At 38.0% G+C, this 115,343-nt stretch carries 105 protein-coding genes (1 of these 105 running past the window's edge); 72 read left to right on the top strand and 33 right to left on the bottom strand.

Going from position 1 to position 115,343, the window contains the following annotated elements; genetic code table 11:
• Together LB467_RS07940 and LB467_RS07935 are read right to left on the bottom strand one after the other, a co-directional pair.
• A protein-coding gene (locus LB467_RS07940) for a M16 family metallopeptidase (protein ID WP_224473500.1) crosses the window boundary here: on the bottom strand, positions 1 to 264 show its 5' portion. It extends 1,797 nt beyond the left edge of the window; 264 of the gene's 2,061 nt are visible here — the first part of the coding sequence; the start codon lies at positions 262 to 264; the stop codon falls past the left edge of the window.
• A 17-nt stretch (positions 265 to 281) separates the two neighbouring features.
• The gene (locus LB467_RS07935; protein ID WP_394371775.1) at positions 282 to 1,607 is read right to left on the bottom strand and encodes a M16 family metallopeptidase; all 1,326 of its coding nucleotides are present in this window, start codon (positions 1,605 to 1,607) and stop codon (positions 282 to 284) included.
• Positions 1,608 to 1,888: 281 nt separating this feature from the next.
• Between LB467_RS07935 and LB467_RS07930 the strand changes: the two genes are divergently transcribed.
• From LB467_RS07930 to LB467_RS07915, 4 genes are all read left to right on the top strand, one after another.
• Complete coding sequence (locus LB467_RS07930) at positions 1,889 to 2,353, top strand: DUF4199 family protein (RefSeq protein ID WP_224473499.1); 465 nt, start codon at positions 1,889 to 1,891, stop codon at positions 2,351 to 2,353.
• A gap of 101 nt (positions 2,354 to 2,454) precedes the next feature.
• The gene (gene rplU / locus LB467_RS07925; protein WP_224473498.1) at positions 2,455 to 2,949 is read left to right on the top strand and encodes a 50S ribosomal protein L21; all 495 of its coding nucleotides are present in this window, start codon (positions 2,455 to 2,457) and stop codon (positions 2,947 to 2,949) included.
• 28 nt (positions 2,950 to 2,977) lie between these two features.
• Positions 2,978 to 3,238 (top strand): 50S ribosomal protein L27, encoded by a 261-nt coding sequence (rpmA, locus tag LB467_RS07920; RefSeq protein WP_224473497.1) that lies wholly within the window; start codon positions 2,978 to 2,980, stop codon positions 3,236 to 3,238.
• A gap of 112 nt (positions 3,239 to 3,350) precedes the next feature.
• Positions 3,351 to 3,707 carry a putative signal transducing protein gene (locus LB467_RS07915; RefSeq protein ID WP_224473496.1) on the top strand — a complete coding sequence of 119 codons (357 nt, stop codon included), beginning with the start codon at positions 3,351 to 3,353 and terminating at the stop codon, positions 3,705 to 3,707.
• Positions 3,708 to 3,945: 238 nt separating this feature from the next.
• Here the strand turns inward: LB467_RS07915 and ahcY are convergent, their stop codons facing one another.
• The gene (gene ahcY / locus LB467_RS07910) at positions 3,946 to 5,262 is read right to left on the bottom strand and encodes an adenosylhomocysteinase (protein WP_224473495.1); all 1,317 of its coding nucleotides are present in this window, start codon (positions 5,260 to 5,262) and stop codon (positions 3,946 to 3,948) included.
• Between the two features lie 65 nt (positions 5,263 to 5,327).
• Between ahcY and LB467_RS07905 the strand changes: the two genes are divergently transcribed.
• On the top strand, positions 5,328 to 5,975 hold the full coding sequence (locus tag LB467_RS07905) for a 4'-phosphopantetheinyl transferase family protein (protein WP_224473494.1): 648 nt from the start codon (positions 5,328 to 5,330) through the stop codon (positions 5,973 to 5,975).
• Entirely contained in the window at positions 5,975 to 6,667 is a 693-nt protein-coding gene (locus tag LB467_RS07900; protein ID WP_224473493.1) for a geranylgeranylglyceryl/heptaprenylglyceryl phosphate synthase, read from the top strand. Before LB467_RS07905 ends, LB467_RS07900 begins: the two co-directional genes overlap by 1 nt.
• 42 nt (positions 6,668 to 6,709) lie before the next feature.
• On the opposite strand, the gene LB467_RS07895 is transcribed toward LB467_RS07900, so the two are convergent.
• Both LB467_RS07895 and LB467_RS07890 read right to left on the bottom strand, forming a co-directional pair.
• Entirely contained in the window at positions 6,710 to 7,552 is an 843-nt protein-coding gene (locus LB467_RS07895; protein WP_224473492.1) for an ATP-grasp domain-containing protein, read from the bottom strand.
• A 152-nt stretch (positions 7,553 to 7,704) separates the two neighbouring features.
• On the bottom strand, positions 7,705 to 7,860 hold the full coding sequence (locus tag LB467_RS07890) for a hypothetical protein (RefSeq protein ID WP_224473491.1): 156 nt from the start codon (positions 7,858 to 7,860) through the stop codon (positions 7,705 to 7,707).
• A 621-nt stretch (positions 7,861 to 8,481) separates the two neighbouring features.
• Here LB467_RS07890 and LB467_RS07885 point away from each other — a divergent pair.
• The 7 genes from LB467_RS07885 (at position 8,482) to LB467_RS07855 (ending at position 14,422) form a co-directional block, all read left to right on the top strand.
• The gene (locus LB467_RS07885; RefSeq protein ID WP_224473490.1) at positions 8,482 to 8,742 is read left to right on the top strand and encodes a thiamine-binding protein; all 261 of its coding nucleotides are present in this window, start codon (positions 8,482 to 8,484) and stop codon (positions 8,740 to 8,742) included.
• Positions 8,726 to 9,358, top strand: coding sequence for a nicotinamide riboside transporter PnuC (pnuC, locus tag LB467_RS07880; protein ID WP_224473489.1), 633 nt, complete (start codon positions 8,726 to 8,728; stop codon positions 9,356 to 9,358). Before LB467_RS07885 ends, pnuC begins: the two co-directional genes overlap by 17 nt.
• Positions 9,319 to 9,897, top strand: coding sequence for an AAA family ATPase (locus tag LB467_RS07875; protein WP_224473488.1), 579 nt, complete (start codon positions 9,319 to 9,321; stop codon positions 9,895 to 9,897). Before pnuC ends, LB467_RS07875 begins: the two co-directional genes overlap by 40 nt.
• Positions 9,887 to 11,437, top strand: a complete 1,551-nt coding sequence (locus tag LB467_RS07870; RefSeq protein WP_224473487.1) for a DUF4301 family protein — start codon at positions 9,887 to 9,889, stop codon at positions 11,435 to 11,437. The genes LB467_RS07875 and LB467_RS07870 overlap by 11 nt, the downstream gene beginning before the upstream one ends.
• Before the next feature lie 6 nt (positions 11,438 to 11,443).
• Positions 11,444 to 11,845, top strand: a complete 402-nt coding sequence (gene arfB, locus LB467_RS07865; RefSeq protein ID WP_224473486.1) for an alternative ribosome rescue aminoacyl-tRNA hydrolase ArfB — start codon at positions 11,444 to 11,446, stop codon at positions 11,843 to 11,845.
• A 443-nt stretch (positions 11,846 to 12,288) separates the two neighbouring features.
• Positions 12,289 to 12,630, top strand: coding sequence for a hypothetical protein (locus LB467_RS07860; RefSeq protein ID WP_224473485.1), 342 nt, complete (start codon positions 12,289 to 12,291; stop codon positions 12,628 to 12,630).
• Between the two features lie 439 nt (positions 12,631 to 13,069).
• Positions 13,070 to 14,422, top strand: coding sequence for a sigma-54-dependent transcriptional regulator (locus tag LB467_RS07855; protein WP_224473484.1), 1,353 nt, complete (start codon positions 13,070 to 13,072; stop codon positions 14,420 to 14,422).
• Here LB467_RS07855 and LB467_RS07850 read toward each other — a convergent pair.
• Positions 14,412 to 16,829, bottom strand: a complete 2,418-nt coding sequence (locus tag LB467_RS07850; protein ID WP_224473483.1) for a hybrid sensor histidine kinase/response regulator — start codon at positions 16,827 to 16,829, stop codon at positions 14,412 to 14,414. The two genes, LB467_RS07855 and LB467_RS07850, sit on opposite strands and share 11 nt — an antisense overlap.
• A gap of 292 nt (positions 16,830 to 17,121) precedes the next feature.
• Between LB467_RS07850 and LB467_RS07845 the strand changes: the two genes are divergently transcribed.
• Positions 17,122 to 19,503: a TonB-dependent receptor gene (locus LB467_RS07845; protein ID WP_224473482.1), complete on the top strand. Its 2,382-nt coding sequence runs from the start codon at positions 17,122 to 17,124 to the stop codon at positions 19,501 to 19,503.
• Positions 19,504 to 19,548: 45 nt separating this feature from the next.
• Here the strand turns inward: LB467_RS07845 and LB467_RS07840 are convergent, their stop codons facing one another.
• Positions 19,549 to 19,980 (bottom strand): Rieske (2Fe-2S) protein, encoded by a 432-nt coding sequence (locus LB467_RS07840; RefSeq protein WP_224473481.1) that lies wholly within the window; start codon positions 19,978 to 19,980, stop codon positions 19,549 to 19,551.
• A 120-nt stretch (positions 19,981 to 20,100) separates the two neighbouring features.
• On the opposite strand from LB467_RS07840, the gene greA reads away from it, so the two are divergent.
• The 3 genes from greA (at position 20,101) to LB467_RS07825 (ending at position 21,480) form a co-directional block, all read left to right on the top strand.
• On the top strand, positions 20,101 to 20,577 hold the full coding sequence (greA, locus tag LB467_RS07835; RefSeq protein WP_224473480.1) for a transcription elongation factor GreA: 477 nt from the start codon (positions 20,101 to 20,103) through the stop codon (positions 20,575 to 20,577).
• Positions 20,578 to 20,680: 103 nt separating this feature from the next.
• Entirely contained in the window at positions 20,681 to 21,070 is a 390-nt protein-coding gene (locus LB467_RS07830; protein ID WP_224473479.1) for an HIT family protein, read from the top strand.
• Positions 21,070 to 21,480 (top strand): acyl-CoA thioesterase, encoded by a 411-nt coding sequence (locus LB467_RS07825; RefSeq protein WP_224473478.1) that lies wholly within the window; start codon positions 21,070 to 21,072, stop codon positions 21,478 to 21,480. Before LB467_RS07830 ends, LB467_RS07825 begins: the two co-directional genes overlap by 1 nt.
• On the opposite strand, the gene LB467_RS07820 is transcribed toward LB467_RS07825, so the two are convergent.
• On the bottom strand, positions 21,477 to 22,631 hold the full coding sequence (locus LB467_RS07820; protein WP_224473477.1) for a sensor histidine kinase: 1,155 nt from the start codon (positions 22,629 to 22,631) through the stop codon (positions 21,477 to 21,479). The genes LB467_RS07825 and LB467_RS07820 overlap by 4 nt on opposite strands.
• A gap of 112 nt (positions 22,632 to 22,743) precedes the next feature.
• Here LB467_RS07820 and LB467_RS07815 point away from each other — a divergent pair, with 112 nt between their 5' ends.
• The 3 genes from LB467_RS07815 to aat all read left to right on the top strand — a co-directional run bounded on the left by LB467_RS07815 (position 22,744) and on the right by aat (position 24,755).
• A complete protein-coding gene (locus tag LB467_RS07815; RefSeq protein ID WP_224473476.1) occupies positions 22,744 to 23,622 on the top strand; it encodes a flavin reductase family protein in 879 nt (292 codons plus the stop codon).
• A gap of 1 nt (position 23,623) precedes the next feature.
• On the top strand, positions 23,624 to 23,998 hold the full coding sequence (locus LB467_RS07810) for a DUF3127 domain-containing protein (RefSeq protein WP_224473475.1): 375 nt from the start codon (positions 23,624 to 23,626) through the stop codon (positions 23,996 to 23,998).
• A gap of 109 nt (positions 23,999 to 24,107) precedes the next feature.
• The gene (gene aat, locus LB467_RS07805; protein ID WP_224473474.1) at positions 24,108 to 24,755 is read left to right on the top strand and encodes a leucyl/phenylalanyl-tRNA--protein transferase; all 648 of its coding nucleotides are present in this window, start codon (positions 24,108 to 24,110) and stop codon (positions 24,753 to 24,755) included.
• On the opposite strand, the gene LB467_RS07800 is transcribed toward aat, so the two are convergent.
• The 10 genes from LB467_RS07800 to LB467_RS07755 all read right to left on the bottom strand — a co-directional run bounded on the left by LB467_RS07800 (position 24,747) and on the right by LB467_RS07755 (position 30,966).
• A complete protein-coding gene (locus LB467_RS07800; RefSeq protein ID WP_224473473.1) occupies positions 24,747 to 25,445 on the bottom strand; it encodes a DUF2490 domain-containing protein in 699 nt (232 codons plus the stop codon). The genes aat and LB467_RS07800 overlap by 9 nt on opposite strands.
• Entirely contained in the window at positions 25,426 to 26,013 is a 588-nt protein-coding gene (locus LB467_RS07795; RefSeq protein ID WP_224473472.1) for a hypothetical protein, read from the bottom strand. Before LB467_RS07795 ends, LB467_RS07800 begins: the two co-directional genes overlap by 20 nt.
• 45 nt (positions 26,014 to 26,058) lie before the next feature.
• Positions 26,059 to 26,670, bottom strand: a complete 612-nt coding sequence (locus LB467_RS07790) for a DNA-3-methyladenine glycosylase I (RefSeq protein ID WP_224473471.1) — start codon at positions 26,668 to 26,670, stop codon at positions 26,059 to 26,061.
• 97 nt (positions 26,671 to 26,767) lie between these two features.
• Positions 26,768 to 27,367 (bottom strand): energy transducer TonB family protein, encoded by a 600-nt coding sequence (locus LB467_RS07785; RefSeq protein WP_224473470.1) that lies wholly within the window; start codon positions 27,365 to 27,367, stop codon positions 26,768 to 26,770.
• Between the two features lie 144 nt (positions 27,368 to 27,511).
• Complete coding sequence (gene truB / locus LB467_RS07780) at positions 27,512 to 28,225, bottom strand: tRNA pseudouridine(55) synthase TruB (protein WP_224473469.1); 714 nt, start codon at positions 28,223 to 28,225, stop codon at positions 27,512 to 27,514.
• A gap of 53 nt (positions 28,226 to 28,278) precedes the next feature.
• Positions 28,279 to 29,073, bottom strand: a complete 795-nt coding sequence (locus LB467_RS07775; protein WP_224473468.1) for an undecaprenyl-diphosphate phosphatase — start codon at positions 29,071 to 29,073, stop codon at positions 28,279 to 28,281.
• A 6-nt stretch (positions 29,074 to 29,079) separates the two neighbouring features.
• The gene (locus tag LB467_RS07770; protein WP_079711187.1) at positions 29,080 to 29,331 is read right to left on the bottom strand and encodes a DUF3098 domain-containing protein; all 252 of its coding nucleotides are present in this window, start codon (positions 29,329 to 29,331) and stop codon (positions 29,080 to 29,082) included.
• A 168-nt stretch (positions 29,332 to 29,499) separates the two neighbouring features.
• Positions 29,500 to 29,835 (bottom strand): hypothetical protein, encoded by a 336-nt coding sequence (locus LB467_RS07765; protein ID WP_224473467.1) that lies wholly within the window; start codon positions 29,833 to 29,835, stop codon positions 29,500 to 29,502.
• A gap of 217 nt (positions 29,836 to 30,052) precedes the next feature.
• Positions 30,053 to 30,682, bottom strand: a complete 630-nt coding sequence (locus tag LB467_RS07760; RefSeq protein ID WP_224473466.1) for a metallophosphatase domain-containing protein — start codon at positions 30,680 to 30,682, stop codon at positions 30,053 to 30,055.
• Positions 30,683 to 30,753: 71 nt separating this feature from the next.
• Complete coding sequence (locus LB467_RS07755) at positions 30,754 to 30,966, bottom strand: hypothetical protein (RefSeq protein WP_224473465.1); 213 nt, start codon at positions 30,964 to 30,966, stop codon at positions 30,754 to 30,756.
• 181 nt (positions 30,967 to 31,147) lie between these two features.
• Here LB467_RS07755 and LB467_RS07750 point away from each other — a divergent pair, with 181 nt between their 5' ends.
• On the top strand, positions 31,148 to 32,665 hold the full coding sequence (locus LB467_RS07750; RefSeq protein WP_224473464.1) for an AsmA family protein: 1,518 nt from the start codon (positions 31,148 to 31,150) through the stop codon (positions 32,663 to 32,665).
• Here the strand turns inward: LB467_RS07750 and LB467_RS07745 are convergent.
• Positions 32,662 to 33,492: a universal stress protein gene (locus tag LB467_RS07745; RefSeq protein WP_224473463.1), complete on the bottom strand. Its 831-nt coding sequence runs from the start codon at positions 33,490 to 33,492 to the stop codon at positions 32,662 to 32,664. The two genes, LB467_RS07750 and LB467_RS07745, sit on opposite strands and share 4 nt — an antisense overlap.
• Before the next feature lie 159 nt (positions 33,493 to 33,651).
• Between LB467_RS07745 and rimP the strand changes: the two genes are divergently transcribed.
• The 3 genes from rimP to infB are packed head-to-tail and all read left to right on the top strand — an operon-like array spanning position 33,652 to position 38,167.
• Entirely contained in the window at positions 33,652 to 34,113 is a 462-nt protein-coding gene (gene rimP / locus LB467_RS07740; protein ID WP_224473462.1) for a ribosome assembly cofactor RimP, read from the top strand.
• A gap of 12 nt (positions 34,114 to 34,125) precedes the next feature.
• The gene (gene nusA, locus LB467_RS07735) at positions 34,126 to 35,358 is read left to right on the top strand and encodes a transcription termination factor NusA (RefSeq protein WP_224469658.1); all 1,233 of its coding nucleotides are present in this window, start codon (positions 34,126 to 34,128) and stop codon (positions 35,356 to 35,358) included.
• A gap of 55 nt (positions 35,359 to 35,413) precedes the next feature.
• A complete protein-coding gene (infB, locus tag LB467_RS07730) occupies positions 35,414 to 38,167 on the top strand; it encodes a translation initiation factor IF-2 (RefSeq protein ID WP_224473461.1) in 2,754 nt (917 codons plus the stop codon).
• Positions 38,168 to 38,286: 119 nt separating this feature from the next.
• On the opposite strand, the gene LB467_RS07725 is transcribed toward infB, so the two are convergent.
• Positions 38,287 to 38,676, bottom strand: a complete 390-nt coding sequence (locus LB467_RS07725; RefSeq protein ID WP_224473460.1) for an SPOR domain-containing protein — start codon at positions 38,674 to 38,676, stop codon at positions 38,287 to 38,289.
• 224 nt (positions 38,677 to 38,900) lie between these two features.
• On the opposite strand from LB467_RS07725, the gene LB467_RS07720 reads away from it, so the two are divergent.
• From LB467_RS07720 to LB467_RS07685, 8 genes are read left to right on the top strand one after another with little or no spacing between them, the layout of a single operon-like run.
• Positions 38,901 to 40,271, top strand: coding sequence for a cytochrome c3 family protein (locus LB467_RS07720; protein ID WP_224473459.1), 1,371 nt, complete (start codon positions 38,901 to 38,903; stop codon positions 40,269 to 40,271).
• A 53-nt stretch (positions 40,272 to 40,324) separates the two neighbouring features.
• Entirely contained in the window at positions 40,325 to 43,393 is a 3,069-nt protein-coding gene (locus LB467_RS07715; RefSeq protein ID WP_224473458.1) for a TAT-variant-translocated molybdopterin oxidoreductase, read from the top strand.
• A 33-nt stretch (positions 43,394 to 43,426) separates the two neighbouring features.
• Positions 43,427 to 45,232, top strand: coding sequence for an NrfD/PsrC family molybdoenzyme membrane anchor subunit (gene nrfD / locus LB467_RS07710; protein WP_224473457.1), 1,806 nt, complete (start codon positions 43,427 to 43,429; stop codon positions 45,230 to 45,232).
• A gap of 5 nt (positions 45,233 to 45,237) precedes the next feature.
• Entirely contained in the window at positions 45,238 to 45,765 is a 528-nt protein-coding gene (locus tag LB467_RS07705; RefSeq protein WP_224473456.1) for a DUF3341 domain-containing protein, read from the top strand.
• Positions 45,766 to 45,770: 5 nt separating this feature from the next.
• Positions 45,771 to 46,460, top strand: a complete 690-nt coding sequence (locus LB467_RS07700; protein WP_224473455.1) for a c-type cytochrome — start codon at positions 45,771 to 45,773, stop codon at positions 46,458 to 46,460.
• A 25-nt stretch (positions 46,461 to 46,485) separates the two neighbouring features.
• Positions 46,486 to 47,859, top strand: a complete 1,374-nt coding sequence (locus LB467_RS07695; protein WP_224473504.1) for a quinol:cytochrome C oxidoreductase — start codon at positions 46,486 to 46,488, stop codon at positions 47,857 to 47,859.
• 35 nt (positions 47,860 to 47,894) lie between these two features.
• Complete coding sequence (locus LB467_RS07690) at positions 47,895 to 48,962, top strand: cytochrome c oxidase subunit II (protein WP_224473454.1); 1,068 nt, start codon at positions 47,895 to 47,897, stop codon at positions 48,960 to 48,962.
• Positions 48,963 to 48,989: 27 nt separating this feature from the next.
• Positions 48,990 to 50,816, top strand: coding sequence for a cytochrome c oxidase subunit I (locus LB467_RS07685; RefSeq protein ID WP_224473453.1), 1,827 nt, complete (start codon positions 48,990 to 48,992; stop codon positions 50,814 to 50,816).
• Positions 50,817 to 51,524: 708 nt separating this feature from the next.
• Here the strand turns inward: LB467_RS07685 and LB467_RS07680 are convergent.
• Positions 51,525 to 53,717, bottom strand: a complete 2,193-nt coding sequence (locus LB467_RS07680; protein ID WP_224473452.1) for a DUF5916 domain-containing protein — start codon at positions 53,715 to 53,717, stop codon at positions 51,525 to 51,527.
• A 97-nt stretch (positions 53,718 to 53,814) separates the two neighbouring features.
• On the opposite strand from LB467_RS07680, the gene ruvB reads away from it, so the two are divergent.
• The 30 genes from ruvB (at position 53,815) to tsaB (ending at position 90,817) form a co-directional block, all read left to right on the top strand.
• Positions 53,815 to 54,837, top strand: a complete 1,023-nt coding sequence (ruvB, locus tag LB467_RS07675) for a Holliday junction branch migration DNA helicase RuvB (RefSeq protein ID WP_224473451.1) — start codon at positions 53,815 to 53,817, stop codon at positions 54,835 to 54,837.
• Between the two features lie 52 nt (positions 54,838 to 54,889).
• Positions 54,890 to 56,218 (top strand): cytochrome P450, encoded by a 1,329-nt coding sequence (locus LB467_RS07670; RefSeq protein WP_224473450.1) that lies wholly within the window; start codon positions 54,890 to 54,892, stop codon positions 56,216 to 56,218.
• A gap of 251 nt (positions 56,219 to 56,469) precedes the next feature.
• Positions 56,470 to 57,561 (top strand): nickel-binding protein, encoded by a 1,092-nt coding sequence (locus tag LB467_RS07665; protein WP_224473449.1) that lies wholly within the window; start codon positions 56,470 to 56,472, stop codon positions 57,559 to 57,561.
• Between the two features lie 134 nt (positions 57,562 to 57,695).
• The gene (locus LB467_RS07660) at positions 57,696 to 59,066 is read left to right on the top strand and encodes an FAD-binding oxidoreductase (RefSeq protein ID WP_224473448.1); all 1,371 of its coding nucleotides are present in this window, start codon (positions 57,696 to 57,698) and stop codon (positions 59,064 to 59,066) included.
• Between the two features lie 78 nt (positions 59,067 to 59,144).
• Positions 59,145 to 60,014 carry a nuclear transport factor 2 family protein gene (locus LB467_RS07655; protein WP_224473447.1) on the top strand — a complete coding sequence of 290 codons (870 nt, stop codon included), beginning with the start codon at positions 59,145 to 59,147 and terminating at the stop codon, positions 60,012 to 60,014.
• Positions 60,015 to 60,105: 91 nt separating this feature from the next.
• Complete coding sequence (locus LB467_RS07650; RefSeq protein WP_224473446.1) at positions 60,106 to 61,041, top strand: alpha/beta fold hydrolase; 936 nt, start codon at positions 60,106 to 60,108, stop codon at positions 61,039 to 61,041.
• Between the two features lie 228 nt (positions 61,042 to 61,269).
• Entirely contained in the window at positions 61,270 to 62,259 is a 990-nt protein-coding gene (locus tag LB467_RS07645; RefSeq protein ID WP_224473445.1) for a ScyD/ScyE family protein, read from the top strand.
• Positions 62,260 to 62,371: 112 nt separating this feature from the next.
• Positions 62,372 to 63,298, top strand: coding sequence for a tRNA epoxyqueuosine(34) reductase QueG (gene queG, locus LB467_RS07640; RefSeq protein WP_224473503.1), 927 nt, complete (start codon positions 62,372 to 62,374; stop codon positions 63,296 to 63,298).
• Between the two features lie 212 nt (positions 63,299 to 63,510).
• Entirely contained in the window at positions 63,511 to 65,796 is a 2,286-nt protein-coding gene (locus tag LB467_RS07635) for an NADP-dependent malic enzyme (protein ID WP_224473444.1), read from the top strand.
• A gap of 178 nt (positions 65,797 to 65,974) precedes the next feature.
• Positions 65,975 to 66,556, top strand: coding sequence for a Holliday junction branch migration protein RuvA (ruvA, locus tag LB467_RS07630; RefSeq protein ID WP_224473443.1), 582 nt, complete (start codon positions 65,975 to 65,977; stop codon positions 66,554 to 66,556).
• Positions 66,557 to 66,620: 64 nt separating this feature from the next.
• The gene (sov, locus tag LB467_RS07625) at positions 66,621 to 73,739 is read left to right on the top strand and encodes a T9SS outer membrane translocon Sov/SprA (protein WP_224473502.1); all 7,119 of its coding nucleotides are present in this window, start codon (positions 66,621 to 66,623) and stop codon (positions 73,737 to 73,739) included.
• A gap of 62 nt (positions 73,740 to 73,801) precedes the next feature.
• Positions 73,802 to 74,182, top strand: coding sequence for a glycine cleavage system protein GcvH (gcvH, locus tag LB467_RS07620; protein WP_224473442.1), 381 nt, complete (start codon positions 73,802 to 73,804; stop codon positions 74,180 to 74,182).
• On the top strand, positions 74,172 to 74,576 hold the full coding sequence (locus LB467_RS07615; RefSeq protein WP_224473441.1) for a VanZ family protein: 405 nt from the start codon (positions 74,172 to 74,174) through the stop codon (positions 74,574 to 74,576). Before gcvH ends, LB467_RS07615 begins: the two co-directional genes overlap by 11 nt.
• A gap of 44 nt (positions 74,577 to 74,620) precedes the next feature.
• Positions 74,621 to 75,343: an energy transducer TonB gene (locus LB467_RS07610; RefSeq protein ID WP_224473440.1), complete on the top strand. Its 723-nt coding sequence runs from the start codon at positions 74,621 to 74,623 to the stop codon at positions 75,341 to 75,343.
• Positions 75,344 to 75,467: 124 nt separating this feature from the next.
• On the top strand, positions 75,468 to 77,582 hold the full coding sequence (locus LB467_RS07605) for a gliding motility protein RemB (protein ID WP_224473439.1): 2,115 nt from the start codon (positions 75,468 to 75,470) through the stop codon (positions 77,580 to 77,582).
• Positions 77,583 to 77,724: 142 nt separating this feature from the next.
• Positions 77,725 to 78,627, top strand: a complete 903-nt coding sequence (cyoE, locus tag LB467_RS07600; RefSeq protein ID WP_224473438.1) for a heme o synthase — start codon at positions 77,725 to 77,727, stop codon at positions 78,625 to 78,627.
• The gene (locus LB467_RS07595; RefSeq protein ID WP_224473437.1) at positions 78,618 to 79,199 is read left to right on the top strand and encodes a cytochrome c oxidase subunit 3; all 582 of its coding nucleotides are present in this window, start codon (positions 78,618 to 78,620) and stop codon (positions 79,197 to 79,199) included. The genes cyoE and LB467_RS07595 overlap by 10 nt, the downstream gene beginning before the upstream one ends.
• Positions 79,200 to 79,247: 48 nt before the next feature.
• Entirely contained in the window at positions 79,248 to 80,228 is a 981-nt protein-coding gene (locus tag LB467_RS07590) for a cytochrome c oxidase subunit 3 (protein ID WP_224473436.1), read from the top strand.
• A gap of 18 nt (positions 80,229 to 80,246) precedes the next feature.
• The gene (locus LB467_RS07585) at positions 80,247 to 80,609 is read left to right on the top strand and encodes a cytochrome C oxidase subunit IV family protein (protein WP_224473435.1); all 363 of its coding nucleotides are present in this window, start codon (positions 80,247 to 80,249) and stop codon (positions 80,607 to 80,609) included.
• An 84-nt stretch (positions 80,610 to 80,693) separates the two neighbouring features.
• Positions 80,694 to 81,338 (top strand): hypothetical protein, encoded by a 645-nt coding sequence (locus LB467_RS07580; protein WP_224473434.1) that lies wholly within the window; start codon positions 80,694 to 80,696, stop codon positions 81,336 to 81,338.
• A gap of 1 nt (position 81,339) precedes the next feature.
• Positions 81,340 to 82,077, top strand: a complete 738-nt coding sequence (locus LB467_RS07575; protein WP_224473433.1) for an SCO family protein — start codon at positions 81,340 to 81,342, stop codon at positions 82,075 to 82,077.
• Positions 82,074 to 82,613, top strand: coding sequence for a DUF420 domain-containing protein (locus LB467_RS07570; protein WP_224473432.1), 540 nt, complete (start codon positions 82,074 to 82,076; stop codon positions 82,611 to 82,613). The genes LB467_RS07575 and LB467_RS07570 overlap by 4 nt, the downstream gene beginning before the upstream one ends.
• Positions 82,614 to 82,704: 91 nt before the next feature.
• A complete protein-coding gene (locus tag LB467_RS07565) occupies positions 82,705 to 82,938 on the top strand; it encodes a hypothetical protein (protein WP_224473501.1) in 234 nt (77 codons plus the stop codon).
• Between the two features lie 104 nt (positions 82,939 to 83,042).
• Entirely contained in the window at positions 83,043 to 83,744 is a 702-nt protein-coding gene (locus tag LB467_RS07560; protein ID WP_224473431.1) for an ABC transporter ATP-binding protein, read from the top strand.
• Positions 83,737 to 84,984 carry an ABC transporter permease gene (locus tag LB467_RS07555; protein ID WP_224473430.1) on the top strand — a complete coding sequence of 416 codons (1,248 nt, stop codon included), beginning with the start codon at positions 83,737 to 83,739 and terminating at the stop codon, positions 84,982 to 84,984. Before LB467_RS07560 ends, LB467_RS07555 begins: the two co-directional genes overlap by 8 nt.
• A gap of 1 nt (position 84,985) precedes the next feature.
• Positions 84,986 to 86,251 (top strand): ABC transporter permease, encoded by a 1,266-nt coding sequence (locus LB467_RS07550; RefSeq protein ID WP_224473429.1) that lies wholly within the window; start codon positions 84,986 to 84,988, stop codon positions 86,249 to 86,251.
• A 35-nt stretch (positions 86,252 to 86,286) separates the two neighbouring features.
• Entirely contained in the window at positions 86,287 to 87,405 is a 1,119-nt protein-coding gene (locus tag LB467_RS07545) for an efflux RND transporter periplasmic adaptor subunit (protein ID WP_224473428.1), read from the top strand.
• A 61-nt stretch (positions 87,406 to 87,466) separates the two neighbouring features.
• Positions 87,467 to 88,906, top strand: coding sequence for a TolC family protein (locus LB467_RS07540; RefSeq protein ID WP_224473427.1), 1,440 nt, complete (start codon positions 87,467 to 87,469; stop codon positions 88,904 to 88,906).
• Between the two features lie 3 nt (positions 88,907 to 88,909).
• A complete protein-coding gene (locus LB467_RS07535; protein ID WP_224473426.1) occupies positions 88,910 to 90,142 on the top strand; it encodes an efflux RND transporter periplasmic adaptor subunit in 1,233 nt (410 codons plus the stop codon).
• A 15-nt stretch (positions 90,143 to 90,157) separates the two neighbouring features.
• Positions 90,158 to 90,817 carry a tRNA (adenosine(37)-N6)-threonylcarbamoyltransferase complex dimerization subunit type 1 TsaB gene (gene tsaB, locus LB467_RS07530; RefSeq protein WP_224473425.1) on the top strand — a complete coding sequence of 220 codons (660 nt, stop codon included), beginning with the start codon at positions 90,158 to 90,160 and terminating at the stop codon, positions 90,815 to 90,817.
• Here the strand turns inward: tsaB and LB467_RS07525 are convergent.
• From LB467_RS07525 to LB467_RS07515, 3 genes are all read right to left on the bottom strand, one after another.
• Complete coding sequence (locus tag LB467_RS07525) at positions 90,814 to 91,701, bottom strand: mechanosensitive ion channel family protein (RefSeq protein WP_224473424.1); 888 nt, start codon at positions 91,699 to 91,701, stop codon at positions 90,814 to 90,816. The genes tsaB and LB467_RS07525 overlap by 4 nt on opposite strands.
• 73 nt (positions 91,702 to 91,774) lie before the next feature.
• Positions 91,775 to 93,817, bottom strand: a complete 2,043-nt coding sequence (locus LB467_RS07520) for a thioredoxin domain-containing protein (RefSeq protein WP_224473423.1) — start codon at positions 93,815 to 93,817, stop codon at positions 91,775 to 91,777.
• A 67-nt stretch (positions 93,818 to 93,884) separates the two neighbouring features.
• The gene (locus LB467_RS07515; RefSeq protein WP_224473422.1) at positions 93,885 to 94,085 is read right to left on the bottom strand and encodes a dodecin family protein; all 201 of its coding nucleotides are present in this window, start codon (positions 94,083 to 94,085) and stop codon (positions 93,885 to 93,887) included.
• 296 nt (positions 94,086 to 94,381) lie between these two features.
• Here LB467_RS07515 and LB467_RS07510 point away from each other — a divergent pair, with 296 nt between their 5' ends.
• Positions 94,382 to 96,634: an inorganic phosphate transporter gene (locus LB467_RS07510; RefSeq protein WP_224473421.1), complete on the top strand. Its 2,253-nt coding sequence runs from the start codon at positions 94,382 to 94,384 to the stop codon at positions 96,632 to 96,634.
• Positions 96,635 to 96,645: 11 nt separating this feature from the next.
• Here LB467_RS07510 and LB467_RS07505 read toward each other — a convergent pair whose 3' ends face one another.
• The gene (locus tag LB467_RS07505; protein WP_224473420.1) at positions 96,646 to 97,569 is read right to left on the bottom strand and encodes a NifU family protein; all 924 of its coding nucleotides are present in this window, start codon (positions 97,567 to 97,569) and stop codon (positions 96,646 to 96,648) included.
• Between the two features lie 60 nt (positions 97,570 to 97,629).
• On the opposite strand from LB467_RS07505, the gene LB467_RS07500 reads away from it, so the two are divergent.
• A complete protein-coding gene (locus LB467_RS07500) occupies positions 97,630 to 98,688 on the top strand; it encodes a PorP/SprF family type IX secretion system membrane protein (RefSeq protein WP_224473419.1) in 1,059 nt (352 codons plus the stop codon).
• Here the strand turns inward: LB467_RS07500 and murI are convergent.
• The 8 genes from murI to LB467_RS07460 form a co-directional block, all read right to left on the bottom strand.
• Positions 98,685 to 99,482 (bottom strand): glutamate racemase, encoded by a 798-nt coding sequence (gene murI, locus LB467_RS07495; RefSeq protein ID WP_224473418.1) that lies wholly within the window; start codon positions 99,480 to 99,482, stop codon positions 98,685 to 98,687. The two genes, LB467_RS07500 and murI, sit on opposite strands and share 4 nt — an antisense overlap.
• A gap of 70 nt (positions 99,483 to 99,552) precedes the next feature.
• Complete coding sequence (locus tag LB467_RS07490; RefSeq protein ID WP_224473417.1) at positions 99,553 to 100,062, bottom strand: OmpH family outer membrane protein; 510 nt, start codon at positions 100,060 to 100,062, stop codon at positions 99,553 to 99,555.
• A gap of 43 nt (positions 100,063 to 100,105) precedes the next feature.
• Positions 100,106 to 100,909, bottom strand: coding sequence for an OmpH family outer membrane protein (locus LB467_RS07485; protein ID WP_224473416.1), 804 nt, complete (start codon positions 100,907 to 100,909; stop codon positions 100,106 to 100,108).
• Between the two features lie 33 nt (positions 100,910 to 100,942).
• Complete coding sequence (locus LB467_RS07480) at positions 100,943 to 103,561, bottom strand: BamA/OMP85 family outer membrane protein (RefSeq protein ID WP_224473415.1); 2,619 nt, start codon at positions 103,559 to 103,561, stop codon at positions 100,943 to 100,945.
• A gap of 7 nt (positions 103,562 to 103,568) precedes the next feature.
• Positions 103,569 to 104,309, bottom strand: coding sequence for an isoprenyl transferase (locus LB467_RS07475; RefSeq protein ID WP_224473414.1), 741 nt, complete (start codon positions 104,307 to 104,309; stop codon positions 103,569 to 103,571).
• Between the two features lies 1 nt (position 104,310).
• Positions 104,311 to 105,015 (bottom strand): type IX secretion system protein PorG, encoded by a 705-nt coding sequence (gene porG, locus LB467_RS07470; RefSeq protein ID WP_224473413.1) that lies wholly within the window; start codon positions 105,013 to 105,015, stop codon positions 104,311 to 104,313.
• 100 nt (positions 105,016 to 105,115) lie between these two features.
• Positions 105,116 to 106,000 carry an NAD kinase gene (locus tag LB467_RS07465; RefSeq protein ID WP_224473412.1) on the bottom strand — a complete coding sequence of 295 codons (885 nt, stop codon included), beginning with the start codon at positions 105,998 to 106,000 and terminating at the stop codon, positions 105,116 to 105,118.
• Positions 105,997 to 106,653 carry a CBS domain-containing protein gene (locus LB467_RS07460; RefSeq protein WP_224473411.1) on the bottom strand — a complete coding sequence of 219 codons (657 nt, stop codon included), beginning with the start codon at positions 106,651 to 106,653 and terminating at the stop codon, positions 105,997 to 105,999. The genes LB467_RS07465 and LB467_RS07460 overlap by 4 nt, the downstream gene beginning before the upstream one ends.
• 90 nt (positions 106,654 to 106,743) lie before the next feature.
• On the opposite strand from LB467_RS07460, the gene LB467_RS07455 reads away from it, so the two are divergent.
• The 8 genes from LB467_RS07455 (at position 106,744) to clpX (ending at position 115,101) form a co-directional block, all read left to right on the top strand.
• Positions 106,744 to 107,457: a pyridoxine 5'-phosphate synthase gene (locus tag LB467_RS07455; protein WP_224473410.1), complete on the top strand. Its 714-nt coding sequence runs from the start codon at positions 106,744 to 106,746 to the stop codon at positions 107,455 to 107,457.
• Between the two features lie 25 nt (positions 107,458 to 107,482).
• A complete protein-coding gene (locus tag LB467_RS07450; RefSeq protein ID WP_224473409.1) occupies positions 107,483 to 108,247 on the top strand; it encodes an alpha/beta fold hydrolase in 765 nt (254 codons plus the stop codon).
• A gap of 119 nt (positions 108,248 to 108,366) precedes the next feature.
• On the top strand, positions 108,367 to 109,617 hold the full coding sequence (locus LB467_RS07445; RefSeq protein WP_224473408.1) for an OmpP1/FadL family transporter: 1,251 nt from the start codon (positions 108,367 to 108,369) through the stop codon (positions 109,615 to 109,617).
• 10 nt (positions 109,618 to 109,627) lie between these two features.
• Entirely contained in the window at positions 109,628 to 111,193 is a 1,566-nt protein-coding gene (locus LB467_RS07440) for an SGNH/GDSL hydrolase family protein (RefSeq protein ID WP_224473407.1), read from the top strand.
• An 85-nt stretch (positions 111,194 to 111,278) separates the two neighbouring features.
• The gene (locus LB467_RS07435; protein ID WP_224473406.1) at positions 111,279 to 111,620 is read left to right on the top strand and encodes a phage holin family protein; all 342 of its coding nucleotides are present in this window, start codon (positions 111,279 to 111,281) and stop codon (positions 111,618 to 111,620) included.
• A gap of 89 nt (positions 111,621 to 111,709) precedes the next feature.
• Positions 111,710 to 113,032, top strand: coding sequence for a trigger factor (gene tig, locus LB467_RS07430; protein ID WP_224473405.1), 1,323 nt, complete (start codon positions 111,710 to 111,712; stop codon positions 113,030 to 113,032).
• 106 nt (positions 113,033 to 113,138) lie between these two features.
• The gene (gene clpP / locus LB467_RS07425) at positions 113,139 to 113,816 is read left to right on the top strand and encodes an ATP-dependent Clp endopeptidase proteolytic subunit ClpP (RefSeq protein ID WP_224473404.1); all 678 of its coding nucleotides are present in this window, start codon (positions 113,139 to 113,141) and stop codon (positions 113,814 to 113,816) included.
• Positions 113,817 to 113,868: 52 nt separating this feature from the next.
• The gene (gene clpX / locus LB467_RS07420; protein ID WP_224473403.1) at positions 113,869 to 115,101 is read left to right on the top strand and encodes an ATP-dependent Clp protease ATP-binding subunit ClpX; all 1,233 of its coding nucleotides are present in this window, start codon (positions 113,869 to 113,871) and stop codon (positions 115,099 to 115,101) included.
• Positions 115,102 to 115,343: the final 242 nt, after the last annotated feature.

The raw sequence follows: 115,343 nt of genomic DNA, 5'->3' as shown, positions 1-115,343 counted from the left end.
TAAAGAAGCAACAAGAGAAGAGGTAGCCGGTTTTTCTTCGGCGTGAGGTTTATTGTCTATAATTAGAGAAGCAGAAACTCTTGGTAATTTGTGGTTCTCTACTACTAAAACTTTTAAACCGTTGTTTAGTGTAAATTCATCTGGCTGTCCAAGATTGATCTTTGGTGCCGGTCCCGGTTCCGGTTGTTTGGAACGGTCTACCTGCGCAATTGCCGCTGTGGTCAAAAAGCAGGCTATAAATAATGTGAGTATATTAAATTTCATTCTGTATGTTTTTTATGTTATTCCTGTTCGCTTTCTGGAAGATAGTCTAATTCCAAACGTTGGTTTTCGTTAAGATATTCGTTTGCTACTCTTTTAATATCTTCTCTTGTAATGTCTCGGTAGATTTCTATCTCTTCATTAATAAGATCGGTATTTCCGTAAAGAACATTGTAAGTTGCAAGCGAAGAAGCGATTCCCTGTATGCTGCTGTTAGAATTCACAAAGCGGTTTTCAAATTTATTCTGAAGTTTTTGGTATTCTTTTTCAGAAATTAATTCGTTTTGAAGTTTAGCAATTTCTTCATCCATAGAAGCGGCTAGCGTGTCTAATGGAGTTTCTCCTAATGCAAGTGCTCCCATTACATAAGTTCCGTAATCTTCCTGAGATCTTGGGAAAGCCAATACCTGAAGTGCAGTTTTGTCCTCATCGACCATCTTTTTGTACATTCTGGAGCTTCTTCCGTCTGTAAGAATAGAGGAGATCATATCCAGGATATAAGCATCTTTCTCTTTCATGGAAGGGGTGCGGTAAACAAATAACTTTGCAGGAATTTGAATGTTGCTATCGTACTCTGTAGCAGTGATAGTTTCGGTAATAGGTTCTTCTTCGATTGAAACTCGTTCTACTTCGTTTCCTTCTGGAACTTCAGCAAAATACTTTTCAATCATTTTTTTGGTTTCTTTGATTTCAATATCACCGGCAACAACTAAAGTAGCGTTGTTTGGCCCGTAATACTTATCGAAGAAAGCCTTAAATTCATCAAGCTCGGCAGCGTCAAGATCTTCCATTGTGCCAATTACCGAATTTTTATAAGGATGCTTGTCGAAAACGTATTTGTTAATTCCTGTAGCGTAGATGATTTTTCCGTAAGGCGCATTGTCTATACGTGAACGTTTTTCTTCTTTAACTACTTCGTTTTGGGTTTCTACTCCAACTTCGTTAATTACGGGATGAAGCATTCTTTCAGATTCCATCCATAAGCCAAGTTCAAGGTTGTTAGAAGGGAAAGTTTCGTAATAATAAGTACGATCTTGGGTAGTGTTGGCGTTATTGCTGCCGCCATTAGCAGCTACAATATCAAACCATTTTCCGCGCTCAATATTCTCGGTGCCTTCAAATAAAAGGTGTTCAAAAAAGTGAGCAAAGCCAGAGCGACCATCTTCTTCGTCTTTAGCACCTACATGGTACATCACTCCAACAGTGGCTACGGGAGCTGTGTTATCCTGATGCAAAATTACGTGTAATCCGTTGTCCAGGTCATATTCGGTAAATTCTACCTCCTGGGCAATTCCCGCTGCGCTGCAAACTAATGCAAGGGCAGCCATCTTAAAGTTTTTAATCATTTTAAATAGATTTTTCATTAATGCATGGGATTAGTGTTTGAAAGTTGTATTTTGTTACAGCATAATTTTAGAATAATGAAGAAATTACTGTCATCGTGCGAATAGTGTCAAAATTAACAAGCTATTAAGCTAAAAACCGGCACTTTTTTTAGAAATTTACTCTTGAAGTAAGATGTGCTAAGACCTTGAGACTGCCATTTCGGTTTTTTTATTCCTAATTGTATTGATATGTCTCTGGCGTACATCAGGTTAATTAAAAATAAAAAATACCAACCAAAACTATGAAGAATTTTAGTGTTCCAATTAAATACGGACTTTTAATCTCAGTGGGACTTATCGTTTATTTTTTAATTCTATCACTTTTTAATGCACATATTTATCCTTTGTTCAGTTTATTTAACGGAGTAATTATGGCTGCCGGGATGTGGCTGGCTTTAAAAGCCTACCGTAGTTCTAAAGGTGCTAAGTTTAAGTATCAAAAAGGTTTTATGGCGAGTTTGCTTACCGGTTTTAATGCGACTATAGTTTTTACCATTTTCTTTGCTTTTTACGCCACCGAGCTAAGCTCTGGTTTTTTAGATAACCTCATAAATGTATGGCCAGAAGATTATGGTACCGGGATAGGTATTGTGGTTTTTGTGGTGGCAATTATGGGCTTTGCAACCAGCCTGGTACTTACTTTAGCCTATATGCAATTATTTAAGGATTCCTGGAATACCAAACAAGGGAAAGAACATACGTATTAAAGTTTTTTAGGCTTTGTGAATTAATTAATTAGAAGTATATTTGCACCCGCTTGCGAAAAAGTAAGTGTAATTTTTAGCATAAATTAATTAATCACAACACTATGTATGCAATTGTAGAGATAGCAGGGCAGCAATTTAAAGTTGCAAAAGACCAAAAGGTGTTTGTTAACCGTCTAAGCGGAGAAGAAGGAGACAGCGTTTCTTTTGACAAAGTTCTTCTTACCGGAGACGGAGACAACATAAGCCTTGGCGCCCCGGCTATAGATGGTGCTCTTGTAGGAGCAAAAATCACCCGTCACCTTAAAGGAGACAAAGTAATTGTTTTCAAAAAGAAAAGACGTAAAGGTTACAAAAAGAAAAACGGTCACCGTCAATCTTTAACCGAAATCGTAATTGAAAGCATCGATGTAAAAGGTGGAAAGAAAGCTGCTTCAACTAAAAAAGAAGAAGCACCTAAGAAAGAAGCCAAAACTGATAAAAAATCGGAAGATTTAAATCAATACACCGTAGCTGAATTAAAAGAGATGGCTAAGGAGAAAGGTCTTGAAGGCTACTCTTCTATGAAGAAAGCTGAATTAATTGAAGCTTTAAGTTAATTATTAATCTACTTAAAACTAAAGTAAAATGGCACACAAAAAAGGAGTCGGTAGTTCCAAGAACGGTAGAGAGTCAGAATCAAAACGCTTAGGCGTAAAGATTTTTGGCGGTCAGGCAGCCGTAGCCGGAAACATCATTGTTAGACAAAGAGGTACTGCGCACAATCCAGGTGATAATGTGTATGCAGGAAAAGATCATACTTTACACGCTAAAGTTGACGGTCTTGTTAAATTTTCTAAGACAAAGAATAATAAATCTTACGTTTCTATAGAACCGTATGAGGCATAATCTTAACTCTTAATTGAGATAAGAAATATATTCTTAGAATTATACTAAAACCCCTTCCGAAATTCGGAAGGGGTTTTTTTGTATCTTTAGTTAAGACTTTAAGATATGTATTATGAAGTATATAGACGTTTTTAGAACCTCAGACCGCAATGAACATTCAATCATTAAAAACCTTTTTGATGAAGAAAATCTAGATTATAGATCTTACGGTGAGGCTACGGATAATGCCACTAATATTGGGGCGTTGGGTAATGATGGTCTTAGAATTGAAGTTGCCGAAAGCGACCGGGAAAAAGCTACGGAAATTATTGAAAGAAGCGGCTTCCTCGGGCGAAGCCATAATATTAAACGCCCTGAAAGAACTGTAAGAAGAAAGCCGCAAATAGGAAAATGGGTGATTGTAGTACTTGCCGCGCTGGTTGTTTTGGTCGCAATTATCTTATTTGTGTGGTTTATGAGCGGGAATTAGAGGGGGTTTTAAGCAAATGCACTAAAATCTAATTTTTTAGCTTTAAATTACCTGGATCTCCGAATAAATTTCGGAGCAAGCTCTGAAACAAGTTTAGGATGACCACTTATAGATTTTTCAGTATCACAAAATAAAAAGACCTCACTGGGTTTTAAAGCCTGTGAGGTCTAAATTTTTAAAAAGAGATTTCCGTCTTTTAGTTTATGCTGAGCATAGTCGAAGTGCGGAAATGACCTTATTAATATCTGTAATACTCCGGCTTATATGGGCCCTTTACTTCTACACCAATATATTCGGCCTGGTACTGTTTTAGTTCGGTCAATTCCACTCCAATTTTTTCCAGGTGAAGTTTAGCAACCTTTTCATCTAAATGCTTCGGAAGCATATAAACTTCATTCTCATATTTATCAGAATTTTTCCAAAGTTCAATTTGTGCTAAAGTCTGGTTGGTAAATGAGTTACTCATTACAAAACTTGGGTGGCCTGTTGCACATCCAAGATTAACCAAACGGCCTTCAGCTAGTAGAATAATGTCTTTTCCGTTTATGGTATACTTGTCAACCTGAGGCTTGATTTCGTTTTTGGTATCACCGTGATTGTTATTCAACCAGGCAACATCAATTTCGTTATCAAAATGGCCAATGTTGCAAACTATAGTTTTGTCTTTCATCGCTTCAAAATGCTCTCCACGCACAATATCTTTATTTCCGGTAGTGGTAATTACAATATCAGCTTTTGGAAGTACGGTTTCAAGTTTTTTCACTTCAAACCCGTCCATCGCAGCTTGTAGCGCGCAAATTGGGTCAATTTCGGTTACGGTTACAATAGATCCGGCGCCTTTAAAGGAAGCGGCGGTACCTTTACCAACATCTCCATAACCACAAACTACAACGCGTTTTCCGGCAAGCATTACATCGGTAGCACGACGAATAGCATCAACAGCACTCTCGCGACATCCGTATTTATTGTCGAATTTAGACTTAGTAACCGAATCGTTCACGTTAATGGCAGGCATTACCAATGTTCCGTTTTTCATTCTTTCATATAGACGGTGAACTCCGGTAGTGGTCTCTTCTGAAAGCCCTCGGATACCTTTAGCAAGCTCCGGGTATTTATCAAAAACCATATTGGTAAGATCGCCACCATCATCAAGTATCATATTCAAAGGCTCACGTTCTTCACCAAAAAACAGGGTTTGTTCTATACACCAGTTAAATTCTTCCTCTGTCATTCCTTTCCAGGCATAAACGGGAATTCCGGCAGCGGCTATTGCAGCTGCAGCGTGATCTTGTGTAGAGAAAATATTACAGGAACTCCAGGTTACATCGGCACCTAAAGAAATAAGCGTTTCAATAAGCACTGCAGTTTGCACGGTCATGTGAAGACATCCGGCGATTCTGGCTCCTTTTAGAGGTTGTTCGTTTTTATATTCCTCACGCAGGGACATAAGTCCAGGCATTTCAGCTTCGGCAAGTTCTATTTCTTTTCTTCCCCAATCTGCAAGGGAAATATCTTTAACTTTATAAGCGGTATACGGCACTGTTTTAGTCGACATATTATTATATTTGAATATTAGCAATTTTTTGTCTCGCAAAAATAAGGAATCTATAATAAACTTACATGCCACTTTACAAAACAATAACAGTAAACCCGCATACTAAAGTCTTCATTTGGAAGGTAGAAGAGTCTTTTGAAGATTTAAGCGATGGAATAAAACTTACCACACATTGTCAAAATCGCGTAGACGGAATGAAATCTGAAATTCACCGCCGCGGTTTTATGAGTATACGGCATTTAATGGCCCAGGCAGGATATGTAGATTATGACCTGTTCTATGACGATTTGGGAAAACCTCACCTTCAGGATGGGAAAAATATTTCTATTACCCATTCCTTTAATTTTACTGCTATTATTGTGAGCGATGAAAAGGTGGGAATAGATATTGAAAAACGCCGTGATAAAATTTTAAAAATAGCAAGTAAGTTCACGCCGCTTAGCGAATATCACACCCTTGCAAACGAAGATGCTCTAATAAGGAAACTCACCATTGTTTGGGGTGCCAAGGAATCTATTTATAAAATGTATGCCGAGCCCGGACTTGGGTTTTTACAGCATATTAATGTCACAGATTTTGATTTTGATGATGCTCAAACTACGGCTAAAGTTAATTTTAAAGGAAAGGAATCTTTTTACGAAATGAAATTCCTGGAGTTTGAAGGTTTTACCTGTGTTTACGGCTGGGGCGATCCTAAAAAAACGAATGATTAATGCGGAATTTTTATGCTGAAATTTCTCTCGCAATTACCGAAGAAAAGAAACTGCTCACCATTTTAATAGATCCGGATAAATTTATTGAAGCTGAAGCTGCATCTTACCTCAAAAAATTACCAAAAGAAACTACTCATATTTTTGTAGGGGGCAGCACGGTTGAAAATTTCAAAACCAGAAAAACTGTAAAAGCGATTAAGGCTGAAACTAATTTGCCGGTGATTTTGTTTCCGGGAGATTATTCACACATAACTGAAACTGCCGATGCCTTGCTTTTTTTAAGCTTAATTTCCGGTAGAAATCCTGAGTATTTGATAGAGCAGCAGGTAAAATCTGTAGAAAAGCTAAAGAATAGTAAACTGGAAATTATTCCTACTGCCTATATTTTGATAGATGGTGGGAAGGAATGCGAGGTACAGCGGGTAAGTGGTACTAAGCCAATGTCACAATTTCAGGTAAAAACGATTGTAAATACCGCTTTAGCCGGGGAATTTTCGGGAAAAAAACTTATTTACCTGGAAGCAGGAAGTGGTGCGGATATTCCGGTTTCCGAAGAAATAATTACTGAAGTTAAAAATGCGATTTCTATCCCTTTAATTGTTGGTGGTGGAATTCGCAGTTTGGAACAACAGAAAAAAGCCTACAATGCCGGTGCTGACATGATCGTGATGGGAACGCATTTTGAAAATTAGGGGATAAAAATAGTTTTTAAAATTACAGTTGTTCCTGGATCGTTATGCAAGGTAATCAGAAGGAACATTTGTATTCGGAGCGATTTCCTTTAAGGCTGTGATTAAATTATCGATAAACCTGTTCTTTTTTTCTTCCGGGAGCAGTTCTAACGAAAGGAAAGGATTGAGGTCTTCCAGCTCTACCAGCAATAAAGATTTATCTCTCAGCCTACAGGCATCTACGCGGGTGACCCCCCGTTCCATTTGATTCCAGTTAATGAACTTTTCAGCAAATTCAAGGTCCTCCGGGCTTGCATGATATTCGGCAAGTTCCCATCTTTTTTCCTTGTTTGGGGCATACATGGCGTACTGAAACCGGTCATTCAGATAATAAAACGATACTTCATATTCAAAATCTATGAACGGCTGAATAAGTTTACCCACAGGTCTTGAATTCAACAATTTTTCTTTAGTGAGCAGTTCCATGCCAATGGAATCTGCCCCGTTCTTGATCTTAACTATGTATTTTTCGGGGAAGCCAAATTGATGTATTTCCGCAACATCTTCCACAGTTGGTATCACCGGATAATCCAGTCCCTGCAGGTCTAGCAGGTATTGCTTGCCACGAATATCGGCCTTCCCGTCAAAAGAATTAAAAGTGGGGATGTTTTTTTGCTTTACCGCTTCCAGGAAATCCTGGAAATATTTCTCATATCCTATAACAGAACCCGTGTTCCTGAAAACCAAAAAATCGGCATTGTCTAGAAAAGCAATCGCCTGCTGCGGGTGGGCTATCAGAATATTGAAATGTGGTTTTAACCTGGAGGTAATGAAAAGGTCTTCCCCGTAGTAATTCCGCCCTTTGGCCACATAGTAAAGATCTGTAATATAAAGTAAGGTTTTCATTGAGATGAGCTGATTAAATAGTGTGCGAATTTAAGATTATAATCATAAAGTTAAAGGGAAAGAGGCGCTAAAATCAGACCGGACTTTATGCCTACTGATAATGTAAAATCGGCGATTTGATGAAAAATCCAGACGTCTAATAAAGCGAGAGACTAAAGAAATAATGAAAATAATACATTTTTCACCGGCTTCCCAACAGCAGGTATAATAAGGTTTGCATCAAAAGCATTTTCTGCTTTAAGCTGTTTTATTAAACGTGCAGGTTCCAATAAAGGTTCATCGAAAAGATCAAAAGTGCCAAAATGCATGAGCAGGAAATTCTTTCCTGTAGATCATTACTGGATTGGGCGGCTTCTAGAGACAAGTCCTTTGGGGATGTAGGTTTTAAATAAAAGCCCGTTCAGGGTTTTGCCATTTTTCATTTCTACATACCGCTCTTCAAATTTTCTGTCAAATTGAAATCTATGTTTTGTGCCAGTTTTTGTGGAAAAAACTTTAAGTTTTCTTGGAAAAAGTACAGAAGAAAACTAATAACAAGGTATAAACCTAACAGTATAGAAAAGGTGATGAGTAGACTTGTTTTCATTGGGCTATTGAGCGATCGATGTTGAATAAATTTTCCACCATACATTCGTCCGCTTAAAAAACAATATTTTAAAGATACAAAAACTTAGCAACTAATTGCATACCAGTTGATGGAGGTAGGTTTAATGTTGGGCCAAAAATAACTGTTAACCGCGCAGAAAATTTTTAAAAATCAATATATTAATCCGAATTATTAATGAGGAGTTTAGCCTTAGAAATTTTCCTTTATATCCATCTAATTTTCCGGGTTAGGTGATAACAATACTAAATTCAAATCTTTAAATTTGGCTTCCACGGAAAATTTATTCAAATTCTAATGTTTCCGCAGGATAAAAAAATCAACTATGAAAATTTCAGTAGAACTTACATTAAGTCCGTTGCAGGACGATTTTGAACCAAAAATTATCGATTTCATCAAAAAATTAAGAGCTTCAGGTTTGAGGGTAAAAGAGACCCCGTTAAGCACACAGGTTTATGGAGAATATGATGAGGTAATGGCTTTGCTAAATTCAGAAATAAAAGGAGCTTTTGAGGCCCTGGACCGCGGACTTATCTATATGAAGATTGTGAAATCAGATCTTAGCGACTATGCAGCCGATTTTTGATTTTTTCTTCGATCAATATTACGGATATCCTACCTTATTCATCATCCTTGAAATAATCGCGGTAATTTTCGGTTTTCTTTCGGTACTATATTCAAAGCAAAACAACATTCTGGTTTATCCCACCGGGATTATAAGTACCATGATCTTTGTTTACCTCCTTTGGCAATGGGAGCTGCTTGGGGATATGATGATAAATGCTTACTATTTTTCTATGAGTATTTACGGTTGGTATATTTGGACCCGTAAAATAGATGAAGAACATTTTACGCCCATAACCAATACCACCCGGAAGGAGAACTGGCAAAGCCTGTTTATTTTTATTGCAACCTTGATTTTTGTTTTCGCTGTTTACGAATATTTCGATAAATGGACCAGCTGGACCGCTTATGTAGACACTTTTACGACAGCAATATTTTTTGTGGGAATGTGGCAAATGGCTAATAGAAAGCTTGAAAACTGGATTTTCTGGATTATTGGCGATGTAATTTCGGTACCGCTCTATTTTTATAAAGGCCTTACCTTAACGGCCCTTCAATATTTTGTATTTACTATAATCGCTATTTACGGCTATAAAGCATGGCAGAAAAACTTGCGCAACGACCTTCGTCCGTCATAAAGGTGGTCCTTTTTGGGCCTGAATCTACCGGAAAAACAACGCTGGCAGAGATGCTTGCAAAGCATTATAATACGCTTTGGGTAGAAGAATTTATGCGGGATTATCTTCAGGAAAAATGGGATAAAGAACAAAAAGTTTGCGAGCCAAAAGATATGGTTCCCATCGCTGAAGGTCAAATAAAACGTGAAAATGAGCTCACTCAAAAAGCCAATAAACTCTTGATTAGTGATACCGATCTTTTAGAGTTAAAAGTTTATTCAGAAGCCTATTACGAAAGTTTTTGTGATCCTCAACTTCTTAAACATGCGTTAAACAACTTTTATGATCTCTACTTTTTAACGTATATTGACGTACCGTGGACTCCCGATGACCTTCGGGATAAACCAGAAGACCGTATTGGGATGTTTAAAAGGTTTAAAGCTACACTTAAAAGCAGCAAAAAACCTTATGTTATTTTAAAGGGTGATCTCGATGAACGCTTTAAAACCGCGGTAAGGAAAATAGACGAACTTTTAAAAACAGATAGACGTGGAGTTTAGCGAAATAGATATTTTGCAGATTGAAGAAAAAGGATTGTCAACTCAGGAAGTTGAGAGGCAAATCCAAATTTTCGAAAGAGGAAATATAAAGGTAGATATTCAACAGGCAGCAACGCTGGGTAACGGAATTTCCGCCTATTCATTTGAAGAACAGAAGAAGTTTATTCAAAAATTTGAGGATAAAAAAGAGCATCTGAATCTTTTAAAATTCGTTCCGGCTTCCGGTGCGGCTACTCGAATGTTTAAAGCATTTCACAACTTTGCCGCTGAGTATAATCCGGAGAACAGCTTAAGGGATTATCTGGATAGAAAAGGAGATAAAAGCCTGCAGTTGTTTTTTGAGAAAATAGAGAAACTTCCATTTTATGAGGAGGCTTCTAAAAAGGCTAAAGAAAACCACACAGATTTTTCAGAAAAGTCTAATCGCGAAAAGCATTTAATTTTGGTGAAAACCATGTTATATGAAAAGGGACTTGGATTAAGCGATCTGCCCAAAGGCTTAGTTCCTTTTCACCAATATAACGATTACACTGCCACAGCTTTTGAAGAGCACTTGCATAGTGGAGCGAAATATCTTTCTGTAAATGGTGTGACAAAATTGCACTTTACCGTTGCAAAAGGTGACAAAGAAAAGTTCGAAAAGGAATTTGAAAATATAAAGCAACGAGTAGAAGAAGCTACAGATTCTAGATTTGAAATTTCTTATTCTTACCAGGATCCAAAAACCGATACTATCGCGGTAGATAAGGAAAATAAACCATTTAGGGACGAAGACAATAAAATATTTTTCAGGCCTGGCGGGCACGGTGCTTTAATAGAAAATCTCAATCAACAGGAAGCCGATCTTATCTTTATTAAGAACATAGATAATGTGGTTGTAGCTACTAATCTTCCAAAGGTAGTAGAGATGAAAAAAATGCTGGGAGGAAAACTAATAGCCTTGCAGGAACAGGTTTTTGAATATATGCAAAATCTTGATGGTGGGAATAATTCTGAAGCAAAACTGGATGAGATCGCCGAATTTGTAGAGAATGAGCTTTTCGTAAAAATAACATCTACTTTCGCAAAATTTACCGGGGAAGAAAAAACCCAGTATTTGTGCAAAAAACTCGACCGACCATTAAGGGTATGTGGTATGGTGAAAAACGAAGGTGAACCTGGTGGCGGACCTTTTCTGGTTAAAAATGAAGACGGAGAGATCTCGCTTCAAATTATTGAGGGGGCGCAAATAGATAAGGATAATTCAGAACAAATGGAAATCCTTAATGACTCTACACATTTTAATCCGGTAGACATTGCCTGTAGCCTTAAAAATCATAAAGGAGAAAGTTTTGATCTTCATAATTACGTAGATGAAAATATGAGTTTTATCGCCGATAAAACCAAAAACGGAAAACCTCTAAAAGCTCTAGAGCGTCCCGGTTTATGGAATGGAGGTATGGCTTATTGGAATACGGTTTTCGTAGAAGTTCCTGTAGAGACTTTTAACCCGGTGAAAACGGTGGCCGATCTTTTAAAACCATCGCACCAGGCAAAATAGCTAGTTTTGGATGAAGAACAAATAACACGGGAATTAAATTTTAAAGCCGTGCGTAGTTCGGGTGCCGGTGGGCAACACGTTAATAAAACTTCTTCTAAAGTTGAGCTTTACTTTGATTTAGAAGCTTCAGAAGGACTTTCTGCAGAAGAAAAGCAGCGTTTATTTAAAAAACTGGTTTCCAGGTTAACTAAAGGAAACCTTTTGATTCTGCATAGTGAAGAGAGTCGAAGTCAGCATAAGAATAAAGAACTTGCTATAAATAAGTTTTTTGATTTGCTGAAAGAGAATATTAAAAAGCCAAAACCTAGAAAGAAAACAAAACCCAGCAAAGCCGCAAAATTAAAACGTTTGAAGGCAAAGAAAATCAATGCAGAAAAGAAAGCCAGAAGGAACGATCCTCTAAAATAGTTGAGGCAGTTTTCTACATAAGTGTAGAAAAATTCCACTTTAATTGCCCGAATTTCTGGATGAGTTTAAATATATTTAGTTTTAAATCACTAATTTACAATAGTTTGAAAAACGGGAGCTTTTACTGGTATAATTTTGTATATACTAGTAACGCTAAATTAATATTGAAATATAGCAGCTTAAGATACTGTTGTATAATTTAGATTTTCGGAGAAAAAGAGACCTTAGGGTCTCTTTTTTTGTTCCAGCTTTTTTGAAAGTCTACATTTCTACATAATTTTCTCTTAAATACCCTACTTTTCTACATAACGAATTCCCAATTTGTATTCATGTATTTATTAAAAACCTAATAATCAACATATTAAATGTAAAAAAGAACTTTTGGTATAATTCTTCCTTATTAAATATCATATTTAAACCACAAAACTTAAAACCTTATTATTATGAAAAAGTTAGGAATAACCTTAGTGGCTGCGGCCGGAATGTTTATGTTCACTCAAAATGTGCAGGCACAGGTAGAGGAGCCAGAAGAAATAGAGCAAATTGAAACCGTAGAAGAAGCTCAGGAGAAGAAAGATGATTACAAAGCAGTAGATGTACTGGCGCTTCCACAAGCAGTTAAAGATGCGGTAATGACCGATATGAATGGAGCCGTGGCTGAGGAAGCCTGGGTGAAAGAAAAGGATGGAAAGTCTGTTTATAAGCTTGCTCTTAATACAGACGGAGTGAAAACTAAAGCTTACATCGATCAGGAAGGAAACTGGATCGAGAAAAAAGATAAATAATTTTAATTATTTCAGTAACCACTGCTAACTAACCATAGAGATTTCCGTTGGATTTATTTGCCCTACCAAATCATTCAGCGGATTTTTCTAATAATTCAAGCCGGAATTTAAGAGAAGCCAACTCCTTCGGCACCAGATAAACAGCATAAAGTAATTAAAAATTCTGTATATTTAGATTAGAGTAGAATGAATAACTTAAGCGGTTTAAGACTCATGGGTCTGTTGACTAACACTGTATACCGGTTAAGCTAAACGGAGAGATTTTATGATGATTGTGCTCTATGCAATCTGGAAAATGGATACCACCTAATGACATTTTTAATAAAAATTTAGATTGTCATTGATAGAGACCTTTAACGAGGTCTCTTTTTTTATGCTTATTTTAAACCCAATGAATTTTAGATTGTTAAATTTGCAAGAAGGGTTAAATTAAAAATCAATGACAAAAATTCTTATAGTTGAAGATGATGTTCCTTTTGGGACTATGCTGAAAACTTTCCTAATCAAGCGCGACTATAAGGTTGAATTGGTTTTTTCTGGATTGGAAGCTTTTAAAAAACTGAAAGAGAATACTTTTAACCTTATCCTTTCTGATGTTAGGTTGCCCGATACCAGTGGACTTGATATTTTAAAACAGGTAAAGGCTGAAAATGCCGAAACGCAGGTTATCATCATGACCAGTTATGCTGAGATTAGTATGGCGGTAGAGGCAATGAAAAATGGCGCTTTTGATTATGTTTCCAAACCTTTTAGGCCAGAATCTATTTTACAAACTATAGAAAATGCCTTAACCCATACCCAGGTTCAACCTAGCACACCGATAAGAGTTGAAAAGCCGAGAAAAGCTGCATCAATACAAGACTCTAGTTTTGTTAAAGGAGTTAGTGAGGCTGCATTAAAACTGAGTGATTATATAGAACTTGTGGCGCCTACAAATATGTCAGTTTTAATAATGGGCGAAAGTGGAACTGGTAAAGAGCAGGTGGCAAAAAGCATTCATCAGCAAAGCAAGCGTGTCGGGGCTCCTTTTATCGCTGTAGATTGTGGTGCTATTCCACGGGAGTTGGCTTCCAGTGAATTTTTCGGCCACTTGAAAGGTTCTTTTACCGGGGCTATAAACGATAAAACCGGCCATTTTGAAGCCGCAAACGGCGGTACGCTATTCCTGGATGAAATAGGAAATCTAAGTTATGAACTCCAGGTACAACTGTTACGAGCACTTCAGGAAAGAAAAATTAAACCGGTAGGCAGTAATAATGAAATACATGTAGATATTCGGGTGATTACCGCTACCAATGAAGATCTTGCGCAAGCTGTAAAAGATGGGGAATTTAGAGAAGATCTTTATCACAGATTAAATGAATTTTCAATTCAAGTCCCTGCTTTAAAAGATCGAAAAGAAGATTTAATGCTTTTTGCAGAGTATTTTCTGGATGAAGCCAATACCGAACTTGAAAAAAATGTAATTGGTTTTACTGACAGTGCTATTGAAGCATTTAAAAATTATAACTGGCCGGGTAATCTTCGGGAACTAAAGAATATGGTGAAACGTGCGGTGTTGCTTACACAGGATGAAATGATACCTCTAAAAGTGCTTCCGCACGAGATAGCAACTGCTACCCAGTCTAATACTAAAACCGAATACAGCTTGTTTAAAAATAAAAACGAGGAACAACTAATTTTAGATGCTTTGGAGAAAGCCGGTGGAAATAAGAGTAAAGCGGCGAGGTTACTTTCTGTAGATCGTAAAACTCTTTACAATAAGCTTAAACAATACGACATTAAACTTTAATTTCCTGTTCTAATTCTTCCATTAAATTCAAAATATCGGCTTTGAGTTGCTGAAATTCTTCTTCTGAAAGAACTCCATTTTGTTCCAGTCTTTCAAATTGTTTGGCCTGATGCATTGCATTTATCTGCTTTAGCATAGGCACCATTTTATGAGCCAGCCTCGCTACTTCTCGTGTATCATTATTTTTTCTGGCCATAGCTATAAGCTCAATTTGTGACCTGGAGCTTTCTATAAAAGCTTCTAAAATAGTTTGCACCGCTTTTTGATCTCCTGCTGAAAAATCATAAATATCCTGAAGATCGTAATTGTTATTTCTTGAATGCTGAAGATTGTTGTTTACCTGTCTTTTGAGCTCAAGTTTAAATATTTCGGCTATATTTTGCTGAAGTTTCCCAGGTTTGTAGGGTTTTAAAAGGCTCTTGTTAAATCCGGCGAGTTTGTATGTTTCTGCATCAACATCTGTTCTGCCCGATAAAGCAATAACCGGTAGTTCCTCAATCTTATACTTTTTCCTGATGTTTTTGATAAGGTCGAAGCCATCCATTTCAGGCATTTGGATATCGGTTAATACCAGGGAATATTTTCTGGTCTCCAACTTTTTTAACGCATCATTACCATTTAAAGCGGTATTGCATTGCATACCCATAGATTTTAGCAATTCCTGCGTTAAAGAAAGCTGAGAAGGTTCATCGTCTACAATAAGTACTGTTTTTCCTGTAAGGTCCGGTAACTCTGGTGTAGCAGGTGGTTCAGGTTTTTTCGGTTCTTCAGTGGCCAGTTTTCTAACAGGAAGAAAAACCGTGAATTCACTGCCCTCGCCCTGTTTGCTTTTCAGCTTTAAAGTGCCTTTTAGTAATTCAGTAAGACTTTTTGTAATGGTAAGTCCCAGTCCGGTGCCGCCGTAGGCTTTTTCAATCCTGGTGTTTTCCTGTGAAAATTCTTCAAATATCTCCTCCTGTTTTTCTACTGAAATTCCAATTCCTGTATCTTTTACCGAAATGATGAGACAATAACTATCTTCTATTTCTTTTTTAAGATGAATACCAACTCTTATTTCTCCTTCGTGGGTAAATTTACACGCGTTAGTAATTAGATTGGTGATAATCTGTTTTATTCTAAAAGGATCGCTTAGTACGCGGGTGTCTGTTTCTTCTGAAGCTTCAAAAATTACTTCCACATCTTCATTTTTTGTTGCTGGTAAAGAATTGTAGACGGTATCTTTTATAAGTTTTGCTGGGTTAAACGGCAGCTTTTCAATAGTCATTTTTCCGGCTTCAAGCTTAGAAAGGTCTAGCAAATCATTAACCAAATGTAGGATGAAATTAGATGATTTTTTCACCTGCTCCATATAATGGGATTGCTTGGTATTGAGGGAAGATTTTTCAATAAGGTGGGTATAACCAATAAGCGTATTTAGGGGAGATCTTAAATCGTGTGTAATGGCTGCCATAAATTGCTCCCGCCTTTTTAAAAGCATTTCAGCAAAATCTTTCGCATCTTCCAATTCCCTCCGGTATTGCTGACTTTTTGTAATATCCTTAATTATAAGAATAAGCGATAATAATATAATAAGGAAGCTTACAATTCCTGCAATAAGAAAAATTTGCGAACTCTCTTTTATCATAGTTTGAGAGACTTTAGCCCTTTGTATAGAGGCTTCCCGTTCTTCCAGCTCAATTTTACCAAGCAAACGTCTTAGTTGCTGGTTAATAATCATATCGTTTTCCAGAAATTCCCGCTCTTTTTCGTCTACGGTATTTTGAAAACGCCGGTTGGCAACTTCAAGCTCACTCAAGACATTTCTAACCGAACCAATTATTGAATCTGCGGTGCGATTGGTAAGTTTTTCGGCATTGTCTTCACGGGAATATTCCAACCACCTAATTAACAACCTGCGCTGGTGTGGTTCCAGGTTGGAGAAACGTTGACTGTAATTATAATCGTCAAAAGAAGGGTCTACCTTCTTAAGTTCATTTAGAACCTGGGAATAATAATTCTGGTTGCGTTGTTGTTCCCTGAGTTCGTAGAGTTCCTTTAGGTTAGTAGTCTTATCTGAGAGCAATTCAGCAATACTATCCAGCTCATTTTTTATAGAACTTTCTGCATAACTGGATTTTAAACTTTGTATATCCAGTTGAATGTTATCTATCTGATTTTGGTATTTCTCCAAATCGGCTTCATTTCCGGTTTGAATAAGTTGCCTGCTTAGGTTTTCGGTCTCATATAGGCTTGTGGTAATATCACTCAGCATAAAAAGCTGCTCGTTATTGTTATTGTTATTTTCGGAAACCTGACTAAAAGCAACTACCTGGTTCCATACAAACCATACGGCAATAGCAGCCAGGGCGGCTATCAGGAGATATCCGCCAATCACTTTATAGGTTATAGAGCGCTTTGTATTTCGCATAAAATTGTTGCAGCCAAAATTACACCATTTAAACGAAATGAAATAAAATTATGGAATTTCCATAAAAGCTTTATACATTTGCCGCAAATCTCAAAGGGGTGCCGCTTAAGTGTGGCTGAGATCATACCCAAAGAACCTGGGCAGGTAATGCTGCCAAGGGACACGCGCCAGAAGCGCAAAACGTATGTTACTCCTGAAAATGCCAAAACACCGGTGGGCAGTTTCAGGATTTTTTTATCTAATTTTTAACCAAAGAATAATAGCCCCTTTTATTCGTAAATAATTCTTACGAATGAAAACTTTATTATTTCTTACCGGCCTCTGCTTTATTTCACTGCAAGCCGTAGCTCAAACACACACTTTACAGGGAAAAGTAACTCGTGGTGACAAACCGGTAGAAGGAGTGGCCGTTTATGCCGTAGAATCTGGCGATGGCACTTCTACCGATGAAAACGGGAGATACAGCCTTCAGCTTGAGGAAGGGGAGTACAAGCTTGTTTTTACCTTCGGAAATCAAAAAAGCTTAAATGTAAACCTCGATCAGGATAAAACCCTGAATGTAGACCTTAGTGATGCCGAGGAAGTGCTGGATGAGGTTTTTCTTTCTTCGGTAAGGGTAACTGCTAAATCGCCTATTACTTACAGTAACCTTACTAATGAAGAAATTGAAGATCGTAACCTGGGGCAGGATATTCCTGTGCTTATGAGTTATATGCCAAACGTGGTTACTACCAGTGATGCCGGTGCCGGCGTGGGCTATACCGGGATTAGGGTGAGAGGTAGTGGCCCAACCAGTACCAATGTTACCATAAACGGAATTCCCTATAACGATGCCGAAAGTCTGGGAACTTTTTGGGTGAATCTTGGAGATTTCGCTTCTTCTGTAGAAAACCTGCAATTGCAGCGTGGTGTAGGAACTTCAACTAATGGGGCAGGAGCTTTTGGTGCCAGTATAAATATTTTGACCGATGGTTACAGCGAAGAGGCAAACGCCGAAATAGCCAATAGTGTAGGCTCTTTTAATACGCATAAGCACACAGTGAAATTCAGTACCGGCCTTATCGACGATCATTGGGAATTTGCCGGGCGTGCTTCCCAGATAAAAAGTGACGGGTATATAGATCGTGCCAGTAGTGATCTTAAATCGTATTTCCTACAGGGAACTTATGTAGATAAAAATACGCTTATTAAAGCCATTACTTTTGGAGGAAGTGAAAGAACTTACCAAGCTTGGTATGGTATTGATGCCGAAACTCTGGAAAATGACAGGACCTATAACCCTGCCGGAGTTTATACCGATGAGGAAGGGAATACCAAAATTTACGACAACCAAACCGACAATTACAAGCAAGATCATTATCAATTAATGTGGAACCAGAAGTTTAACGAAAACTGGTCTTCTAACCTTGCTTTTCATTATACCTATGGGCGTGGATATTACGAAGAATACGAAGAGGATGCAGTTTTAAATGAATTTGGACTTGAAAATTTTCAGGCAGGTGGAGAAGAAGTGACTACCTCAGACCTGGTCGGGACCAAGTGGCTGGATAATCATTTTTACGGAAGCGTTTTTAGCCTGAATTACCAGGACGAGGACTGGGATGTGATCTTGGGTGGTGGTTGGAACCGTTATATAGGCGACCACTTTGGAGAAGTAATCTACTCGCGGTTTGCGAGAAATAATGATCCTTATGAACCCTATTATGAAAATGTGGGAATTAAAACCGATTTTAATCTCTACGGAAAAGCAACCTATGCAGTTTCAGAGAAACTTGCCGCTTATTTAGATCTGCAGGTAAGGACTATAGATTATGAAACCGAAGGAATGTTATCTGAAGGAAATGAATTCCAGATAGATGATCATTTTACTTTTTTTAATCCTAAGGCCGGATTAACTTATGCTTTGAACGAGGAAAATCAATTCTATTTTTCATATGCCCGTGCTAATAGGGAGCCAAGGCGTAGCGATTACGAAAACGGGGAGCCGGAACACGAAGAATTAAATGATTTTGAATTGGGATGGAGACATAATACGCCTTCAGTTCAACTAAACACCAACCTTTATTTTATGGATTATCAAAACCAGTTGGTGCTAACCGGAGGAATAGACGATGTTGGTGCATTTATAAGAGAGAACAGCGGGAAGAGTTACCGTTTAGGTTTGGAAATAGATGCGGTAATTAGACTTTCAGAAAAATTATTTGTGAGACCAAACCTTGCCTTAAGCCGAAACAGAAACGTAGATTTTGTCTCTACCTGGAATGGGGAGCTGGTTGATTTTGGAGAAACCGAAATTTCCTTTTCTCCTTCTATAGTAGGTGGAAACCGAATTACTTATTTGCCAACAGAAGGCCTGGAGTTAAGCTTTCTTTCAAAGTATGTAGGCGAACAATATATGAGTAATATTGAAGCTGAAAATTCTAAACTGGATGCCTACTTTGTGAACGATTTTAATATTCAATACACCTGGAGAAATGCACCTCTCTTTAAAGAAGTTGTATTTACAGGACTTGTAAATAATATTTTTGGAGAAGAGTATGTTTCTAATGGTTATTACTACACTTTTAATGTAGAAAACCCAGATACTACAACAGGTTTACAAACCTTAGATGGCGCAGGATACTATCCGCAAGCCACTACAAACTTTTTAGCCGGAATTACTTTGAAGTTTTAATTTGTTTGTCACCTCTCTCTTCCATTTTAATGGACGGGGGAGGTTTTAATTATAAACCTCAATCATATTACCGCGACGTTCAATTCGGTAAGGTTTCATCGCGTATTGGCCTTCGCCTTCCAGTAGTTCGCCGGTGATTATGTTATATGAATTGGCGTCTTCACAGTTACAGGTTGCGGTAACACCTTCTACGGTCATTGCAGAGCAGTTACTTGGCGGATGGTTGGGGTCGCTTAATTCAAATGCGGTGTATTGTGAATTATTTATATTATAAACTACAACACCCCTTATGCCTTGGTTATAGGTAACAAAGCTGTTTCCGGGAAATTGAAGATCGTTATATTCGGGGAAATCCAGATTTAGTTGCATCCTGAAATTCAAATCTATAAGATTTGGGTTGTGACGCATATTATCGTCATTACCCGAACAAGCGCTAAAAAATGCTGAAAATAAAAGTAAAAAGAGAGTTTTTTTCATGAAATCGGCAATTTTTTCGCTAAATAATATTATTGTTTTCAAGGTGTAAATTTATTATATTTGTTAAACAAATCCCGTCGTTGCTATGGGATTTTTTGTATTTATATAAACGATGAAGTTATGAGCAAAGTATCTTATTATACTGAAGAGGGGCTAAAAAAGTTGAAGGATGAACTAAATCAGCTTAGGGATGTGGAACGGCCAAAAGCTTCTGAAGCTATTGCCGAAGCCCGTGATAAAGGAGATTTAAGTGAGAATGCCGAATATGATGCTGCTAAGGAAGCACAGGGACTTTTGGAAATGAAAATTTCTAAATTAGAAGAAGTGGTTGCAAACGCAAGGGTGATAGACGAATCTCAGCTAGACACCTCCAAAGTACTGGTACATTCCCACGTGAAAATAAAGAACACTACAAATGGTGCCGAAGTGGATTATAAACTTGTAGCCCAAAGTGAAGCCGACCTGAAAACTGGGAAAATCTCGGTAGATTCTCCCATTGGTAAAGGTTTGCTGGGTAAGAAAGTTGGTGATACGGCAGAGATCGATGTGCCTAGCGGAAAAATGAAATTTGAGATATTAGAGATCTGGAGAGAGTAAGTTTCCGGTTTTTAACAGTTTACAAAATCCTTTTCCAATACCTTTAACTAAGGTTCTGTGAAAAGGATTTTACTTTTAATTACTAATCAATTCAGAAAATATTATGGCCAGTTTATTTACCAAAATCGTAAAGGGTGAAGTACCTGCATATAAAATTGCAGAGGACAGTCAGTTTTTGGCTTTCCTGGATATAAATCCTAATTCTAAAGGGCATACACTTTGTATTCCAAAAAAAGAAGTGAACAAAATATTTGATTTGGACGAAGAAGTGTACCAGGAGTTGATGCGTTTTTCCCGTAAAGTAGCGATCGCTTTAGAAAAAACCGTGGATTGTAAGCGGGTGGGAATGGCCGTGGTAGGTCTTGAAGTTCCGCATGTACATGTACATCTTATTCCGCTAAATGACATGAGTGATATGGATTTTTCTAAAAGCGTGAAAATGAAAGATGAAGAATTCAAAAATTTAGCAGAATCTATTCACGTGAATCTTTAATGGAAGCCGAAACCTATAAGTTAGAGCTTGAGCTTAGAATAGACTGGAGTGATTTAGACATGTATAAACATGTCAATAATATCTCGTTTATGCGCTATATGCAGTCGGGCCGTGTTAATTTCTGGGAAGCTTCAGGAATTTACGAGATGTATGAAAACACCAATATGGGGACAATGCTGGTTTCAACGCACTGTGATTTTAAAAAGTCGCTATACTATCCCGGGAAAGCCATAGTGAAAACCAGGCTTGATTTTATGAAAAATTCCAGTTTCGGTTTAAAGCATATTATTTTAAATGAAGACAATGAAATTTGCGCTGAAGGTAAAGATGTGGTGGTTTGTTATGATTTTGAAAAAGATTCAACCTTTAAGATTCCTGAAGGTTTAAGAGAGAATCTTTCTAAATTCTAAACCTTCCGAAGGGAAATTTGAAAAGTGGTCCCTTTTTTTAATTCGCTTTCAGCTACTTTAATTCTTCCGTGGTGATAGCCTTCAATAATCCGTTTTGCTAACGACAACCCAAGGCCCCAGCCCCTTTTTTTAGTGGTATGCCCGGGTTCAAAAATAACTCTGAATTTATTTTTTTCAAGTCCTTTTCCCGTGTCTTTAATAAATATATGTGCCCACTTTTGATCTTCCTGAATTTCAATATGTAATTTTCCTTTTCCGCGCATAGCATCTATCGCATTTTTCACCAGGTTTTCTATGGTCCAGCTATAAAGTTGACGGTTAAGCATTACCGGAATATAAGCTTCAGGAGCATCTATAGAGAATCCGATAAGTCTGGAACTCCGTGATTTTAAATAATCGAAACTATTTTGAGTAGCTTCAATAATATTGGTCTTCTCAAGAATTGGAGAAGAGCCTATTTTGGAGAACCGCTCGGTAATGGTTTCAAGACGATTAATGTCCTTTTCCATTTCAACTATGTAAGACTCGTTAACGTTTTCCTGTTTCAGGATTTCAGTCCAACCTATAAGGGAAGATAAAGGTGTTCCAATTTGATGTGCTGTCTCCTTGGCCATTCCCGCCCAAAGTTTATTCTGTTCGCTATTTTTTGTGGTAGTGTAGAAAAAATAAACTACCCCAATAAAGAGAAAGCCTATAAGTACCAATCCAACGGGATAATATTTTAGACTATTAAGAACAGGGGAATTTCCGTAGTAAATATATTGTTTTTCACCATTTCCAAGATTAATGATTATAGGAGCATTTTCAGCTTTTAGAGTGGCCAGAAGTTGCTCGGCCTGTTGCTCATTTTCTAATTTATCGGGATCAATATTGGTGGTATAAGCAATTTCTCCATCGGTATCTGTATGAATTATGGGTATAGTGGTATTGTTATTAAGAATTTCGAGAATAAGATCAAGATCGGCATCTGCCGGGGCTGGGTCCCGGTCTAAAGCTTCCTGGGCTTTTGCCCAAATATTCATTTTAGCTCGTTCATCTTGTTTTAAACGCTGAAAAAAGATGCTGGTATTCCATAAAACGAGCCCTACTACTATAAGACATGAAATAATAATAAACCAGCGATTAAAATTGCGTTCGTCTGTGAAGTTCATACAGGCCTTTGAGCTTTAAAGGATTTAAAGATAAGCGTTTTTAAACGAATTTTATTGCGTGCTGTAGCTTTTCATTCCTTGTTGGTTTCGTTACCTTTGCCAAAAAATATATATGCTTACAATAGATCCTAAAGAGGTGGGCACGGGCAAGCTTCATCGTTATTTGCTAGGTGCCATTGGTCCAAGACCTATCGCATTTGCCAGTACCATTGATGCGGAAGGCCGGCCAAATTTATCGCCTTTCAGCTTTTTTAATGTTTTTGGATCTAACCCGCCAACATTGATTTTTTCCCCTGCACGAAGGGGCCGGGATAATACGGTAAAGCATACCTACACTAATGTTAAAAATATAGATGAGGTAGTGATCAATATTGTAAATTACGATATTGTGCAGCAAATGTCCCTTTCCAGTACCGAATATGCCGAAGGTGTAAATGAGTTCGAAAAAGCAGGATTTTCAATGCTAAAGTCTGAACTTGTAAAACCCTTTCGGGTGGCTGAATCACCGGTGCAATTTGAATGTAAGGTGAAACAGGTTATTGAAACCGGCCAGGAAGGCGGCGCGGGAAACCTGGTGATCTGCGAAGTCCTTAAAATGCATATCAACGAAAGTGTTTTAGACAAAGATGGATTTATAGATCAGCATAAAATAGATCTAGTAGCCAGAATGGGTGGAAACTGGTATAGTCGCGCAAACCTTGGAATGTTCGAGGTGCCAAAACCACTTTCTAGTTTGGGGATTGGAGTAGACGCTATTCCTGCGGAAATTAGGGAAAGTAAAACCTTAACTGGAAATGATTTAGGTAAATTGGGGAATGTGGAGACACTTCCAAAAGACGAGGAAATTGTAAGCTTTATAGCTGAAGATAAAGATTTGGCCGAATTAGTGAAAACAAATAACAAGAAAGATATTCATACCCGGGCACAATTGTTTTTAGAGGAAAACAATACCGATGCTGCCTGGAAATTATTATTAGCAAAAACAGAGTAAGATGGAAGTACAAGGCAAAATTAAATTAGTTGGAGAAACCAAGACCTTTGGGAATAACGGTTTTAGAAAGAGGGAAGTTGTTGTAACTACAGAGGAGCAGTATCCGCAACATATTATGATAGAATTTGTTCAGGATAAAACAGATTTGCTTAACAACTTTCAGGTAGGGCAACCGGTAAAAATCGGGATTAACCTAAGAGGCAGGGAATGGGTGAGCCCGCAAGGCGAAACCAAATATTTTAACTCTATCCAGGGATGGCGAATAGAAAACCTACAGGCAGATCAATCAGCAGGTGGGGAAAATGTACCGCCGCCAGATAATTTTGAGCCCGCAAATAACCTAAATGAAGAAGATTACGACGATCTTCCGTTCTAGGGAAATTAAGAAGAAAATTCAATTCAAATTATAAAAAGCTTAGCATCCTATTAAGAGGGCTAAGCTTTTTCTTTTTGTACTTTTCTGTTTCACCTATAATCCCTGAAAATTGCATTTTTTACAACATAACGAGAAATTCCCACCTATTTCTGAAGCCGATGAGCAGGGGCTTTTGGCTATTGGGGGCGAGTTGAGTATCCCGAGATTAATCTACGCTTACAACCACGGAATTTTCCCCTGGTACGATGCTTCCCAACCTTTGCTTTGGTGGAGTCCAGATCCCAGAATGGTTCTTTTTCCAGAGAAATTAAAAGTTTCAAAAAGTATGAAGCAGTTGCTGAAAAAGAATGCTTTTGAAGTGACTTTTAATAAAGATTTTAAAGCAGTGATAGAAGCCTGCGCCGAAATTAGGAGGGATGGGCAGCACGGCACCTGGATTACCCGGGAAATGATAGATTGTTATATTGAGTTACATGAATTTAATATAACCCATTCTGTAGAGGTATGGCAGGATGGGAATTTAGTGGGTGGCCTTTATGGAATCTACCTAAGCGATAAAAAAGTTTTTTGTGGCGAGAGTATGTTTACAAAAGTTAGCAATGCTTCAAAATACGGATTTATCACCCTTGTTAAAAAGCTAAGGGAAGATGGCGTAAAACTTATAGATTGCCAGGTTTATACCCAACATTTGGAAAGTTTGGGCGCTGAAGAAATTTCACGGGATGAATTTCTGGAATACTTAGGTGATTTAAAGTGATAAAATAACCTCACTTGTTATAAACAATTCGCTGGCTGGATTTCCGGTATAATCTTCATAGCGATATTGAAGGCCTAAAGTAGCTTTGGTTTTTGCCCAAATCTCATTTCCCAGGGCCAGGGAAAATCGTTGTTCTAATTTTGGCCGCTCTTCACTTCCCACGCTGAATAAAGCTTCAGTATTTCCAATTATAAAGAATTCATTTGGGTCTACGCGTTGTCCGCTTAAAGGCAATTCTACTGAAAATCGATAACGGGTTCTATATGTAGTGATCTCCCTTAAACGTTGTTCAAAACGCGCACGATGAGCCACCTTCAAAGAATTATATTTTCTGGAATGTCCAAACTGTTCTACAATTCTTACTTCGTCCTGAATATCCTTATCAAAAATTTCTTTAAAACGGTATCTTATACCTAAACTCAACTTACTATAAAAACCAACTTCATAACTGGTGAAATGTGAAAGCTGAAGGTGCTTAGCATCAAAGTTGTACTCCCCGTCTTCATAAATTATATCCCTGTTAGATAAATTGAAGTTATAAGACCAGCGGGAATCAGGGTCTATATTTATCGTAAAATCGGGATCTATTAGCATGCTAAAGTTTTCCTGGGCTTTAGTGTTTTGAATTCCGAGGAATACAAAAATCAGGAAAAATAAAAATGAAGATTTTTTAGAATATAAGGTAGTCATAGGAGTTTCTTATTATTTCCCGTTCATTTTTAAATTGACCTTTTTTATTAAAAAGCATTTCATATTTTTTCAGTTTACCCTTGTTTTTTACCGCCACTATTATTTCATAATTATCGGGCTGTTGCGTATCAAATGAAAGGGATTTTAGTAATAATTTTTCAGCAGAACTTTCACTTGCAGAATTTGGTAAATATTGCGCCTGAATTTTCTCCAACTTATGCCGCTCATGATTTTTCTCCAGATGAGTTTTAATATTTTGGAGCGTTTTTTCTGGAAGTTGCTTTTCTTTTAAGGTGACTTCAACATCCTGTAGTTTCCCGTCTTTGCCAAATTCTACACTAAAAATAGAACGTTTAAATTTAAACTTGGTTTCGAAACTCTCCTCTTCGCCATCGGTCTGGTAATAATAGCGTAACCTTCTAGCCTTCTCGGGAATTTTATCAATCAAAAAGAATGCGTCCTCAGGCATTTCCTCCCGGTCTATACCTTCTTCTCTTTCTATCTTTTTATCCTGAGCTTGTGCCAGGGCAGTAAAAAGTATAAATGTTATTATAAATAGTTTTTTCATCTGCTAATAATTTTAATTCCGGTATGGGAATTTAACACAGGCTTGTTAATTTGTTATTCTCGCTACAGTCCCGGTTTTTTTTTCCAGTTTTTCAATTTCCTTATGTCTAAAACAGGATATCTCATGATCATTTACCATACCTGTGGCCTGCATATGAGCATACATTACTGTTGAGCCTACAAATTTAAAGCCTTTTTTCTTTAAATCTTTGCTTAATTTGTCGCTTACATTAGTAGTCGCGGGTGCTTCTTTATAATTCTCCACTTCATTTTGTACGGGGCTTCCATCCACAAAACTCCAGATATATTCGCTAAAACTTCCGTATTCTTCCTGAATCTTTATAAAGTTTTGAGCGTTTGTTACGGTGGCGCGAACCTTTAATTTATTCCGAATAATACCGGCGTTTTCCAGTAGTTCCTGAATTTTTTCTTCGGAATAATTCGCGATCTTTTTATAGTCAAAATCATCAAATGCTTTTCTAAAATTTTCCCTTTTCCTTAAAACAGTAATCCAGCTTAAACCTGCCTGAAATGTTTCGAGAATAAGGAATTCAAAAATGGTATCGTCGTCATATACAGGAACGCCCCATTCATTATCGTGATAAGCTTCATAGAGCTCGTCGCCTTCACACCAGCCACAACGGTTTAGTCTTTTCATCAGTTTATAATTTTAATCCCAACCTGGGAATTTTTCACAGGCTTATTATCATCTCCCTGTATGTTGCTAATTTTTTTTCGGCCAGCATCATGCCGGTTTAAGGTTTAAAATAGTAGGTAATCGTCCCGGGTTGTTCGCTTTTTCCGGCCAGAGATGAAAATACAGCATTTGCGGCATATTTCAGTGCATTTTCTGTTAAGCATTCGTTATCTGAGTTGGAGCTCGCTTTGTTAATTGAGTTTTCAATTACCCGTCCTTCAGCATTTACCGTAATATTTACCACGATTTTCCCGGGCATATCGCAAGTGTAGATAGGATTTGGAATAAAGATGGCATTTCTTCCGCGAAGCGAGAATGAAATAGAGCTATTTCTTAAACTTCCAGATTGAGTGGAAATATCTTTTGAAGAATCGTCTCCATCAGATCTTTCTTTGGTTTCTGATTTGTTCCCGGTAGCAAAAGTACCTTGCGTAGAACCTTCAGTTTCACTTTCCGAACTTTCTTCTTGCCGGGCGCTGTTTTGCTCTAAAATTTCATCTAGCTCCCGATTAAAATTATCTTCCCGGGCTTCCTGATTTTCATTAAACGCCCTGTGGGTTTCGGGAGAATTTTGTGTGGTTTGGAGTTCTGGTTCTTCCTCAGGTATTTCTTCTTCGGTTTCCTCTGCTGCGGTATATTCTTCTAACTCTACCAGCATTTCCCGCTGAATTTTTTGTTTCTGCGATAAGTTGAAATTATAAAGTCCAAGAATTAACACCGAACAAAAGAGTACGGTTATAATGAGGGCTTTATGTTTTTCGAAAAAATCCATGCTATAAAACAAAACCTGAAGCGTTTTATTTTATGCTGAAGGTAGTAATTTTTCAAAAGATGAAAGGTCTAAAGCGTCATCTATAGCGAATTCGCCCACTCGCGTACGTCTTAAAGAAGAAAGATATGCGCCAGAGCCAAGTGCGATTCCAAAATCATTGGCCATACTTCTTATATAGGTGCCTTTGCTGCAAACTATTCTGAAATCTACTTCGGGAAACCTGGGTGCATCCACTTCAAATTCGTGAACAGTAACCGGTCTGCTTTCTAACTTTACTTCTTCTCCTTTCCTGGCATATTCATAGAGGCGTTTCCCCTCTTTTTTTAATGCGGAAAAGACCGGAGGTGTCTGTGCTATTTCTCCGGTAAGCTGAAGAGCTGCTCCCACTAAATCTTCTTCTGCAATATGGCTTGTTTCAAAAGTTCTATCCACTTCGGTTTCCATATCGTAAGAAGGTGTTGTGGCACCAAGGGTGAAAGTCCCGGAATATTCTTTTTCGGTTCCTTGAAGTTCAGGGATTTTTTTTGTGAATTTTCCTGTGCAGATTACCAAAACCCCGGTTGCTAAAGGATCTAGTGTGCCGGCGTGGCCTACTTTTATTTTTTTTATTCCGCAGCTTTTCCTAATTAGCCAACGCACCTTATTAACCAGCTGAAAAGAGGTCCATTCCAAAGGTTTGTCAAAAACCAGAATTTGGCCGTTTTTAAAATCTTCAGGAGTGAATTTTTCAATTTCTGCGGTCATAAAAAGTTATTTGATTTCTCCTGAGATTTGAAATTCTCGAGGAAATTTTATTTTTAATTATAATAAGCGACGCCTATAGAAACAATCCCTGCAATAAAGCAGTAAATAGCAAAATAGGAGAGTTTGCTTTTCTTTACAATACTAATCATCCAGGTACAGGCAGCGAGTCCTGCTATAAAAGAAGCGATAAAGCCAATGGCCAGAACCGAAAAAGAAGTGGTGCTTTCCATTAAATTACCGTCTATAAGATCTTTGGCAATCTTGCCCAGAATTAAAGGAACTACCATTAAAAAAGAAAATCTTGCGGCTTTTGTTTTATCATTTCCTAATAATACGGAGGTAGAAATTGTGGCGCCACTTCGGGAAATTCCCGGTAAAATTGCGATAGCCTGCGAAACTCCAATCACAAAAGCATTGCTATAACTTACCGGTTTAAAGGTGTTCTTTGCTTTATCTGCCAGCCATAATAATAGGGCGGTGATAATAAGCATAAATCCGACAAATATTATATTTCCGCCAAACAGGCTTTCTAATTCTTCTTCAAAGAAAACCCCGATAACTGCCGCAGGAATCATTGAAATAACAATTTTCAGTGAAAACTTAAATTCATCGTTCCATTTAAATTGGAAAAGACCTTTAAAGATTTCAACTACATCTTTTCTAAAAACCACGATGGTACTTAATGCGGTTGCGGCGTGAAGGATAACAGTGAAAAGTAAGGATTCACTCGGGATACTATTATCCCCTAAAATTGCTTTACCGAGTTCAAGGTGACCACTGGAAGAAACGGGTAAAAATTCGGTAAGCCCCTGGATTATTCCCAGAATGGCAGCATCTAATTCGTTCAATGTAGTTTACTTTTTGGGGTTTAATAAAATAGCATAAACTTCTATAGCAAAACCAAGAAGTACCAAGGTTGGAGCCAGACGGATGCGCTGAAAATTATAGATGTCTGGATTAAAAGTGTTTGGATCGTCACTGCCACCCCCGGCCATAAGTATAAACCCTAATGCTATTACCGCCAGCCCAATAAACATAAATTGGTAATTCTTCTTTTCAAAAATGAAGTATTTTTTATGATCTGTGGGTTGCTGTTTTTTACTCATAAGTACAGGTTAAGAAAACAAACTTTTTAAATTTTTAATTTTAAGCTTGAAAGTTTCAAAATTAATCAATTTAAGTTGAAACAGTAGTATGGATATTTGACTAAATATCGAATAATAAAAAAGCCATACGGTAGGGCGTATGGCTATAAATTTTAGCTACTTAAAAGATTAAGCGGCGTGGTAAATGTTGTAATGATTTAGGATTTCCTGGTAGAAATCCATGCTTTTCTCATCTTTTCTTAAACAGGATTTTAAAAATCTTTCTAAATCCTGACATTCAAAAGTGATTCCTGTGTATTTACGTTTTCCAACGGGTATTTTTAAGTCAACCGTTTGATCATTGTAGTTAATTCTTACATTTTTCGCATCAAAATATTTTTTGATAATAGCACGATGCATAAGATTGTAATTTGAATTCTCTTCTGAATCAAAATGATAAATACTGTATGAGATCAGATTTTTCACTTCATCAAGTGTGGCGTTTGGGTTAGTACTGTATTTCATAGGTGTTGGTATTATAGGTGTTAGTGATGGCTAAATTACACTTAGATTTCTTTTTCTTTGTTAAAAAAGTTTTAATAAACCTATGATTAGCAAATATTTAACGACTAAAGAATCTTTTTACGTTTTAATTAATCTTTTGAGCCTAAGAGATGAAAGAAAAATACTACAACAATATCAAGGGATATCCTTTATAACGATAAAAAGAAGTTTTTAGTATCTAATTAAGGCGAAATTCTAGTGGCTGGTGAAGGTATCTATACTGATTATCGAGGCAAGACGCATTAATAAATTTTGTGCCAGCAACTGTGGTAATTCCATAAGAATCGTGAACGTGACCGAAAATGTGATAACCAATTTCACGATTTTGGAGGGTTTGTGTTAAAGAACCGCAACCAATGTGCCTTCCATTATTTAAAACATCTTTGATCTTGTAGGGTGGAGTGTGGGTAATAAGCACCTTTGTGTCATCAGGGATCTGCTCCCAATGTTTATTTATTTCCTGTGCCTGTTTTTGGTTAAAAGCCCAGGTGCCATCTCCGGGAGTCACCGGGGAACCCCAAAATTTGATGTCGTTAATAATGATTTCGCTATCCTTTAAATAATGAACATTTTCCGGAATAATTTCATTGATATCTTCCTCACTATTTTTCTCAAAATAGAAATCGTGGTTTCCGGCTATAAAAATTTTATATTGATGTGACTGTGCAGAAAACCACTTTAAAAAATCAATTACCTCTCTTTTGGTTCCACCTTCGGTAATATCTCCTGCATGAATTAAAACATCACCATCGGGAATTGGTATTTCCTCATGTTTATTATGAGTGTCTGAAATGCAAATTACTTTCATGGAAATTTTAATATATAAAAAATCCGGAAGAATAAATCTCCCGGATTATAAATCTTGAACACTTTGAATGCTTAATCTTCATTTTCTTCTTCTGAAGAAATATTATCTTTATCAACAGGTAGTAACTTATTGGTTATTTTGGTTACAGAAAAAGCAATAATTACTGCGGTTACCGCAAAAAACAGAAATTTAACAAGTAGACTGTCGCTTAGCACAAAACTATACACCGCAAGAAAAATTTCTACGGCTATGAATACTATTTTAATGCTAAGTTTAAAAATCATAATTTCTGTTAGTTTTGAGGCAAATATACAATCAAAAACCATTGAAAATTTGGTGCTTACCGGCTTTTGCTAAAATTTAACGCAAACAAAACTTTGGGGTTAAATTTTTAAGTTAAAAACTCTTAAACAATGAATCTAAGTGTTTTGAAATTGTAAATTCCCGTTATTAAAAAAAGCTATTTTGAAAAAGGGATCTAAAATAATTCTCAGTTTTGTTATTATTCTTATTGTATTAGCCGTTGCTGTACTTGCCGGTAATATGTTTATTGAGAATAAGATGGAGACTGCCCTGGAAGAAAATCTAAGCGGGGATGAATTTGAATATGAAGAGCTAAATGCAAGTATCTTAGGTAGAAGCGCTTCCATAAGTAGCCCGGTTTACGACAAAGATGGGGCGCAGATTTCTGTTGGAGAAATAAAGCTGGATGGGATTGATATTTTTAAATATCTAAGCAGCAATAAAATTGAAATTTCCACTTTAAAATTTACAAATCCTGAAATAACAATCTATACTGAAACAGAAAAAGAGCAGGATAGTTCCAAGGATGGAAAATCAAAAGAAATAGAGTTATTAATTAAATCGGTAGAGATCGTTGACGGAAATTTTAAAATGGCTAAAAACGATTCGGTTAAGGAGCAGCTTTTTGCAAGGTTTCCATCACTTAAGTTAAAAGATGTAAGCATAGACCAGGAGTCCTTGAAAAACGGACTTCCGTTTTATTATGAGCAGCTTCAGTTGACTTCAGATAGTTTGTTTTTTAATCTCAACGACCAGCACGATATGTATGTTGAGAAAATGGAAATGGATGGGAACGCCCTTAGTTTTAGCAAGATTAACATTGAACCATTATATGGGAAACAGGAATTTCAGCAACATATTCCGTATGAGAAAGATAGGTTTGACTTAAGCCTGGGGGAATTTACCCTTAAATCCTTTAACTGGAGTTTTGAAAATGATTCGCTGAGCCTGGAAAGTAATAATACAAGAATTTCAGATGGGGATATTAAAATTTATCGGGATAAGCAGGTGAAAGACGATACCCGTCAAAAACCCATGTACAGTAAAATGATTAGAGAGTTACCCTTTAAGTTAAAACTCGATACTATACGGGTTGAAAACCTTGCCATACAATATGAAGAACTGGTAAAGCCAAAAAGAGGTCCCGGAAAGGTAACTTTTAAAAAACTTAATGCTAGTATTTATAATCTTAGTAATGTGGAGATGGAGCCTGAAGACTTTCCGCGAACAGATATTGATGTACATACCCAATTTATGGGAGAGGCTAAGCTTAGTGTTAACTGGAATTTTGATATTTCAAATAAAGCTGATGTATTTTCAATTTCGGGACAAATGGATAGGATCTCCAGTGAAGGGATCAATCAATTTATGGAGCCTGCTCTAAATGTAAAAGCTGAAGGTGGAATTAGGGATATGCAATTTAATTTTACGGGCAATAACATTAAATCTGAAGGTGATATGAAACTGGTCTATAGAGATTTTAAAGTTGAGGTGCTTAAGGAGGACGGTGAAGAAGAGAATAAGTTGCTTTCTGCTATAGCAAATTTAATTGTGAACAATGATGCTACTTCAGAAGAAAAAGAAGAGAAAAACATAGAAACCGAGCGCACCCAAACAAAGTCTTTTTGGAATTATTTGTGGAAAAATATTAGAAATGGAGCTTTAAAATCCTTTCTTTAGATCTTAAAAGTTACTACCGGCATTTGAGCATGGTTTACTAAATCTTCACTTATACTACCGTTAAAAAAATGTGCTAAGCCTTTGCGTCCGTGTGTGCTAATACCAATTAGAGCTTTATCTATTTTCATAGCGAAATTCAAGATCCCTTTTTCTACACTCACATCGTTATAGATATGCATTTCGTAATCTTTTATTTCGGTGCCTGAAACAAAATATTCTATGCGTTCTCTAACCTCTGTGCTAGTAATAAAATTATTGGGCGTATTTATAAAAAGTAAGTGAAATTTGGCTTCAATTAATTCGGCAAAATTGTAAGCGGTCTCCAGGGTATGCCTGTTGCTGGCATCTGCATCTGTGGCAAAAATAAAATTTTCAGCTTCAAAATTTTCGTGCTCATTTTTAATTACAAGCACAGGAATGGTAGAGGAGCGCACAACTTTTTCGGTATTACTACCAATAAACATTTCTTTAAATCCGCTGGCACCGTGGGAGCCCATGATTATAATATCACAGTTGTATTGCTTACTTACTTCCATAATTCCCTCAAAAGCCTGGTGAAACATTACGGTTTCATGGACCTTTATATCTTTTAGAAAGGGTCTTTCCATAAGTTTGGCGAAACGCTGGTGGGCCAGTTTCATAAAAAAAATAGATTCCGGTAAATTCTGACTGTTGCTACCACCCACTGGGTCTATAAGTTGCATAGGGAGTTCTAGCATATGCATAAGATAGATCTCGCTATTATGTTTTTTCGCCAGTTGCGCGGCTATTTTTAGTGCGTGCTCGGCGGTATCGGAAAAGTCGGTGGGAACAAGTATTTTTTTCATCAATTTACTCTAAAAGATTAAAAATGATTGCTTTATTAAAGTTAAGAATAAAATTTCATTTAAAGTCTGGTTTTCTTTCTCTGAAATTATTATTATATTTGCAGCGTTGAAACTAAAAAAGTACAGCGAGGGGACATAAAGTCCCCTCTTTTTATAGCTATGTTGCAGGATAAAGTAGAAAATTTGTTGAAGGAAGCTTTCCAGGAAAATAATTCACTATTTTTAATAGACCTAAATATTACTAATGACAACAAGATTTCTGTTGTGATAGATGGTGATAGTGGGGTTTCTGTCAATGATTGTATTGCGGTAAGCCGTAAAATTGAACACAATCTGGATAGAGAGGAAGAGGATTTTTCTTTGGAAGTTAGCTCGGCAGGAGTTTCTGAACCTTTACGCCTGGAACGGCAATACCGGAAAAACCTGGGTAGAAAACTACAGGTGACTACCAATAACGAAAAAATTGAAGCAACTTTAACTGAAGTAGATCAGGACGGAATTAAGCTTAACTGGAAAGCCAGAGAGCCAAAACCCGTAGGAAAGGGAAAGCATACCGTAGAAAAAGAAGCGGTTTTGCCATATTCTGAAATTACTGACGCTAAAGTTATCATAACATTTTAACCTCAAATTGATATGGAAAATATCGCCTTGATTGAGTCATTTTCAGAATTTAAGGATGACAAATTGATAGATCGTGTAACGCTTATGGCCATCCTTGAAGATGTGTTCAGAAGTGCTTTAAAGAAAAAGTATGGTGAAGACGATAATTTTGATATTATTGTAAACCCAGACAAAGGAGATCTTGAAATTTGGAGAAACAGGGTTGTAGTGGCTGATGGTGAGGTAGAAGATCCAAATCAGGAAATCTCCCTTACTGAAGCTAGAAAAATTGAACCCGATTTTGAAGTTGGTGAAGATGTATCAGAAGAAGTAAAACTTGTAGATTTGGGGCGTCGTGCGATTTTAGCTTTAAGGCAAAATCTTATTTCAAAAATCCACGAACACGACAATACTAATATTTTCAAGCACTTTAAAGAGCTTGAAGGTGAAATTTACACCGCAGAAGTTCATCATATTAGGCACAGAGCTATTATTTTGTTAGACGACGAAGGCAACGAGATTGTTTTACCAAAAGATCGCCAGATTCCTTCAGACTTTTTCAGAAAAGGAGATAATGTAAAAGGAATAATAGAAAGTGTGGAGCTTAAAGGTAATAAGCCTACGATTATACTTTCACGTACCGCTCCGGTTTTCCTTGAAAAACTGTTTGAACAGGAGATTCCTGAAGTTTTTGATGGTTTGATTACCATCCAAAATGTGGTTCGTGTACCAGGAGAAAAAGCTAAAGTAGCTGTAGATACTTACGATGATAGAATTGATCCCGTTGGTGCCTGTGTAGGTATGAAGGGTTCCAGAATTCATAGTATTGTACGTGAACTGGGGAATGAAAATATAGATGTGATTAATTTCACCACTAACGATCAGTTATATATTACAAGGGCTTTGAGTCCTGCAAAAATTACATCTATTAAATTAGATGAAGAAAATAAGACGGCAGAGGTTATGCTGAAGCCGGAAGAAGTTTCTAAAGCTATTGGCCGTGGAGGTCACAATATTAGGCTTGCCGGGCAGTTAACCGGTTATGAAATAGACGTTTTCAGAGAAGGTGTTGAGGAAGATGTAGAATTGAAGGAATTCTCTGATGAAATTGAAGATTGGGTAATTAAAGAATTTTCCAGAGTTGGACTGGACACAGCAAAAAGTGTTTTGGAACAGGAATTGGAAGACCTTATTAGACTTACCGATTTAGAAGAAGAAACCATTCGCGAAGTAGTGAAGGTTTTAAGAGAAGAATTTGAAGAGTAGTCAAAAACTCATTGAATATATAATAATTAAAAGAGGTTAATTTAGAGGGCAATTTATGGCTGAAGCAAAAACAATGCGACTAAACAAAGTATTACGTGAATTCAATATTTCGTTAGACCGGGCTGTAGAATTTTTAAATTCTAAGGGTCACGATATTGAGGCGCGTCCTACTACCAAAATCTCATCCGAAGTTTATCAGGTGCTTTCTGATGAATTTGAGACCGACAAGTCTAAAAAAGTCGAGTCTAAAGAAGTTGGTGAAGAAAAGAGAAAGGAGAAGGAAGAATTGCGTTTAGCAAGGGAAAGAGAGCTTGAAGAAAAGCGTAAAGCCGAGGAGAAGAAGGAGAGCGAGCGTCGTAAAGACGAAGAAGCTGTTTCTTCCAGAGCAAAATTAGCCGGTCCTAAGAAAGTTGGTAAGATTGATCTGGATAAAAAACCGGAGAAAAAAGCCGAAAAAGAAGAGGAAAAGCCAGAGCCAGCGCAACCTGAACAGCCCGAGGAAGCCAAAAAGCCTGAAGCTAAAGAAGAAAAGCCTGAACCTCAAGAGCCTAAGGAGGAAACGCCTTCTAAAGAGGAGAAAAAGACTGAAGAAGAGCCTAAAGAAGAAGCACCTGCGGCGGCGGCTGATGAAGAGCCTAAGGAGCCAGAGTCTATGACTCATAAAACTAATTACACCAAGCTTAACGGTCCTAATTTTACCGGAAAGAAAATTGACCTTTCTCAATTCAAAAAACCGGAAAAGAAGAAAGACGAGAAGAAAGCTGCTGAGGAGAAAAAAGAGAAAGAAAAGCGTAAAAAACGTCGTCGTAGAATTAGTAAGGACGTGAAGCCTGGAGCTTCAAATCAAGGTCCTAAAAAAGGAGGAGCCAGAAAAAGAGCAAAACCTATTACTAAAGAAGAGCCTAGTGAAGAAGAAGTTCAAAAGCAGGTTCGTGAAACCCTTGAAAAACTTCAGGGTAAATCTGGTAAAGGTAAAGGAGCTAAATATAGAAGAGATAAAAGGGATCAGCATCGTCAACGATCAGAAGACGATCTCGCACAGCAGGAAACTGATAGTAAAGTACTTAAAGTTACTGAATTTGTAACCGTAAGTGAAGTTGCTACAATGATGGATGTGCCGGTAACGAAAGTGATTTCTGCCTGTATGTCTCTTGGAATGATGGTAACGATGAATCAGCGATTGGATGCGGAAACGCTTTCTATTGTTGCAGATGAATTTGGTTATGAAGTAGATTTTGTAACTGCTGACATTGAAGAAACTGTAGATGAAATTCCAGAAAATCCTGAAGATCTTGAAGACAGAGCGCCAATTGTAACTGTAATGGGTCACGTAGACCACGGTAAAACATCTTTGCTGGATTATATTCGTAAAGAGAATGTAATTGCCGGTGAAAGTGGTGGTATTACCCAACATATTGGAGCCTATAGCGTGAAACTTAAGAATGGTCAAAAAATGACCTTCCTGGATACTCCGGGTCACGAAGCCTTTACAGCGATGCGTGCTCGTGGAGCTCAGGTAACAGATATTGCGATTATTGTTATCGCTGCAGATGATGATGTGATGCCGCAAACCAAAGAGGCTATTTCTCACGCCCAGGCTGCAGGTGTGCCAATAGTGTTTGCAATCAATAAATCTGATTTGCCAACTGCAAATCCAGAGAAGATTAAAGAAAAACTGGCAGGAATGAATCTGCTTGTAGAAGATTGGGGTGGTAAAGTTCAGTCTCACGATATATCAGCTAAAACAGGATTGGGGGTTGAAGAACTCCTTGAGAAAGTTCTTTTGGAATCTGAAATTCTTGAATTAAAAGCTAATCCTTCTAAAGTAGCTACAGGAACAGTTGTAGAAGCCTTCCTTGATAGGGGTAGAGGTTATATAGCAACCATCCTGGTGCAGACCGGAACATTGAAGATTGGGGATTACGTATTAGCGGGTCGACATAGTGGTAAGGTAAAGGCAATGCACGATGAGAGAGGGCACGAAGTTAAGGAAGCCGGCCCAGCAACGCCTGTTTCTATCTTAGGTCTTGATGGAGCTCCACAGGCCGGTGATAAATTCAAGGTGATGACAGATGAGCGTGAAGCCAAAGATATTGCGGCTAAACGAACCCAATTACAACGTGAGCAGAGTGTTAGAACTCAGCGTCATATCACCCTTGATGAAATTGGACGTAGAATCGCTTTAGGTGACTTTAAAGAGCTTAATATTATCCTGAAAGGTGATGTTGATGGTTCTGTAGAAGCACTAACCGATAGCTTCCTGAAATTATCTACTGAAGAAATTCAAGTGAATATTATTCACAAAGGAGTAGGAGCCATTACAGAAAGTGATGTGTTGCTAGCCTCGGCTTCAGATGCGGTAATTATTGGATTTAATGTACGTCCTGCAGGAAATGCAAGACAGGTAGCCGATAAGGAAGAGATAGATATCAGGACGTATTCAATCATTTACGATGCGATCAACGACCTTAAGGATGCGATGGAAGGAATGCTTTCACCGGAGCTTAAAGAAGAGATCACAGGTACTGCAGAGATTAGGGAGACTTTTAAAATCTCCAAGGTTGGAACTATTGCAGGTTGTATGGTAACCTCTGGTAAGATTTACAGAAGTGCTGGAATTCGTTTAATTCGCGAAGGAGTAGTAGTTTATACAGGAGAACTGGCTTCGCTGAAGCGTTTTAAAGACGATGTGAAAGAAGTTGCTAAAGGTTACGATTGTGGTATCCAGGTTAAAAATTATAACGACATTAAAGAAGGGGATGTGATAGAATCATTCCGTGAAGTAGAAGTGAAAAAGAAACTTAAGTAATAAGTTTTATGTTGAATAGAAAAAAGCGGCTTTATGGCCGCTTTTTTTATGCTTTGATTTCCAGCTGAAATTAAACAGCTGGAAAAATCACATTTAACTTCAGTAGTTTTAGTGAAAAATTATCTGCGTCTGGGTTTTGGTATAAATGCTGAAGGAAAGCTTTCTTTTATTTTTAAAAGCGCTCTGTCTGCTTCTAAGCGATTTCTAAAACTACCCACCCAAACCTTATAATTAGGAGCTTCGTAGGCAATTAGGGAAGGGTATTCGAACTTGCTTCTGTAGTCTTTGATGACATCATTTGCTTCTCCATTATTTCCATAAAAAAGCTGGATTTTAAAGCGATCTTCAATTTCATTGTCTTTGCTCATTTCAGATTTTAACTCTAAAAGTTTAGAAATTTTATGGTCTTCACTTATATTTATTCGGCCTTCCTGGGCGGATAAATTCAGAAATGTAAATCCTGAAAGAAAACAAGAAAGAAGTAGTTTGTTTATGCTTAATTTTCTCATAGTTATTTGTTTATGGCAAAAGTATAATTTAATAACTTAAACAAGACAGCTTTTATTATTTAGAACCGGTATAAATTACCGATTAACACTTATGTAACATTCCTAAAATCGACTTTAAGTATTACTTTTGTTGCCGAATTTAAGGGTGCGAAATGTTAATATTACTAAGGCTTCAAGCTTTTGAAAAACCGTACCAAAGTTAAGACGTTAATTCAACTTATAATATGAAAAAGGTGAAATACCGCCACTCAACTTCGCGACTATTGCTCTTAAGTGTAGCATTTTTTATCTCATTTAGCGTTTTGGGAATTGCACAGGAGGAGGCTTCGCAAGATGCCGCGGCCGAAGGCCAGGAGCAAACCGATGAATCATCGGAAGAATCTTCAGAAGCTGCTGCAGCTGCGTCAGATCTTGGGGATCCGGCGAATGGAAAATCCTTGTTTAATTCACTTTGTGCTGCCTGTCACAAACCATATTCTGCCGGTATTGGTCCTGCTCTTCACGGGGTGACCGAAAAGCGCGATATGGATTGGTTGTATCAATGGATAAAAAACAGTCAGGATTTAATTTCTTCTGGAGATAATGAAGCTGTTGCTATTTACGAAGAGTACAATCAAACTGCAATGCCGGCTTTTCCTCAATTATCAAATGCTGATATTGATGATATTCTTGCTTATGTAGAGCAGCCAAAACCAGAGCCGCAAGCGGCACAGACCGGAGCGGGATCTGGTGGAGGAGATTCTTCTGGCGGTGGGGTATCGGTAAATGTTATTTTAGGTATCCTGCTTTTTGTTTTGGTAATGCTACTTGCGGTTTTATTCCTTGTAAACAAAACACTAAGAAATTTTGCCCAGGCAAGCGGTGTTGTTATTCCTGAAAAACCAAAAAGAAAACCAATCTGGAAATCTTTTGTAGAAAATCAATTCCTTGTTTTGGTGAGCGCTGTGTTCGGCTTACTGGTAATTGGCTATTTTGCTTACGGATTTTTTATGCAGGTTGGGATTGATCAGGGTTATGAGCCAATTCAGCCAATTCACTATTCGCATAGAATTCATGCAGGAGATAATCAAATAGATTGTAAATACTGTCACTCTTCAGCCAGAACATCAAAGCAAGCGGGTATCCCCTCGCTAAATGTTTGTATGAATTGTCATAAATCAATTTCTGAAGTTGCTCCTGAAACCGCTACCGCGGAATATTCTAAAGAATTCTACGACGGTGAGATCGCTAAGCTATACGATGCTGTAGGCTGGAGTCCGGCAGATCAGGATTACACTGGAGAAGAGAAGCCGGTAAAATGGGTTCGTATTCATAACCTACCAGATTTCGCTTACTTTAACCACTCTCAGCACGTTAGTGTTGCCGGGGTTCAGTGTCAAAAATGTCACGGACCAATCGAGGAAATGGAAGTGGTTTATCAGGATGCTCCTTTAACTATGGGATGGTGTATAAACTGTCACCGTGAGACCAATGTTAGGATGGAAGGGAATGAGTATTACGAGAAAATTCACGAAGAATTATCCAAAAAATACGGTGTAGAAGAGCTTACTGTAGCTCAAATGGGAGGCCTTGAATGTGCAAAATGCCATTACTAAAAGTTTTTTCCCGGTAGTGCGGGGTTAATTAAGAAGTTAATATCTAGATATATATGTCATCAAACAAAAAATACTGGAAAAGTGTTGAAGAGCTAAATGAAAACAGCTCTGTTGTTGAGACGCTCCAACAAAAAGAATTTGCTGAAGAAATTCCGGTTAATGAATTTCTTGGGGATAAAGAATCCCTTGAAAGTTCAAAAACTTCGAGAAGGGATTTCTTGAAATATGTTGGGTTTAGTACAGCAGCGGCCTCTTTGGCTGCTTGTGAAGGTCCTGTTATTAAATCTATTCCTTATGTAGTGCAGCCAGAGCGTATTGTTCCCGGTGTAGCAAATTACTATGCCTCTACAATTGCAAATGGTTTTGATTTTGCCAGTGTACTGGTGAAAACCAGGGAAGGAAGGCCTATTAAAATTGAAAATAACGAATTATCGAAGTCTAAAGGCGGGGTTAATGCTCGTGTACATGCTTCGGTATTGTCATTGTATGACGCAAATAGGGTGAAACGCCCAATGATTGAAGGAAGAAATGTTTCCTGGGAAGAATTTGACCGTGTAGTAGGAAGTGCCCTTGATAATGTTTCTGGTGATATTGTTTTGATGACTCAAACCTTCGCCAGTCCATCAACTACAAAATTAATCAATGAATTTTCAGAAAAGTATCCTAATGTACGTCACGTAGTATATGATACGGTTTCTGAAGATGCTGCATTGACTGCTTTTCAAGCTAAATATGGAAAGCGTGCGTTACCAAATTATGATTTTTCTAAAGCTGAAACTATTGTTTCTGTTGGAGCCGATTTTCTTGGTGACTGGCAGGGTGGTGGTTATGATGCGGGTTATGCTAAAACCCGTGTGCCGAAAAATGGTAAAATGTCCCGTCATGTTCAGTTTGAATCTAATATGAGTTTATCTGGCGCTAATGCCGATAAGCGTTATCCTGTTACACCATCTCAACAAAAAGCTGTTTTAGCCGCGCTATATGGTTATGTTTCTGGTGGTTCTTCTACAAGTGATTTGCCTTCTAATGTTGATGATGCTGTTGTAAAAGCTGCTCGTCAATTAAGAAAAGCCGGAAGTGGAGCCGTTGTGGTTTCTGGAATTCCTGATGCTAATGCCCAGGCTTTAGTACTTGAAATTAATGAAGCTCTTGGAAGTGGTGTGATGAATACCGATAATCCGAGAATGATTCGCCAGGGTAATGCTGAAGAAGTGATGCAGGCGGTAGAAGATATGAAATCTGGTTCTGTTGGAGCGGTGCTAATGGCGGGTGTGAATCCTGCTTATTCATTACCAAATGGAGCAGAATTCGCTGAAGCTTTAGCTAATGTAGATGTTTCCCTGGCCTTTAGTATGAAGCCAGATGAAACTGCAAAACTTTGTAAATATGTAGCTGCAACTCCTCATTATTTAGAGAGTTGGGGTGATATTCAATATACTGCTTCAGACTTTAGTTTGATGCAGCCTACAATCAGGCCATTGTTTGATACAAGACAGTTTCAGGATTGCTTGTTGAGATGGACTGATAATGATAAATCTTATCACGATTACATTAAAGAAACCTGGAGTGACAATATTCCTTCCTGGAATACTGCGCTTCACGACGGTATTTTTAATACAAGCTCTCCTGTAGAAGCTGAAACTTCGGAAGTTTCAGGATCTGTTAATGTGGCTGCTGCAGTTAGCGCACTAGCTCGTCCTTCAGAAAATGAAGGTATGGAGTTAACGCTTTACACAAAGCAATCTATGGGGGCCGGCGAACAGGCCAATAACCCCTGGTTGCAAGAGATGCCTGATCCTTTAACTAGAATTTCCTGGGATAATTATCTAACAATTTCAAAGGCTGATGCTGAAGCTTTCGGCTTTGAAAATGAACACGCTTCTAATGGTGGTTTAAATGGTAGCTACGCTAACGTAACTGTAGATGGAACTGTAGTAGAGAATGTACCTGTTCTTATACAACCCGGTCAGGCAAAAGGTTCAGTGGGACTTGCGTTTGGTTACGGGAAAAAAGAAGGTTTGCAGGAAGAAATGCAGGTAGGTGTAAATGCTTATCCTTTGTACAAGAATTTAAACGCTGTACAATCTGTAACAATTGAAAAGGCTCCAGGAATGCATGAATTCGCTTCCGTTCAGCTTCATAATACCTTAATGGGACGTGGAGATATTATTAAAGAAACAACTCTTGAAGTTTTTAATACTAAAGATCCTCACGTATGGAATTCTGTTCCTCAAGTCTCTTTAGATCACGTTGAAAAACCAGTTACTTCTCCTGAAGTTGATATGTGGGACGGTTTTGACCGTAGTATTGGTCACCACTTTAACCTTTCTATAGACCTTAACGCCTGTACCGGTTGTGGTGCTTGTGTTATTGCCTGTCACGCCGAGAATAATGTTCCGGTTGTAGGAAAGAGTGAGGTGAGACGTTCTCGTGATATGCATTGGTTGCGTATTGATAGATATTATTCTTCTGAAGATAGCTTTATAGACGATCTTGATAAGAAAGAAAATATATCAGGTTTGGGAAGTTCCCTTTCTGAATTCGGGGAATTGGAAGAACCAGCAGATAATCCTCAGGTAGTATTCCAGCCGGTAATGTGTCAGCACTGTAACCACGCTCCTTGTGAGACTGTGTGTCCTGTTGCTGCAACTTCTCACGGAAGACAGGGTCAAAACCAAATGATCTATAACCGATGTGTAGGTACAAGATATTGTGCTAACAACTGTCCTTACAAAGTGCGTCGATTCAACTGGTTTAACTATGCTCAGAATGAAGAGTTTGATTACCATATGAATAATGACCTTGGAAGAATGGTTATTAATCCTGATGTGACAGTGCGTTCAAGAGGGGTTATGGAGAAATGTTCTCTTTGTATTCAAAAAACACAGAAAACCATTCTAGATGCCAAACGTGAAGGTAGAGTTATTGAGGATGGGGAATTCCAAACGGCCTGTTCTGCAGCTTGTGATAAAGGAGCAATGACTTTTGGTGATATTAACAATGAAGGTGCTGTGATTCGCGATAGAAAAGAAGATGATAGAATGTATCACTTATTGGAATATGTAGGTACTAAACCGAATGTTATGTACCAAACCAAAGTAAGGAATACAACAGAAGCTTAATAAAATTAATAAAGAAATCAATTAAAAAAGGATATGTCTCATTACGAAGCACCTATACGAAAGCCTTTAGTTACCGGAGATAAGACCTACCACGATATTACCGTGGATGTGGCTGCACCGGTAGAAGGAAGGGCAAATAAATCCTGGTGGATTGTCTTTTCAATTGCACTTGTTGCCTTTCTTTGGGGTGTAGGTTGTATAATTTACACTATCTCCACGGGTATTGGTACCTGGGGACTAAATAAAACAGTAGGCTGGGCCTGGGATATTACCAACTTTGTTTGGTGGGTAGGTATTGGTCACGCCGGTACACTTATTTCAGCTGTACTTTTACTATTCAGGCAAAAATGGAGAATGGCTATTAACCGCTCTGCAGAGGCGATGACTATTTTCTCTGTAATGCAGGCTGGTTTATTCCCTTTAATTCACATGGGTCGCCCTTGGTTGGCTTACTGGGTACTTCCTATTCCGAACCAATTTGGTTCTTTGTGGGTGAACTTTAACTCGCCATTGCTTTGGGATGTATTCGCTATTTCAACTTACCTTTCGGTTTCTTTGGTATTCTGGTGGACAGGTTTACTTCCAGATTTCGCGATGATTCGTGACAGGGCAATTACACCTTTCAACAAAAAGATATACGGAATATTAAGTTTTGGATGGAGTGGACGTGCAAAAGATTGGCAACGTTTTGAGGAAGTTTCATTAGTACTTGCCGGTTTGGCAACTCCGTTGGTGCTTTCGGTACACACCATTGTATCTTTTGACTTTGCTACATCGGTAATTCCGGGTTGGCACACCACGATTTTCCCTCCTTACTTTGTTGCGGGAGCAGTATTTTCCGGATTTGCAATGGTAAATACTCTTCTTATTATTATGAGAAAGGTATCTAATCTTGAAGATTATATAACTATACAACATATAGAATTGATGAACATAGTAATTATGATCACCGGTTCTATTGTAGGGGTGGCTTATATTACCGAGCTTGTTATCGCGTGGTATTCTGGAGTAGAATATGAACAATATGCATTCCTAAATAGGGCAACAGGGCCTTATGCCTGGGCGTATTGGGCAATGATGACTTGTAACGTGTTTTCTCCACAGTTCATGTGGTTCAAGAAATTGCGTACAAGTATTATGTTCTCCTTCTTTATTTCCATAGTGGTGAACATCGGGATGTGGTTTGAGCGTTTTGTGATTATTGTTACTTCGCTTCACCGTGATTACCTACCATCTTCATGGACTATGTTCTCTCCAACCTTTGTAGATATAGGGATCTTTATTGGAACAATTGGATTCTTCTTTGTATTGTTCCTATTGTATGCGAGATCTTTCCCTGTAATTGCGCAGGCCGAAGTAAAAACCATACTTAAATCTTCTGGTGCGAAGTATAAAAGACTACGAGAAGAACATGGAGATGATGTAAAACATTACACTCCGGTTAACATAGGCGAGCCTAAGAAAAACATCGCTACCAAAGTTGATAAGAAAATGGGTGATGAAGATGCTTATAATGAAGAAAACGATGGGCATAACGAGACGGTAAATGCAGATGCATTAACACTTTCAGAAGTTCAGAAAGATAGAATAGATGAAATGTTAGAGAGAACCGGATCTTACAATCCAGAGCATCAAACAGCAGATGATTTACAAAAACTTAAGGCAGTAGGTCCTTTCCTTGAACAGCGTTTACATCAGGTAGGTCTTTATACCTATGTTCAGGTAAGCAAACTTACCAAGGATGATTTTGAATTGCTTGATGAAGTAATAGAAAACTTCCCTAACTCGGCACAACGTGAAGATTGGGTAGCACAGGCAACTGAACTAAAAAATAAGTAATTAAGATGGCATCAAAAGTTATACACGCTATTTATAATGATGACGATCTGCTTCTACAAGCTGTTAAGCAGGTAAGAGAGGCCCGTTATCATATTGGTGAAATTTATACCCCAATGCCTGTTCACGGTTTAGATAAAGCTATGGGGTTGGAGCCTACACGATTGGCAATAACCTCTTTTCTTTATGGAGTTGTTGGATTAACAGTTTCAGTTGTAATGATGAACTTTATTATGATAGAAGACTGGCCACAGGATATTGGAGGAAAACCAAGTTTTAGCTACATAGAAAATATGCCGGCCTTTGTGCCTATTATGTTCGAGCTAACTGTGTTTTTCGCAGCTCACCTTATGGTAATTACTTTTTATATGAGAAGTAAGCTATGGCCGTTTAAGCAAGCTGAAAATCCCGATGTTAGAACAACCGATGATATGTTCCTAATGGAAGTTGATGCTGCAAATCATAACGTAGATGAATTAACCAAATTCCTTTACGATACCGGTGCCGCAGAAATTAAACTAATAGATAATAAATAGACAGAATGAGAAATTTGTTCTATAAAGCGATAGTATTGTTCCTGGTTGGGGGCGTTGTAATGTCTTGTGCAGATAGTGACGAGCCTAATTACCAGTACATGCCAGATATGTATGAACCTGTAGGTTATGAAGCTTATGGTGCTTATGATATTTTTGTAAATGAACAGGAAGCCAAACTCCCTGTAGAAGGAACTATCCCAAGAGGATGGATGCCTTATGGATATGAAAATACACCTGAAGGCATGGCGAACGCCAAAGCTAATCTTGGTAATCCTTTGCCATATACAGAAGCTAATCTTAATGAGGGGAAAGCACTGTATACAATTTACTGTGCCGTGTGTCATGGAGACAATGGAGATGGTCAGGGTATTCTTGCTGAAAGGGAAAAAATACTTGGTGTGCCTGCTTATGATGATGCCGGGCGTGCTATTACCGAAGGAAGCGTTTACCACGTGATTTATTACGGTCTAAACACAATGGGTTCGTATGCCGCACAAACCAGTGAAGAAGAGCGTTGGAAAATTACTCATTATGTGATGTATCTTAAAAACCAGCTTGAGGGCGGTGAAGAAATACCTTTTGATCCTTCTATTGCTGAAGCTAATCCTGTTGAAGTAGAAAGAGCTCAAGAAGAAGCTGAGGAGTCTCAGGGTGAAGGTGCAGCGCTAACTGATGAGGAAGAAAACAATAATTAAGAACAAAGCATTTAGATCTATAAATATGTACACGCTATCCAGTAAATTAAAATTAACAGCAATTATTTTTATGATTGTTGGTGCCATAGGGCTCGTAATTGGGTTTATACAGGCGCCATCAAATTTGGATGATGTTAGGGAAATGATGGCTGCTGAGGAGCACCATGGTGAAGCTTCTCATTCAGAGGCAGGCGAAGCTAACTTTGCTGAAGCAGAACACGGGATGTTGTTGGACGATGAACCCGGAAGACATGCAGAAGAAGGTCACTCTACTGAAGCTGGAGCACACGATACCGAACATCTAGAACATACATTACACCAATTACAAAACAAGCCCTGGGCAGCAATTTATGTGGCTGCATTCTTTTTCTTTATGATCTCTTTAGGGGTTTTGGCATTCTATGCTTTGCAATATGCCTCACAGGCAGGTTGGTCTCCGGTATTGTTTAGGGTTATGGAGGCTATCACAGCTTACCTGGTTCCCGGTGGAATTATTATGTTCGTGCTATTAGCCCTTTCAGGTTTTCATTTAAATCACCTATTCGTGTGGATGGATCCCGAAGTTGTAGCTCACGATGAAATTATTCAGAATAAGACCGCTTACTTAAATGTGCCTTTCTTCTTAATAAGAGCGGCAATATTTTTAGCCGGTTGGTTCTTGTTTAGACATTTCCTTGTTAGAAATTCAAGAAGACTTGATGAAGCTACAGATAACTATTACTTTAAAAAGAACTTCAAACTTGCAGCTGGATTTTTAGTATTCTTTCTTATTTCAGAATCAATAATGAGCTGGGACTGGATAATGAGTTTAGACCCACACTGGTTTAGTACTTTGTTTGGATGGTATGTTTTCTCAAGTATGTTTGTTTCTGGAATTACCGTTATTGCATTAGTAAGTATTTACTTGAAATCAAGAGGTTATTTAACCTTTGTTAATAACAGTCATATTCATGATTTAGCTAAGTTTATGTTCGGAATTAGTATTTTCTGGACTTACCTTTGGTTCTCTCAATTCATGCTTATTTGGTATTCAAATATTCCTGAAGAAGTTGTTTACTTTATTAGCCGTATAGAGAACTATGGTTTGCCGTTCTTTGGAATGGTAGTGTTAAATTTTGTATTCCCGTTATTAGTATTAATGAATAGCGACTACAAAAGGGTGAATTGGTTTGTGGTTATGACTGGGATTGTAATACTGATAGGGCATTATCTTGATGTATTTACAATGGTTATGCCGGCAACTGTAGGAGAATCATGGTTTATTGGAATTCCTGAGATAAGTGCAGTACTTTTCTTTGGAGGATTGTTTACTTTTGTGGTCTTTAATGCGCTTACAAAAGCACCACTCCTTGCTAAACGCAACCCATTTATAAAGGAAAGTGAACATTTCCATTATTAATAAAAGATTTGATTGTTTAAAGAAGAACTTATAAAATGACCGTATTTTTAGTAATAATAGTATTAGCCCTTTTGGCCGTTACCGGTTGGCAAATGTCTAAGATTTTTGAGCTGTCTAAAGGCCCTAGTGCCGATAGTTCTGAAATAGCTAACGATAATGATAACAGGCAGCAAGCCAAGCTAATGCTTTGGTTTATGATATTCATCTACGTTGGGATGGCCTATAGCTTTTGGCAATGGAGTAAATTGTACCTTCCGGAAGCAGCTTCAGAACATGGAAACGAGGTAGATACTTTAATGTTCATTTCTATTGGGCTTATTATGGTAGTGCAGGTGATTACGCAAGCTTTGCTTCACTGGTTCGCCTACAAATACCAGGGAAAAAAAGGCCAAAGAGCTCTTTTCTTTGCCGATAATGATAAATTGGAATTTATCTGGACCATTATCCCGGTAATTACTCTTGCAGGTTTAATTATCTACGGATTATTTACCTGGAGTGATATTATGAATATTAGTGAAGACAACGATCCTATCGTTATTGAAATTTACGCCAAGCAGTTTAGCTGGCAGGCGAGGTATGCCGGGGAAGATAACACCCTTGGTGAAGCAAATGTTCGGTTTATAGAAGGTGTGAACACCGTGGGTATCAACGAAAATGATCCTTATGCAGATGATGATAAGATAACCACAGAACTTCACCTTCCGGTTGGAAAGGAAGTATTGTTTAAATTTAGATCCCAGGATGTACTGCATTCTGCGTATTTCCCTCACTTTAGAGCGCAAATGAACGTAGTTCCCGGAATGGTGACACAATTTGCCTTTACTCCAGATATTACTACTGAAGAAATGAGGAATTCAGAATATATGGTAGATAAAGTAAAGACCATTAATGAAATAAGAAAAGATAATAGTCAGATTTTAATGGCTGAAGGAGAATCACCATTAGATTCCTACGAATTTGATTACTTCCTGCTTTGTAACAAGATTTGTGGTGACGCACACTACAATATGCAGATGAAGATTATTGTAGAAAGCGAAGAAGATTATAACGATTGGTTGAGTGAACAGGATACGTTTGCAACAACTATGGAATCAGTAGAATAACAGAACTAAAAAGAAGATAATTAAGATATGTCAGCAATAGCAACATCACCGGCTCACGATCACCACGACGATCACGGACATCATCATAAACAAACTTTTATTACTAAATACATATTTAGTACAGACCATAAGATGATTGCCAAGCAATTTCTTATCACGGGTATTTTAATGGGTATTGTAGGGATTATGATGTCCGTGCTTTTCCGTATGCAGTTAGCCTGGCCAGAAGAATCTTTTATGATCTTTGAATGGCTTTTAGGAGATAAATGGGCTCCAAATGGAGTTATGACCCCGTCAATATACCTTGCTTTGGTGACTATTCACGGTACCATTATGGTATTCTTTGTATTAACCGCCGGTTTAAGTGGTACTTTTAGTAACCTATTAATTCCCCTTCAAATTGGGGCACGGGATATGGCCTCCGGTTTTATGAACATGATTTCATACTGGTTGTTCTTCCTTTCAAGCATTATAATGTTAAGCTCACTGTTTATTGAATCTGGACCGGCTTCTGCGGGGTGGACAATATATCCGCCGCTTAGTGCATTGCCTCAGGCTATTGGAGGTTCAGGTATGGGAATGACGCTTTGGTTGGTGTCTATGGCAATTTTTATTGCATCCTCACTTATTGGTTCACTTAACTATATTGTTACGGTAATTAACCTTAGAACCACGGGAATGTCTATGATGAGGCTTCCGCTTACCATTTGGGCATTTTTTATTACTGCTGTTATTGGTGTGGTTTCTTTCCCGGTTTTATTATCTGCAGCGCTTTTACTTATTATGGATAGAAGTTTTGGAACTTCTTTTTTCCTAAGTGATATATATATTCAAGGAGAAGTACTAAGCCACCAGGGAGGATCTCCGGTATTGTTTGAACACTTATTCTGGTTTCTGGGACACCCTGAAGTTTATATTGTAATTCTACCTGCAATGGGTATTGTATCTGAAGTTTTGGCAACAAATTCACGTAAACCAATTTTTGGTTACCGTGCCATGGTTGCTTCAATTCTTGCAATTGCATTCCTTTCAACAATTGTATGGGGTCACCATATGTTCGTTTCTGGGATGAATCCCTTCCTTGGGTCTGTATTTACATTTACAACATTACTAATCGCGATTCCTTCTGCGGTAAAAGCCTTTAACTGGATTACAACACTCTGGAAAGGTAACCTGCAAATGAATCCCGCGATGCTCTTCTCAATAGGGTTTGTGTCTACCTTTATTACCGGTGGTTTAACTGGAATTATCCTTGGAGACTCAACATTAGATATTAACGTTCACGATACTTATTTCGTAATTGCCCACTTCCACCTGGTTATGGGTATCTCTGCGATCTATGGTTTACTGGCTGGAGTTTATCATTGGTTCCCAAAAATGTTTGGAAGGATGATGAACAAAAACCTGGGTTATGTACATTTCTGGATAACTGCGGTTGGTGCCTATGGAGTATTTTTCCCAATGCACTTTATTGGTTTGGCCGGTTTGCCTAGACGTTATTATACAAACACCGCATTCCCATATTTTGACGATTTGGCTGATGTAAATGTGATCATAACAATCTTTGCACTTATTACCGCTGCGGTACAGGTTGTATTTCTTTGGAATTTCTTTAGCTCAATTTTCTTCGGAAAAAAAGCTACTCAAAACCCATGGAATTCAACTACTTTGGAATGGACTACTCCGGTAGAACACATCCACGGAAACTGGCCTGGTGCTATTCCTTCCGTATACCGTTGGTCTTACGATTATAGTAAGATGAACCTGGAAGGTACAGATTATGTGATTCCTGGTCAGGATTATATTCCGCAGAATGTTCCACTTCAGGATCATGAAGAAGAATTGAATCACTGAACTTAATTGAAATAATATATAAAAACCTCTTCGTAAACGGAGAGGTTTTTTCGATTTTAGAGATTTGCCTGCATTTACTTTGTGCAATGATTTAAAGGTATTTTCCATTTAAAGGGATGTTTAGGATTTTTTCCTTTAGTGGTATAAGGATAATAATTTGTAATGAAAGCATCATATTGCTTCAGATTTTCTAATCTGGACGTATTAATCTTTCCAGTTAAATTTGAGAGGCGGTTTTCTTAATTAAGGATAAATGGTATATCTGAGTTTAAATGGCATTCTAACAGGGAAACCAGAGGAATGTAGTAGTTTTTTATGAATTGAAATTGTAAAAATTTGCTATTGTCCGATAAAAAATAGATGTCTATGATATTCTGCCTCCCGAAATATCGGGACAAGCTCTATGGGCTTTAAAAAACGAAAACTCCTATTTTTCTACCAGCATTTCGCTCCTAACGGATCTTTTTTTAGCCCCATCAGGACGACATACTGATAGAAAATTTTGCCATCGAAAAGAGAAGTCCCATCGGGACGAAATATTATATAAGTCAGGTGATCGCAAGGATTCAGGCAATTGTTTTGATTTTTATCGGACAAAAATTATAAAAAACATGAATAACCAGAACAGGGGGGTCTTCACAACTAACAAATTTTTCAGGGATATGTTTGGTTGTAACAGGGTTTTTGAGTAGATAAAACAAATATTTTTTATAAATACAACCAATAATTCAACTTAATATTGATACTCCTAAACCTCGGCTCAAAAGAATTATTTGAGATATAATTATCATTGTAAACCAGGAAAATATCTGATAACGGAGCAAAACGCCACTGTAGCCTGGAATTAATTCCAAAATTGTTTCCAATATTGCTGTACTGGATTAAGGTTGCCCAAAATAACGATTTGCTGAAGGTAATATCAAAATTGCTTCCTAGTAACCAGATATCATTATTAGCAAATGGTTCAGGCATGTTAACTTTGTCATATCTTGCCTCAAGGGCCAAGAGATAATTAGGCTGAAGCCTTAGATTTATTTTTGCCTCCTGGGTGAATTTTTTCCCGTTAAAGAATTCTCCATAATTACTTCCTAATTCATAGAAAAACATTTTTCGGCTATCACTGGTGTAATTTATCTCCCCACTCGTATAATGATAGTCGGTTAAAGCTGGTAAGGGTGTATTTCCGGTACGGGAAGGATCAAATTCTGAAAAAAGAAATGTATACCTGTTAAATACCCTGGCAGATATCCGGCTTGTATTTGTAAATTCAATATTATATGAACTAATAAAATTATAATCGGTTAACTTATAGTCTAAAGTTGGTTTCCAGATCACAACTGGTGTAAAGCTTATATTATGCTGAACAACTTTCTCGTTAGTGGGATAAATTAAATGCTCAATTTGGGGATCAATTCTAAAAATTCCTTTCCTGGGAATAAAACCCAGATCTGATTTAAAATTATCTCCTACATAAAATCCGCTACCACGTAACCTCCATCTGAAGGAATTATAATCCAGTCTTAGCCCTGTAGAAATGTCTTTATCATTCAATTCCGGGGTAAAAGATTTATGAAAATATGCATTACCGGCCCAGGTATTATCCAGAGTTCCCAGGTTGTAATCGAGGCCTATAACCCGGTTGTATTCATTTTCAGATTTTATAAAATCATCATTAGAAGTGTTTTGCCTGTTAACAAAAATGGCACTGATATTAGAACGCTCAAATACGCGGTGCTGCAGAGCAATTACGGTATGGTTATTAGCACCAATATTAAATTCATCTTTTTTTCTGGTTTGAACATTGAGTAATCCTATCCTGAAATCATTCGTGAGTTTCCCGCTAAGCCTTGCTCCCGCAAGAATATCGATTTGACGGTTGAATCCTGAGGAATCACTAGCAATACCAATTCGTCTCGAAAAGAAAGGATTCGCTTCTCCGGGATTTCCGAAGTTTCCAAAAAGGTCACTGTTTTCAATAAAAAACTGTCTCCTTTCCGGTAAATTCACTTCAAATCGTGTAAGGTTAGTTACCAGGTTATCAGCCTGCACCTGGGAGAAATCAGGATTAAAAGTAAGATCAAGATTTAAACTATTTCCTATACTTAATTTGGCATCCCCGCCCGCCTTGATATCTTTTATATCTTCGTTATTTTCAAAATCCTTCCCAAGGATGCCAGTCACATACGGGATTATAGAAATAGGTGTTTTTGATTTTGTGAGAGGTTTCTCAAAAATCATATCTCCCATGTAAGAAAGATTGAAAATAAATTGGTTCCGTGGTATTTGTATCCAGGTATTCCGTTCATTACCCTGAGTGTCGAACTGATAGGAGTTGAACCGCCATTTTTTAGCACCTTCCTTAAATCTGAAAGAACTCATTGGGATAGCCCATTCACTAATGTAGTATTCTTTATAAGTCTTTGTCTGAGCTGTCCATTTTACATCCCAGCTGGTAGTAAAACCCCTCAAACTGGTGCCTCCTCCAGATACTAATGCTTCTCTTCTTACCCCGGCAGGATTTACACCAAAAAGGAATGCATTGGCGCCATCATTAAAGGTATCGAACATAAGGGTAATATTATCACTGCCCCCGGCTCGAAAATCCCTTCTTAAAGAAGGAATGATAAAGTTATCTCCCTGAACATATACTTTAATTCCAACATAAAGCATATTTTCATTATACAACATTCTTATTTCCGACTGGTTTTTGGCCTGAACTTTATCAGATGGGAAATATTGCCAGAAATTTGTGGCAGGTTCAGCCTGGTCCCAGGCAGGTTCGTCAAGAATTCCATCAATTGAGATAGGGGTGTTAATATAGTTTACGTGAAATTCTTTGTTTTGAGAAATAAGACATGCAGGAAGCAGGCACACAAGAAAGAGACTCAAAAATTGTTTCATTATTGATTTTTTCGGATTACAAAAATACTAATTCTATTATATAAAGTCTAATCAGAGTTTTCTACTCCTCTTATTATCCAATTTGTATATTTGTTTTATGAATGAAAACCTGGACCCCACCGGAGAAAATTTCTCTCCTGAAGAATTCGATATCGAAAGGGCATTGCGCCCTTTAAGTTTTGATGATTTTGCCGGCCAGGACCAGGTTTTGGAGAATCTTAAGGTTTTCGTAGAAGCTGCGAACCAGCGTGGGGAAGCTTTAGATCATACTTTATTTCACGGCCCTCCCGGTCTGGGTAAAACTACCCTTGCCCATATTCTGGCCAACGAGTTGGAGGTAGGCATAAAAGTAACTTCAGGCCCTGTATTAGATAAACCCGGTGATCTTGCCGGTTTACTTACTAATCTAGAGGAACGTGATATTCTGTTTATAGATGAAATTCACAGGTTAAGCCCGGTGGTTGAAGAATATCTCTATTCGGCTATGGAAGATTATCGCATAGATATTATGATTGAATCCGGGCCCAACGCCAGGACAGTTCAAATTAATTTAAATCCGTTTACCCTTATTGGCGCTACCACGCGATCAGGATTACTTACAGCGCCTATGCGGGCACGTTTTGGTATTTCCAGCCGCTTACAATATTACTCCACGGAATTGCTTTCAGACATCGTGCAGCGTAGTTCAGAGATTCTTCGTGTTCCTATTAGTCTTGATGCTGCGATAGAAATTGCAGGTAGAAGCCGTGGAACCCCTAGAATTGCAAATGCCTTACTGCGCAGAGTTAGGGATTTTGCCCAAATTAAAGGCAACGGAAAAATCGATATGGAGATCGCGAGATACGGACTTAAAGCCTTGAATGTAGATGCTCACGGTTTGGACGAAATGGACAATAAAATCCTGGAAACCATAATCGATAAATTTAAAGGTGGCCCGGTGGGTTTAACTACGCTTTCTACCGCTGTTAGTGAAAGTGCCGAAACCATAGAAGAGGTGTACGAACCTTTTTTAATTCAGCAGGGTTTTATTTATAGAACCCCTCGCGGGCGTGAAGTTACCGAAGCTGCTTACAAACATCTCGGAAGAGTAAAAGGAAACACCCAGGGCGGACTTTTCTAATTTCTTTTAAGTTTCAAGACTGGAGCTGAGAGTTTTTCTAATTTTGGAAATTATGGCAGAAAAAAATATTCCTACGGTTTCTATGTTTCGCTTTGTGAAAAATGCCGGGAGGATCCTTAAAAATCCGCTGCCATTTCATAGAGAGAATTTTGAAAAATATGGCGATGTTTTTCAGATCCATATCGGGCTTGGGCAGAAGATAATTTTTTCCCGCGATGCAGCTTTTGCCGAATATGTGCTTCAGAAGAATCAAAAGAATTATCAGAAGTCAACAATTCAAACCAAAGACCTGGCTAAATATGTTGGCAAGGGACTTTTAACTGCCAGTGGTGAACATTGGGCGAAACAGCGTAAACTTATACAGCCGGCTTTTCACAAATCTCATCTTTCCGGTTTATTGCAATCTGTCCAGGAAGCTATAAAAATAGAAATTGATAAAATTCAGCCCAATGACGAATTTGATGTTTTTCCGGTTTTCAACGATCTTGCTTTTCAAACCGTAGTAAAATCCTTGTTTAGTAGTGCGGCCAATCAGGAACAAATAAACCGTTTGCAATATATTACCGAAGCAGCTCAAAAAATGCTGGTAAAGGAGCTTCGGCAACCTTTTAAGCGCTGGTGGTTTCATTTAAGCGGAAAAATTAAAAAGCACATCAATCTTACCCGGGAGGCACGTCAAATTTTGGAGGATATTGTTGAAGAACGCAAAAAATCTGGAGTAAGGTATGATGATCTGCTGGATATGTTATTAGACGCTCGTTATGAAAATGGTGAGCCTATGGAAAAAGATCAGTTGATAGATGAAATTCTAATTCTCTTCACCGCGGGGCACGAAACTACTTCCAATGCCCTTACTTTTACCTGCGAGCTTTTAGCCAGGAATCCCGAGGCGCAGGAGAAAATATTTTCAGAAGTTGAAGAGACTAAAAATAAAACACAGGATCTAATGGAATTTGTAAGATCCTGCAGTTTTACTCAAAATGTTATTGAAGAATCTATGCGATTATACCCACCGGCCTATTTTATAGATCGTGTGAATATTGAAGAAGACAATTTCAACGGATTTAAATTACCTGAAAATTCCAGTATTCTGTTTTCCTGTTTTGAGATTCACCGGCATAAAAAGCACTGGGATAATCCTGAAACATTTGATCCGGAAAGATTTTTGAATGCAAAAACTCATTCTTCTTATTATTTTCCCTTTGGGGCCGGGCCACGAAAATGTATTGGAAATAATTTTGCGATGTTCGAAATGATTATGGCGATCGCTGAAGTGATCTCGCGCTATAAAATTGCACCCAAAACTTCAGAAATTCAGATAAAGCCTTTAATTACGCTCAAGCCTAAAAATGCGATCTTGAGATTTGAGAACAGGTCCTAATTCAATCTTCACCATATTCTGGTAGATACTTGAAGATCTATATAAATTACTAGTGTTGAAATAAATTAATTCTGCTTTTGACCTGGAATCATTAAATCTTCTAATTGTCCTTTGTTAAGATATATACCTAGGATTTGTCAAAATTCTCAGTCGGTAAATCTATCAGATCAAGACTCATTATTAAACACCTTGCAATCCCCTATAGCTTTGTAAATCAATATTTTGTATATTTATTGTTTAAATTTTCAATCATGCCAATTTATATGGATTACCATATTTTCCCTGGAGTTACCGTAGAGGAGGTTAAGGCTGCCCATATCACGGATAAGGAGACTCAGGCCAGGTACGGCGTGAAATATCATCAATTTTGGGTAAATAAGGATACAGGGTCTATCTTCTGCCTGATAGAAGGTCCAAATCCAGAAGCCTGTATTAAGGTTCATGAAGAGGCTCATGGGAATGTGGCGTGTAATATTATTGAGGTTGAGCCGGGCTTGATTAATTTGTTTATGGGGAAAAATCCTCCAGTGCAAAACGGAATTGTGTATGCCCCGAATGGCGAAATTGATACAGGTTTTAGATTTATCATGGTTTTGGATATCGTGGTGAATACTTCATTATCTACCCATGCCGATATTAAAAAATTTGTTTTTCCGAAAAAACCCCGGAGCGAAGCAATCAAAATAATACAAGAGTTTCAGGGAGAGTTGGTAGAAAATTTATCAGACGATAGTATCATCGCTGTATTTATGGATGCTGATCAATCCATGAAATGTGCTCTTAATATTCAAGAGGTTTTTACTAAAAAACTTCAGGAGGAAAAATGGAAAATTAGTTTCAAGATAGGTCTCACTGAAGGCCAACCTGTAACTATGGCTGATAGTTTTTTTAAAGATTCAATAGACTATGCCAAACGATTAAGCTTAATTGCCAGGGAAAACCAAATTCTGCTTTCTCATTGCTTAAAGAAAACAAGCTCTTTTCAAACTCAAAATTTAGATCAGAATAAGGTTAAGGTCTTAGAAGAAAAGCACAGGGCTTTTATCGGGGATTTTTGCGATTATGCGGAATCCAATCTGGCATCTGATAAATTATCCGTAAAAACTTTAAGCCAGGAAATTGGTCTGAGCAGGCCCCAGTTGTACAGAAAAATAAAATCCATTACGGGTCGTTCGCCCAAAAAAATCATTCGCGATCTAAAATTAAGAACAGCCCTTAATCTTATCAAGGATAACAAACTCAACGTTTCCCAGGTGGCTTATGAAGTTGGTTATGATGATCCTTCTTACTTTTCAAAATGCTTTACTCAAAAATTCGGCATTTCCCCTTCCAAAATAATTTAAACTTTTATTGATATTTCAATTTAGTATAAATGAATCAAAATTCACTGATTTTGAATCATTTATACTGTATGGGAATTACATGCACTCGCTAAATTAGCAGATGTATTTTGTTTTATTAACCAATATTTTGAGTCATGAACGAAGAAATCACCCATTTGAAACCCTCTATAAAAGGCACGGTTATTTTGCCAGAGGATGAGAGTTACGATGAAGCCAGGTCTATCTATAATGCGATGATAGACAAAAAACCTTCTTTTATTGTAAAATGCAAAGATGAAGAGGATGTTATTGATACGGTAAATTTTGCCAGAAAGAACAACCTGGAAGTTTCGATCCGTAGTGGCGGTCATAATGGGGCAGGCCTGGCTCTGGTAGAAAAAGGTCTGGTAATTGACCTTTCAGAAATGAAAAACATTGAAGTTGATCCTCAAACCAACACGGCGGTGATAGGACCAGGTAATACTTTAAAAGATGTTGATGCTGGGACCCATGAATTTGGTCTTGCTCTTCCAAGTGGAATTATTGGAACAACAGGCATTAGCGGAATTACCCTTGGAGGTGGCCTCGGTTATTTAAGTCGTAAAGGAGGTTTAACCATAGATAATTTACTGGAATGTAAGTTAGTTCTGGCTAATGGTGAATTGGTTACCGCAAACTCGGAAACCAATCCTGACCTTTTCTGGGGACTCCGTGGTGGTGGTGGCAATTTTGGTGTGGTGGTTTCATTTAAGTTCAAGCTTCTTGAAATTAAAAATGTATATGCCGGTCCCATGTTTTGGCCATTGGAAAAAGCAAGGGAGGCCATGGAATTTTACGATCAGTTCACTAAAAATGCATCTCATGATTTATATGGCTTCTTTGCCTTTCTTATAGTGCCGCCTGCAGAACCCTTTCCAAAAGAATTATGGAATAAGAATGTTTGCGGAGTACTATGGAATTATACCGGGCCAATTGAAAAAGCTGAAGAAGTTTTTGAACCTATACGTAATTTTGGACCTCCAATTCTGGATTTTGTGTCTGAAATTCCAATGCCGGCTTTAAACACCATGTTTGATGCTTTATATCCACCCGGTATGCAGTGGTATTGGAGAGCACATTATATAAAGGAATTAACTCCAGAGTCTATTAAGGTTAATGTTAAGCGCGGTTCTAATATTTCCACTATGCACTCCACGACCCATTTGTATCCAATTGATGGAGCAGTTCACGATGTGGGCAATGAAGAAACGGCATGGGCTCACAGGGATGCCCGGTGGGCTCAGGTGATAGTTGGGGTAGATCCCGAACCGGCCAAAGCTAACGAAGTTACTAAATGGTGTAAGGATTATTTCGATGATTTAAAGCCTCATGCAATGGGAGGCGCCTATGTCAATTTTATGATGGAAGAGGGACAATCAAGAATAAAGGACTCTTACAAAGGAAATTATGAAAGGTTAACGAAGATTAAAGCGAAATATGACCCGGATAATTTCTTTCATATAAATCAAAACATAAAACCTGGCTAACATCCTTTATGCCGGGTATACAAATTCTCTTATCAATTCTTAAGTAATATTGCTTAAATAAATTTTAAACTTATCATTATGAAAAATATAGCTTTTACCATCGTATTTTCCTTACTGACGTTTGTATCAACCTATGCTCAGTTAGGTGACGAAATAAATGAAGAATATCCGGAAGCGAAGAAAGAAGTGAAGGAAGCTCTGGATGAGATCGAGCAAAGCATTAGGAATAACGAAACCGACAAATTAATCTCGATGCATGCATACGGCCCGAAATTTACTGAATTCGAGTTTGGCGGAAAAAGACAGGGGTCTAAGGAAAATGAAGATTTTGAGCGAAATTTTCTTGGAACTATTACCGAGGTTGAAAAATGGGATTGGGAGGATTTAAAAATTAATGTCTATGGTGGCGATGTGGCTAATGTCACTTTCCATGCTAATTTCAAATTTAAAAGAGCGGAAGAATCTTACGATTTTAAGATGCAGGGGACTTTACTTTTTATTAAAACAACCGATGGCTGGAAAATCACCCATGAGCATATGGCTCCCCTTGCTGAGACGAAAGCCCAGCCAGAAACGCCCAAAATAACTCATATTTCAAAATCTGATTTTCCTAAAGGAAATATGGTTAATGTTGTTAAAGGGTGGGGAGGAATGGTGGTTGCCATCAACGAACCTCCCGCTGGAACCGATTTTGCACCGCTTTTAAAAGGTCAGAAAGATGATTTGTGCCAGGTGCCTCATTGGGGTTATTTAGAAAAGGGAAAGCTGCAGGCTGAATATAAAGATCGTCCTACTGAAATGATTTCGGCTGGAGAAGTTTTTTATATGCCTCCTGGTCATACAGCTAAAGTTATTGAAGATGCCAGGATAATTGATTTTAGTCCGGAAGAAGAAATGATGGCTTTAATGACTGATATTGAAAAAGTTGTGAATCAAGAGAAAAATTGAAAAATTTTTATAGTCCCATAAATTGAGCTGCAGGGAGGGGAAAACACATCTCTAATAATTTAAAGTTTGAAAAGGAATAAAACCAATTAAGATGAAAAGAATAGCACCTTACTTTATTATTCTATTGATATGCTTCATGGGGTGTCGGGATTCTGAACATTCAAAAAAAGAAGTTCAGAATGAAACCAATAGTCATGAACTTAAATCAATTACGATTGAAGGAGATACCCTGCATTATTTGGATGTTGGGAAAGGTGATCCTGTTGTTTTTATACATGGCAGTATAGGTGATTACCGGGCATGGGAAACGCAAATTGACACCTTTGCAAGTAGCTACCGGGTAATTGCATACAGTCGCCGCTACGCATGGCCTAATTCCCAGCGGTTGGCAGATTCTCTTGATTATTCCGCCGGGAAGCATGCCGATGATCTCGCTCAGCTCATTACTACCCTGGATTTAGGGCCATCCCATTTGGTTGGCCATTCCTGGGGTGGCTATACGGCTTTAAAAACTGCTATCGATAATCCTGACTTAGTAAAATCGCTTGTATTGGGTGAGCCGCCTGCAACTGTATTAATTATGGGTGATCCTGAGGGGGATTCCTTAGTGGCTAGGTTTAATGAACAATCCTTGGCGCCCGCAGCCAAAAGTTTTGCTGAAAACAAACCCGAAGATGGAGTCCGGTTTTTTGTAAACGGAGTTATGGGGGATTCCACTTATTACAATCTTATGCCCCAGGATATAAGGGATATTTGGCTTCAGAATACTACAGAAATTGAAGGTCTGTTGCGTACAGATTCTATTACGGCAATAAATGGGGAGGAGGTTGCTCAAATGGAAATGCCGATTTTGATGGTTTATGGTGAAGACTCTCCTAAATTTTTCAAAAAAATAGTGGATACCATACATAGTCTTTTGCCAAATATTAAAGTTTCCTCCCTTTCAGATACGTCGCATGGATTACAATTGGAAAATCCAGAGGAATTCAACAATGTGGTTCTGGGATTTCTGGCTGCACAGGAATAAAGTTATGTAAGTCTCCTGAATTTAGGAATGAAAATTTTTTGAGACTTCAATAGCAAAGCCTTAAAAATATTTTGTTCCTCTTAATGATTAAACTTAATAATTGATAGAGGAGATCTCATTTTATTTGAGAATTTCCATAAACCAGATAAACATTTAAATCTATATATTATGAAAAATTCAAAACAAGCATTAGAAAAAATCTCAGGGAGATTGGTAAAGACTATTTGTATGTCAGTATTTTTTATTCTGATGGCTTGCAGTACTTCTGAGAATGAGACGGAAGAAATTTACGGTGTAGATGCCAAAATTTCAATGGAGCCAGGTTCTGCAGAACTATTTGTATCTGGGTTGCAAGGCTCATCCGGAAGTACTATTGGCCCGGGTGGAGATTTGTTTGTGGCTGAAGGTGCAACAGGTGAAATTGCCCGTATTGATCTTAAAACCGGTGAAGTTTCTACCTATGCAACAGGACTGCCGCCTTCCATAATTGGAATTGGAGGAGTTACAGATGTAGCTTTTATTGGTGAAACAGCATATGCTATTGTGACACTCGTGGGCCCACAATTCGGAACCGATGATGAGGTAGGCGTTTATCGTATAGATGGACCTAATGACTATACAGTAATAGCCAATTTAGGTGAATTTACGCTCGCAAACCCATCGGATACAGAGTTCTTTGTCGAGATGGGAGTATACTACTCAATTGAAGTTTTTCGTGACGGCTTCATTATAGCAGATGCCCATCACAATCGTGTGCTATCGGTAACCAAAGAAGGAGATATTTCTATTCTTAAAGAATTCGGCAATATAGTTCCTACTGGTCTAGATGTTTCGGGAAATATAATTTATATGGCTCAGGCAGGACCCATACCACACAATCCAGAGGATGGTAAGGTAGTGGCATTTGGCCCAAACGATTCAGAGGTGAATACCATTGGCAGTGGGGCACGTTTACTTGTTGACGTAGAATTTGGACGGGGACAAAGTCTATATGCTCTTTCTCAGGGTATTTGGGATGAAGTTATGGAAGGCTCACCTGCATTACCAAACACTGGTTCACTCCTAAAAGTGGAAGATGATGGTACTTTTAGGGTAATTGTGGAAGAACTGGATAGGCCAACCTCAATGGAGTTCGTGAAAAATACAGCTTATATTATAACGCTTGCTGGTGAAATCTGGACCATAGAGAATGCAGGTAATCCGCCCTTCGGTTCATAGCGTGATATCTCTGAGGATATTTTTTATTTGGTGGAGACTAATTAAATGCGGAAAGAATAACTGTTATGTAGAATAAATAATTTTTAAAATATCGCATCTTTGTAAAACTATGATGAGTAATCTAAAAGAGCGATATACATCATTAATTAAAGCCGAAGCGAAACGCCTCGGCTTTCTTTCATGCGGGATATCCAAAGCAGAATTCCTTGAAGCCGAAGCCCCACGCCTGGAAGAATTTTTGAATAAAAACCGTCACGGCGAAATGCGCTGGATGGAAAACAACTTCGATAAGCGTCTGGATCCTACCAAACTGGTAGAAGGTTCGAAAAGTGTAATTTCACTGTTGCTGAATTATTATCCGGAAGAAACTCAACGCGAAGATTCCTATAAAATCAGCAAGTATGCTTACGGAAGGGATTATCATTTTGTAATTAAAGGCAAACTGAAACAATTGTTGCTGTTTATGCAAGAGGAAATAGGGGAAATTAGCGGCCGCGCCTTTGTAGATTCAGCACCGGTAATGGATAAAGCCTGGGCGGCAAAAAGCGGACTCGGCTGGATTGGGAAACACTCCAATTTACTTTCTAAGCAAACCGGTTCTTTTTATTTTATCGCAGAATTGATCGTAGACCTGGATCTGGAATACGACACCCCGGTTACCGATCACTGCGGAAGTTGCACCGCCTGCATAGATGCCTGCCCAACTGATGCTATTGTAGAGCCCTACAAGGTAGATGGCAGCAAATGCATTTCGTATTTTACGATAGAGTTAAAAGATGAATTGCCCAATTCCTATAAGAACCAGTTTGAAGACTGGATGTTTGGCTGCGATATTTGTCAGGATGTTTGTCCCTGGAACCGGTTTTCAAAACCGCATAATGAGCCATTATTTAACCCGCATCCCGAATTGCTGGAAAAGGATAAACAGGGTTGGGAAGAGCTTACCAAAGAAACTTTTAATGAAATCTTCAGAAAATCTGCAGTAAAAAGGACAAAATTTGAAGGTCTAAAGAGAAATATTGAATTCCTTAAAGGCTAATATTTAAATCAAAAATTAAGTTAAGTGATGTAAAATTTAGATTTTAATCACATGATTTAAAATAAAGCAGTTATCTGATTATTAAATGTTCATAAATATTTCCTTAGAGAAATATTCTTTCAATTTTCTGAGTTTTAAGTTTTCTTTTATCCGCAGAAGTTCAATATTGCAGCTAAGCTTGCTACCTTTGTAGTTAGTAGAAAAAATAAATTATGAGCAATAATCCTAGAAAAAGAAGAGAAGCACTGGTTTATCACGCCAAACCCAAGCCTGGAAAAATAGAGGTGGTACCTACCAAAAAATATTCGACGCAAAGGGATCTTTCCCTGGCATACTCTCCCGGGGTGGCAGAACCTTGTCTGGAGATAGAAAAAGATAAAGAAAATGCTTATAAATATACTACCAAAGGAAATCTTGTTGCAGTTATATCTAATGGAACCGCAGTTTTAGGCCTTGGTGATATAGGTCCTGAAGCATCTAAACCGGTGATGGAAGGAAAAGGTTTACTTTTTAAGATTTTCGCCGATATAGATGTTTTTGATATTGAAGTAGATACCAAAGATGTAGATAAATTCATTGAAACCGTAAAAAACATTGCTCCAACTTTTGGAGGAATTAACCTTGAAGATATTAAGGCTCCTGAAGCTTTTGAAATCGAACAGCGATTAAAAGCAGAACTGGATATTCCGGTAATGCACGATGACCAGCACGGTACGGCGATTATTTCTGCCGCTGCTTTGTTAAATGCATTAGAGCTCGCCAAAAAGAAAATGTCTAAGGTGAAAATCGTAGTAAGCGGCGCAGGTGCCGCCGCGGTTTCCTGTACCAAACTCTATAAAGCTTTTGGTGCAAAGGCAGAAAATATTGTGATGACAGATAGTAAAGGCGTAATTAGAAAAGATCGTCCAAACCTTTCTGGAGAGAAAGTAGAGTTTGCTACTTCCAGAAAAATAGACACCCTGGAGGAGGCTATGAAGGACGCCGATGTTTTTGTAGGCCTCTCTATAGCCGATATTGTTTCTCCCGAAATGCTGAAAAGTATGGCGAAGCGCCCTATCGTTTTTGCGATGGCGAATCCAAATCCAGAGATCGATTATCAACTGGCAATGGATACCAGAAAGGATGTGATTATGGCCACAGGAAGAAGTGACCATCCTAACCAGGTGAACAATGTACTTGGATTCCCATTTATTTTCCGTGGTGCTTTAGATGTTAGAGCTACAAAAATTAACGAAGAGATGAAAATGGCTGCGGTAAAAGCCCTGGCCGAAATGGCCAAAGAACCGGTGCCTGAACAGGTAAATATCGCTTATGGAGAAACCAGGCTTAACTTTGGTTCAGATTATATTATACCTAAACCTTTTGATCCCCGCTTAATTGCCAAAGTGCCTCCGGCTGTAGCTAAAGCTGCTATGGAAAGCGGGGTGGCAAGACAACCAATTCAGGATTGGGAGAAATACGAAGAAGAGCTGCTTGAAAGAATGGGCAGTGATAATAAGATTACCAGACTGTTGCTTAACCGCGCAAAAATGAATCCTAAACGAGTTGTTTTTGCAGAAGCAGATCATCTCGATGTTCTTAAAGCTGCGCAAATTGCGCATGATGAGGGTGTCGCAATTCCAATTTTGTTAGGTCGACGGGAAGTGATTAAGGAGTTAATGGCAGAAATAGATTTTAATGAAGATGTAGCCATTATCGATCCGAAATCTGATGAGGAAGAAGAACATAGAAAAGCTTACGCTCAGGTATACTGGAAAACAAGAAATCGTAGTGGTGTTACGCTTTATGATGCTGAAAAGCTGATGCGTGAACGCAATTATTTTGCTGCGATGATGGTTAACGAAGGCGATGCCGATGGCTTGCTTTCTGGTTATTCAAGAGCCTATCCAGCGGTGGTAAAACCAATGCTGGAACTTATTGGAATGGCAACCGGAGTAACCCGTGTAGCGGCCACAAACCTTATGAATACTTCTAGAGGGCCATTGTTTATTAGTGATACTTCAATCAATATAGATCCGCCGGCAAAAGATCTTGCTAAAATCGCGCAAATGACGGCAAGAACAGTGAAGCTCTTTGGTTTGGAACCGGTAATTGCGATGATGTCCTATGCCAACTTTGGATCGTCTAAAGATCCTCGCGCCATAAAGGTGAAAGATGCGGTTTCTTATCTACATCGTAACCATCCAGATTTAAACGTAGATGGGGAGTTACAGGCAGATTTTGCCCTAAACCGCGAAATGCTTCAGAATAAATTTCCATTTTCAAAACTGGCCGGTAAAAAGGTAAATACTTTAATTTACCCTAACCTTGATTCTGCCAACAGTACTTATAAACTTATTAAGGAGCTGAACAATGTAGATTCTATTGGTCCTATTATGATGGGAATGCGCCGGCCGGTACATATTCTTCAGCTTGGAGCAAGTGTAGAAGAAATTGTGAATATGACGGCGGTAACTGTGGTAGACGCCCAGGAAAAAGAAAAAAAGCAAAAGAAGTAAACTACCTAAGCCCAAGATACATTCATAAGAAATAATATTTCAATTTTGAGGTAAGCCAGAAATTATTTGAATCTCGATTATCGAGTAAAATAAGGTGGAAATACAGTAGTTAAGCCCGGGTTAAAGATTTCGGGCTTAACTTTATTTTACTACATTTGGCCCGTTAAGTTTAAAATTTATGATTCATCATCTTAAGGGGCAATTAATTGAGAAGAATCCTACATACTTAGTAATCGCCTGCAATGGTGTTGGGTATATGGTGCATATTTCCCTGCACACTTTTTCTCTAATTCCAGATTCAGAAAATATAAGTATTTATACCCATTTGCACGTAAAGGAGGATTCCCATACGCTTTATGGTTTTTATCAAAAATCAGAACGCGATATTTTCAGGTTGTTAATTTCGGTTTCGGGGGTGGGAACCAGCACTGCAAGAACAATGTTATCTTCTTTAGAACCCAACCAGGTAAAAGAAGCCATTGCAAATGCCGATGTACCTACGATACAAAGTGTTAAGGGAATTGGAGCTAAAACTGCACAGCGGGTAATTTTAGACTTAAAAGATAAAATATTGAAAGTTTATGGAGAAAATGAAGTTTTTGTTCCTCAGGACAATACAATAAAGGAAGAAGCGTTATCTGCATTAGAGACTCTCGGCTTCGCAAGAAAGCAGGCTACAAGGGTAGTAGATAAAATAATGAAAGATTCGACTAGCCCTACTGTAGAATCTACTATAAAAATGGCTCTTAAAAATTTGTAAAGAATTGAGGCACAATTACTGGAAATTGTCAACTTCGGTTAAGCTCAGCTTGTTGTTGTCTTTGATGATTTCATTGAGTTCCACTGCACAAGAAACCCCCCAGGATACCACCGCAACCGGGTATGCTTTGGGTGAAATTTCCCTACCAGATTCTCAGCTCATTTCTTCCTTTTACGAATACGACCCTGTACTAAACCGATATTTTTACCGTGAAAAATTAGGGGATTTAGACCTTTCCATACCTTTAATTTTAACACCTGAAGAGTTCGAAAACCTGGTTTTAGACGAAGAAATGCGCAATTATTTTAAGTTGAAAGCTGATGCGCAGGCTGGCCGAAAAGAGGGGACAGAAGAAATTCAGCGGGATTTGCTTCCCGATTTTTATGTAAATAATAATTTCTTTGAAAGCATTTTTGGAGGCTCAGAAATTAATATTGTTCCGCAGGGAACGGTAGAGATGGATTTGGGCTTGCTTTACACTAAACAGGATAATCCTGCATTTTCACCAAGAAACAGACGAAATCTCACCTTTGATTTTGACCAGCGTATAAGCCTTAGTCTCCTCGGGCAAATAGGGGAGCGTTTGCAAATTACCGCTAATTACGATACCCAGTCAACTTTTGATTTTCAAAATCAGTTAAAACTGGAATACACGCCTACTGAAGATGATATTATACGTAAGATTGAAGTAGGTAATGTGAATATGCCGCTTAATAATGCGCTGATGCAAGGCGCACAAAGTCTATTCGGTTTTAAAACCGAATTGCAATTTGGGAAAACCCGAATAACCGGGGTTTTTTCTGAACAAAAATCTGAGCGGCGCACGGTAAATGTGGAAGGTGGCTCTACTGTAGAGGAGTTTGAAAAGTTTGCTTTGGATTACGACCAGGATAGGCACTTTTTTCTTTCGCATTATTTTAGGGATAATTATGATGATGCCCTTAAGGAGTATCCCTTTATCAATTCTAATATTCAGATTCAAAGGGTTCAGGTATGGGTGACCAACCGTACAAATAATGTTCAAAACCTTACCGATACCAGGAATATTGTCGCTATTCAGGATCTGGGAGAAAGCAATGTGCCTGGGAACGTAGGCCTGGATAATATTCCAGCCGGATTTTTTAATCAGCCGGGTGGAAGTTTTCCCGATAATGCAAATAACGATTTTAACCCTTTTGGAATTGATGGCACTGTCGAATCTGTTCTAACCTCTGCCATTAGAGATGTCGCAACGGTGGATAATGGTTTTGGCGGGGTCCAGGTTTCAGAAGGTTTAGATTATGTCAAGCTGGAAAACGCCAGGCAATTACAGCCTAATGAATATACCCTAAATACACAACTTGGTTATATTTCCTTAAACCAAAGATTAAGTAACGATGAGATACTTGCGATAGCTTTTCAATACACCGCAAATGGAGAAGTTTACCAGGTTGGAGAGTTTGCTAACGATGGGGTGAATGCTACCGGAGATAATAACCCTGTCCAGAACCCAAATCAAAATCCAAATGGAGAGCCGGGTACAAACCAGCGGGTAAACCAAAACCTGGTGGTTAAAATGCTTAAAAGTACCATTACAAATGTAGATGAACCGGTTTGGGATTTAATGATGAAGAATATTTATAGTCTTGGGGCTTATCAATTGGAGCGGGAAGATTTCAGGATGAATATTTTGTATACAGATCCGCAGCCTTTAAACTATATAAAACCTGCCGGGGATGGCTCAGTGCCATTACCTGAAGATGTTAGGGAAACACCTTTGCTCAGGGTTTTTAACCTGGATAAATTAAATAATAATAACGACCCTATAAATGGCGGAGATGGATTTTTTGATTATGTGCCCGGGCTAACGATAGACCCTCAAAACGGGAATATTATTTTTACAACGGTGGAACCATTTGGTAAGCATTTATTTGAAGAGCTGGATAATTCCCCAAATACCGGGACAGAAGATTATAATAATACTGAAACCTGGAATGCGAATCAGCAAAAATATGTTTTCCGCTCCCTGTACCGAACCACGAAAACTCAGGCAGAACAGGAAGACGCCGATAAAAATAAATTTCAATTAAAGGGAAGGTATAAGTCGGGGGAAGTTGAAGGAATTCCAATTGGTTTTAACCTTCCACCAGGATCGGTAACCGTAACTGCCGGCGGAAGGCTTTTGCAGGAAGGTGTGGACTATGTGGTAAATTATGAGCTGGGAAGGGTGCAAATTTTAGATGAAGCTTTGCTTGCTTCAGATATCCCGATTCAGGTAAATACCGAAAATAATGCTTTATTTGGCCAGCAAACTAAACGTTTTACAGGCTTAAATGTAGAGCATTTGTTTAATGAAAATTTTCTGGTAGGAGCCACTTTTTTAAACCTGAGGGAGCGGCCGCTTACGCAAAAGGCCAATTATAGTTATGAGCCCATCAATAACTCCATATTTGGTTTTAATGTAAATTATTCTACAGAAGTCCCTTTGTTTACAAGGCTGGTTAATAAACTGCCTAATATTGATACCGATGTGCCTTCTAATTTTTCTGTGACCGGGGAATTTGCTTATCTGCAGCCGGGAGCACCGGCAATAAATGATTTTCAGGGCGAGGCAACTACTTATATAGACGATTTTGAAGCAGCCCAAACTACCATAGATATTAGTGCCCCACTTAGCTGGGAATTAAGTAGTGTTCCGCTAGGTTTTGGGGGAGAGCTGGCCAACGGTGATATTAAAGTTGGACAAAGAAGGGCAAAAATGGCCTGGTATACCATAGATCCTGTTTTCTATAGTAATAATCGCCCCGATGGAATTTCAGACAACGATATTTCAACCTATGCAACCAGAAGGGTGGCCCTAAGTGAGATTTTCCCTAATATCGATGTTGTACAGGGACAACCGCAGGTGGTTTATACTATGGATGTTTCTTATTTCCCGGAAGAACGGGGCCCTTACAATTTTAATCCTTCGGCTACAGATGGTACTTTGCCTAATCCTTCGCAAAATTTCGGGGGAATTATGCGTGGGATCAATACCACTAATTTTGAGCAAAGCAATGTAGAGTTTATAGAATTTTGGGTGATGGATCCCTATATTTATTCTGAAAACATCGGACACTCAGCAGGAACTATCAATTTTAATCTGGGGAATATTTCTGAAGATGTAGTAAAAGACGGGCGTAAGCAGTATGAAAATGGATTGCCACGAACCGGTGGAACTGAAAACACGATAGAAACACAGTTAGCAAGGGTTCCGGCAGATCAATCCTTAATTTACGCTTTTGATTCAGAAGGAGACGAGCGTAGAAATCAGGATGTGGGGTACGACGGACTTTCAGACGCACAGGAAGCTTTAAAATTCCCCGAGTTCGCCAACTTTCCCGATCCAGCGGCAGATAATTATGAGTATTTTCTCAATACAACCGGGGATATTGTAACCCGTTATAAGAACTATAATGGCGTAGATGGAAATTCGCCGCCAGAAGTTGGCGATACCAACAGGGGAAATACCACCCTGCCCACTGCCGAAGATGTGAATCGAGATAATACGATGAACACCATAGATAGTTATTTTGAATATGAAATACCTTTCTTTCCGGGCATGGGCATTGAGAACAACCAATATATTACCGATGAAAAAGAGCTTACCACCACGCTTAGAAACGGAAATGAACTTCCTGTTCGCTGGCTTCAGTTTAAAATTCCTATTTACGAACCAACAGATTCTAAAGGAGGTATAGCAGATTACAGGTCGATAAGGTTCATGAGGATGTTCCTTAGCGGGTTTCAGGAAGAAACTTTATTGAGGTTTGGAACTATGGAGTTGGTAAGAGGGGATTACCGAAGGTATAACCGTGGTTTAAGAGATAGGAACATACTGCCGGAAAATCAAAATACCCTTTTTGAAGTTTCAGCGGTAAATATTGAGGAAAATGAAAATCGTCAACCGGTGCCCTATGTTTTGCCTCCCGGAGTGATAAGAGAAGAACTTTTCGAAAACAATACGAACATCAGGCAAAATGAACAATCCCTTTCGCTTAGGGTTTGTGACCTGGAGCCACAGGATGCGAGAGCGGTTTACAAGAATTTCCAAATAGATATGCGGCAGTATAAAAAACTTAAAATGTTTTTACACGCCGAATCGCTGCCAAACAGGACACCCTTAAAAGAGGGGCAGTTAATTGCTTTTTTAAGGATAGGGACAGATTTTACCGATAACTATTATCAGGTAGAAGTGCCTTTAAGTCCCACCGCTTTCGGCGCGATGACAGCCGAGGATATCTGGCCGGCGGTAAACCGTATGGAATTGCCACTGGAGCTATTACAAAGAATTAAGACCAGTGTTCTGGGGGATCCGGCGCTAAATTCAGGGGAGTTAAATTTCTTTACCGAGAATTTAGATCGAATAGATGAAGAAGAATCCTATGAAATGGGGCAATTACGCCTGGGAATAAAAGGTAATCCCAGTTTTGGAAATGTGCGGGTGTTAATGTTGGGATTAAAGAACGGGACGCCAACCAACGGCGTACAGGATTTATGTGGGGAGGTTTGGTTTAACGAATTAAGGCTTTCAGACCTTGATAACGAAGGGGGCTGGGCGAGTATCATAAATATGGATACCAATTTAGCCGATTTTGCCTCGGTAGCCGCGACTGGAAGAAAAAGTACCGTTGGTTTCGGGACATTGGAACAGGGGCCAAACCAACGAAGCAGGGAAAACTCCCAGCAGTATGATGTGGTCACCAATATAAATGCAGGGCAATTGCTTCCGGAAAAATGGGGTGTGAAAATTCCTTTTAATTATAGCAGGGGAGAAGAATTGATTACCCCAAAATTCGATCAGGAATTTCTTGATTTGGAATTGGAGACCCGGCTCGCCGATATTGTAGATCCCACAGAAAGGGATCGTGTAAAAAGGCAATCTCAATCTTATACCAAGCGCCAGAGTGTGAATATTATTGGCTTGCGCAAAGAACGCACCGGCGAGGCAAAACCTATGCCTTATGATATCGAAAATTTTGCTTTTACAAGTTCTTATAATCAGGTAGATCACAGGGATTTTGAAATTGAAGAATCCCTTAACCAAAATGTGCGGGCAGGAGCTACCTACGAATTTAATTTTGAGCCAAAGCAGGTAGAGCCTTTCAAAAATATTGCGGCTTTAGATAGTAGTGATTATTATTCATTGGTGAAAGATTTTAATGTGAATTTACTTCCTTCTAACATTAATGCGAGTTCTACAATTTTAAGGCAATATAATGAACAAAAATTCAGATCGCTGGAACTTTCAGATGATGATTTGGGAATCCCAACGCTATATCAGCGCAACTATATGTTTAACTGGGAATACGGCATAAATTACAACCTTACCAATTCGTTAAACTTCAGCTTTAATGCTTCAAACAATAGAATTGTTAGAAACTATATAGACGAAGACGGTTTTCCTAATAACGAAATTGGGGTTTGGGATAACTTCTTCAGTATTGGTGCTCCAGATTTGCATTTTCAAAACCTACAGGTAAATTATGATATCCCTTTTGATAAAATTCCTGTGTTAGAATTTATAAATGCCACTTATTCGTACACCGGCGATTTCCAATGGCAGCGTGGATCCAGGATTTACGAGAACCTTGAAGGTATCCCCGATATCGGTAACAGTGTGCAAAATTCCAGTTCTCACCAAATAAATGCAAGTCTGGATATGCAATCACTATACTCTTATTTGGGACTGGAAAAGAAAGAAGGTAGAGCCGGGCAAACCATGAAACAACGAAGCGCAGGTGTGCCTACGCTAGATGGAACCCCGCAAGATGAACAGCGCACCCAGAACGCTGAGGTGGTTGAGAAAACCAGCAAAAGCTTTAATACATTTGTAGATTTTGTCACCATTTTAAGCAGATTGCAAATAAACTATCGACAAAATGAAGGGACTTTTCTTCCCGGTTATACGCCCAGTGTTGGTTTTATGGGAACCTTACAGCCAAGTACAGCCTTTACCTTTGGCTGGCAGGATGAGGTAAGGTATACCGCGGCAAGAAGAGGATGGTTAACTACCTTTCAGAATTTTAATCAGCAATATTCTACTTTAAAAAATGAACAATTAGATGTACAGGCTTCTCTGGATATTATCCCCGATCTTACTGTAGACATAAGTGCAAACCGTAATTATTCTGAAAGCTTTTCAGAGAATTTCAGGGTGAATCCCATTACCATGGAGTATATTTCTTTAACGCCTTATAACTACGGAAACTTTAATATCTCTACTATTCTTATTAAAACTGCCTTTAATCAGTCTGACGAACAATCTTCAGAAACTTTTGAAAGTTTTAGAGAGAGCCGACTGGAAATAGCCCGCCGTATTGCAAGAGAGCGAGGTATGAACCCTAACGATGTAGATGAAGAAGGGTATCCGGCAGGAATTGGAAAAACAAACCAGGCTGTATTATTACCTGCCTTTGTTTCGGCTTATGGGGGGAATGATCCTGAAAATATTAAACTGGGTGCTTTTAGAGACATGCCGTTGCCAAACTGGAATATGAAATATACCGGTTTAATGCGAATTGGATGGTTTAAGGATAAATTCAGGAGAATTTCCATTAATCATGGGTATCAGTCCAATTATACCATCAATCAATTTCAAACCAACCTGGATTACGATCCTGAGAATGAATTTGAAACCAACCAGGCAGGAGATTTTAAAAACCCTATGTTGTATTCCAATATTGTTTTAACCGAATTATTCACTCCTTTATTTCGATTGGACCTGGAAACCAAGAATGCCATTCAATTACTGGCGGAAATACGAAAGGATAGAATGCTTTCTTTAAGTTTTGATAATAATTTGTTGACAGAAACAACCGGGAACGAATACATTCTTGGGGCCGGTTATAGAATTAGGGATTTGAGGATCGCTACCGGCCTGGGGGGAACTAACCGGATTTTAAGTAGTGACCTTAATTTTAAAGCAGACGTTTCCTTCAGAAGGAATAAAAGTATTATCAGGTATTTAGATTTGGAAACCAGCCAGGTTATTGCGGGTCAGGATATATGGCGTATTAATTTTACTACAGATTATGCGATTTCCAGTAATCTTACCGCAATATTTTACTATGAACACAATTTTTCTGAATATGCTGTTTCTACCGCATTTCCGCAAACAACCATAAGATCTGGGATAACCCTTAGATATAATTTTGGAAATTAATTGAGGCTTGTTTGAAGTATTGCTTTAAAAAATTAACTTTGCCCTAATATAAAATAGAACTAATGAACATTCCACAAGATTTAAAGTACACCAAAGACCACGAATGGATTAAGGTAGAAGGTGATACAGCTACAATAGGTATTACAGATTTCGCCCAGGGAGAATTGGGAGATATCGTATACGTAGAAGTAGAGACCGTAGATGAAACACTTGATAAAGAAGAGGTGTTTGGAACTGTAGAAGCTGTAAAAACAGTTTCAGATCTTTATTTGCCTTTATCTGGCGAGATAATTGAATTCAATGAGAGCCTTGAAGATGAGCCGGAAAAAGTGAATTCAGATCCTTACGGAGAAGGTTGGATGATTAAAATAAAATTTTCAGATAAATCTCAACTGGAAGATCTTTTAAGTGCCGATGCCTATAAAGAAGTTCTTGGTAGCTAGAATATGCTTATTTGTAGCGGGTCTTTACACAATTGTACTTACGATTTCATCTTTAGTGAAACTTGGTAAAATTAGTGTAGGGAGTTTTAGCCCTACAGATAAAATGTTGCATCTTGTAGCCTATTTCGGGCTGGTGTTGCTGTGGAAGGTCTATTTTATACTAAAAAGTAAGCCTGAAAGTCCTTATAAAAAAAACCTGTTTAAAATAGCGGGCCTCTCGATACTGTTTGGTATGTTAATTGAGGTTTTACAAGGGACACTTACCAGTTACCGAGAGCCAGATTGGTATGATATTTTGGCTAATACTGCTGGAGTTTTACTTGCTGTTGTTATCTTTCTTTTTTTTGAAAAGAGTCTAAAAAGGTTAAATAGTAAGATTAATTTAATTTTTTAGAAAAAATATTTAATTTAGCAATCCTTATTAATCAATAACCTATTATGGAACCAAAGAAAAATCCGAAAGCCGATTTAAAGAGAAAGAGTGTATTCTTTCTTCAATTGGGGCTTATTCTGGTCCTTTTAATTACCTGGCGAGCAATCGAATGGAAGACTTACGACAAGGATGCCATTGATACCGGCCAGTTAAACATGGACGATTTAGATGATGAAGATATCCCAATTACAGAGATGCAGAATACGCCTCCACCACCTCCACCTCCACCTCCAGCGCCAGAGGTTATTGAAGTTGTAGAGGATGAGGAAGAGGTAGAAGAAGATGAAATTGAGTCTACTGAAACCAGTATGGATGACATTGTTGAGGTAGAGGAAGTTGTAGAAGCGCCTTCTGAAGAAGAAGTTGCAGATGTACCTTTCGCAGTTATCGAGGATGTGCCAATTTTCCCAGGTTGTGAAAACCTAAAGAACAACGAAGAGCGTAAGCAATGTATGAGTCAAAAGATTAGTCAGCACGTAAACCGTAACTTTGATACAGATCTCGGTGCAGAGCTTGGTCTTTCTGGTGTAAACAGAGTAATCGTTCAGTTTAAAATTGATGCAAAAGGGAATATTACTAACGTACAGTCCAGAGCGCCTCACCCTAGGTTAGAGCGCGAAGCTGCCAGAGTAATTAATAAATTGCCTAGTATGCAGCCAGGTAAACAGCGTGGTAAAGCAGTTGGAGTTATGTATTCTTTGCCAATTGTATTCCAGGTTCAGGACTAAGTATACTTTTTAAAATAAAATTAAAATCCCGGGTTTATCCCGGGATTTTTTATTTTATGCTAGTTTACTTTATGCAAAAAAATGTATATTTCGAAGGTGTAACCAATCTTTCCCTAGTTTTAGTATGAAGAACTACCTGTTTCTTCTGGTCTTGTTAAGTATAATTAGTTTAAAAGGCCACGCTCAAAGCAATAACGAGCGCTTTCCTGAATTTCCACAATGTGTTGATGTAGATTTTACTAATAAAGAGACTTGCTTTAAAAATACTTTGAGGGAATTTGTCTTGAATAATTATCAGATTCCTGCTGAAGTGAGCAGGGAAGGATATAAGGGAGAGATCACGGTGATTTTTGAAGTTGATAAAAGTGGGGTTTTTAATATTATTTACACTGATGCAGCATATTCCGGGTTAAAAGAAGAGATGCAGCGTGTTTTTGACTTGCTGCCTCAAATTGAACCTGCCACATATAATGCAAGGCCTATCTTTGTCCAGTTTAAAATGCCTGTGAAAATTCCCCTGGAGTTAAATATGGAGCAATTTTCCATGACTTCTGAAGATATTACCGAAGCTTCTGGTGTTTTTCCACAAAATGATGAAAAAGATTTAACTGATGAATATGATGAAATTCAATCGGGAGAATTTACTCGGCCACGGTATGAGAGTCAAATAAATATTCCGCTTTCGCACGAATTCTACAGCAGGTTTGATGCTGAATTCAATAAAATAGGTGTGAACACCCATTCGGGTTCCAAGCCTTTGCTTTTTTCTGAGGTTTCTGAATATTACGATTTTAAAGCTGAGGAAGATAAAATGCTTAGGGATGCAAACTCCTGGTTCGGCAGGAAGTTATCGAATGAACATTTAGTGCAATATCAAACAGAGGATTACTGGTTCACTTTAGATTTTGCTTTAGATCTTCAGTTGGGTAAAGATTTTCAACAAACAGAATTCGATTTTACCTATAATAATACCAGGGCGTTAATTTTTCAGGGAGGCTTAGGGAAGAATTTTAATTTTTACACCGTTGTTTACGAAAATCAGGGACGATTTGCCGATTATTACAATCGCTTCGCAGAATCTCTAAGACCAGATGGGGGAGATCCCGCTATAATACCAGGTAGGGGAATTGCAAAACCTTTTATGGATGAAGGTTATGACTATCCCGTAGCCGAAGGTTATTTATCCTATGCGCCTAATAAATTCTTTAATCTTCAGTTTGGTCATGGTAAAAACTTTATTGGGGACGGTTATCGCTCGCTTCTAATGAGCGATAATGCATCTCCATATCCTTATTTTAAAATGAATACCACTTTCTGGAAGTTAAAATACACCAATACCTGGATGTCTTTACGTGATGTGAGACCGGCGGTTACCGAAAATGGTTCTTTCAGAACAAAATATATGGCGAATCATTATTTAAGTTATAATGTAACTAAAAGACTTAATATTGGTTTGTTTGAATCTGTAGTTTGGGAAAACGACAATAATCGAGGGTTTGATTTAAATTATTTGAATCCGGTTGTTTTTTACCGGGCTATAGAATTTTCTACCGGTGCTCGGGGCGGGAATGCAGTAATTGGCCTTACTTCAAAATATAAGTTTTCAGATCAAATCAACGTTTATGGACAATGGATTATAGATGAATTCTCAACTTCTGATGTTTTTGGTGGCCAGCAAAGTTGGAAGAATAAACTGGGATATCAATTGGGAATAAAATATTTTGATGCTTTTAAAATTCCGGGGTTATTTCTTCAGGCAGAATATAATCAGGTGCGTCCTTATACTTACACCCATAATACCGGAGTTTTAAATTATGGCCATAACAACCAGTCTATGGCGCACCTGTGGGGTTCGAATTTCAGGGAAATTCTGGCTATTGCGAGATATAAAAAAGATAGATGGTATGGTGATGCTAAAGTGATCTACGGAAAAAGAGGTTTCGATTTTAATATGGCAAATGACCAGTTTGCTTATGGAGGCGATATTTATACCAGTGAACGCCAGCGCCCATTTGAAACAGGGGTGAAGATCGGGCAGGGAAATACTGCTTATTCTCTATTTTCCAGTGTAGAAGCGGGATATATAGTAAATCCGGCTACAAATTTGAAGCTTTACGGAAGTTTTATTTATCGCTCTTTTAACCCCGATGTAAAGACACCGCAGAATTTTGATAATACTACTTCGTGGATAAATTTCGGCTTACGAACTGATATTTTTAACTGGTATTACGATTATTAGGGCAATCGCTTCTTTAAAGAAGACATTTTATATATTTTTTTGAATATTCCTTCAATTCGCTAAGTGCTGAAAATTAACATTTTTGCCCCCTTGCCAAAACTTAATTAAGGAGTATCTTTGCGCCAATTTAAAAAACCTATTTTTGAGCAGCACCGGTGTACATACTCCCTCGGCTTCTATCCTAACAGACTTTAAAGAGATTACCAAGGTGCGGCTTGCCGTAAGCGTGGTGTTTTCCTCGGTTGCAGGTTATTTCCTGGGCGCCGATAGTATAGATTTTGTGACTGTTTTTTTGTTGGCAATAGGAGGGTATTTTATGGTTGGTGCGTCTAATGCTTATAATCAAATTATAGAGCGCGACCTTGATGCGCTTATGGATCGCACAAAAAACCGGCCAATACCCGATGGTAGAATGTCGGTAAGTACCGCCTTTGTTATCGCAAGTGTATTTACCATCGCCGGACTTATAGTTTTATACATTATTAACCCTAAAACGGCAATGTTTGGGGCGATAAGTATCTTTTTGTATGTAAGTTTATATACTCCACTAAAGACTAAAACCCCATTAGCTGTTTTTGTAGGTGCAATCCCGGGAGCTATTCCTTTTATGCTGGGTTGGGTGGCAGCAACAGGAGAATTCAGTATAGAGCCTGGTACTTTGTTTATGATACAGTTTTTCTGGCAGTTTCCGCATTTTTGGGCTATTGGCTGGTGGCTGTTTGACGATTATAAAAAGGGGGGCTTCTTTATGTTGCCTACCGGAAAACGGGATAAAGGAACTGCAATTCAGATTATTCTTTATACCGTATGGACAATTTTAGTCTCTTTAATTCCGGTTTTTGGAGTTACAGGAAAACTCTTTCTTTCTCCAGTAGCTGGGACAATTATTCTGCTGCTGGGATTAGGAATGTTGTATTATGCTCTAAGATTGTATAGAGAGAAAACGGCACAGGCTGCTAAAAAATTAATGTTCGCGAGCGTATCCTATATTACGCTGCTACAAATAGTATATGTTTTGGATAAATTTATAAGACAATGGATTTAACTCAGGGTGGCGAAAAGCACAAATACGACAGGGCAAAAAAGATGATGCTCTGGTTTGGTATAATTAGCATGGTGATGACATTTGGAGGTTTAACCAGTGCATATGTAGTGAGTAAAACAAGACCAGATTGGCTAACGGAATTTGAACTACCCAGTGCCTTCTTTTGGAGTACAATTGTAATAGTGTTCAGTAGTGTTACTTTTATTCTGGCAAAACAGAGTGTTCTTTCAGGAAATCGAAGAAACGCTTCAGCTTTGCTTATTGGAACATTGATACTTGCGGTGCTGTTTGTTGCTCTTCAATTTAATGGTTTTACAGAAATTATTGGAGAAGGTTATTACTTTACCGGAAGCGAAAGCAGTATCACTACTTCTTTTATCTATGTATTGGTATTAGTGCATATGGCGCATCTATTGGCGGGGATCATAGCGCTTTTAGTAGTAATTTATAACCATTTTAAACAACGTTATAAAAAAGGTCAAATGCTTGGAATTGAGCTGGGTGCGACTTTTTGGCATTTTGTTGACCTTATGTGGATATACCTGTTTGTCTTTTTATATTTCTTTAGATAATAAAATTGCGTATTTTTGCGCAATACTTAAAAATTTAAATACTCTTCTATGGAAGCTACTGTTGTTAGAACAGGCACCGAAGGTAAAACCTGGGGTGGTGGAAATGAACCTTTAAAGTCCAGCTATGGCAAAATGATGATGTGGTTTTTCATCGTTTCCGATGCACTTACCTTCTCTGGTTTTCTTGCAGCTTATGGATTTTCGCGATTTAAATTTCTGGATTCATGGCCAATTGCCGATGAAGTTTTTAATCACTTTCCATTTTTACACGGGGTAGATGCTCCAATGTATTACGTGGCATTAATGACTTTTATTCTTATTTTTTCTTCGGTAACTATGGTATTGGCAGTAGATGCCGGTCACCAGTTGAAGAAAGGAAAAGTTACTTTTTATATGTTCCTAACCATTATTGGTGGGGTTATTTTCCTTGGTTCTCAAGCATGGGAATGGAAAAATTTTATCAATGGTACTTATGGGGCAGTTTATACTAATGGAGGTAATGTGCTGCAGTTTATCGATGGTGAAGGTCACAGGGTGGCTCTTGCCGATATTGCAGTTCCGGAAGCATCAGTAAGAGTAGAACATGAGGCCAGAAGTGGAGTATGGTTTGAAAGTGAAAGATCTTTACCGTCTTATTCTATAGAAGAAGTAAAAGCTGGTTTTGCTGCAAATCCAGATCTTTTAATAAGAACGCAAATAATGACTGAGGAGGGTGAAAAAACTATCCTTTCCCGCGAGGAATCCTTGGCTAAATTAGATAGCGAAGCCGTTGGCGTGGTAGAAGGCGCTAACCTAACCCGTAATGAATATGGGCCACCATTGTTTGGTGATTTCTTTTTCTTTATTACCGGTTTTCACGGTTTCCACGTTTTTTCAGGGGTGCTTATCAACATCATTATTTTCTTCAATGTGATTCTTGGAACCTATGAGCGTAGAAAGAATTACGAAATGGTAGAAAAAGTAGGTCTTTACTGGCACTTTGTAGATTTAGTTTGGGTATTTGTTTTTACATTCTTTTACCTGGTATAATTTCAGAAATAAATAAAAATGGCACACGATACAGCACATCATCACGAATCTAATACAAAAAGGATCTGGACGGTTTTTGTAATCCTATCCATAGTTACACTTGTAGAAGTTGTTTTGGGGATTTTAAAACCCGAATTTTTAACCGGAACTTCTTTTTTAAGTATGTCGCTCCTTAACTGGATCTTTATCATACTTACAATTTATAAAGCCTATTATATTGCCTGGTCTTTTATGCATCTTGAGGGGGAAACCAAAGGGCTGCGAAGGGCGATAGTTTGGACGGCGGTCTTTCTTGTTAGTTACCTTATTTTTATACTTCTCACAGAGGGAGACTATATTTATGAGGTATTTAAAAATAACCACGTAGCCTGGGATTTTTAAAAGACCTAAAAGTTAAAAATGTATAGAAAGGCGGTTTTGTAAAACCGTCTTTTTATTTTTGCATCCACTTCTATAGACAGGACTATGAAAAAGTTTTTGGTACTTTTAGTGCTCTTCGCATTGCCTATTATTGCTTATATGTTTTTCGCTTCAGGGCAAAATAATTTTGCCAAATTACCTGTTTTAACCGAAGGGGTTAATGATGTTTCAGAATTTGAAAGCCTCGATGGCGAACAGGTTAGTTTAAAAGATAAAATAAGTATTGTGGCTTTCTTTGGGAAAGATCTTGATAACCTAAAAGGAAATACCTTTAATCTCGATCAAAAAATCCTTGAAAAATATTACGAATTCAATGATTTTCAATTTATGGTTGTTTTACCGGCAGAAGCCAGGGAAGAAGCCGAAAGGTTTAAAGAAGAGTTTAGCGGTATTTCTGAAACCGAAAAATGGAAATTCATTTTTGGAACTTCAGCAGAAGTAAAAGAGATTTTTAAAAGCTTCAATACTCCGCATCAGCTGCAAGACACATACACTCCCTACGTTTTTATAGTAGATAAAGAACTAAACTTAAGAGGTCGCGATGAAGATGAAGACTTTGGGAAAGTTTACGGGTATGATTCCCGTTCAGTTGCAGAGCTTAGTGATAAAATGAATGATGATGTAAAGGTGATTCTTGCGGAATACAGGCTGGCTTTAAAAAAGAACAACGCCGAAAGAAAAAATAATTGAAATGAAAAAAAAATATTCTTATATAGGTCTTTCGCTTATCATTCTAATTTTTGGAATAATTGTTATTCCTAAAATTGTTGACACCATAAGTAGTGGTGAAGTAGTGAAATCAGATAGGTTGAATATTAAAGGAGCCGAAAAAGCATTGAATACTGATAAGGCGCTTGTTTATATCGAAATAAACGGAAGGAAAAAGAAGGCTCCTGATTTCGAATTAATAAACCAGGATGGTGATACCATTACAAATAAAGATTATCTGGGAAAAGTTTATGTGGCCGAATTCTTTTTTACAACCTGCCCAACTATTTGTCCTATTATGAACCAAAACCTGGTAGAGGTTCAGGATGAATTTCAAAACATAGAAGATTTTGGGATTGCTTCTTTTACCATAGATCCGAAACACGACACGCCCGAAGTTTTGAAGTCTTATGCTGAAAATTATGGAATAGACCATCCACACTGGAATTTATTGACTGGTGAAAAAGATTCAATTTATGGTCTCGCTAATGGAGGGTATAATATTTATGCCGGAGAAGATAGCGAGGTGGCCGGTGGTTTTGCCCATCAGGGACTATTCGCTTTGGTAGATAAGGAAGGTTATATCAGGTCCCGCCAGGATAATTATGGGAATCCAATTATTTATTATCGTGGTTCGGTAGAAAGAAATAAGACGGTTGCGGAAGGTGAAGAAGAACCCCAAATTGATATTTTAATTGAAGATATTAAAAAACTGCTGTGAAAAGGACACTAACAAAAACCGATAAAATCGCGGTCCCGGTTATTATTGCATTGTCTATACTGGTGCCAATTATAGTTCTAATTCTAATGTACCTGCCAGAACGTTATAACTTGTTTGGTTCGCAAACAGGAACATTTCCATTCTTTCACGCAGTTTTAAATGGTTCTACTGCCATTTTATTAATGTTAGGTTATTTTTTTATGAGTATCAGGGAGTACAAGTTGCACCGTAATGTAATGATTACCGCATTCGGACTTTCGGCTATATTTTTAGTTAGTTATGTGATCTCCAAAATAAGTAATGATCCTGTGCCTTATGGAGGTGAAGGTTTTTTAAGAACGGTGTATTTCTTTATTCTTATTACACATATTGTACTTTCTGCGATTATTGTTCCTTTGGTGCTTTTTACAATGTACCGGGGTTTAACCGGCGAATATGAAAAACATGCCAAAATTGCCCGCTGGACCTTTCCTATTTGGCTATACGTTGCAGTTACCGGGGTTTTGGTTTATGTGTTTATGTGGCCTTATTATTAAACTGAAATACTTACGAAGAATTTAAGTCTTAACAGCTACAACTGAAACTTGATAATAAAATTTATTAAATTTGCATTTAGAAATTATCGCTATGAAAATCAGGTTGTTATTACTTTTCTTCTTTTTGCTTTTGCTGCCTGAATTAGCCAAAGCACAATGCTCCATGTGTCGTGCGGTTTTAGAAAGTGATACCGATCAAAGCGCTGCAGAAGGTATTAATAACGGTATTGTTTACTTAATGGCTTTTCCATATTTGCTGGTTGGCGGTTTAGGTTATTTTATTTACCGTTCTCGTAAAAAAGCAAAAAAATCTGGAGAGGCTTAAGTACTTCAAATATTTTCTTAAATAAAATGTAACTTTTTCTCTTTCGCAGAGTCTTATGGGTGACGCTTTTCAATAAAAAGTTAGCAATCTGTAATTATACTGCGATGATAGAAATTAAAGATCTTCATAAGTCCTATAAAATGGGTAGTAATTCACTACACGTTTTAAAAGGGATTAATTTTAGCGTTGCTGAAGGAGAACTTGTTTCTATCATGGGATCTTCAGGATCGGGAAAATCTACCCTGTTAAATATTCTAGGAATGCTCGATGAAGCCGATGAAGGTTCTTATACGCTGGATGGCGTCGCAATTAAAAACCTTAACGAAAAAATAGCAGCCCGCTATCGTAATAAATTCCTGGGTTTCATTTTTCAATCTTTTAATCTTATTTCTTATAAAAATGCCTTGGATAATGTGGCCCTTCCGTTGTATTACCAGGGAATTAAACGTGGTGAACGTATAGATAAGGCAATGAGTTACCTGGAAAAAGTTGGTCTTGCCGATTGGGCAGGGCATTTACCAAATGAACTTTCCGGAGGGCAAAAACAACGGGTCGCCATTGCGAGGGCTCTTGCCAGTGATCCAAAAGTGCTTTTAGCCGACGAACCTACGGGAGCTTTAGATTCAAAAACATCTTATGATGTTATGAATTTAATTCAGGAAATTAACGATGAAGGCCGAACCATACTTGTAGTAACCCATGAACCCGATATTGCTGCAATGACAAAGAGGATCGTCAATTTAAAAGACGGTAGAATAATTCAGGATACGAAAGTCAATCAAGTAAGAGCGCAGCAAAATGTTTGAGTTAGAACGCTGGGAAGAGATCTTTGATACGATTCGTAAAAACAAACTACGAACGTTTTTAACTGGACTTTCGGTAGCTTCGGGGATTTTTATTTTGGTGGTTCTACTGGGAATTGGCGAAGGAATGCGTAATGGTATTTCGCAGGAATTTCAAAACGACGCTGCAAACATTATGTATGTGTACACCGGGGTTACTTCTAAGGAATATAAAGGGCTAAACCCGGGGAGAAGAATTCAGATGAAAAATGAAGACTTTAATTACACAGCTTTAAAATACCAGGATGATTTAGAATACAAATCTTCCCTTTTTCGCATATGGAGTGGATTAGTCAATTACGGAAAAGAATCAGGTTCTTATCGCGTTGAAGGCGTTTATCCCGATTATCAGTTTCTGGAAAACAGTGGTATGTTGGAGGGACGCTTTGTGAATTATAAAGACGATAAAAACTTTGAAAAAGTTGTTGTCCTCGGTAAAAAAGTTAGAGACGATCTTTTTAAGGATCGTAAGGATCCAGTTGGCGAATATGTGCAAATTTCAGGTATTAATTTTAAAGTGATTGGCGTTTTTACCGATCCTGGTGGGGAAAGGGAAGAAAGCCGTGTTTTTATGCCTATTTCTACCGCGCAACGCGTTTTTGGCGGGGGTAACAATATTGCGAATATGGCTTTCACTTTACAACCCGAAGATAATTTTGAAGCTGCCCTTGCCGCTTCTAATCATTTTTCAGCCGAGATTGAAAACCAGCTTAAAGAAACGCATACCATTGCTCCTGATGATGATAGCGCGGTTAGCATTAATAATTCGCTGGAAAACGCTAAACGTTTCTATGACCTTATGGATATGATAAAATTCTTCTTTTGGGGAGTTGGTATTTGTACCATTATCGCCGGGGTTGTTGGTGTGAGTAATATTATGCTCATTATCGTAAAAGAAAGAACAAGAGAAATAGGAATACGAAAAGCTCTTGGTGCAGAGCCGCTCTCCATAGTGGGAATGGTATTGCACGAATCTATTTTTGTAACCGCAATTGCCGGATTTATGGGCCTTATTGCAAGTTTATTATTGTTGGAATTTGTTGGGCCGCTTATAGAAACCCAGTATATCTCCAATCCTGCAGTTAATTTTAATGTGGCACTTACCACCGTCTTCATTTTGGTGATTGCCGGTGCAATCGCCGGGTTTTTCCCTGCATGGAGAGCTGCGAGAATCAAACCCATTGTAGCATTAAGAGACGAATAATATGTTTAGCAGGGATAAATGGAGCGAAATAATTGAAGCACTAAGCTCGAATTGGTTTAGAACCATACTTACAGCTTTTGGGGTAATGTGGGGGATTTTCATACTCGTTATTTTACTGGCGGCCGGTAAAGGCCTCGAAAATGGAGTAAAGCAGGGTTTTGGTGGGATTGCGACCAATACGATGTTTATGTGGACGCAAACTGTATCCAAACCATATAAAGGTTTGCCTAAAGGCCGGCGCTATAACTTTAAAACAGCTGATGTGGAGGCTCTTCGGGAAAACGTACCGGGACTTCGGTTTATCTCTCCAAGAAATCAGTTGGGTGGCTTCGGCGGAAATAACAACGTGGTGCGCGGTCTTCAAACCGGCGCATTTAATGTGTATGGCGATTATCCCGAGATCATTCAGCAGGAACCTATGGATGTTACATCCGGCCGATTTATTAATTACCTGGATATACAACAAAAAAGAAAGGTTGCAATAATTGGAGATGGAGTAAAAAGGGAGCTTTATGATAAAGATGAAGAAGTTATAGGGAGTTATCTTAAAATTAACGGGGTCAATTTTATGGTAATTGGCACCTATAAGAAAAAAGGCGGTGGGGGTGGAAACGTTGAGGAAGCTCAGAAAGAAATTTATGTTCCATTTACCGCGTTTTCCCAGGCTTTCAATATGGGAGATACGGTAGGCTGGATGGCGATAACTGCCCAGGATGAAAACTCTATTACCAGTTTAAAATCAAGCATTCTGGACCTTATTAAAAGCAGGCATTCCATACACCCGGAGGATGATAGGGCCGTAGGTAATTTTGATCTGTATGAGGAATTTAGCAAAATAAACGGTTTGTTCGTGGCTTTAAAAGCCGTGGCTTATTTCGTGGGGATCCTGGTATTACTATCCGGTATTATTGGGATTAGTAACATCATGTTAATTGTAGTAAAAGAAAGGACCAACGAAATTGGGGTAAGACGTGCCCTGGGTGCTACGCCCTGGTCTATTAGGGGTCAAATTTTAATGGAATCTATTTTCCTTACGATTATTTCAGGAATGGCCGGGATTATTTTTGCAACAGGAATAATTGCGGGAATTAATTACGCCTTGAGCGGAATGGATACTTCAGAAATGATGTTTGCGAATCCTAGTGTAGATTTAGGGGTGGTCCTTACCGCCCTGGCAATTTTAGTATGTTCAGGATTATTGGCAGGACTTATTCCGGCGCAGAATGCTATTAAAATTAAACCTGTGGATGCCCTTAGAACAGAATAACAAGAAAAAGTAAAGAAGATAAATACAATCAAAAAATGAAAAAAACAGTTACCATCTCAATTTTAGTATTGATCGCCGTTGTTTTTGTAGGCGCGTTATACTATTTGTTTCAGAAAAATCAGGAGGGTCCTACGGTTTATGAAACCGAGCAGGCCTCAATAGAAACCATCGTGAAGAAAACCGTGGCGACGGGAAATATTGTCCCGAAGGAAGAAGTGCTTATAAAACCTAATATCTCGGGAATTATAGATGAAATATATATTGAAGCCGGAGAGAAAGTGAAGGCCGGCGATCTTATCGCAAAAATTCGGGTGATTCCAAATGTTAATTCATTGCAAAGTGCAAAAGATGCTGTTGCGACCGCAAAGATTAATTTGGATAACGAGCAAAAAACCTTTGAAAGGCAAAAGTCTTTGTTTGAAAAAGGAGTGATTTCTCAAAACGATTTTGATAATGCTGAAGCCAACTATCAAAGAATGCAACAGAACTACCGCTCTGCTCAGCAAAATTTTGAGATTGTACAAACCGGGACCACAAGTGGGATAGGTAGCGCTGCCAACACGCTTATTAGATCTACGGTAGACGGGATGGTTTTAGACGTGCCGGTGCGTGTTGGAAACCAGGTAATAGAAAGCAACAATTTTAACGACGGGACTACCCTGGCCACCCTTGCCGATGTTAACGAAATGATTTTTGAAGGAAAAGTTGACGAAAGTGAAGTTGGAAAAATAAAAGAAGATTTGCCGCTGGAGGTAACTGTTGGTGCAATAGAAAATAAAACTTTTAATGCGATTTTAGATTATATCGCTCCAAAAGGGATAGATGAAAATGGAGCGATTCAGTTTGAAATAAAGGGGACTTTAGATAAGGCCGATACTACTTTTATTCGCGCCGGTTTAAGTGCAAATGCCTCTATTATTTTAGATAGGGCAGATGAGGTTTTGGCAATTAAAGAAGCGCTTGTTCAGTTTGATCCAAAAACTCAGGAGCCGTTTGTTGAAGTTGAAACCGGAGACCAGCAATTTGAAAGAAGGGATTTAGAACTGGGAATTAGTGATGGAATTCAAGTAGAAGTGAAAAACGGTATTTCTAAAGACGATAAAATTAAGGTTTGGAATAGGGTAAAACCAAGTCCGGAATTTGCCGGAAGGTAGATTTCATCTCAAAATGTAACAAGTTTAGAATATCACAGACTCATCAACTAGAATCCCGATTATGAAAAAATACAGCTTACTAACCATATTTTTATTTTCAGCTTTATTTGCACAAGCCCAGGAAAACAACAAATGGACACTTCAGGAATGTGTTAATTATGCCCTGGAAAACAATATTTCAGTAAAACAGAGCGAGCTCGATGTAGAGATGGCAGAACTGGGCAGAAGGGATGCGATTGGTAATTTTCTTCCAAACGTAAACGCTTCAGCAACGAACTCCTGGAACACAGGTCTTACCCAAAACGTAACTACAGGTATTTTACAGACACAAACTACAAGAAACTTTTCCGCAGGGGTTACCGCAAGTATGAATCTTTTTGACGGACTTAGAAATTTTAAACAATTACAACGTGCCAAAATCTCACAGCTTGCCACCCAATATGCGTTGGACAAGATGAAAGATGATATTACGCTTTTCGTGGCCGATTCTTATTTGCAGGTGCTTTTTAATAAGCAAAACCTTGAAATTCTTAGAATGCAAAACGAAGTTACCCAGGAGCAAATGGAAAGAACCAGGGAACTGGTAGATGCCGGCTCATTGCCACAGGGGGATCTTCTGGAAATTGAAGCTACTAATGCCGATGAACGCCAACGAATAATTGTGGCTCAGAACAATATTAGGATTTCCCTTATAAGTTTAGCGCAAACGCTTCTTATTAAAGATTATGAGAATTTTGATATTGTAGAAAGGGATTACGATATTTTTGGGATAGAAATACTGGATAATACTGTAGATGATATTGTAGAGCAAGCCAAAGAAGAAAGATCTGAGATTAGAATTGCTGAAGCCAACAGGGAACTGGCGCTAAAAGATGTTGAAATTGCCAGGGGAGCTTACTATCCCAGTGTAGGAGCTTTTTTCAACTACAATACCAGGGAATCTGGTAATGCAAGAATAGTTGGTGCAGAAATAGACCCGAATGATCCTACCCGGCAAATTGGGGTAGTAGAACAAACCGGTGATATAGTGGTTGCTCCAAATATGATGTCTACAATTGGCAGCCCATTACCATTTTTTGATCAATTAGCGCGAAATGATGGTATGACTTATGGGCTTCAGGTTAGTGTGCCAATTTTTAACGGTTTGGCTACCAGAATCCAGGTTAGAAGAAGCCAGGTGAATGCAAAGCGGGCTGAGTACGAATTAGAACAGGCAGAGCTGGATCTTGAAGCAAATGTTTACCAGGCTTATGTTGATGCCGAAGGAGCTTTTGAAGCTTACGAAGCGGCTCTGGTTGCAGCAAATGCACAGGAGCAGGCTTTTGACTATTCTACACAACGTTTTGATGTAGGAATCTCTAATGCTTTTGAATTTAGCCAGGCAAAATTAAGGTATGAAAACGCACAAAGTGAAGTGCTTAGAACCAAATATGATTATATTTTTAAATTAAAAGTACTTGAATTATATTTTGGAGTACCTGTGAGCGATCTTAAATTTTAAATTATGAAGAAAAAGACTCTATTTATAATTATCGGAATTGCTCTCGCGCTTATTGTCCTGCTTATAGTAGGCAAAAAAGCCGGCTGGTTTGGTAAGTCTGGTAATTTTAAAGAAGTAGAAATTACTAAAATTGAACCTATAAATATTATAGAAACTGTTTCGGCCACAGGGAAAATTCAACCTGAGATTGAAGTAAAATTATCTTCTGAAGTTTCAGGAGAAATAATTGAACTTCCTATAGTTGAAGGACAGGCGGTAGAAAAGGGAGATTTATTGGTTAGGGTAAACCCCGATATTTATCAGTCTAGCGTAAATAGAGCCCAGGCTGGGCTGGAAACTTCAAGGGCAAATTATGCCCAGGCAGAAGCAAGTTTAAAACAAGCTGAAGCCAATTATAACCGAAATAAAAGTCTTTTTGAAAAAGGAGTGATTTCTAAAGCTGAGTGGGACAGAATTGTCTCAGAATATGAAGTGGCGCAGGCCAATAAAGAGTCGGCTTATTATAATATGCAAAGCACTGCAGCTACGGTAAAGGAAGCCACCGATAACCTAGGGAGAACTAATATTTACGCTCCTATGACAGGTACGATCTCAAAACTTGATGCCGAACTTGGTGAAAGGGTAGTAGGAACCCAGCAAATGGCCGGTACCGAAATTCTTAGGGTAGCCAACCTTACCAATATGGAAGTTGTAGTAGATGTTAATGAGAACGATATCGTAAAGGTAGAGGTTGGAGATTCTACCATAGTTGAGGTAGATGCTTATTTGGGGAAAGAGTTTGATGGAATTGTTACTGAAATTTCAAATTCGGCTGATGCCGCGCTTACTACAGATCAGGTGACAAATTTTAAGGTGAAAGTTCGTATTTTAGAGGAATCGTATAAAGATCTTATAGAAGGAAAAGCAGATAATTATTCTCCCTTTAGACCTGGTATGACGGCTACGGTAGACATAATCACTAATAGAAAAGACAATATTATAGGTATACCAATTAGTGCTATTGTAATTAAAACCGATACCACAGCAGGCAAAAGTGGCAATGAAAAATATGAGGCTGTTTTTTTAAAAGAAGGTGAAAAGGCAGAACTTAGAAAAGTTTCTACCGGAATCCAGGACGATAGTAATATTGAAATTACTGAAGGTTTGGCTGAGGGTGAGACCGTGATAACAGGGCCTTATAATACTGTTACAAAAAGCCTGAAAGAAGGTGACGATGTTGAAGTAACTAATAAATAAGAAAAACTAGAGGATTTGGCATTAATACTTTGTTTAGAAACCGCTACTACAAATTGTTCTGTTGCACTTTCACAAGACGGGGCTATAGTGGCGCTCAAGGAAGATAAAAGCAATAACTATTCGCACGCTGAGAAGTTACACGTTTTTATAGATGAAATTCTAAAAGAAAATAACTTAAGTGTAGCAGATCTTAATGCGATTGCTGTAAGTAAAGGCCCAGGTTCCTATACTGGATTAAGGATAGGAGTCTCTACTGCCAAGGGTTTATGTTTTTCGCTGGATATTCCACTAATTTCTATTGCAACCCTGGCCTCTTTAGCAGCGCAGATAAAACTGGAAAAAGGATTTGTGATCCCTATGTTGGATGCACGAAGAATGGAAGTCTACTCGGCTGTTTTCGATAAAGGTTTAAATGAAATAAGAGAAACTAAAGCTGAGGTTTTGGATAAAAATTCTTTTGCTGAATTTTTAGAAAAGGATAGGACTGCTTTCTTAGGAAATGGCGTAGAAAAATTTGAAGCCATTTTTGCCCATCCAAACGCCGAATTTATCACAGATAAATTACCATCTGCAAGGGAAATGTGCAGTTTAGCAGAAGCCAAATATAAAATAAGCGACACCGAAGATGTCGCCTATTTTGAACCTTATTATTTAAAAGATTTTATTGCCGGTTAATCGGCGGTATTCGAGGTGTTAATCTTTTTTGATCTCTTTTCTACAGTACCATTCATCTTGGTCTGGTCGTATAGGTAAACATCTCGCTGAGGATATGGAATTGTCATACCTGCTTCTTCCAGTCTTATTTTACCCTCCTCAATCATATACCAATGTAAATCCCAGAATTTACTGTTTTCAGCAAAATATCTCACTGAAAAGTTTACTGAATCAGCTCCAAGTTCGGAAACGATAATTTGTGGTGGCGGGTCTTTTAATACATTTTCCTGCTCCTCTACAAGGTTTCTAAGTACTTCTTTAGCCTTTTTCAAATCGTCGTCATAAGAGATTCCGAAGCTTAGATTTTCTTTTCTTGTGCCATTAAAACTGTAATTTATAATATTGTCATTACTTAGATCTCCATTCGGGATTACAGCACGTTGGTTTCCAAAAGTGTCAATTTTGGTATAAAATAAAGTGATTTCTACAACAGATCCAGAGATTCCCTGTGCTTCTATCCAGTCACCAACTTTGAAAGGTTTTAAAACAATAAGCAAAACACCACCGGCCAGGTTAGAAAGTGATCCCTGCATGGCAAGACCAATCGCTAAACCTGCAGCACCAATCGCGGCTACTAAAGATGCGCTTTGTACCCCCAGCTGTGTAATTACCAGCACAAAGAGTATAATGCGAAGTCCCCACCTCGTAGCATTTACGGTGAAAATTTCTAAGGTTTTATCATAATCTTTCTTTTGAAATAATTTACCTATATACTTAACGATAATACCTATTATCCAAAGTCCGATAAAAAGAAGCGCAAGTGCTCCCAATAATGTTGGTAAATAATCAATAAACTTTTCTGCGTATTCTCTTGCGATGGCGCCCCAATCGTTTATTTTATCCATGCTATCAATCTTTTTGGAGCAACAAATTGAATATATTTTTTTATTTATAAGAAAGTTTAATGTTTAATTTTTGTTAAAAATGTTTCATCTTTTTAATAGAATCTTCTACAGAATTTAGGGGTAGATCACATTTTCCGTCACTGCAGATGTAAATTAAATCCTGATTTTCTTTAAACCTGTTTTTTAAGAGTGATATTTCAGAAGCACCTTTACTACCGGCAAAAATTGTATTTGGTAGGAATTCCTGTTGAAGCTCTTTCTTTATCGAATGAGCATTTTTTCCTGTGATCGCTATTTCATAAAAGGTTTCAGTGAAATTAAGCACTAAATCCAACCAGTTCGCATAAGATTGCGGGTAGGTTTTAATTTGCGGTTGTACTGTTTTTAGCATTCTGGCTGCCAGGTCGTAATAATCCCGATTACCGGTTATTTTAGCAACCTTGAATAAATTTTTAGCCATAACCGAGTTTGATGCCGGCATTACATTATCATTTAGCTCATAAGTTCTGGTAATTAAGGCTTCATCTTTTGAAGAAGTAAAATAAAAAAGTCCGGTATTTTTATCCTGAAAATCTTCAAAGCAAACCGAGATTAAATGCTCTGCAATTTCCAGCCATTTTTCTTCAAAAGTTGCTTCATATAAGTTGAGAAAAGCTTCGGTGCAAAAAACATAATCTTCCAAATAAGCATTTATAGAACTCTTTCCGTTTTTGAAGTTATGCCAAAGCCGAAAATCTTTCTTAAACTGATGCTTTTGAAGGAATTCCGCATTTTTTAGCGCTTTTTCGAGAAATTCCTGTGTATTAAAAGCTTTATAAGCATCGATATATCCATTAAGCATTAAGGCATTCCATGAGGTTAAACTTTTATCATCCAGTCCCGGTTTTGTTCTTTTATCTCGCTCTTTTTTTAGGATCTTGATCCAGTTTTCTTTCTTGGATTGTAGTTCAGTATGCCTAATATTAAATGTTTCAGCAATTGTTTTATCATTTTTAGACCGGATAAGCACATAATTATTTTCCTCCCATTTTCCGAAGGAATTTATATTATAATATGCTTCAAAAATTTTAAAATCTTCTTTTATTAAAGCCTGCAATTCTTCTTTTTTCCATACATAATAAGCACCTTCGGTTTTATTCCTGTTTTTATCTTCACTATCTGCATCCAGAGCTGAATAGAATGCGCCAGTAGTATCGGTAAGTTCGTCATTTACAAATTCCAGGGTTTTTAAAACCACTTCTTTATACCAATTGTCTTTTGTTAGGGAAAAAGCATCGCTATACAGGCTTACTAGCTGAGCGTTATCATAAAGCATTTTTTCAAAGTGGGGAACGTGCCAGCGTTCATCTACCGAGTAACGTGAAAACCCGCCGCCAATATGGTCAAAAACACCACCGTAAGAGATTTTATTAAGGCTGTGCAGGGAATGCTCAAGAAGGTCTTGATCTTTTAGCTGAACGCCGCTACGCAATAAAAATTCCTGGTTTACCGGAAGCATAAATTTTGGAGCCCCTTGCGAACCCCCATTTTTTTTATCGAATCCTTTTTTCCATTTTTCAAGGATTTCATTTAGAAAATCGGTAGAGAAGGGTGTTTCTTCTTCGGGAATTTCAATGAGCTGTAATTGCTGAAGCCCTTTTTCCAGCCTGGACGCATATTCTTTCATTTCATCTGGCTTGGTTTTATAAAGTCCCGAAAGTTGTTTTAAAGCATCCTTCCATTGCTCTTTTCTAAAATAGGTGCCACCCCAAACCGGCCGGCCATCGGGAAGGGCTACGATATTCATAGGCCAACCACCAGCACCGGTCATTATCTGTACTGCATTCATATAAACCTGGTCTATATCTGGGCGTTCTTCCCTATCGACTTTAATATTAATAAAGTGGGCGTTCATAATTTCAGCCACAGCTTCATCTTCAAAACTTTCATGTTCCATAACATGGCACCAATGGCAGGCAGAATAACCGACACTAATAAGTAAAAGTTTATCTTCTTTGCGGGATTTTTCCAGGCTTTTTGAATTCCAGGCCTCCCAGTTTACGGGATTATGCGCGTGTTGTAAAAGGTAAGGACTGGTCTCGTTAATTAGGCTATTGGTGAATTTTGGTGCGGACATATTTGTTTTTTAAAAGTAAAACGCTCCCTGGAATCCCAGGGAGCGTTGCCAATATTTTGAGTGAAAATTAACTGACTTCAAAAGAGATTTTTACATTAACCCTAAATTCGGTAATGTTTTCTCCATTTACAAGGGCGCTTTGATCTTTAACATAAACCGATTTTATATTCTTCACGGTTTTAGCTGCATGCTTCACTGCTTTTTTTGTGGCATCTTCCCAGCTTTCGGTAGAATTCGCCAAAATCTCAATTACTTTTATGATAGACATAATGGATTGGTATTATATTGTTACAATTCAATTTCCCTAAAAATAACAGGAATTTTTTCGGAAAAGGTAAATGGTCAAAAATCAGGGGATTTCACCGGGGCAACAAATATGGACCAATTTTTTTTCAAAAAAATGAATCCGGCTGAATTGCTTTAGTTTTTTAAGTTCAATTAAATATAAAAACGATAAAACTATACGCTAAGTAGTTGCTATTTAATTAAAGTTTTAATAACCTAAGGAAATGATTTATTAGGAAAAATTCACTGAATTTTACAGGTTAAAAGGATTTTATTTTCATGCAGGATGTTTATCTCATTATATTGGGAGTTTTATTTGTTCTCGCCATTACCGATTTAGTGGTAGGGGTGAGTAACGATGCTATTAATTTCCTGAATTCTGCAGTGGGGTCCAAAGCTGTTTCCCTGCGTTCTATCCTTATTATTGCAAGCCTTGGAGTTGCAGTAGGTGCTATATTTTCCAGCGGATTAATGGAAGTAGCCCGAAAAGGGATTTTTCTTCCGCAGGAATTCTATTTTGAAGAGATCATGGTCATATTTATGGCTGTTATGATAACTGATGTTTTACTGTTGGATTTCTTTAATTCCATGGGGCTGCCAACATCGACCACGGTATCCATAATGTTTGAATTGCTTGGGGCAGCGGTAAGTATTGCTCTTATAAAGATCTTTAAAACTACTAATGATATTACCCATCTGGCAGATTTTATAAATGTAGAAAAGGCTTCTGAAGTTATTTTAGGCATCTTGCTGGCTATTGTAATTGCATTTATAGCCGGGGCAGTAGTTCAGTATTTCTCCCGGCTGGTACTTTCTTTTAAATATGAAAGGAGACTGAAATATACCGGTGCTATTTTTGGTGGAGTTTCTCTTGCGGCTATCTTCTATTTTATCCTTATTAAAGGCCTTAATACTATGGCTTTTGTGTCTGATCATTTTGTAGAGGATGTGAATAATAATCGAATACAGGTGATTATTTTTAGCTTAATTGGTTTTACAATTCTTTCTAAAGTATTAATAAGCTTTTTCAGGGTCAATATCCTAAGAATAATTGTTATTGTAGGTACGTTTGCGCTAGCGCTGGCCTTCGCAGGAAACGATTTGGTGAATTTTATTGGTGTACCAATTGCAGCCTGGCAGTCTTACGAGATTTGGAGTGCATCTGGTGTAGCAGCTTCAGAATTATTGATGAGCGATCTCGCCGGAAGCGTTCCCACGCCCGAAATTATACTGATTTTTGCTGGTGGGGTAATGGTGCTTACCATCTGGTTTTCTGGAAAAGCCAGGGCTGTTGTAGATACCGGCGTAAAATTATCCAGGCAAAATGAAGGTTCAGAGCGGTTTGGAGCCAATTATTTATCCAGAACCATTGTTAGGTATTCTATAATATTTGGTGCCGCAGTTTCAGATGTACTTCCTGAAAACTTTCGCAAGAAAATAAATAATCAGTTTGAAACTCCTAAAACAAAGACTCAGGCAAGGGAAATTGCCCCCCCGGCATTTGATCTGGTAAGGGCTTCTGTGAATTTGGTAGTAGCCAGTGTTTTAATCTCTATGGGAACTAACCTGCAGCTACCGCTTTCAACAACTTATGTGACTTTTATGGTGGCTATGGGAACATCTTTAGCAGACAGGGCCTGGAACCAGGAAAGTGCTGTATATAGGGTTGCCGGAGTGCTGAATGTGATTGGAGGCTGGTTTGTTACCGCTTTGGTAGCATTCTTTGGTGCAGCGATTTTTGCAGCAATAATCTATTTTGGAGGTTTAATCGCCATTGCTATTCTCGTATGTATAACTGCCTTTTTTATCGTTAAAAACACGATGTCTCACGCTAAAAAAGCGAAAGCAGATAAGCGTCAGAAAAGATATAAACGCACAGATATTATTACCATTAATGAAATTACCGCAGAGAGTTCGGTAAATATCTCCCAGGTGATTTCCGGTATTAGAAAGCGCTATACCAAAACCGTAGATAACCTGGGTTATCATGATCTCACAAAACTAAAAAAGAACAATAAAAAGGTTGGTGATCTTGAGAGCGAGGTAGATAATTTAAAAGGAAATATCTACTATTTTATCAGATCTCTTGATGAAGATTCGGTGGAAGCCAGTCGTTTTTATATTCATTTACTCGATTATTTGCAGGAGATGGTGAACTCTACTCGATACATTACCAGAAATTCTTTTGATCACGTAAATAACAATCACAAGAATCTGAAATTTAACCAAATTAGAGACCTGAAAAAGATTGATAAAAAGCTTCAGGAGTTATTTGAAGAGATAAAATACACTTTTGATGAACACGATTTTGAGCGTTTAGACGATATTCTTGCAGAGAAGCAAGAATTGCTAGATATGGTTTCAGAAATGATAGAGAAGCAAATTAATCGTATAAGGACTTCAGAAACCAGTCCTAAAAACACAAAACTTTATTTTGGGCTTCTACTGGAGTCTAAAGACCTTATTTCGTCTACACTTAACCTAATTCAATTATTCCGGGAATTTTATATTGAAGCTAAATCAACCCTTTAACAGCATTAGAATTATCCGTTAACAGCTTCTACGTAGTCTACTTTTCCGCGAAGCATATCCCTTAGCATCGTTTCAATTCCACTCTTAAGCGTCATTGTGGAAGACGGGCAACCGCTGCAAGCTCCCTGGAGAATTACTTTTACGGTTTTACTTTCAGAATTATAGGAATCAAACAGAATATTTCCACCATCGCTCGCAACAGCAGGTTTAATATATTCATCTAAAATTGCGATGACCTGTTTTGAAGTGTCGTCAAGATCTTTAATTTCCTGGCTCACCTCCGGATTTGCAGGATGGCTCGCTGCTTCGGTTTGTTGTGGAACTGAAGCTTCAGCTTTTAGGACCTCTTTCCCGTCTTGCAGGTAATTGGTGATAAATTCCCTTAATTCCAGAGTGATTTCTTCCCAATCGGCTACATCGTATTTGTGAATAGAAACGTAGTTGGAATCTATAAAAACTGCTTTTACAAAAGGAAAATGAAAAAGTTGCTGCGCAAGGGGCGCATCTTTAGCCTCATCTATATTTTTAAACTCCGCAGTTTTTAAAACCAGTTTTTTGTTGGCTACAAACTTCATTACTCCCGGGTTTGGAGTACTCTCTGCATAAACCGTAACCGGAACGTTTTTTGGCTTGTCGGTATCATCCTTTATTACCACGCCGCCTTTATTTAAGAATTCTTCTATTTGTGCACCAACTTCTACCTGCACATCATCCCATTCAACGATATCATATTTCTCTATGGCAATAAAATTTTGTGCGATATAAACCGTTTTTACAAAAGGTAAATAAAATAATTGCTGGGCTAGTGGGGATTTAGCCGCTTCATCTATATTATTAAACTCGTAATTTTCGTGCCGGGTTAGAAATTTGTTAGTCTCAAATTTTATAATTCCCGGTTTATTTGTGGCTTGTATATTTATGGTGAAAGTGTTCATATCATTTTTTTTGCAAAAGTACTAAAGAAAACTTAGTTAATCTATATCTTTACTTTTCTTATGGGGATTAGAACTTTATTTATCAGTTACTTTAAATCATTTTTTTTAGCTTTCCGATTTAGGTTTGCTATAAAATTCCTCTTAGTAATATTTTTTTTGTTTATATCGGGTATTTCGGCGAAAGCTCAGGAAGTAATCCCTATATATTCAGATTACCTAACCGATAATCTATATCTTATTCATCCTTCTATGGCTGGTGCAGCTAATAGAAGTCAAATAAGGCTTACTGCAAGGCAGCAATGGTTTGACGTAGATAATGCACCCAGCTTACAAACCCTGGCGGTTAATGGCAGGGTAGGAGATAAACTTGGCGTAGGCGGAATTGTATTTAACGACCAAAATGGTAATTTTTCTAAAATAGGTGCTTATGGTACAGTGGCTTATCATTTACTTTTTTCCCGTAGTGAATTAGACCTGAACCAGCTTTCTTTTGGAATAAGTGCCGGGATTATACAGCATAGATTAGATCAAAGCGGTTTTACCGAGTTTGATCCTATCGTAAACGGCAATAATGTTTCTGATGCTTTTGGGAATATGGATATTGGGATGTCTTATTACTATCTCGATTTCTATGCGCACCTTGCTGCTAAAAATATGATTTCTGTAAGACGGGAGCTTTTCTTTTCTGATGCCGTGCCCAGCAATCAACGTAAATATTTATTCTCTACCGGGTATGTTTTCGATAATTTTGGTGATTGGAGCTACGAACCTTCAATTTTATATCAACTTCGGGAAGCCACCAATGAAATGAATATCGATTTAAATATGAAATTTTACCGAAATGTTGATTTTGGCCAATTGTGGGGGGGGCTTTCTTATCGTAATAGTTTTGAAGGGGCTGAATATACTGCTCAAGGAGAAGAGGTCCAAAGTCAGCAGCTACGGTATATTACTCCTTTTGTTGGTTTGGACTACAAGAATTTTATGTTTGGCTATACTTTTAGCTACCAGTTTAATTCTGTGGTCTTGAGCAATAATGGTTTTCATCAACTCACTATTGGATACGATTTTGGAAAAAGCAGAAAACGTTGGTATTGTAAATGCCCGGCTGTTAATTAGAAATCCAGATAAGATACTTTATAGCCATTTTGAACAGCTTCAATTAAATTCTCTAACACCTTTGGATTGGTATTGCTAAAAAATTCTGGGATAGGCTTATGCGGTAATGTTTCCTTTAGTAATAGATTCTTTTCGCTAAGAATAGATCTGGTTTGCCTGGCTACCGCTTCTCCTGAATCTATAATCACTACATCTTTAGGCAGTAATTCTTCAAGGATAGGGATGAGGTATGGGTAGTGACTGCAACCCAAAACCAGGTAATCTATTTTATTTATAAAAAACGGTTCCAAAAGTTTTAGTAGGTGGCTTCGCATTTGAGGGGAATCTAGTTCTCCCGCTTCTATAAGTTCTACGAGGCCATGGCCTTCTACTTCTACTATGTTGATATTTCTAGCGTAAAAATCTGAAGTCTGGGAAAAGAGAGTGCTGGTTAAAGTTCCACGGGTGGCAAGGATCCCTATGGTTTTCGATTTTGAATTTAGAGCTGCCGGTTTAATTGCCGGTTCAATTCCTATAAACGGAATGGCATATTCATTCCTGAGGTCTTTAATGGCGTTTGTAGTGGCTGTGTTACAGGCAATCACAATAATCTTGGCGCCCATATCCAGCAACTTTTCCGTGTTTTTTCTGCTTAAATGCTTTATTTCTTCAATAGGCTTTTCACCGTACGGAGCGTTTTTACTATCGGCAAGATAAATGGTTCTTTCGTTGGGAAGTAGTTCGTGAATTTCCCTCCAAATGGAAGTTCCTCCTACACCAGAATCAAATATACCTATGGGTTGCGAATTGCTCATTGGTGCAAAAATAAAAACTGCGCCTAAAAGGGGCGCAGTTTTTATTCTTTATTTATGTATTGATTGAAAATTACATTCCCAACTCGGCTTTCACATCAGCCATAAGGTCTTTACCATCAGCAAGAATTACTCCTGTTCCAGTAGTAGAGTCAAGTACATAATCAAACCCTTGTTCTCTGGCAACCTTTTGGATAGCTTGACGGGCTCTTTCAATCACCGGTCTAATAAGGTCATTTTCTTTTTTCTGAAGTTCCTGTCTTGCTCTTTGGCTGTGTTCCTGGATTCTTCTTTCAGTTGCCTGAAGTTCACTCGCTCTTTTTGCGTTTTCTTCCTCTGTTACTGTTTCAGCTTCAGATTGGTAACGTTGCATAGTGTTTTGGGCTTCAGTCAACATATCTTTAATCTCGGCATCATAAGTTTTCTCTAACTTTTCAAGTTGAGACATTGCATCTTTGTAAGCCGGCATAGTTTCTACTAATTCCTGTGTAGCAACATGGGCAACTTTGCTTTGTGCGTTTGTAAATGCAGTAGCTCCTATGGTTAATGCAAGGGCTATAAAAAGTGTTCTGAATTGTTTCATTTTAATTGATATTAATTGTTTAAATATTAAGGTTAAAAATTATTTAGTTTATTGTGTCTTTTTTCGCTCGGGCCGCTTGTATAGAATCTCTTTTTTCTTGTCTTTCCTTTAAAATTCTTTCTCTGCGTTCTTCAAATGCTTTTTGTCTCGCGTCTTTAATAGAATCCTGTTTTCTTTTTCGTTCTTCTATTAATGCTTCACGTTCGCTTTTTCGATCCTCAACAGCCTGCTCACGTTGACTCAGTTCTTCATCTTCTTCAACCGTGCGAGCTTCGGCTCTCTCAAGCTCTCTTTCTTCCTGTTTTGTTTCAATCTGTTTTCGGTTGGAAGCTCTGTTAATGCTTCTTAGAACCTGATCACTAAGGTCAAAACGATTTCTGGCAAAAAGCATACCCGATTCAGAATTTCTATCAAAGATATAATCAAAATTCCTACTTTCTCCAATTTCCTGTACTGCAGCAAAAACCTGATCCTGGATTGGCTTTATTAACTGCCTCTTTTGAATCATATAATCACCTTTGGGGCCAAAACGCTTCTGTTCATAATTTGTAGCTTGTTCCTGTTGATAAGCTATCTCTTCTTCCCGTTCTTCAATCAATTCAGGAGTAAGAAGCGCACGCTCATTTTGCAGACTTGCTTTCATTTCATTAATCTCTTTACGTTTTTGCTCAATTTCATTTTGCCATTCTTTAACCCGCTGGTCTAATTGAGTTGAAGCTTGCTGATATTCCGGAACATTTTCAAGGATATACTCCATGTCCACAAATCCTATGTTTATTGGCTTTTGAGCGTTTGCTCCGAACCCAATCAAGATAAAAAGTGTGAATAAAAAAGTTCTTTTAAGCATACTTAAATCGAATATAGAAAATATCGTGCCAAATTAAAATTGCTGTCCAATTATGAAATGAGTTTCCCAGCCATTAGCGTCAGGTTGCCCTCCAATTGAGTCAAACCCGTAACCAAAGTCTATACCAAGTAATCCAAAGGCTGGCATAAAGATTCGTAAACCTGCACCGGCTGATCTGTTAACCTGAAAAGGATTAAAATCCCTGAAGTTGTCATAAGATGCACCTGCTTCTAAAAAAGTAAGCGCATAAATAGAAGCAGAAGGTTTTAAGGTAATAGGATATCTAAGTTCTAAAGAGTATTTGTTGTAAATGGTAGCACCATCATCATTTACTCCTGCCGGACGATCTAAAGGCACTACAGACTGGTTTGGATAACCTCTTAACTGAACGGTCTCCCTACCATCTAAACTAAAGGCCCCAAGACCATCACCACCAACGAAGAATCTTTCGAAAGGAGGAACACCTCGCTCGTTGTTATAAGCTCCAAGGAAGCCGTATTCAGCATTGGTTCTTAAAACAAGCTTGTCGTAGATTTGAGTAAACCACTCTCCGCTAAACTTAATTTTATAGAATTCTAACCAGTTAAATTTCTTTTGGTCAATTTTTCGTTGGTCCCCAACCGCGTTATCGGGAGTTACTCTATGGCCTTGCCGGTTTATGAGATTACCGTTTTCATCTTCTAATTGAAATTCTCTTTGTTGGTCTAAATTCGCATAATCAACACCATTCCATAAAGAGTAAGGAGGAGTGAATTTGGCGGTGAGGTTAAACCTGGAACCTCCGGTTGGGAAAATAGGGTTTACGTATGTGTTATCCCTTGTAAGCCCGAAAGTATAGGTGAAGTTATTTGAGTGACCATCACCAAAAGTAAATAGCCCGGTATTGTAATTATTTAAATTATATCGTTGAAAACCTACAGAATGAGATACCGTCATATAAGGATCCGGTATGGTTAAACGTTTGGCTAAACCCACATTTACTCCAAGAATATCAAAACTCCTGCTTCTATCTGCCTGACGGTTTAAATAATCGAATAAAAATTGCCTCGTGTAAGAGAAAGAGGTTTGAAGGCTTACAGGTTTTTTACCTCCTAACCAGGGTTCCTGGAATGAAAGGCTGTAGGTTTGATAAAAAGTACTGGCTTGTGCTCTAAGGGAAAGGGTTTGCCCATCTCCCATTGGTACCGGTTTGTATGCTTCCTTGTCAAAAATTCCAGATAAGGAGAAATTGTTAAACGAGAGTCCTAAGGTACCAATAAAGCCACCCCCGCCATAACCCCCTTGTAGTTCTATTTGGCTGGCCCCCGCTTCCACTACAGAGTATTCAAGATCTAGAGTACCCGATTGTGGATCTGGATCAACAAATTTTGGTTCCAGTTGTTCCGCATCAAAAAAACCAAGTTGCCCAAGTTCCCTTACGGTATTTACTACATCTTCCTGGCTATATTTTTGTCCTGGTTTTGTTCTTAACTCACGATAGATTACGTGATCTTTTGTTTTATCGTTACCGGTTACTTTAATATTATTAAAATAAGCTTCTTTTCCTTCAACGATTCTTATTTCGAAATCTATTGTATCGTTATAGACATTGGTTTCTACAAGATTGATGGTGGAAAATAAATATCCGTTGTTCTTGTATAAATTAGCAAGGTCCTGACCGTCTGGTTTGGTTTCATCGGCAATTCGCTCGTCTAAAAGAACCCCGTTATAAACATCGCCTTTATTTATTCCTAAAGCACGTTGCAATTGGGCATCAGAATAAACCGAATTTCCCAGATATTCAATGTTTCCTATGTAGTATTGATCTCCTTCTTCTACCTTCAGGTTTAAAGCTATTGTTTTGTCGTCAATTTCTACTAAAGAATCTGTTACAATTCTGGCATCTCTATAACCGCTTTCTTTATATTTATCTATAATGCTTTCTTTATCTTCCTGGTAATCTGCCCTAACAAATTTCGATCTTTTCCAGAACCGGATGAGGTTCTTTTGCTTGGTGTTTTTCATAGCTCCCCGAAGTTTAGCGGCAGAAAACTTTTCATTACCTGTGAAATTTATATCGGCAATTTTTACACGGTCGCCCTGATCTATATCTATAAGCATATTTACCAGGTTGGTATTTGAAGTAGTATCAGTAACCTCGCTGGTGCTTATTTTTGCCTTAGCATTAAAATATCCTTCTTTACGATACTTATTTTCAATATAATTCTTGGTAGTGGTAATAAGGTTTTCAGAAACTTTAGCCCCGGCCCTCAATTTATTTTCTTTTAGAATCTCTTCGTTTTCACGCTTTTTAAGCCCTGTAACCTGCACTTTATTAAGCTTTGGAACTTCCTGAATTTCAATTTCCAGATCAGCTACATTGTCTTCACTAACATTGGTTATATAGAAGTTAATGTCGCTAAATTGATCAATATCCCATAGTTTATTGATTATATTACTAATTTTATCCCCTGGAATATAGATTTCTTCCCCTTTTTTTAGTCCGGTATAGGCGATTACTGTTTGCTCGTTAAAACTAACGGTCCCCGTAACTTTTATATCTCCAATTGTATACTTTTTGCCATCTGCTAATGGTAAGCCCTGAGCTTGTGAAGAAATGCTGAAAATTAAACTACATACTATTGCCAGAAGGGTAAATACTTTCTTCTTCATGAATGCGCTAACTAAGTTGCTCACTGGTTTTTCCAAATCGTCGTTCTCTGTTTTGATAATTGTAAATGGCTTCAAAAAGATTTTCTTTTCTAAAATCTGGCCACAAAATTTTTGTAAAATATAATTCGGCATAGGCAATTTGCCATAAAAGGAAATTGCTTATACGCTGCTCTCCGCTGGTTCTGATTAGTAAATCTACCTCCGGAAAATTTCGGGTGTAAAGATGCTGATTTATAACCGATTCATCAATAGCATCTGGCGTTATTTCATTATTTTTAACTTTCAGGCTAATTTCCTTTATAGCAGAGGTTAGTTCTTCCCGTGAACCATAGCTAAGTGCAAGGTTGAGCACCATGCGATCATTGCTTTTTGTTTTTTCTATAACTTCCTGAAGTTCTTTGTAAACTTTTTTAGGCAGTGTATTTAAATTTCCTATTGCATTTAGCCGAATATTATTGTCCTGAAGTGTTTTGATTTCCTTTTTTAAGGATGAAACCAATAAGCGCATTAAGGTGTCTACCTCCAATTTTGGTCGGTTCCAGTTTTCTGTAGAAAAAGCATAAAGTGTTAGATATTCAATACCAATTTCGGCTGAAGCTTCTACAACATCCCGCACAGCGGTGGTGCCTTCTTCGTGGCCTACCGCCCTTAGAAAGCCTTTTTGTCTTGCCCAACGCCCATTGCCGTCCATGATTATGGCAACGTGTTTGGGTAATTTTTTAAGGTCTATGTTGTCTTTGTAATTCATTTTAAAATCGGCTGTAGCAAGGTTCTCTACCCCAGGAAAAGGTTAAATTTACCGCAGTAAAAACATACCAGTCGTTGGTGTTTCTGTTTCCAAATTCAATAGTAGGTCTTCTGTTTCCAAATACTTCTTCAGGCCAGCTTCCATCTAAATTGTCGGTAAATGTATACCGAACACCTATTTCCATGGCTCCTACTATATGGCGGGTAATGCTTTCTTTATAGCCAAAAACCACAGGAATTGCAAAATCCCAGTTGGCTCCCTGGTTCACCAGTTGGCCATTAGGAAAAGGGGCATCTAAAACTAAATGATCTGCCCTAAAATAGGTTATTCCAGTATATAGATATGGTGTGCTTTGAGGATGACCTTCGTGAAGATCGAAACTCCAAAAATTATATTCAATTCCTAAAGAAGCTTCTGCAATAGTGTTGCTAAATGAGTAGCCTCTATTTACTCTTCGTAAATCATTAGAATTTGCATCATCAGCATTTATTTCGGCATATAATAGAGAGAATCTAAAAGCGTGGCGAGGACTGCGATTCCATTTAAGAAGTGCGCCACCAACCAGGCCGCTAGGAAGTACAAAATTGGTTCGCCCTACATCTCCAATGTAATTAGCGCCACCAATATATGGTCCTATTTCAAATGTTTGTGAATGTGTTTTTGTTGCAAAAACAAGCATGATTACAAAAACTAATACGTACCTCATAGGTTTTCAAAAGTTTGCAAATATAACAATTATGTTTGCTCCACAATAATTTGAGCAAATTTGTATATATTCTTAAACAGTTTTTAAAATCATTTATTGCTTAATTGCGCTTATCTTCTCCCCACATAAGCTTTTTGCGCAGGGTTTGAAGGAAACTATCGCCTTTAAGTTCAACCAGATTTATAGTGTAGGGTGCTTTTTCTATAATGATCTCGGTATCATTTTCCAGGGTTGCAATACGGGAATCCATAGATACCAAATGTGAATCTTCCCGGCCAGAAACCCGGAGGGTTATTTTAGTGTCGTCTTTCACAACCAAAGGTCTTGCGTTTAAATTGTGTGGGGCAATTGGTGTGATAATAAGAGAACCTGCATCTGGAGTAATAACCGGACCGCCACAGCTAAGCGAATAGCCTGTTGAGCCGGTGGGAGTAGAAACGATTAGACCATCTGCCCAATAGGAATTTAAATATTGATCGTTTAGCCAGGTATCTACGGTAATCATAGATGTGGTGTTTTTTCTGCTAACCGCTACTTCATTTAGTGCAATATTTTTAAACACGGGATCGTGGCTGGAAGGGTTTGTGCTAATATTTAGAACACTTCGGGAAGAAATACTGTAATTTTTATCTAATATAATCTTTAAACTATCTTTAATATCTTCCTTTTGAATGGTAGCCAGAAAACCCAATCTTCCGGTGTTAATGCCAACAATAGGAATATCTAAATTCCTGATATAATTAATAGACTTTAAGATGGTGCCATCGCCACCAATACAAAAGAAAAGGTCAAAGCTGTTATCTAATTCTTCAAAAGTGCTGAAGTGGGAGTAATTTTCATCAATGGTTTTATTTAGATGGATAAGCTCCAGGAAGTCTTTTTCAATAACCACTTTAATATTTTCGCGCTTCAGTAATTCCAGAAGCTGCCCTATATAGGTTCCGGCATTGGTGTGGTAAAACTGACCGTAGATGCCTACTTTCATATATTCATAAATTTATCCAAATACTTAGAACGATCTCTAAGATTTTTGTTGAAATTGTCTTCCCGGTGTTCTGAAATAATCTTATACCCGTATCTACGGAAAGATTGTATAATTTCATTGATTCCCGAAGGACTTAATTTAACCGTAATCTGGGCTACGTCATTTTCAATTTTGGAAATAAAGACGCCAAGAATGTTCGCATTATTAGATTCTATAATCTGGGTAATTTCGCTAAAAGAATAATCTTTAATTCCTTTTTGGAGTACAATAATATTTCCTGCTTCGTTTAATAGAGGCGTTTCGTTAAATATGGTAATAATTTCATTGAGCTCAACATAACCCAAATAATGGTTTTCTTCATCTAAAACCGGCAAAATATTGGTGTTGTTTTGAGCAAACCTTTCTAAAATATCCAACCAAAAATCTGTATTTCTAACAAAGAAGCCTTCTAATGCGTACTGGTAATCTTCCAAAGATTTATCAGCTTCAAAGCAGCGAATATCGTTTTCTGAAATACAGCCCATATAAATACCGTTGTTTTCTACCGGTAAATGTGAATAGGTTAACTGATTGAACAAGTCCTGGACTTCCCCAATTTTGTCAGAAAAATGCCTTATGGAGACATCGTTAATTATAAAATCTTTCATATCCATGATGTCGCTTCCTTTTTATGCAAATTAATTAAAATAAAATTCATTAGGGCATTTACAAGTTTGTATTTTTGTTAAACAAAAGCTTAGGAAATGACGAAATTAAGTGTAAATATTAATAAAATTGCTACTTTAAGAAATGCCCGTGGAGGTAATATTCCTAACGTAGTAGAAGCGGCTAAAAAAATAGAGTCTTTTGGCGGGCAGGGTATCACCGTGCACCCAAGACCAGATGAGCGCCATATCACTTACAAAGATGTGAGGGATCTTTCGCCTATCGTGGGAACGGAATTTAACATTGAAGGAAATCCGGTAGCTAAATTTATTAATCTGGTGATGGAAGCCAAACCGGCCCAGGTTACTTTGGTGCCAGATGCCGAAGACGCAATCACTTCTAACGCCGGCTGGGACACCATTAAAAATAAAGGATTTCTTCAGGAAGTAATCCAGGAGTTTAAAAATAACGGAATACGCACCTCTATTTTTGTAGATCCCGATGAGAAAATGATCGAAGGAGCTGCAGAAACAGGCACAGACCGCATAGAACTATATACCGAGGAGTTTGCGGTAAAATATGCTGAAGGCGACAAAACAGGGGTGGAATCTTATAAAAGATGTGCAACTATTGCGCATCAATTAGGTTTGGGGATTAATGCTGGTCACGATCTTTCCTTAGATAACATCAAATATTTTAAAGAGAATGTGCCTTATTTAGATGAAGTTTCTATTGGCCACGCGTTAATTGCTGAAGCTTTATATTTAGGACTGGAAACTACCATCCAAAAATACCTTGAGCTGCTGAAATAATTCTTTTTCCAAAAACTAAATTACAATGAAACTAAATTCTATAATAATCGGAGAGGGAGATCCACTTCTAATTCTTCACGGCTTTTTAGGAATGAGCGATAACTGGAAAACCATTGGCAATAAACTTGCTGAAGAAAAGGATTTTCAGGTGCATCTTATAGATCAAAGAAATCACGGAAAAAGTCCACATACCAATGAGCATAGCTATGAGCTTATGGCTGAAGATATTAAAGAATACTGCGAGCAACACTCTTTATCAGAAATCATTTTAATGGGGCATTCTATGGGAGGTAAAACCGCAATGCTTGCTGCGGCTGAATACCCGAATCTGGTAGAAAAGCTTATCGTAGTAGACATTGCGCCCAAATATTATGAACCGCATCATCAGCAAATTCTGGATGGATTAACAGCTTTGGAAGACGCCGATCTGGAATCAAGACAGGAAGCCGATATGTTGCTTTCAGAGTTTATTTCGGAAAAACCGATTAGACTTTTTCTGCTGAAAAATTTAAATCGAAAGTCCGAAGGAACTTACTGCCTAAAAGTAAACCTGGAAACCTTAAAAAATAATATTGAAGAAGTTGGTAAAGCACTTCCGCAGGATAAATCTTTTAACGGTCCTACGCTTTTTATAAAAGGGGAAAATTCAAATTATATTAAAGAAGAAGATAGACCAAAAATTAAGGAACAATTTCCAGAAGTAATCTTTGAAGAAATCGCAAATGCCGGACATTGGGTTCACGCTGAGAAAATGAACGATTTCTATAAAGCTGTGGTTAACTTTCTTTAAAATCCTTCTAAATTTATTATGTGTGCATAATAAATTCTGCAATTTTGTTGAGTAATATGTAATTTATGCTAAATTTGAGGTCAACAAATTATTAGAATACAAATAAATCTAATTCAATTATGAAAAAATTACTTTTCCTGGGCCTTTTTGGTCTAATGGCTGCGGTAACTTATGCAGGTGGGTATAGGGTGAGTCTTCAGGGACAAAGATCGCTGGCTATGGGTCACACAGGGGTAGCGGTAGTGAACAATGCCGAGCTTGCTTTTTTTAACCCGGCAGGGTTGGTGTATCTTGAGAATAAGATAAATGTAGCCGCTGGTGCCAGTGCTGTATTTTCTAACGTAAAATACCAAAATTCAGAATTCGGACTTAGTTCCCAAACGGATAGTGGTGTAGGTACGCCGTTTTATCTTTATGGATCTTATCGAGTAAACGATTGGTTAACTTTAGGTTTAGCCGCTTACACGCCTTATGGGAGTAGCGTAGCATGGCCTACAGATTGGGCCGGATCTCATTTGGTAAATAATATAGATCTTCAGGCTATTTATATTCAGGCTTTAGCTTCTGTAAAAATATCAGATAAATTAAGTGTTGGTGGTGGGCCAATCTATGTAAATGGATCGGTAAACTTTAATCGTAACCTTAACCGTACCTTAAGCGATATAGAAGGAAGCCGTGCCAATGTAACCGTAGATGCCAGTGGTGTTAGCGCCTTTGGATGGTCAGCCAGTGCAATGTATAATGCTACAGAAGATTTGCGTTTTGGTATTAACTACCGAAGTGAAATTATGGTTGATGCTGAAGGTGGAGATGCTACATTTCAAAATGTTCCAAATTCTCCTTTAACCCCATTCCAGAATACGCAATTTGACGCTTCATTGCCAATGCCTGCTGAACTTTCTGTAGGAGTTTCATATCAACTTTTAGATAAATGGCTTTTTGCTTTCGATTATAACATGACCTACTGGGATGTATACGAGTCTTTAGATTTAGACTTCGCAAATGATCAAATTCCTGATTCTCAAAACCCAAGAAACTATAAAAACTCCGCTACTTACAGATTTGGTATGCAGTATCTTGCAAACGAAACCGTTACCTTAAGAGTTGGATATTATTTCGATGAATCTCCGGTACAGTCAGGTTACTTTGCTCCTGAAACTCCTAGAAACGATGCTCACGGATTTACCGGTGGACTGTCTTTACACGTAAACGAGAAATTCTCTATAGATGCAGCTTTCCTTTATAACAGGTATGAAGAGGTAAATGAATCTTACGATTACTATACGGAAAATGGACAAAGCGTTCCTTTTGAAGGAACTTATAAGACTTCGGCATTTATTCCGGGACTTGGTGTAACCTACAAATTATAAAATTTAGAAGATGAAACAGTATTTTAAATATATAGCAATATTGGCGCTGGGAATAGTTTCCTGTGAGCCAGAATTTGATAACCCGGTAGACAAACCTGGAGCGTATAGTAATGGAGAAGCCGATTTTACACGATATGTAGCCCTGGGTAATTCACTTACTGCAGGTTATGCAGATAATGCCCTTTATATTACCGGCCAGGAGAATTCTTATCCTAATATACTTGCTCAGCAGTTTGAAAAGACTCAGGATATCGAGGAGTTTACTATTCCCTTCATGAACGATAATGCAGGTGGGCTTTTGTTAGGCGGAAACCAAATCACTCAAAACCGACTAGTCCTGGCAGTAGGAGAAGGTGGTAGTCCTTCACCGCAGATTTATACCGGGATGCAGGCTTCTACTGAAGTCGGAAATGTTCTGCAGGGACCTTTTAGTAATATGGGAGTTCCTGGTGCTAAATCTTACCATCTTGGATTTTCTGGTTATGGGAATGTGCAAAATATAGCGACTGGGACTGCAAATCCTTATTTTGCGAGATTTGCTTCTGCTCCAAATGCAACAGTATTGGAAGACGCGCTTGCACAAAATCCTACCTTCTTTTCTCTATGGATTGGAAATAACGATGTACTTGGCTATGCAACTTCCGGGGGAACAGGAGAATTTCAATTGAATAACTTAGATCCTTCAACTTACGGTCCAGACGATATTACAGATCCTAATGCCTTTGCAGGTATTTATCAGCAAATGGTTCAGGTATTGTCGGCTTCAGCAAGCGGAGGGGTTTTAGTTAATATTCCAGACGTTGCTGCGGTGCCTTTCTTTAATACTATACCAAATAATGCGCTTGCCCTTGATGCTGAAACTGCAGCAAATTTAACCGGGTTTTTTCAGGCCGTTTCTCAGGTTTTTGCGGGTGGGTTGATGCAACAGGGTGTTCCGGAGGAACAGGCCATGACTTTGGCAGCTCAGTATGCAATTACATTTAATGAAGGCCCGAACAGATTTATAATCGATGTAGAGCCTTCAGAATCAAATCCACTTGGGTTCAGACAAATGACCTCAGATGAAAAATTACTTTTAACCATAGATCGGTCAGCCTTAGCGCAAGGTTATGGAGCGGTTAGTCTTTCGCCTCAGGTTATGCAAATTCTGGGAGCTTTACAACAAGGGCAAATGCCAACTCAGGAAGAAGCGAATACACTTTTTGCTGCGGTAAATGGAATAGATGATGAGGATGCTTTAGATGAAGCTGAAATAGCTAATGTTAGGCAGGCAACTTCAGCATACAATGCTTCTATAGAGGCTATTGCTGATGCTAATGGCTTGGGGTATGTAGATTCTCAGGCTTTGTTGAATGAACTGGCAGAAGGAGGTATTTCTTTTGACGGTGGTACTATTACTTCTGAATTTGCTTCAGGTGGCGCGTTCTCATTGGACGGGGTTCATTTAACCCCTCGGGGATATGCAGTTATAGCCAACGAGATTATTGATGTAATCAACTCAACATATAATGCAGGGGTGCCTAAAGTAAATGTGGGAACTTATAGCACGGTTACTTTAAGTAACGACGTTCAATAAGAAGAATTGCTTTACTGCAAAAATTAAACGCCGGATTTTTCCCGGCGTTTTTTGTATTTTTCAAAAACTAACTAATCTTGTAATTATGAATTTTATATTGAGAATATTGCTTACTGCGCTGGCCGTGGTTATACTTGCTAAATTTTTACCCGGAGTTGAGGTGGCAGGGTATGTGACAGCTATTATTGTAGCAGTTGTACTGGCGATTCTGAATTTATTGGTAAAGCCTGTTCTGGTAATTCTAACCCTTCCCGTTACTATTTTAACCCTGGGCTTGTTTTTACTGGTAATTAATGCGATAATTATTTTGCTTGCCGATGCTTTTGTTTCCGGATTTGGAGTTAGCGGATTTTTTATCGCCCTGCTTTTTAGTTTACTTTTATCCCTCTTTCAGTCACTCCTGTTTTCTTTATTAGGAAAAGATTAGCACAATATTGCTGAAATTCAATAATTTGAAACTTTGCGGACTAGGGAAAAAAGTGTAATTTTGCACTCCAATTTTTATAACAAGTCAAGATGAATATTACCAGAGAGAATATTGATGAATTGAATGCGGTGGTAAAAGTAGATATCGCCAAAGAAGACTATGCCGGTAAAGTTGATAAAATTCTAAAAGATTACCGTAAAAATGCCAATATCCCCGGATTTAGAAAAGGGCACGTGCCTATGGGAATGGTGAAAAAACAATACGGTCAGGCTGTGTTGGTAGATGAAGTAAATAAACTTTTACAGGATTCGCTTAATAAATATCTTACCGAAGAAAAACTGGATGTACTTGGAAACCCTATTCCAAAAGAACAGGAAAACTTCGATTGGAATAAAGAAGAATATACATTTGAGTTCGAACTTGGTTTGGCTCCGGAATTTGATGTTAAACTTGACCTTGATAAGCCGGTTACTCATTATAATATCGTTGCAGATGAAAAAATGGTGAACAACCAAATTGAATCTATGCGCAAACAGTATGGGAAAATAACTTCTAAGAATGAGGCTGAAGAAGGAGATATCGTTGCCGGAACTTTCAAAAATGAAGAAGAAGGAATCGAAAAGGAAACTTCAGTAGAATTGGAGAAAATCAAAGGAAAAAGAAACCTTGGTAAATTTGTTGGTGCTAAAGTTGGAGATTCTTTCACTTTAAAGACAAAGAACCTATTTGAAGAAGACCACGATCTTATTCAGCATTTAGGAATAGAGCACGATAAAGCTCACGATCTTGATATTGAAGTTGAATTCACGGTAAAAGAGATCAACCATAGAGAACTGGCTGAACTTAACCAGGAATTATTCGATAAGCTTTTTGGCGAAGGTAAAGTAAGCAGTGAAGACGAGCTTAAAGAAAAGATCAAGGAAGATGCAGCAAAGCAATTCAAGCAGCAGAGCGATCAGCAGTTAATGAACGATGTGACCAAGCAGCTTATAGAACAGACAAACTTTGAACTTCCAAAAGATTTTCTTCAAAAATGGATTCAAACTGTTGGTGAAAAACCAATGACAGAGGATGAAGCCAAAGAAGAGTATGAAAAGAGCGAAGAAGGTTTGCGTTACCAGTTAATTGAAGGTAAAATAGTAAACGAAAATAAGCTTACTGTAGAATTTGAAGATCTTAAATCTTTCGCTAAAGAAAAGATTAAAGAGCAAATGGCACAGTTTGGCCAGATGAATCCTGAAGATAAAGAGCTTGACGATATTGCGGCAAGAATACTTTCTAATCAGGACGAGGTAAAAAGACTTTCAGAGCAATTAATGAACGAAAAATTGCTTGATTTCTACAAAGAGAAAATGGCTTTTGAAGAAAAAGAAGTGACTTACGATGAATTTGTGAAAGAGATTTATGAGTAAGCTTTTTCTATAAATTTATACTTATATTTAAGGCGTTAAACCATTTGGGTTAACGCCTTTTCACTTAAAAGGCAGCTAAGAAAAAAGCTTAAAAACAGAAAAATTGATGGATTACGGAAAAGAATTTGAAAAATACGCCACTAAACATCACGGTATAAATAGTAATTACTACCAAAAGATAGTGGGCAGTATGACTCCTACGGGAATGACGCCTAATATTATTGAAGAGCGACAAATGAATGCTGTTGCTATGGATGTTTTTTCCAGATTGATGATGGATAGGATTATCTTTATGGGGACTATGGTGAACGATCAGGTGGCTAATATCATCCAGGCGCAAATGCTTTTTTTGGAAAGTACAGATGCTTCTAAAGATATCCAGATCTATATCAACTCTCCGGGTGGAAGCGTTTATGCAGGTTTGGGAATTTATGATACGATGCAGTTTATAAAACCAGATGTAGCTACAATTTGTACAGGAATGGCAGCTTCAATGGGCGCAGTATTACTTTGTGCAGGTGAAAAAGGAAAACGAAGCGGTTTGCCGCATTCAAGGGTAATGATTCACCAGCCACTTGGCGGGGCTCAGGGTCAGGCCAGTGATATAGAAATTACAGCGAGAGAAATATTAACTCTTAAGAAGGAGTTATATGAAATCATCGCTTCACATTCTGGTCAATCCTACGAGAAGATTGAGGAAGATAGTGATCGTGATTATTGGATGAAGGCCGAAAAAGCCAGGGAATACGGAATGATCGATGAGATTTTAACGAGAGAAGGATAGGAATTAATTTTCAGTTTATTATTTTATAGACTGCAAATTGAAATTTGATGAAATGGCGAAAGAAGAATTAGAATGTTCGTTTTGTGGTAGGAAAAAACCCGAAACCAACTTACTTATAGCAGGACTGGACGCGCATATATGTGATAAATGTATAGAGCAGGCGCACGGTATTGTTATGGAGGAGCTTAAACAGGGAGAAGCCAAGGAATTGTCTTCAGACCTTATGCTGAGCAAACCAAAAGTGATCAAAGAGTTTTTAGACCAATATGTAATAGGGCAGGAAGCGACCAAAAAAGTGATGTCTGTAGCTGTTTATAACCACTATAAAAGGTTGTTGCAACCGGCAAGTGACGATGATGTTGAAATTCAAAAATCTAACATCATTATGGTTGGGGAAACAGGTACAGGTAAAACCCTTATCGCCAAAACCATTGCTAAAATGCTTAATGTTCCTTTAGCTATTGTAGATGCTACGGTACTTACCGAGGCTGGTTATGTAGGTGAAGATGTTGAGGGTATTTTAACGAGATTGCTTCAGGCAGCCGATTATAATGTTGAAAAAGCGCAACGCGGAATTGTATTTATTGATGAGATAGATAAAATCGCCCGTAAGAGCGATAACCCTTCAATTACCCGGGATGTTTCTGGAGAAGGTGTTCAGCAGGCTTTATTAAAATTGCTGGAAGGAACCACGGTTAACGTGCCACCAAAAGGAGGTCGTAAACACCCCGATCAAAAATTTGTTGAGGTAGATACCGAAAATATTCTTTTCATAGCAGGAGGAGCTTTTGATGGGATTGAACGTAACATCAGTAAGCGTTTAAATATGCAGGCGGTTGGTTTTAGTGCTTCAAAAAGTGACGATAAAATAGAAAGGACTAATCTGCTTAAATATATTATTCCGAAGGATTTAAAAGATTTCGGACTTATTCCTGAAATAATAGGAAGGTTACCGGCGCTTACTTATATGAATCCGCTGGATGAAACTACGCTTCGTTCTATTTTGACTGAACCGAAAAACGCCATTGTAAAACAATATCAAAAATTGTTTGAAATGGATGATATCGAGTTCGAAATGACAGATGATGCGCTGGATTATATAGTTGAAAAGGCTGTAGAATACAGATTAGGAGCAAGAGGATTAAGATCTTTATGTGAAGCGATTCTTACCGATGCGATGTTTGAAATGCCCGAAAGTGGTAAGAGCAAGCTAAAGGTTTCTCGCGCTTATGCTGAAGAAAAACTAAATAAGTCTACGATAAGTAAACTTAAGGCGGTGTCTTAAAAAGTGCTTTAATAAAATTTTTACTAAGTAAAAGAGGTTGTCTGAAAGGCTTTTAAAATCGTCATTCTGAATTCATTTCAGAATCTAAGATGTTAATAATTAAAACATGTTAGAAGCTGAAACAAGTTACCATTGACGTATTTTTAAAACCCTGATATTTAGGTTTGTTTTTTTATAATTCAAAAAGCAACTTACCTGGTTTGGAAGTTTCCTTTTTCATTTTTTGCTCGCCCAAAAAACGA

Origin of the sequence: Salegentibacter tibetensis (assembly GCF_020164485.1) — a bacterium.
In the GTDB taxonomy this organism is placed as follows: Bacteria; Bacteroidota; Bacteroidia; order Flavobacteriales; family Flavobacteriaceae; genus Salegentibacter; species Salegentibacter tibetensis.
Note: the sequence above shows the minus strand (reverse complement) of the source record. Positions and strands in the feature narration are given on the sequence as shown.

Excerpts from the sequence above, each read along its gene's own strand:
- LB467_RS07585 (WP_224473435.1), top strand. The coding sequence starts at position 80,247 with ATGGCACACGATACAGCACATCATCACGAATCTAATACAAAAAGGATC.
- LB467_RS07760 (WP_224473466.1), bottom strand. The coding sequence starts at position 30,682 with ATGAAAGTAATTTGCATTTCAGACACTCATAATAAACATGAGGAAATA.
- rpmA (WP_224473497.1), top strand. The coding sequence starts at position 2,978 with ATGGCACACAAAAAAGGAGTCGGTAGTTCCAAGAACGGTAGAGAGTCA.
- LB467_RS07460 (WP_224473411.1), bottom strand. The coding sequence starts at position 106,653 with ATGGATATGAAAGATTTTATAATTAACGATGTCTCCATAAGGCATTTT.
- LB467_RS07665 (WP_224473449.1), top strand. The coding sequence starts at position 56,470 with ATGCCAATTTATATGGATTACCATATTTTCCCTGGAGTTACCGTAGAG.
- LB467_RS07525 (WP_224473424.1), bottom strand. The coding sequence starts at position 91,701 with ATGGATAAAATAAACGATTGGGGCGCCATCGCAAGAGAATACGCAGAA.
- LB467_RS07860 (WP_224473485.1), top strand. The coding sequence starts at position 12,289 with ATGAAAAAGTTAGGAATAACCTTAGTGGCTGCGGCCGGAATGTTTATG.
- LB467_RS07480 (WP_224473415.1), bottom strand. The coding sequence starts at position 103,561 with ATGAAGAAGAAAGTATTTACCCTTCTGGCAATAGTATGTAGTTTAATT.
- LB467_RS07450 (WP_224473409.1), top strand. The coding sequence starts at position 107,483 with ATGAAACTAAATTCTATAATAATCGGAGAGGGAGATCCACTTCTAATT.
- ruvA (WP_224473443.1), top strand. The coding sequence starts at position 65,975 with ATGATTCATCATCTTAAGGGGCAATTAATTGAGAAGAATCCTACATAC.
- LB467_RS07475 (WP_224473414.1), bottom strand. The coding sequence starts at position 104,309 with ATGAATTACAAAGACAACATAGACCTTAAAAAATTACCCAAACACGTT.
- LB467_RS07490 (WP_224473417.1), bottom strand. The coding sequence starts at position 100,062 with ATGAAACAATTCAGAACACTTTTTATAGCCCTTGCATTAACCATAGGA.
- LB467_RS07755 (WP_224473465.1), bottom strand. The coding sequence starts at position 30,966 with ATGATTTTTAAACTTAGCATTAAAATAGTATTCATAGCCGTAGAAATT.
- LB467_RS07800 (WP_224473473.1), bottom strand. The coding sequence starts at position 25,445 with ATGACTACCTTATATTCTAAAAAATCTTCATTTTTATTTTTCCTGATT.
- LB467_RS07695 (WP_224473504.1), top strand. The coding sequence starts at position 46,486 with ATGTACACGCTATCCAGTAAATTAAAATTAACAGCAATTATTTTTATG.
- LB467_RS07645 (WP_224473445.1), top strand. The coding sequence starts at position 61,270 with ATGTCAGTATTTTTTATTCTGATGGCTTGCAGTACTTCTGAGAATGAG.
- LB467_RS07825 (WP_224473478.1), top strand. The coding sequence starts at position 21,070 with ATGGAAGCCGAAACCTATAAGTTAGAGCTTGAGCTTAGAATAGACTGG.
- LB467_RS07725 (WP_224473460.1), bottom strand. The coding sequence starts at position 38,676 with ATGAGAAAATTAAGCATAAACAAACTACTTCTTTCTTGTTTTCTTTCA.
- LB467_RS07575 (WP_224473433.1), top strand. The coding sequence starts at position 81,340 with ATGAAAAAAAAATATTCTTATATAGGTCTTTCGCTTATCATTCTAATT.
- truB (WP_224473469.1), bottom strand. The coding sequence starts at position 28,225 with ATGACCGCAGAAATTGAAAAATTCACTCCTGAAGATTTTAAAAACGGC.
- LB467_RS07590 (WP_224473436.1), top strand. The coding sequence starts at position 79,248 with ATGGAAGCTACTGTTGTTAGAACAGGCACCGAAGGTAAAACCTGGGGT.
- LB467_RS07720 (WP_224473459.1), top strand. The coding sequence starts at position 38,901 with ATGAAAAAGGTGAAATACCGCCACTCAACTTCGCGACTATTGCTCTTA.
- LB467_RS07550 (WP_224473429.1), top strand. The coding sequence starts at position 84,986 with ATGTTTAGCAGGGATAAATGGAGCGAAATAATTGAAGCACTAAGCTCG.
- LB467_RS07745 (WP_224473463.1), bottom strand. The coding sequence starts at position 33,492 with ATGAAAAAAATACTTGTTCCCACCGACTTTTCCGATACCGCCGAGCAC.
- LB467_RS07905 (WP_224473494.1), top strand. The coding sequence starts at position 5,328 with ATGCCACTTTACAAAACAATAACAGTAAACCCGCATACTAAAGTCTTC.
- LB467_RS07700 (WP_224473455.1), top strand. The coding sequence starts at position 45,771 with ATGAGAAATTTGTTCTATAAAGCGATAGTATTGTTCCTGGTTGGGGGC.
- clpX (WP_224473403.1), top strand. The coding sequence starts at position 113,869 with ATGGCGAAAGAAGAATTAGAATGTTCGTTTTGTGGTAGGAAAAAACCC.
- queG (WP_224473503.1), top strand. The coding sequence starts at position 62,372 with ATGAGTAATCTAAAAGAGCGATATACATCATTAATTAAAGCCGAAGCG.
- LB467_RS07545 (WP_224473428.1), top strand. The coding sequence starts at position 86,287 with ATGAAAAAAACAGTTACCATCTCAATTTTAGTATTGATCGCCGTTGTT.
- LB467_RS07655 (WP_224473447.1), top strand. The coding sequence starts at position 59,145 with ATGAAAAATATAGCTTTTACCATCGTATTTTCCTTACTGACGTTTGTA.
- LB467_RS07520 (WP_224473423.1), bottom strand. The coding sequence starts at position 93,817 with ATGTCCGCACCAAAATTCACCAATAGCCTAATTAACGAGACCAGTCCT.
- pnuC (WP_224473489.1), top strand. The coding sequence starts at position 8,726 with ATGCAGCCGATTTTTGATTTTTTCTTCGATCAATATTACGGATATCCT.
- LB467_RS07565 (WP_224473501.1), top strand. The coding sequence starts at position 82,705 with ATGAAAATCAGGTTGTTATTACTTTTCTTCTTTTTGCTTTTGCTGCCT.
- LB467_RS07610 (WP_224473440.1), top strand. The coding sequence starts at position 74,621 with ATGGAACCAAAGAAAAATCCGAAAGCCGATTTAAAGAGAAAGAGTGTA.
- LB467_RS07560 (WP_224473431.1), top strand. The coding sequence starts at position 83,043 with ATGATAGAAATTAAAGATCTTCATAAGTCCTATAAAATGGGTAGTAAT.
- LB467_RS07795 (WP_224473472.1), bottom strand. The coding sequence starts at position 26,013 with ATGAAAAAACTATTTATAATAACATTTATACTTTTTACTGCCCTGGCA.
- LB467_RS07900 (WP_224473493.1), top strand. The coding sequence starts at position 5,975 with ATGCGGAATTTTTATGCTGAAATTTCTCTCGCAATTACCGAAGAAAAG.
- LB467_RS07635 (WP_224473444.1), top strand. The coding sequence starts at position 63,511 with ATGAGCAATAATCCTAGAAAAAGAAGAGAAGCACTGGTTTATCACGCC.
- LB467_RS07670 (WP_224473450.1), top strand. The coding sequence starts at position 54,890 with ATGGCAGAAAAAAATATTCCTACGGTTTCTATGTTTCGCTTTGTGAAA.
- LB467_RS07770 (WP_079711187.1), bottom strand. The coding sequence starts at position 29,331 with ATGAGTAAAAAACAGCAACCCACAGATCATAAAAAATACTTCATTTTT.
- clpP (WP_224473404.1), top strand. The coding sequence starts at position 113,139 with ATGGATTACGGAAAAGAATTTGAAAAATACGCCACTAAACATCACGGT.
- LB467_RS07875 (WP_224473488.1), top strand. The coding sequence starts at position 9,319 with ATGGCAGAAAAACTTGCGCAACGACCTTCGTCCGTCATAAAGGTGGTC.
- LB467_RS07785 (WP_224473470.1), bottom strand. The coding sequence starts at position 27,367 with ATGCTGGTAGAGTTAGAAGAATATACCGCAGCAGAGGAAACCGAAGAA.
- LB467_RS07850 (WP_224473483.1), bottom strand. The coding sequence starts at position 16,829 with ATGCGAAATACAAAGCGCTCTATAACCTATAAAGTGATTGGCGGATAT.
- porG (WP_224473413.1), bottom strand. The coding sequence starts at position 105,015 with ATGAGGTACGTATTAGTTTTTGTAATCATGCTTGTTTTTGCAACAAAA.
- ahcY (WP_224473495.1), bottom strand. The coding sequence starts at position 5,262 with ATGTCGACTAAAACAGTGCCGTATACCGCTTATAAAGTTAAAGATATT.
- LB467_RS07705 (WP_224473456.1), top strand. The coding sequence starts at position 45,238 with ATGGCATCAAAAGTTATACACGCTATTTATAATGATGACGATCTGCTT.
- LB467_RS07815 (WP_224473476.1), top strand. The coding sequence starts at position 22,744 with ATGCTTACAATAGATCCTAAAGAGGTGGGCACGGGCAAGCTTCATCGT.
- infB (WP_224473461.1), top strand. The coding sequence starts at position 35,414 with ATGGCTGAAGCAAAAACAATGCGACTAAACAAAGTATTACGTGAATTC.
- LB467_RS07595 (WP_224473437.1), top strand. The coding sequence starts at position 78,618 with ATGGATTTAACTCAGGGTGGCGAAAAGCACAAATACGACAGGGCAAAA.
- rimP (WP_224473462.1), top strand. The coding sequence starts at position 33,652 with ATGTTGCAGGATAAAGTAGAAAATTTGTTGAAGGAAGCTTTCCAGGAA.
- LB467_RS07605 (WP_224473439.1), top strand. The coding sequence starts at position 75,468 with ATGAAGAACTACCTGTTTCTTCTGGTCTTGTTAAGTATAATTAGTTTA.
- LB467_RS07465 (WP_224473412.1), bottom strand. The coding sequence starts at position 106,000 with ATGAAAGTAGGCATCTACGGTCAGTTTTACCACACCAATGCCGGAACC.
- nrfD (WP_224473457.1), top strand. The coding sequence starts at position 43,427 with ATGTCTCATTACGAAGCACCTATACGAAAGCCTTTAGTTACCGGAGAT.
- LB467_RS07685 (WP_224473453.1), top strand. The coding sequence starts at position 48,990 with ATGTCAGCAATAGCAACATCACCGGCTCACGATCACCACGACGATCAC.
- LB467_RS07540 (WP_224473427.1), top strand. The coding sequence starts at position 87,467 with ATGAAAAAATACAGCTTACTAACCATATTTTTATTTTCAGCTTTATTT.
- LB467_RS07445 (WP_224473408.1), top strand. The coding sequence starts at position 108,367 with ATGAAAAAATTACTTTTCCTGGGCCTTTTTGGTCTAATGGCTGCGGTA.
- sov (WP_224473502.1), top strand. The coding sequence starts at position 66,621 with ATGATTTCATTGAGTTCCACTGCACAAGAAACCCCCCAGGATACCACC.
- LB467_RS07820 (WP_224473477.1), bottom strand. The coding sequence starts at position 22,631 with ATGAACTTCACAGACGAACGCAATTTTAATCGCTGGTTTATTATTATT.
- LB467_RS07840 (WP_224473481.1), bottom strand. The coding sequence starts at position 19,980 with ATGAAAAAAACTCTCTTTTTACTTTTATTTTCAGCATTTTTTAGCGCT.
- LB467_RS07505 (WP_224473420.1), bottom strand. The coding sequence starts at position 97,569 with ATGAACACTTTCACCATAAATATACAAGCCACAAATAAACCGGGAATT.
- LB467_RS07435 (WP_224473406.1), top strand. The coding sequence starts at position 111,279 with ATGAATTTTATATTGAGAATATTGCTTACTGCGCTGGCCGTGGTTATA.
- LB467_RS07440 (WP_224473407.1), top strand. The coding sequence starts at position 109,628 with ATGAAACAGTATTTTAAATATATAGCAATATTGGCGCTGGGAATAGTT.
- LB467_RS07500 (WP_224473419.1), top strand. The coding sequence starts at position 97,630 with ATGGGGATTAGAACTTTATTTATCAGTTACTTTAAATCATTTTTTTTA.
- LB467_RS07935 (WP_394371775.1), bottom strand. The coding sequence starts at position 1,607 with ATGATTAAAAACTTTAAGATGGCTGCCCTTGCATTAGTTTGCAGCGCA.
- LB467_RS07895 (WP_224473492.1), bottom strand. The coding sequence starts at position 7,552 with ATGAAAACCTTACTTTATATTACAGATCTTTACTATGTGGCCAAAGGG.
- gcvH (WP_224473442.1), top strand. The coding sequence starts at position 73,802 with ATGAACATTCCACAAGATTTAAAGTACACCAAAGACCACGAATGGATT.
- LB467_RS07885 (WP_224473490.1), top strand. The coding sequence starts at position 8,482 with ATGAAAATTTCAGTAGAACTTACATTAAGTCCGTTGCAGGACGATTTT.
- LB467_RS07555 (WP_224473430.1), top strand. The coding sequence starts at position 83,737 with ATGTTTGAGTTAGAACGCTGGGAAGAGATCTTTGATACGATTCGTAAA.
- LB467_RS07715 (WP_224473458.1), top strand. The coding sequence starts at position 40,325 with ATGTCATCAAACAAAAAATACTGGAAAAGTGTTGAAGAGCTAAATGAA.
- LB467_RS07510 (WP_224473421.1), top strand. The coding sequence starts at position 94,382 with ATGCAGGATGTTTATCTCATTATATTGGGAGTTTTATTTGTTCTCGCC.
- LB467_RS07810 (WP_224473475.1), top strand. The coding sequence starts at position 23,624 with ATGGAAGTACAAGGCAAAATTAAATTAGTTGGAGAAACCAAGACCTTT.
- LB467_RS07455 (WP_224473410.1), top strand. The coding sequence starts at position 106,744 with ATGACGAAATTAAGTGTAAATATTAATAAAATTGCTACTTTAAGAAAT.
- LB467_RS07890 (WP_224473491.1), bottom strand. The coding sequence starts at position 7,860 with ATGCATTTTGGCACTTTTGATCTTTTCGATGAACCTTTATTGGAACCT.
- LB467_RS07915 (WP_224473496.1), top strand. The coding sequence starts at position 3,351 with ATGAAGTATATAGACGTTTTTAGAACCTCAGACCGCAATGAACATTCA.
- LB467_RS07830 (WP_224473479.1), top strand. The coding sequence starts at position 20,681 with ATGGCCAGTTTATTTACCAAAATCGTAAAGGGTGAAGTACCTGCATAT.
- LB467_RS07765 (WP_224473467.1), bottom strand. The coding sequence starts at position 29,835 with ATGAAATACAGTACTAACCCAAACGCCACACTTGATGAAGTGAAAAAT.
- LB467_RS07845 (WP_224473482.1), top strand. The coding sequence starts at position 17,122 with ATGAAAACTTTATTATTTCTTACCGGCCTCTGCTTTATTTCACTGCAA.
- rplU (WP_224473498.1), top strand. The coding sequence starts at position 2,455 with ATGTATGCAATTGTAGAGATAGCAGGGCAGCAATTTAAAGTTGCAAAA.
- greA (WP_224473480.1), top strand. The coding sequence starts at position 20,101 with ATGAGCAAAGTATCTTATTATACTGAAGAGGGGCTAAAAAAGTTGAAG.
- LB467_RS07660 (WP_224473448.1), top strand. The coding sequence starts at position 57,696 with ATGAACGAAGAAATCACCCATTTGAAACCCTCTATAAAAGGCACGGTT.
- LB467_RS07515 (WP_224473422.1), bottom strand. The coding sequence starts at position 94,085 with ATGTCTATCATAAAAGTAATTGAGATTTTGGCGAATTCTACCGAAAGC.
- LB467_RS07690 (WP_224473454.1), top strand. The coding sequence starts at position 47,895 with ATGACCGTATTTTTAGTAATAATAGTATTAGCCCTTTTGGCCGTTACC.
- LB467_RS07650 (WP_224473446.1), top strand. The coding sequence starts at position 60,106 with ATGAAAAGAATAGCACCTTACTTTATTATTCTATTGATATGCTTCATG.
- LB467_RS07485 (WP_224473416.1), bottom strand. The coding sequence starts at position 100,909 with ATGCTTAAAAGAACTTTTTTATTCACACTTTTTATCTTGATTGGGTTC.
- LB467_RS07855 (WP_224473484.1), top strand. The coding sequence starts at position 13,070 with ATGACAAAAATTCTTATAGTTGAAGATGATGTTCCTTTTGGGACTATG.
- LB467_RS07535 (WP_224473426.1), top strand. The coding sequence starts at position 88,910 with ATGAAGAAAAAGACTCTATTTATAATTATCGGAATTGCTCTCGCGCTT.
- tig (WP_224473405.1), top strand. The coding sequence starts at position 111,710 with ATGAATATTACCAGAGAGAATATTGATGAATTGAATGCGGTGGTAAAA.
- LB467_RS07930 (WP_224473499.1), top strand. The coding sequence starts at position 1,889 with ATGAAGAATTTTAGTGTTCCAATTAAATACGGACTTTTAATCTCAGTG.
- murI (WP_224473418.1), bottom strand. The coding sequence starts at position 99,482 with ATGAGCAATTCGCAACCCATAGGTATATTTGATTCTGGTGTAGGAGGA.
- nusA (WP_224469658.1), top strand. The coding sequence starts at position 34,126 with ATGGAAAATATCGCCTTGATTGAGTCATTTTCAGAATTTAAGGATGAC.
- ruvB (WP_224473451.1), top strand. The coding sequence starts at position 53,815 with ATGAATGAAAACCTGGACCCCACCGGAGAAAATTTCTCTCCTGAAGAA.
- LB467_RS07680 (WP_224473452.1), bottom strand. The coding sequence starts at position 53,717 with ATGAAACAATTTTTGAGTCTCTTTCTTGTGTGCCTGCTTCCTGCATGT.
- LB467_RS07580 (WP_224473434.1), top strand. The coding sequence starts at position 80,694 with ATGAAAAAGTTTTTGGTACTTTTAGTGCTCTTCGCATTGCCTATTATT.
- LB467_RS07790 (WP_224473471.1), bottom strand. The coding sequence starts at position 26,670 with ATGAAAAGACTAAACCGTTGTGGCTGGTGTGAAGGCGACGAGCTCTAT.